The organism is Bradyrhizobium lablabi, assembly GCF_900141755.1.
GTDB lineage: Bacteria > Pseudomonadota > Alphaproteobacteria > Rhizobiales > Xanthobacteraceae > Bradyrhizobium > Bradyrhizobium lablabi_A.
On the sequence record NZ_LT670844.1, the window covers coordinates 4,749,982 to 4,863,510 of the forward strand.

108 protein-coding genes, 1 tRNA gene, 1 pseudogene and 1 riboswitch (1 of these 111 only partly in view) are annotated in these 113,529 nt (G+C 62.2%); of the genes and pseudogenes, 59 read left to right on the forward strand and 51 right to left on the reverse strand.

The features are described from left to right. On the reverse strand, positions 1-582 hold the 5' end (the start) of the coding sequence (locus B5526_RS22065; RefSeq protein ID WP_079545183.1) for a prolyl oligopeptidase family serine peptidase. Its footprint begins 1,488 nt before the window's first position; the window shows 582 of its 2,070 coding nt (coding positions 1-582); it begins with the start codon at positions 580-582; its stop codon lies beyond the left edge, outside the window. Positions 583-795: 213 nt separating this feature from the next. On the opposite strand from B5526_RS22065, the gene B5526_RS22070 reads away from it, so the two are divergent. The 3 genes from B5526_RS22070 (at position 796) to B5526_RS22080 (ending at position 3,848) form a co-directional block, all read left to right on the forward strand. Next, entirely contained in the window at positions 796-2,043 is a 1,248-nt protein-coding gene (locus B5526_RS22070) for an MFS transporter (protein ID WP_079541575.1), read from the forward strand. 38 nt (positions 2,044-2,081) lie between these two features. Beyond that, positions 2,082-2,444, forward strand: coding sequence for a nuclear transport factor 2 family protein (locus tag B5526_RS22075; protein WP_079541577.1), 363 nt, complete (start codon positions 2,082-2,084; stop codon positions 2,442-2,444). A 168-nt stretch (positions 2,445-2,612) separates the two neighbouring features. After that, positions 2,613-3,848 carry an MFS transporter gene (locus B5526_RS22080; RefSeq protein WP_079541579.1) on the forward strand — a complete coding sequence of 412 codons (1,236 nt, stop codon included), beginning with the start codon at positions 2,613-2,615 and terminating at the stop codon, positions 3,846-3,848. Positions 3,849-3,941: 93 nt separating this feature from the next. Here B5526_RS22080 and B5526_RS22085 read toward each other — a convergent pair whose 3' ends face one another. Together B5526_RS22085 and B5526_RS22090 are read right to left on the reverse strand one after the other, a co-directional pair. Continuing rightward, positions 3,942-4,436: a VOC family protein gene (locus B5526_RS22085; RefSeq protein WP_079541581.1), complete on the reverse strand. Its 495-nt coding sequence runs from the start codon at positions 4,434-4,436 to the stop codon at positions 3,942-3,944. Positions 4,437-4,622: 186 nt separating this feature from the next. Continuing rightward, positions 4,623-5,168 carry a carboxymuconolactone decarboxylase family protein gene (locus B5526_RS22090; RefSeq protein ID WP_079545184.1) on the reverse strand — a complete coding sequence of 182 codons (546 nt, stop codon included), beginning with the start codon at positions 5,166-5,168 and terminating at the stop codon, positions 4,623-4,625. 154 nt (positions 5,169-5,322) lie between these two features. Between B5526_RS22090 and B5526_RS22095 the strand changes: the two genes are divergently transcribed. Both B5526_RS22095 and B5526_RS22100 read left to right on the forward strand, forming a co-directional pair. Beyond that, a complete protein-coding gene (locus tag B5526_RS22095) occupies positions 5,323-6,507 on the forward strand; it encodes an acyl-CoA dehydrogenase family protein (protein WP_079545185.1) in 1,185 nt (394 codons plus the stop codon). 164 nt (positions 6,508-6,671) lie between these two features. Continuing rightward, on the forward strand, positions 6,672-7,811 hold the full coding sequence (locus tag B5526_RS22100) for an acyl-CoA dehydrogenase family protein (RefSeq protein ID WP_079541583.1): 1,140 nt from the start codon (positions 6,672-6,674) through the stop codon (positions 7,809-7,811). Positions 7,812-8,165: 354 nt separating this feature from the next. On the opposite strand, the gene B5526_RS22105 is transcribed toward B5526_RS22100, so the two are convergent. From B5526_RS22105 to dctP, 12 genes are all read right to left on the reverse strand, one after another. Further along, positions 8,166-9,203, reverse strand: a complete 1,038-nt coding sequence (locus tag B5526_RS22105) for an amino acid ABC transporter substrate-binding protein (protein WP_079541585.1) — start codon at positions 9,201-9,203, stop codon at positions 8,166-8,168. A gap of 56 nt (positions 9,204-9,259) precedes the next feature. Next, positions 9,260-9,850: a L,D-transpeptidase gene (locus B5526_RS22110; protein ID WP_079545186.1), complete on the reverse strand. Its 591-nt coding sequence runs from the start codon at positions 9,848-9,850 to the stop codon at positions 9,260-9,262. A 180-nt stretch (positions 9,851-10,030) separates the two neighbouring features. Next, positions 10,031-10,159: a DUF2474 domain-containing protein gene (locus tag B5526_RS37815; RefSeq protein WP_154071386.1), complete on the reverse strand. Its 129-nt coding sequence runs from the start codon at positions 10,157-10,159 to the stop codon at positions 10,031-10,033. Beyond that, positions 10,159-11,172 carry a cytochrome d ubiquinol oxidase subunit II gene (gene cydB, locus B5526_RS22115; RefSeq protein ID WP_079541587.1) on the reverse strand — a complete coding sequence of 338 codons (1,014 nt, stop codon included), beginning with the start codon at positions 11,170-11,172 and terminating at the stop codon, positions 10,159-10,161. Before cydB ends, B5526_RS37815 begins: the two co-directional genes overlap by 1 nt. After that, positions 11,172-12,578, reverse strand: coding sequence for a cytochrome ubiquinol oxidase subunit I (locus B5526_RS22120; RefSeq protein WP_079541589.1), 1,407 nt, complete (start codon positions 12,576-12,578; stop codon positions 11,172-11,174). The genes cydB and B5526_RS22120 overlap by 1 nt, the downstream gene beginning before the upstream one ends. Before the next feature lie 210 nt (positions 12,579-12,788). Continuing rightward, positions 12,789-13,340, reverse strand: coding sequence for a thioredoxin family protein (locus B5526_RS22125; protein WP_079541591.1), 552 nt, complete (start codon positions 13,338-13,340; stop codon positions 12,789-12,791). A 28-nt stretch (positions 13,341-13,368) separates the two neighbouring features. Continuing rightward, positions 13,369-14,067, reverse strand: a complete 699-nt coding sequence (locus B5526_RS22130) for a cytochrome c biogenesis CcdA family protein (protein ID WP_079541593.1) — start codon at positions 14,065-14,067, stop codon at positions 13,369-13,371. A gap of 466 nt (positions 14,068-14,533) precedes the next feature. Further along, positions 14,534-15,145, reverse strand: a complete 612-nt coding sequence (locus B5526_RS22135) for a sigma-70 family RNA polymerase sigma factor (RefSeq protein WP_079541595.1) — start codon at positions 15,143-15,145, stop codon at positions 14,534-14,536. Between the two features lie 350 nt (positions 15,146-15,495). Continuing rightward, entirely contained in the window at positions 15,496-16,239 is a 744-nt protein-coding gene (locus B5526_RS22140) for a response regulator (protein WP_079541597.1), read from the reverse strand. Then, positions 16,236-17,981, reverse strand: coding sequence for an ATP-binding response regulator (locus B5526_RS22145; RefSeq protein ID WP_079541599.1), 1,746 nt, complete (start codon positions 17,979-17,981; stop codon positions 16,236-16,238). Before B5526_RS22145 ends, B5526_RS22140 begins: the two co-directional genes overlap by 4 nt. Then, positions 17,951-19,990 (reverse strand): sensor histidine kinase, encoded by a 2,040-nt coding sequence (locus B5526_RS22150; RefSeq protein ID WP_079545187.1) that lies wholly within the window; start codon positions 19,988-19,990, stop codon positions 17,951-17,953. Before B5526_RS22150 ends, B5526_RS22145 begins: the two co-directional genes overlap by 31 nt. 52 nt (positions 19,991-20,042) lie before the next feature. Continuing rightward, positions 20,043-20,534, reverse strand: coding sequence for a TRAP transporter substrate-binding protein DctP (dctP, locus tag B5526_RS22155; protein ID WP_079541602.1), 492 nt, complete (start codon positions 20,532-20,534; stop codon positions 20,043-20,045). A gap of 216 nt (positions 20,535-20,750) precedes the next feature. Between dctP and ugpB the strand changes: the two genes are divergently transcribed. Together ugpB and B5526_RS22165 are read left to right on the forward strand one after the other, a co-directional pair. Further along, the gene (gene ugpB / locus B5526_RS22160; protein ID WP_079541604.1) at positions 20,751-22,079 is read left to right on the forward strand and encodes a sn-glycerol-3-phosphate ABC transporter substrate-binding protein UgpB; all 1,329 of its coding nucleotides are present in this window, start codon (positions 20,751-20,753) and stop codon (positions 22,077-22,079) included. Between the two features lie 168 nt (positions 22,080-22,247). Further along, positions 22,248-23,198: an aminoglycoside phosphotransferase family protein gene (locus tag B5526_RS22165; RefSeq protein WP_079545188.1), complete on the forward strand. Its 951-nt coding sequence runs from the start codon at positions 22,248-22,250 to the stop codon at positions 23,196-23,198. Between the two features lie 14 nt (positions 23,199-23,212). Here B5526_RS22165 and B5526_RS39070 read toward each other — a convergent pair whose 3' ends face one another. Next, positions 23,213-23,632, reverse strand: a complete 420-nt coding sequence (locus B5526_RS39070; protein ID WP_244562433.1) for a hypothetical protein — start codon at positions 23,630-23,632, stop codon at positions 23,213-23,215. On the opposite strand from B5526_RS39070, the gene B5526_RS22175 reads away from it, so the two are divergent. The 10 genes from B5526_RS22175 to B5526_RS22215 all read left to right on the forward strand — a co-directional run bounded on the left by B5526_RS22175 (position 23,549) and on the right by B5526_RS22215 (position 33,373). After that, positions 23,549-24,373 carry a caspase family protein gene (locus tag B5526_RS22175; protein ID WP_244562030.1) on the forward strand — a complete coding sequence of 275 codons (825 nt, stop codon included), beginning with the start codon at positions 23,549-23,551 and terminating at the stop codon, positions 24,371-24,373. The genes B5526_RS39070 and B5526_RS22175 overlap by 84 nt on opposite strands. Beyond that, positions 24,330-24,716 carry a hypothetical protein gene (locus B5526_RS39075; RefSeq protein ID WP_244562031.1) on the forward strand — a complete coding sequence of 129 codons (387 nt, stop codon included), beginning with the start codon at positions 24,330-24,332 and terminating at the stop codon, positions 24,714-24,716. The genes B5526_RS22175 and B5526_RS39075 overlap by 44 nt, the downstream gene beginning before the upstream one ends. A 234-nt stretch (positions 24,717-24,950) precedes the next feature. Further along, the gene (locus B5526_RS22180; RefSeq protein WP_079541608.1) at positions 24,951-26,564 is read left to right on the forward strand and encodes an ABC transporter substrate-binding protein; all 1,614 of its coding nucleotides are present in this window, start codon (positions 24,951-24,953) and stop codon (positions 26,562-26,564) included. Between the two features lie 55 nt (positions 26,565-26,619). After that, positions 26,620-27,630, forward strand: a complete 1,011-nt coding sequence (locus B5526_RS22185; protein ID WP_079541609.1) for an ABC transporter permease — start codon at positions 26,620-26,622, stop codon at positions 27,628-27,630. Beyond that, entirely contained in the window at positions 27,627-28,529 is a 903-nt protein-coding gene (locus B5526_RS22190) for an ABC transporter permease (RefSeq protein WP_079541610.1), read from the forward strand. Before B5526_RS22185 ends, B5526_RS22190 begins: the two co-directional genes overlap by 4 nt. Before the next feature lie 253 nt (positions 28,530-28,782). After that, a complete protein-coding gene (locus B5526_RS22195) occupies positions 28,783-30,606 on the forward strand; it encodes a dipeptide ABC transporter ATP-binding protein (protein WP_079541611.1) in 1,824 nt (607 codons plus the stop codon). A gap of 23 nt (positions 30,607-30,629) precedes the next feature. Then, the gene (locus B5526_RS22200; RefSeq protein WP_079545189.1) at positions 30,630-30,812 is read left to right on the forward strand and encodes a DUF4089 domain-containing protein; all 183 of its coding nucleotides are present in this window, start codon (positions 30,630-30,632) and stop codon (positions 30,810-30,812) included. Positions 30,813-30,819: 7 nt separating this feature from the next. Continuing rightward, positions 30,820-32,217 carry an AtzE family amidohydrolase gene (locus tag B5526_RS22205; RefSeq protein ID WP_172842084.1) on the forward strand — a complete coding sequence of 466 codons (1,398 nt, stop codon included), beginning with the start codon at positions 30,820-30,822 and terminating at the stop codon, positions 32,215-32,217. Positions 32,218-32,219: 2 nt separating this feature from the next. Continuing rightward, positions 32,220-32,630, forward strand: coding sequence for an oxalurate catabolism protein HpxZ (gene hpxZ, locus B5526_RS22210; protein ID WP_079541637.1), 411 nt, complete (start codon positions 32,220-32,222; stop codon positions 32,628-32,630). Beyond that, a complete protein-coding gene (locus B5526_RS22215; protein WP_079541638.1) occupies positions 32,627-33,373 on the forward strand; it encodes a GntR family transcriptional regulator in 747 nt (248 codons plus the stop codon). The genes hpxZ and B5526_RS22215 overlap by 4 nt, the downstream gene beginning before the upstream one ends. A 228-nt stretch (positions 33,374-33,601) precedes the next feature. Here B5526_RS22215 and atzF read toward each other — a convergent pair whose 3' ends face one another. The 3 genes from atzF to B5526_RS22230 form a co-directional block, all read right to left on the reverse strand. Then, the gene (gene atzF, locus B5526_RS22220; protein WP_079541641.1) at positions 33,602-35,401 is read right to left on the reverse strand and encodes an allophanate hydrolase; all 1,800 of its coding nucleotides are present in this window, start codon (positions 35,399-35,401) and stop codon (positions 33,602-33,604) included. 308 nt (positions 35,402-35,709) lie between these two features. Further along, positions 35,710-36,993 (reverse strand): NAD(P)/FAD-dependent oxidoreductase, encoded by a 1,284-nt coding sequence (locus B5526_RS22225; RefSeq protein ID WP_079541642.1) that lies wholly within the window; start codon positions 36,991-36,993, stop codon positions 35,710-35,712. Between the two features lie 206 nt (positions 36,994-37,199). Beyond that, complete coding sequence (locus B5526_RS22230) at positions 37,200-38,606, reverse strand: DHA2 family efflux MFS transporter permease subunit (RefSeq protein ID WP_079541644.1); 1,407 nt, start codon at positions 38,604-38,606, stop codon at positions 37,200-37,202. Between the two features lie 181 nt (positions 38,607-38,787). Here B5526_RS22230 and B5526_RS22235 point away from each other — a divergent pair, with 181 nt between their 5' ends. The 8 genes from B5526_RS22235 (at position 38,788) to B5526_RS22270 (ending at position 46,240) form a co-directional block, all read left to right on the forward strand. Then, on the forward strand, positions 38,788-39,096 hold the full coding sequence (locus B5526_RS22235) for a hypothetical protein (RefSeq protein ID WP_079545190.1): 309 nt from the start codon (positions 38,788-38,790) through the stop codon (positions 39,094-39,096). Positions 39,097-39,126: 30 nt separating this feature from the next. Continuing rightward, positions 39,127-40,014 carry a sigma-70 family RNA polymerase sigma factor gene (locus B5526_RS22240; RefSeq protein WP_079541646.1) on the forward strand — a complete coding sequence of 296 codons (888 nt, stop codon included), beginning with the start codon at positions 39,127-39,129 and terminating at the stop codon, positions 40,012-40,014. A 241-nt stretch (positions 40,015-40,255) separates the two neighbouring features. Next, on the forward strand, positions 40,256-41,428 hold the full coding sequence (locus B5526_RS22245) for an ABC transporter substrate-binding protein (RefSeq protein WP_079541649.1): 1,173 nt from the start codon (positions 40,256-40,258) through the stop codon (positions 41,426-41,428). Between the two features lie 316 nt (positions 41,429-41,744). Beyond that, positions 41,745-42,662: a branched-chain amino acid ABC transporter permease gene (locus B5526_RS22250; RefSeq protein ID WP_079541651.1), complete on the forward strand. Its 918-nt coding sequence runs from the start codon at positions 41,745-41,747 to the stop codon at positions 42,660-42,662. After that, positions 42,659-43,606, forward strand: coding sequence for a branched-chain amino acid ABC transporter permease (locus B5526_RS22255; RefSeq protein ID WP_079541653.1), 948 nt, complete (start codon positions 42,659-42,661; stop codon positions 43,604-43,606). Before B5526_RS22250 ends, B5526_RS22255 begins: the two co-directional genes overlap by 4 nt. Beyond that, a complete protein-coding gene (locus tag B5526_RS22260) occupies positions 43,599-44,366 on the forward strand; it encodes an ABC transporter ATP-binding protein (protein ID WP_079541655.1) in 768 nt (255 codons plus the stop codon). The genes B5526_RS22255 and B5526_RS22260 overlap by 8 nt, the downstream gene beginning before the upstream one ends. Then, on the forward strand, positions 44,359-45,078 hold the full coding sequence (locus B5526_RS22265) for an ABC transporter ATP-binding protein (RefSeq protein WP_079541657.1): 720 nt from the start codon (positions 44,359-44,361) through the stop codon (positions 45,076-45,078). Before B5526_RS22260 ends, B5526_RS22265 begins: the two co-directional genes overlap by 8 nt. Positions 45,079-45,274: 196 nt before the next feature. Beyond that, positions 45,275-46,240 (forward strand): ABC transporter substrate-binding protein, encoded by a 966-nt coding sequence (locus B5526_RS22270; protein WP_079541659.1) that lies wholly within the window; start codon positions 45,275-45,277, stop codon positions 46,238-46,240. 136 nt (positions 46,241-46,376) lie between these two features. Here the strand turns inward: B5526_RS22270 and B5526_RS22275 are convergent, their stop codons facing one another. The 3 genes from B5526_RS22275 to B5526_RS22285 all read right to left on the reverse strand — a co-directional run bounded on the left by B5526_RS22275 (position 46,377) and on the right by B5526_RS22285 (position 49,733). Further along, entirely contained in the window at positions 46,377-46,730 is a 354-nt protein-coding gene (locus B5526_RS22275) for a hypothetical protein (RefSeq protein WP_079541661.1), read from the reverse strand. Positions 46,731-46,906: 176 nt separating this feature from the next. After that, positions 46,907-48,343 carry a glutamine synthetase family protein gene (locus B5526_RS22280; RefSeq protein WP_079541663.1) on the reverse strand — a complete coding sequence of 479 codons (1,437 nt, stop codon included), beginning with the start codon at positions 48,341-48,343 and terminating at the stop codon, positions 46,907-46,909. A gap of 34 nt (positions 48,344-48,377) precedes the next feature. Further along, positions 48,378-49,733 (reverse strand): aromatic ring-hydroxylating dioxygenase subunit alpha, encoded by a 1,356-nt coding sequence (locus B5526_RS22285; RefSeq protein ID WP_079541665.1) that lies wholly within the window; start codon positions 49,731-49,733, stop codon positions 48,378-48,380. 193 nt (positions 49,734-49,926) lie between these two features. On the opposite strand from B5526_RS22285, the gene B5526_RS22290 reads away from it, so the two are divergent. Then, complete coding sequence (locus B5526_RS22290; RefSeq protein ID WP_079541667.1) at positions 49,927-50,250, forward strand: hypothetical protein; 324 nt, start codon at positions 49,927-49,929, stop codon at positions 50,248-50,250. A gap of 28 nt (positions 50,251-50,278) precedes the next feature. Here B5526_RS22290 and B5526_RS22295 read toward each other — a convergent pair whose 3' ends face one another. Together B5526_RS22295 and B5526_RS22300 are read right to left on the reverse strand one after the other, a co-directional pair. Further along, positions 50,279-50,836: a GNAT family N-acetyltransferase gene (locus tag B5526_RS22295; RefSeq protein ID WP_079541669.1), complete on the reverse strand. Its 558-nt coding sequence runs from the start codon at positions 50,834-50,836 to the stop codon at positions 50,279-50,281. Between the two features lie 81 nt (positions 50,837-50,917). Continuing rightward, positions 50,918-51,463, reverse strand: a complete 546-nt coding sequence (locus B5526_RS22300; RefSeq protein WP_079541671.1) for a hypothetical protein — start codon at positions 51,461-51,463, stop codon at positions 50,918-50,920. A 101-nt stretch (positions 51,464-51,564) separates the two neighbouring features. Here B5526_RS22300 and B5526_RS22305 point away from each other — a divergent pair, with 101 nt between their 5' ends. Then, complete coding sequence (locus B5526_RS22305) at positions 51,565-51,909, forward strand: type II toxin-antitoxin system RelE/ParE family toxin (RefSeq protein ID WP_079541673.1); 345 nt, start codon at positions 51,565-51,567, stop codon at positions 51,907-51,909. 20 nt (positions 51,910-51,929) lie between these two features. Further along, positions 51,930-52,289: a helix-turn-helix domain-containing protein gene (locus B5526_RS22310; RefSeq protein WP_244562384.1), complete on the forward strand. Its 360-nt coding sequence runs from the start codon at positions 51,930-51,932 to the stop codon at positions 52,287-52,289. Between the two features lie 35 nt (positions 52,290-52,324). Here B5526_RS22310 and B5526_RS22315 read toward each other — a convergent pair whose 3' ends face one another. Further along, the gene (locus B5526_RS22315) at positions 52,325-53,224 is read right to left on the reverse strand and encodes a helix-turn-helix transcriptional regulator (RefSeq protein ID WP_079541677.1); all 900 of its coding nucleotides are present in this window, start codon (positions 53,222-53,224) and stop codon (positions 52,325-52,327) included. Between the two features lie 154 nt (positions 53,225-53,378). On the opposite strand from B5526_RS22315, the gene B5526_RS22320 reads away from it, so the two are divergent. The 5 genes from B5526_RS22320 to boxB all read left to right on the forward strand — a co-directional run bounded on the left by B5526_RS22320 (position 53,379) and on the right by boxB (position 59,743). Beyond that, positions 53,379-54,917 carry a benzoate-CoA ligase family protein gene (locus B5526_RS22320; protein WP_079541679.1) on the forward strand — a complete coding sequence of 513 codons (1,539 nt, stop codon included), beginning with the start codon at positions 53,379-53,381 and terminating at the stop codon, positions 54,915-54,917. Between the two features lie 113 nt (positions 54,918-55,030). Next, a complete protein-coding gene (locus B5526_RS22325) occupies positions 55,031-55,849 on the forward strand; it encodes an alpha/beta fold hydrolase (protein ID WP_079541681.1) in 819 nt (272 codons plus the stop codon). A gap of 39 nt (positions 55,850-55,888) precedes the next feature. Then, entirely contained in the window at positions 55,889-56,398 is a 510-nt protein-coding gene (locus tag B5526_RS22330) for a DUF309 domain-containing protein (protein ID WP_079541683.1), read from the forward strand. A 106-nt stretch (positions 56,399-56,504) separates the two neighbouring features. After that, positions 56,505-58,193, forward strand: a complete 1,689-nt coding sequence (gene boxC, locus B5526_RS22335) for a 2,3-epoxybenzoyl-CoA dihydrolase (protein ID WP_079541685.1) — start codon at positions 56,505-56,507, stop codon at positions 58,191-58,193. A gap of 113 nt (positions 58,194-58,306) precedes the next feature. After that, entirely contained in the window at positions 58,307-59,743 is a 1,437-nt protein-coding gene (boxB, locus tag B5526_RS22340) for a benzoyl-CoA 2,3-epoxidase subunit BoxB (RefSeq protein WP_079545191.1), read from the forward strand. Between the two features lie 187 nt (positions 59,744-59,930). Here the strand turns inward: boxB and B5526_RS22345 are convergent, their stop codons facing one another. Then, positions 59,931-60,731 carry an SDR family oxidoreductase gene (locus B5526_RS22345; protein ID WP_079541687.1) on the reverse strand — a complete coding sequence of 267 codons (801 nt, stop codon included), beginning with the start codon at positions 60,729-60,731 and terminating at the stop codon, positions 59,931-59,933. 192 nt (positions 60,732-60,923) lie between these two features. Further along, on the reverse strand, positions 60,924-61,982 hold the full coding sequence (locus B5526_RS22350) for a polysaccharide deacetylase family protein (RefSeq protein WP_079541689.1): 1,059 nt from the start codon (positions 61,980-61,982) through the stop codon (positions 60,924-60,926). 168 nt (positions 61,983-62,150) lie between these two features. Here B5526_RS22350 and B5526_RS22355 point away from each other — a divergent pair, with 168 nt between their 5' ends. The 10 genes from B5526_RS22355 (at position 62,151) to phoB (ending at position 72,241) form a co-directional block, all read left to right on the forward strand. After that, positions 62,151-63,545: an OmpA family protein gene (locus tag B5526_RS22355; protein WP_079541691.1), complete on the forward strand. Its 1,395-nt coding sequence runs from the start codon at positions 62,151-62,153 to the stop codon at positions 63,543-63,545. Between the two features lie 3 nt (positions 63,546-63,548). Next, positions 63,549-63,845: a hypothetical protein gene (locus tag B5526_RS22360; protein ID WP_079541693.1), complete on the forward strand. Its 297-nt coding sequence runs from the start codon at positions 63,549-63,551 to the stop codon at positions 63,843-63,845. 407 nt (positions 63,846-64,252) lie between these two features. Then, positions 64,253-65,308 carry a lysylphosphatidylglycerol synthase domain-containing protein gene (locus tag B5526_RS22370; protein ID WP_079541697.1) on the forward strand — a complete coding sequence of 352 codons (1,056 nt, stop codon included), beginning with the start codon at positions 64,253-64,255 and terminating at the stop codon, positions 65,306-65,308. Positions 65,309-65,344: 36 nt separating this feature from the next. Further along, on the forward strand, positions 65,345-66,646 hold the full coding sequence (locus tag B5526_RS22375; protein ID WP_079541699.1) for an ATP-binding protein: 1,302 nt from the start codon (positions 65,345-65,347) through the stop codon (positions 66,644-66,646). Positions 66,647-66,788: 142 nt separating this feature from the next. After that, a complete protein-coding gene (gene pstS, locus B5526_RS22380) occupies positions 66,789-67,799 on the forward strand; it encodes a phosphate ABC transporter substrate-binding protein PstS (protein WP_079541701.1) in 1,011 nt (336 codons plus the stop codon). A 175-nt stretch (positions 67,800-67,974) separates the two neighbouring features. Further along, on the forward strand, positions 67,975-68,964 hold the full coding sequence (gene pstC, locus B5526_RS22385; protein ID WP_079541703.1) for a phosphate ABC transporter permease subunit PstC: 990 nt from the start codon (positions 67,975-67,977) through the stop codon (positions 68,962-68,964). Positions 68,965-68,968: 4 nt separating this feature from the next. Next, positions 68,969-69,814: a phosphate ABC transporter permease PstA gene (gene pstA, locus B5526_RS22390; protein ID WP_079541705.1), complete on the forward strand. Its 846-nt coding sequence runs from the start codon at positions 68,969-68,971 to the stop codon at positions 69,812-69,814. After that, the gene (gene pstB / locus B5526_RS22395) at positions 69,811-70,632 is read left to right on the forward strand and encodes a phosphate ABC transporter ATP-binding protein PstB (protein ID WP_079541707.1); all 822 of its coding nucleotides are present in this window, start codon (positions 69,811-69,813) and stop codon (positions 70,630-70,632) included. The genes pstA and pstB overlap by 4 nt, the downstream gene beginning before the upstream one ends. A 10-nt stretch (positions 70,633-70,642) precedes the next feature. Next, positions 70,643-71,359: a phosphate signaling complex protein PhoU gene (gene phoU / locus B5526_RS22400; protein WP_079541709.1), complete on the forward strand. Its 717-nt coding sequence runs from the start codon at positions 70,643-70,645 to the stop codon at positions 71,357-71,359. Between the two features lie 177 nt (positions 71,360-71,536). Then, positions 71,537-72,241 (forward strand): phosphate regulon transcriptional regulator PhoB, encoded by a 705-nt coding sequence (phoB, locus tag B5526_RS22405; RefSeq protein WP_079541711.1) that lies wholly within the window; start codon positions 71,537-71,539, stop codon positions 72,239-72,241. A 223-nt stretch (positions 72,242-72,464) separates the two neighbouring features. On the opposite strand, the gene B5526_RS22410 is transcribed toward phoB, so the two are convergent. Beyond that, entirely contained in the window at positions 72,465-72,974 is a 510-nt protein-coding gene (locus tag B5526_RS22410; protein ID WP_079541714.1) for a GcrA family cell cycle regulator, read from the reverse strand. 446 nt (positions 72,975-73,420) lie between these two features. Here B5526_RS22410 and B5526_RS22415 point away from each other — a divergent pair, with 446 nt between their 5' ends. The 3 genes from B5526_RS22415 (at position 73,421) to B5526_RS22425 (ending at position 76,784) form a co-directional block, all read left to right on the forward strand. Continuing rightward, a complete protein-coding gene (locus B5526_RS22415; protein ID WP_079541716.1) occupies positions 73,421-74,632 on the forward strand; it encodes an aspartate aminotransferase family protein in 1,212 nt (403 codons plus the stop codon). Beyond that, positions 74,629-75,567 carry an ornithine carbamoyltransferase gene (gene argF, locus B5526_RS22420; protein ID WP_079541718.1) on the forward strand — a complete coding sequence of 313 codons (939 nt, stop codon included), beginning with the start codon at positions 74,629-74,631 and terminating at the stop codon, positions 75,565-75,567. The genes B5526_RS22415 and argF overlap by 4 nt, the downstream gene beginning before the upstream one ends. 209 nt (positions 75,568-75,776) lie before the next feature. After that, positions 75,777-76,784, forward strand: a complete 1,008-nt coding sequence (locus tag B5526_RS22425) for an Hsp33 family molecular chaperone (protein ID WP_079541720.1) — start codon at positions 75,777-75,779, stop codon at positions 76,782-76,784. Positions 76,785-77,032: 248 nt separating this feature from the next. On the opposite strand, the gene B5526_RS22430 is transcribed toward B5526_RS22425, so the two are convergent. Next, entirely contained in the window at positions 77,033-77,845 is an 813-nt protein-coding gene (locus B5526_RS22430; protein ID WP_079541722.1) for an N-acyl homoserine lactonase family protein, read from the reverse strand. 92 nt (positions 77,846-77,937) lie between these two features. Further along, positions 77,938-78,870 carry a crotonase/enoyl-CoA hydratase family protein gene (locus tag B5526_RS22435; RefSeq protein ID WP_154071388.1) on the reverse strand — a complete coding sequence of 311 codons (933 nt, stop codon included), beginning with the start codon at positions 78,868-78,870 and terminating at the stop codon, positions 77,938-77,940. Between the two features lie 170 nt (positions 78,871-79,040). On the opposite strand from B5526_RS22435, the gene B5526_RS22440 reads away from it, so the two are divergent. Together B5526_RS22440 and B5526_RS39080 are read left to right on the forward strand one after the other, a co-directional pair. Continuing rightward, the gene (locus tag B5526_RS22440; RefSeq protein WP_079541726.1) at positions 79,041-79,688 is read left to right on the forward strand and encodes a TetR/AcrR family transcriptional regulator; all 648 of its coding nucleotides are present in this window, start codon (positions 79,041-79,043) and stop codon (positions 79,686-79,688) included. Between the two features lie 50 nt (positions 79,689-79,738). After that, positions 79,739-79,855: pseudogene (locus B5526_RS39080) on the forward strand (Hsp33 family molecular chaperone HslO); the annotation flags it as partial. Here B5526_RS39080 and B5526_RS22445 read toward each other — a convergent pair. The 7 genes from B5526_RS22445 to apaG all read right to left on the reverse strand — a co-directional run bounded on the left by B5526_RS22445 (position 79,827) and on the right by apaG (position 87,299). Next, positions 79,827-80,753, reverse strand: coding sequence for a LysR family transcriptional regulator (locus B5526_RS22445; protein ID WP_079541728.1), 927 nt, complete (start codon positions 80,751-80,753; stop codon positions 79,827-79,829). The pseudogene B5526_RS39080 and the gene B5526_RS22445 overlap by 29 nt on opposite strands. A gap of 811 nt (positions 80,754-81,564) precedes the next feature. Next, positions 81,565-82,623, reverse strand: a complete 1,059-nt coding sequence (locus B5526_RS22450) for an SDR family oxidoreductase (protein WP_079541730.1) — start codon at positions 82,621-82,623, stop codon at positions 81,565-81,567. A gap of 91 nt (positions 82,624-82,714) precedes the next feature. Then, positions 82,715-83,443 carry an SDR family NAD(P)-dependent oxidoreductase gene (locus B5526_RS22455; RefSeq protein WP_079541732.1) on the reverse strand — a complete coding sequence of 243 codons (729 nt, stop codon included), beginning with the start codon at positions 83,441-83,443 and terminating at the stop codon, positions 82,715-82,717. 5 nt (positions 83,444-83,448) lie between these two features. Then, entirely contained in the window at positions 83,449-83,829 is a 381-nt protein-coding gene (locus B5526_RS22460; protein ID WP_079541735.1) for a DUF427 domain-containing protein, read from the reverse strand. 41 nt (positions 83,830-83,870) lie between these two features. After that, complete coding sequence (locus tag B5526_RS22465; RefSeq protein WP_079541737.1) at positions 83,871-84,575, reverse strand: flavodoxin family protein; 705 nt, start codon at positions 84,573-84,575, stop codon at positions 83,871-83,873. A gap of 76 nt (positions 84,576-84,651) precedes the next feature. Then, complete coding sequence (locus B5526_RS22470; protein ID WP_079541739.1) at positions 84,652-86,286, reverse strand: flavin-containing monooxygenase; 1,635 nt, start codon at positions 86,284-86,286, stop codon at positions 84,652-84,654. Between the two features lie 620 nt (positions 86,287-86,906). Next, positions 86,907-87,299 carry a Co2+/Mg2+ efflux protein ApaG gene (gene apaG / locus B5526_RS22475; protein ID WP_079541741.1) on the reverse strand — a complete coding sequence of 131 codons (393 nt, stop codon included), beginning with the start codon at positions 87,297-87,299 and terminating at the stop codon, positions 86,907-86,909. A gap of 255 nt (positions 87,300-87,554) precedes the next feature. Between apaG and B5526_RS22480 the strand changes: the two genes are divergently transcribed. From B5526_RS22480 to B5526_RS22490, 3 genes are read left to right on the forward strand one after another with little or no spacing between them, the layout of a single operon-like run. Beyond that, positions 87,555-88,814: an OpgC domain-containing protein gene (locus B5526_RS22480; protein ID WP_079541743.1), complete on the forward strand. Its 1,260-nt coding sequence runs from the start codon at positions 87,555-87,557 to the stop codon at positions 88,812-88,814. Further along, a complete protein-coding gene (locus B5526_RS22485) occupies positions 88,814-89,629 on the forward strand; it encodes an SGNH/GDSL hydrolase family protein (protein WP_079541745.1) in 816 nt (271 codons plus the stop codon). The genes B5526_RS22480 and B5526_RS22485 overlap by 1 nt, the downstream gene beginning before the upstream one ends. 30 nt (positions 89,630-89,659) lie before the next feature. Beyond that, positions 89,660-90,700, forward strand: a complete 1,041-nt coding sequence (locus tag B5526_RS22490; RefSeq protein ID WP_079541748.1) for an SGNH/GDSL hydrolase family protein — start codon at positions 89,660-89,662, stop codon at positions 90,698-90,700. A 165-nt stretch (positions 90,701-90,865) separates the two neighbouring features. On the opposite strand, the gene B5526_RS22495 is transcribed toward B5526_RS22490, so the two are convergent. Beyond that, a complete protein-coding gene (locus B5526_RS22495) occupies positions 90,866-92,071 on the reverse strand; it encodes an O-succinylhomoserine sulfhydrylase (RefSeq protein ID WP_079541750.1) in 1,206 nt (401 codons plus the stop codon). A 72-nt stretch (positions 92,072-92,143) separates the two neighbouring features. After that, positions 92,144-92,223, reverse strand: a riboswitch (SAM riboswitch). After that, positions 92,202-92,342 carry a hypothetical protein gene (locus B5526_RS38470; RefSeq protein ID WP_172842085.1) on the reverse strand — a complete coding sequence of 47 codons (141 nt, stop codon included), beginning with the start codon at positions 92,340-92,342 and terminating at the stop codon, positions 92,202-92,204. It overlaps the preceding riboswitch by 22 nt. Here B5526_RS38470 and B5526_RS22500 point away from each other — a divergent pair. From B5526_RS22500 to B5526_RS22515, 4 genes are all read left to right on the forward strand, one after another. Further along, positions 92,302-93,438: a 2'-deoxycytidine 5'-triphosphate deaminase gene (locus B5526_RS22500; protein ID WP_154071389.1), complete on the forward strand. Its 1,137-nt coding sequence runs from the start codon at positions 92,302-92,304 to the stop codon at positions 93,436-93,438. The genes B5526_RS38470 and B5526_RS22500 overlap by 41 nt on opposite strands. Positions 93,439-93,595: 157 nt before the next feature. After that, the gene (locus B5526_RS22505; RefSeq protein WP_079541753.1) at positions 93,596-94,921 is read left to right on the forward strand and encodes an MFS transporter; all 1,326 of its coding nucleotides are present in this window, start codon (positions 93,596-93,598) and stop codon (positions 94,919-94,921) included. Between the two features lie 19 nt (positions 94,922-94,940). Continuing rightward, on the forward strand, positions 94,941-95,993 hold the full coding sequence (locus tag B5526_RS22510; protein ID WP_079545193.1) for a hypothetical protein: 1,053 nt from the start codon (positions 94,941-94,943) through the stop codon (positions 95,991-95,993). Between the two features lie 140 nt (positions 95,994-96,133). Further along, a complete protein-coding gene (locus B5526_RS22515; protein WP_079541756.1) occupies positions 96,134-97,576 on the forward strand; it encodes an MATE family efflux transporter in 1,443 nt (480 codons plus the stop codon). 6 nt (positions 97,577-97,582) lie between these two features. Here B5526_RS22515 and B5526_RS22520 read toward each other — a convergent pair whose 3' ends face one another. The 6 genes from B5526_RS22520 to B5526_RS22545 all read right to left on the reverse strand — a co-directional run bounded on the left by B5526_RS22520 (position 97,583) and on the right by B5526_RS22545 (position 102,184). Continuing rightward, complete coding sequence (locus B5526_RS22520; RefSeq protein ID WP_079541759.1) at positions 97,583-98,035, reverse strand: hypothetical protein; 453 nt, start codon at positions 98,033-98,035, stop codon at positions 97,583-97,585. 181 nt (positions 98,036-98,216) lie between these two features. Next, on the reverse strand, positions 98,217-98,657 hold the full coding sequence (locus B5526_RS22525) for an SRPBCC family protein (RefSeq protein WP_079541761.1): 441 nt from the start codon (positions 98,655-98,657) through the stop codon (positions 98,217-98,219). A gap of 188 nt (positions 98,658-98,845) precedes the next feature. Further along, positions 98,846-99,205: a VOC family protein gene (locus B5526_RS22530; protein ID WP_079541764.1), complete on the reverse strand. Its 360-nt coding sequence runs from the start codon at positions 99,203-99,205 to the stop codon at positions 98,846-98,848. A gap of 54 nt (positions 99,206-99,259) precedes the next feature. Then, positions 99,260-100,099, reverse strand: a complete 840-nt coding sequence (locus tag B5526_RS22535) for a helix-turn-helix transcriptional regulator (RefSeq protein ID WP_079541766.1) — start codon at positions 100,097-100,099, stop codon at positions 99,260-99,262. Between the two features lie 9 nt (positions 100,100-100,108). Next, on the reverse strand, positions 100,109-100,693 hold the full coding sequence (locus tag B5526_RS22540) for a methylated-DNA--[protein]-cysteine S-methyltransferase (protein WP_079541768.1): 585 nt from the start codon (positions 100,691-100,693) through the stop codon (positions 100,109-100,111). A gap of 168 nt (positions 100,694-100,861) precedes the next feature. Further along, positions 100,862-102,184 (reverse strand): ammonium transporter, encoded by a 1,323-nt coding sequence (locus B5526_RS22545; RefSeq protein ID WP_079541770.1) that lies wholly within the window; start codon positions 102,182-102,184, stop codon positions 100,862-100,864. Positions 102,185-102,469: 285 nt separating this feature from the next. On the opposite strand from B5526_RS22545, the gene B5526_RS22550 reads away from it, so the two are divergent. The 3 genes from B5526_RS22550 to B5526_RS22560 all read left to right on the forward strand — a co-directional run bounded on the left by B5526_RS22550 (position 102,470) and on the right by B5526_RS22560 (position 104,707). Continuing rightward, a complete protein-coding gene (locus tag B5526_RS22550) occupies positions 102,470-102,748 on the forward strand; it encodes a hypothetical protein (protein ID WP_079541772.1) in 279 nt (92 codons plus the stop codon). Positions 102,749-102,830: 82 nt separating this feature from the next. Next, complete coding sequence (locus B5526_RS22555; RefSeq protein WP_079541774.1) at positions 102,831-104,537, forward strand: bifunctional protein-serine/threonine kinase/phosphatase; 1,707 nt, start codon at positions 102,831-102,833, stop codon at positions 104,535-104,537. A 96-nt stretch (positions 104,538-104,633) separates the two neighbouring features. Further along, positions 104,634-104,707: transfer RNA gene (locus tag B5526_RS22560), tRNA-Gly, on the forward strand. Positions 104,708-104,756: 49 nt separating this feature from the next. On the opposite strand, the gene B5526_RS22565 is transcribed toward B5526_RS22560, so the two are convergent. Further along, positions 104,757-105,776 carry a tyrosine-type recombinase/integrase gene (locus tag B5526_RS22565; protein WP_079541776.1) on the reverse strand — a complete coding sequence of 340 codons (1,020 nt, stop codon included), beginning with the start codon at positions 105,774-105,776 and terminating at the stop codon, positions 104,757-104,759. Continuing rightward, positions 105,763-105,972 (reverse strand): hypothetical protein, encoded by a 210-nt coding sequence (locus tag B5526_RS22570; protein WP_079541778.1) that lies wholly within the window; start codon positions 105,970-105,972, stop codon positions 105,763-105,765. The genes B5526_RS22565 and B5526_RS22570 overlap by 14 nt, the downstream gene beginning before the upstream one ends. A 700-nt stretch (positions 105,973-106,672) precedes the next feature. Here B5526_RS22570 and B5526_RS22575 point away from each other — a divergent pair. Then, a complete protein-coding gene (locus B5526_RS22575; protein ID WP_079541780.1) occupies positions 106,673-108,367 on the forward strand; it encodes an AIPR family protein in 1,695 nt (564 codons plus the stop codon). A gap of 605 nt (positions 108,368-108,972) precedes the next feature. On the opposite strand, the gene B5526_RS22580 is transcribed toward B5526_RS22575, so the two are convergent. The 4 genes from B5526_RS22580 to B5526_RS22595 all read right to left on the reverse strand — a co-directional run bounded on the left by B5526_RS22580 (position 108,973) and on the right by B5526_RS22595 (position 113,290). Further along, on the reverse strand, positions 108,973-110,133 hold the full coding sequence (locus B5526_RS22580; protein ID WP_079544645.1) for an IS30 family transposase: 1,161 nt from the start codon (positions 110,131-110,133) through the stop codon (positions 108,973-108,975). Between the two features lie 130 nt (positions 110,134-110,263). Then, a complete protein-coding gene (locus B5526_RS22585) occupies positions 110,264-111,247 on the reverse strand; it encodes an ABC transporter substrate-binding protein (protein ID WP_079541782.1) in 984 nt (327 codons plus the stop codon). Between the two features lie 196 nt (positions 111,248-111,443). Beyond that, positions 111,444-112,439: an ABC transporter substrate-binding protein gene (locus tag B5526_RS22590; RefSeq protein WP_079541785.1), complete on the reverse strand. Its 996-nt coding sequence runs from the start codon at positions 112,437-112,439 to the stop codon at positions 111,444-111,446. A 158-nt stretch (positions 112,440-112,597) separates the two neighbouring features. Continuing rightward, complete coding sequence (locus tag B5526_RS22595) at positions 112,598-113,290, reverse strand: recombinase family protein (protein ID WP_079541787.1); 693 nt, start codon at positions 113,288-113,290, stop codon at positions 112,598-112,600. Positions 113,291-113,529 lie beyond the last annotated feature (239 nt).

Here is a 113,529-nt window from a genome sequence, read left to right on the forward strand (position 1 = left end):
GGTCGTCATCGCCTCGCCATACGCACTCGAAAGCAACAGCGTATCACTATCGAACCATTGGGCGCCGCCCTTGGCTTCCGGCAGAGCAAAGCCATCAGCGACGAAGCTCCTAGCATCGATATCGAATTCGCGAAGCGTCACCGCATCGCTGCCGCCGCGCGAAAGGCTCAACATCGCGCGCGGATGCGTGCCTAGCTGGGTCTCGATCCCGTTCAAGATCCAGTCTTGGTCTTCCTCGGTGGCGAGCTTGTCCACATCCAGCAGGGTGTCCCAATTCGGGTTGGCTTTACGAAATTCTTCCAGCGTCGTCCGTCGCCAGATGCCGCGGGGATTATTCGCGTCCTTCCAGAAGTTATAGAGCAGGCCGCCACGCCGCGTCACATACGGGATGTTGTCTGGCCGGTCGTAAATCGCCGCCAGGGTGTCGCGATCCCGCGCAAATCCGGCGTTACCGAATTTTTCCAGCGTCAAGGCGTTTTGCCGCTCGATGAAATCAAGCGCCCGGTCACCCTCGATCTCTTCCAGCCACAGATGCGGATCGTCATCGGGCGCGGCGATAGTTGGCCTGTCATCGACGGACATGGTTTTAACTCCATAGGCGCTTGCCCGCGCCGACAACCAGCATAGCGGCAAAACTTCCGATTTGCGTGACCGGGCGCGGCCTGTCTTGCGTGCATGGTTCGCATGGCGCGCGCCCGTTTGCATCGGTTGATCGGGCGGCCGCCTCGCGACATAGTAATAACAAGGAATCAATGAGGCCTCCATTATTTGGCCGGATCTGGGCGGAAAGTGCCGATGATCGACGTGACTGCCGTTGAAGAGATCGCCAGTGACGGCCGCACGCGCGCCAATGTGCTGCGGCTTGCGGCGGCGCAGGCGCTGACCGGCGCCAACTCGGCGGTGATCTTTGCCACCGGCTCGATCATCGGCGCGACGCTGGCGCCGGATATCTCGCTCGCGACCGTGCCGATCTCGATGTATGTGGTCGGGCTTGCCGCAGGCACCTTGCCGACGGGCGCGATCTCGCGCGCCTATGGGCGCCGCACGGCCTTCATCATCGGGACCGGCTGCGGCACGTTGACCGGTCTACTCGGGGCTTTTGCGATCCTGCACGGCTCGTTCGTATTGTTTTGCTGCGCGACGTTTCTCGGTGGCCTCTATGGCGCGGTGTCGCAATCCTATCGGTTTGCCGCCGCCGACGGCGCGAGTGCTCAGTTTCGTCCCAAGGCCGTATCCTGGGTGATGGCTGGCGGTGTGTTCGCCGGCGTGCTCGGTCCGCAGCTCGTGCAGTGGACGATGGATATCTGGCCGCCTTATCTGTTCGCCTTCAGTTTTGTCATGCAGGCCGTGGTCGCGTTGATCGCGATGGCTGTGCTGGCGGGCGTCGACGCGCCGAAGCCCGCGGCGGCCGATCTGCATTTGGGCCGTCCGCTGTTCGAGATCGTGCGGCAGCCGCGGTTCATCGCCGCCGCGATCTGCGGCATCGTCTCCTATCCGATGATGAACCTGGTGATGACATCGGCGCCGCTGGCGATGAAGATTTGCGGGCTCAGCGTCAGCGATTCGAATTTCGGCATCCAGTGGCATATCGTGGCGATGTACGGGCCGAGCTTCTTTACCGGCTCGCTGATCGCGCGCTTCGGCGCGCCGAAAATCGTCGCAGCGGGCCTGTTGCTGGAAGCCACGGCTGCGACCATCGGATTGTCCGGCATCACTGCGCTGCATTTCTGGGCGACGCTGATCGTGCTGGGTGTGGGGTGGAATTTCAGTTTCGTCGGCGCCTCCGCGCTGGTGCTGGAAACCCACCGGCCGCAGGAGCGCAACAAGGTGCAGGCGTTCAACGATTTTCTGGTGTTCGGAATGATGGCGATCGGATCGTTCTCGTCCGGCCAGCTATTGGCGAATTACGGCTGGTCGGCCGTCAACATGGTGGTGTATCCGCCGGTGCTGCTGGGGCTCATGGTATTGACGCTCGTGTCGTTCGCGAAACGGCGGCGGGCGAGCTTGCAGGCGGTGTCCGAATTTCCCGACCCGAGCATCTAATCGTTCGCTCAGTGTCCCACTAAAGCGCTGGAGGTTCCATGCCGTCGCGAGAACGCCTGAATGAGTTTATCGCCGTGGTCGAATCCGGCGATCATGCCGGCGCCATCGAGCGCTATTACACCGAGGATGCCAGCATGCAGGAGAACGCGGCCCCGCCGCGCGTCGGCCGCGATGTATTGGTCGCGCGCGAGCGCGGTATTCTGGCGCAGATGTCGCATGTCTATTCCAAGGCGATGTCCTCGGTGGTCGAAGGCGACCGCGTCGCCATTCACTGGATTTTCGAATTGACGGACAAATCAGGCGGGAAGCGCCGGGTTGACGAAGTCGCTGTGCAGGAATGGCGCGGCGACAGGATCTTTCGCGAGCGGTTTTTCTACGATCCGTCGCGGCCGAAGACGTGATGTGATACTTCGGCGACGATCGAAACATTAATCTTTGCTGGCCTGGTATTTTGGTCGTCATGGCCGGGCTTGTCCCGGCCATCCACGTCTTAAGCAGCCAAGAAAGACGTGGATGCCCGGGACAAGCCCCGGGCATGACGGTACCAACAACATAAAAAGAGACAACGGTTGGACGCGTCCAGTCACACATTCATCAACGAAACATCTGCCCGCTACGATGGCTGGCGCATCGTCGCGGTCTGTTTCCTGGTGGCAACGTTCGGCTGGGGATTCGGCTTTTACGGCCAAAGCGTCTATGTCGCCGAGCTGCATCGGCTGCACGGCTGGCCGGCCTCGCTGATTTCATCCGGCACGACCTTCTACTATCTGTTCGGCGCCCTGATCGTCGCCTTTGTCAATGAAGGGGTGCGGGCATTCGGTCCGCGCAATTGCCTGATCGGCGGCGTGGTCGCGATGGCTGTCGCGGCCGCCATGATGGGGCAGGTTACCGCGCCCTGGCAGCTTTATCTCGCCGACGCGCTGTTGGCGTTCGGCTGGGCCGGCACCAGCCTTGCGATCATCACCAATACGCTCGGCCTGTGGTTCGACCACAAGCGCGGCATGGCGATCAGCCTGGCGCTGAACGGCGCGAGTTTTGGCGGCATCGTCGGCGTGCCGTTATTGGTGATCGGGATCGGGTATTTCGGATTTTCCACGGCCATGTCGGTCGCAGCCGTGACGATGCTCGTGCTGACGATCCCCGCCATCCTGATCTTCGTCGGCCGCCCGCCCGGGCGCGGCGGCAGCGCCCCGGGGTTAGCCGCCGCGGAAGCACTGTCCCCATCGCGGATCCGCGCGCAGGCGTTACGCGACGTCGCATTCCTCAGCGTATCGATCGCCTTCGCGCTGGTGCTGTTTGCGCAAGTCGGCTTCATCGTCCATCTGATCGCCTTCCTCGATCCGGTGATCGGCCGTAGCAGTGCCGCGACCGCGGTCGCGCTGTTGACGGCCATGGCGATGGCCGGGCGCATCGTATTCTCCACCGTGATCGACCGGCTCAACCAGCGGCTAGCTTCCGCAATCTCGTTTGTCAGTCAGGCAATGGCGCTCGTGATCATCATCAATTCGCGCAACGAAACCTTGCTGATTGCGGCTTGCGCATTGTTCGGATTCTCGGTCGGAAATCTGATTACGTTGCCGTCTTTGATCGTGCAGCGCGAATTCGACCCGCGCTCGTTCGGGGTATTGATCAGCCTGATCACGGCGATCAATCAGGTCACCTACGCGTTCGGCCCGGGCGTTGTCGGCCTGCTGCGCGATATGTCCGGAAGTTACGCGTTGCCGTTCTACGGCTGCATCGGATTGGAATTGACCGCGGCGGTGCTGATTATGGTGCGCGGACGCAGAGGGAAGACCTCATCCTGAGGAGCGGCCGTCAGGCCGCGTCTCGAAGGATGGGCCACGGGCCTCTTGGTTCGAGACGCGCGAAGACGCGCTCCTCACCATGAGGGTTAAGGGCTACGCCGCCCGCTGCCGCAACAGATCATCAAGATCCAGCCGCTTCGTGTACATCGCAAGCGTCCCGTCCGCGGTGCGGGGCCATTGCTCCTTCGGTTTATCCCAGTACAGCTCGACGCCGTTTTCGTCGGGATCGCGCAGGTAAAGCGCTTCGCTGACGCCATGGTCGCTGGCGCCGTCGAGTGGAATCTTTGCACTCATCACGCGATGCAGGGCATCGGCTAGCGCCGGTCGCGTCGGATAAAGGATCGCGGTGTGAAACAATCCCGTCGTTCCCGGCGGCGGCGGATGGCCGCCTTTGCTTTCCCAGGTATTCAAGCCGATGTGGTGATGGTAGCCACCGGCCGAAATGAACGCCGCGCCCGAGTTCATGCGCTGCATCAGCTCAAACCCCAGCACGCCGCAATAAAACCCAAGCGCGCGATCGAGATCGGCGACCTTGAGATGGACATGCCCGATGCGGGTACCGGCGATGATGGGCGTGTTCTCGGGCATGTTCATTCTCCGCTTGCGCTATCTTACCTCGCCCCGCTTGCGGGGAGAGGTCGGATTTTAGCGTAGCTAAAATCCGGGTGAGGGGGTACCGGTCTAACCTGAAACGTTACGTTTCCGGGAGAGAGCCCCTCACCCCGACCCTCTCCCCGCAAGAGCGGGGCGAGGGAGAACTGCCACCGTGATCCGCTACGCCAGCTCGGAAATTTCCCCCGCCGGCAGCTCGAATTCGAACGTGTTCAGCGTCATCGACACCATGGTGTAATAGCCGCACAGGCCGATGATCTCGACCAGCCCGCGGACGGTCAGCATCTTTACCGCCTCGTCGTACAGCGCCTTGGAGAGCCCATGGCCCTCATGCAGCGATTTGGCGACGTCGTAGATCACCTGGCCCTTGGGGTCATCGAAATGCGGCGTGCGGCGATCGCGAATATCGTCGATGATCTTTGGGTCCATGCCGCCCTTGAGCGCCAGCCGCTTATGGGCGAACCATTCGTAATGCGAGGTAAAGTGCCGTGCGGTGACGAGGATCGCGATCTCCGACAATTTTGCCGGAAATAGCGTATCGAAGCGCAGGAAGCCGCCCAGCCGGGTGGCATGCCGCGCCATTTCCGGGCTGTTAAGCCAGGCCATCATCGGCGGCGGCGGCGCGCCGCGCTTGCCGGCAATCGATTCGTCGTAGGTTTGTTTCTGGTCGTCGGTCATTTCGCCAGGCGAAAGCAACTTCAGCCGCATGTCCATTTCCTCTTGTTTTTCAATCGTTGTGCTTAGGCGAATACACCCGATCGGGGGGCGTGGCCACATCCCTTCCGCATAGGGCAGCGCCAGAGACATATTGAATTCCGCCATGCGATGGCTAAGGTCGATCCAACACCTGAAGGAAACGCACATGTCGGATATGGAAAAGTTTCGCGGCGAAACCCGCGCCTGGCTGGAAGCCAATTGTCCGCCGGAAATGCGCCGGCCGATGACGTCGGACGAGGATACGTTCTGGGGCGGCCGCAACACCAAATTCTCCTCCGAGCCGCAGCGCGTCTGGTTCGAGCGGATGCGCGACAAGGGCTGGACCGTGCCGCATTGGCCGAAGGAATATGGTGGCGGCGGCCTCGATCCCGAACAGACAAAAATCGTCCGCCAGGAGATGGCGGCACTCGGCGCGCGTCAGCCGCTGGTCTCGTTCGGCATTTCCATGCTTGGCCCGGCACTCCTTAAATACGGCACGGACGCGCAGAAGAAGGAACATCTGCCCAAAATCGCCGCCGGCCTGATCCGCTGGTGCCAGGGTTATTCCGAACCGAACGCCGGTTCCGACCTCGCCTCGCTGCAGACCCGCGCAGAGAGCGACGGCGACGAATTTGTCATCAACGGGCAGAAGATCTGGACGTCCTATGCGAATTACGCGGACTGGATTTTCTGCCTGGTGCGCACCGATCCCACGGCGAAGAAGCATGACGGCATCAGCTTCATCCTGTTCGACATGGCGTCAAAAGGCGTCTCGACCAAGCCGATCCTGTTGATCTCCGGCCGCTCGCCGTTCTGCGAAACCTTTTTCGACAATGTGCGGGTGCCGAAGGCCAATGTGGTCGGCACCATCAACCGCGGCTGGGATGTGGCAAAATATCTGCTGCAGCACGAGCGCGCGATGATCTCGGGCATGGGCGAGCGCGGCGTCGGCCGGCCGCTCGGTCAGGTCGCAGCCGACTCGGTCGGCACCGACGAAGCCGGCCGGTTGGAAGATCCGATGCTGCGCGGCCAGATCGCGAGCTTTGAGATCGACGAGGCGGCGCTGGCGTGTGCCGCCGAACGCGCGGTCGATCTGGCGAAGGTGGGCCAATCGCATCCGGCATTCTCCTCGGCGATGAAATATTACGGCACCGAACTGAACAAGCGCCGCTACGAGATCCTGATGTCGGCGGGCGGCATCGACGCGCTGGAATGGGAAAGCCCGCGCTCGAAACAGGGCGCCCGCCCGCGCGCCTGGCTGCGCACCAAGGCCAACTCGATCGAGGGCGGTACGTCCGAGGTGATGCTCGGCATCGTGGCGAAGCGGATTCTCGATTTGCCGGGGGCTTAAAAAGATCCTCATCCTGAGGAGCGGCCTCTTGGCCGCGTCTCGAAGGATGGGCCGCGGGCCTCATGGTTCGAGACGGCGCAAGAGCGCCTCCTCACCACGAGGGAAAGCACCGATACCCACTAACGCTGAACGCTTTTACATTAACCGAACACCGGAACCCACCCATGGCCCTCGTCCTCACCGAAGAACAATCAATGCTGCGCGACAGCGCACGCGGGCTGATCAGCGACAAGGCGCCGGTGTCGCATCTGCGCCAGTTGCGCGACAGCAAGGACGCCACTGGCTTCTCGCGCGAGCTCTGGAAAACCTTCGCGGAGATGGGATTTTCCGGCCTGCTGGTGCCGGAAGATTTCGGCGGCAGCGGGCTCGGTTGTGTCGAAGCCGGCGTGGTGATGGAGGAGATCGGCCGCACCCTGATGCCGTCGCCGTTTCTCTCAACCGCCGTGCTCGCGGCGTCGGTCTTGTCGCGCGGCGGCAGCGCCGCGCAGAAATCGCAGCATCTGCCGAAGATCGTGGATGGCTCTCTGCTCGCCGCGCTCGCCATCGACGAGGGCGCAAAGCATCGCCCGCTCATGACAAAGATGCTGGCGGTACGTTCCGGCAACGGTTTTAGGCTTTCCGGCGACAAGGCCTTTGTGGTCGATGGGCATGTCGCCGATCTCTTGATCGTCGCGGCGCGCAGCGCGGGAAAAGCCGGCGAGCGCAACGGGTTGACGCTGTTCCTGGTCGATCCCAAGACAAAGGGCATTGAGACCGAACGTACCGCGATGGTCGATTCCCACAACGCGGCGCGCATCAAATTCAGTAATGTCGAGGTCAACGCCGACGGCGTGCTCGGCGAGGTCGATCAGGGCGGGGCGCTCCTGGAGGGCGTGCTCAATATCGGCCGCGGCGCGGTCGCCTCCGAAATGGTGGGCTTGAGCGAAGAAGTGTTCGGCCGCACCGTCAATTACCTCAAGGAGCGCAGGCAGTTCGGCAAGGCGATCGGTGAATTCCAGGCGCTGCAGCACCGCGCCGCGCAGCTCTACATCGATATCGAGATCACCCGCGCCGCGGTGCTGAAGGCGCTGCAGACGCTGGACGCGGATTTCGAAAATGCCACGGCAGCGGTGGCCGTCGCAAAAGCCCGCGCCGGCACGACCGCGACACTGGCGGTCCAGGAAGGCGTGCAGATGCATGGCGGCATGGGCATGACCGACCAGTTCGATATCGGCTTCTTCATGAAACGCGCGCGGGTCTGCCAGGAATTTTTCGGCGACAGCAATTTCCATGCGGATCAACTGGCGCGGATGAAGAGTTATTGAGGTTACGTGCAGCGGCGGCGCATCATAAACAGTCGTCATCGCCCGGCTTGACCGGGCGAACCAGTAACCCGCGGCGTTCGTGATTAAGCGGAAAGGCCGCAGCGTACTGGATCACCCGCCTTCGCGGGTGATGACGAGTTGTTGTGTGGCGCGTTGGTCGCGCTCCGCCGTGGGCCCATCACCGTATCGGCGGCGCATCATAAACAGTCGTCATCGCCCGACTTGACCGGGCGACCCAGTATTCCAGAGACGCCAATAATAGATCGATAAGCCGCGGCGTACTGGATCACCCGCCTTCGCGGGTGATGACGGCCTTCTATGCGGTGCGTTGGTCGTGCTGCGGCGTGGAGGCCGTCACCTGATCGGCGGGGCGTACTGAATTCCGCCGGCGCTCCAGAGCTGGTTGAGCCCGCGCGGAATCTTGAGTTTTGATTCGCTTCCGACATTGCGCTCGTAGACTTCGCCGTAATTGCCGACATGGCGGATGATGCGCACGGCCCAGTCTTTGGTCAGCCCAAGCTCCTCGCCGTAATTGCCCTCGGTGCCGACCAGCCGCATCACGTCGGGCTTCTTCGACTTCAGCGCCTCGTCAATGTTTTTCGAGTTAACGCCGAGTTCTTCGGCGTTGATCATGGCGTACAACGTCCACTTCACGATCAGCATCCAGTCGTCGTCACGCTCCCGCACCACGGGTGCGAGCGGTTCCTTCGAGATGACGTCCGGCAGGATCGTATGATCGCCGGGCTTGGTCAGATCGAGCCGCAGCGCGTAGAGCTGGGAAACGTCCGCCGTCAACACGTCGCACTGGCCGGAATCATAGGCCTTGATGACATCCTCCAGTTTGCCGAACTTGATCTCCTGGTATTTCATGTTGTTGGCGCGGAAATAATCGGCGAGGTTGAGTTGCGTCGTGGTCTCCGACTGCACGCAGACCTTGCTGCCGTTGAGCTCCAGCGCCGACTCGATGTTGCGCGCCCGCGGCACCATGAATCCCCCGCCGTCGTAAAAGGCGACCGCCGGGAAATACAGATCATAGGAGGTCTCGCGCGACATGCTCCAGGTCGAGTTGCGCGACAGAATGTCGACTTTCCGGTTCTGCAATTCCTTGAAGCGTTCGCTGGCGTCGAGCGGTACGAATTTTGCCTTCTTCGGATCGTCGAAGATGGCGGCGGCGACCGCGCGGCAGAAGTCGACGTCGAAGCCGGTCCAGTCGCCCTTGTCGTCGGGGATCGAGAAACCCGGCAGGCCCTTGTTGACGCCGCACAGCACTTCGCCGCGCCGGATCGTCCGTTTCAGGGTGCGCGTGTCGTATCGTTCATAGGTGATGGCGAGAGCCGCAACCAGAACTGCGACCGCCAGCCCGATCAGGAGGCCGCCTCGAAATGTGCGCATGATTTATCTCTCGCCAAAAATGGGAAAAGGAACGGATTTCGAGGGAACGGCCGCGGTTACAATTCGGGCTTCTGCCGCACGATGACCTTGGTGCCGACGGGAACACGATCGTAGAGGTCGGCGACGTCGGCATTGACAAGCCGGAAGCAGCCGGAGGAGACCTTGGTGCCGATCGTATCCGGCCGGTTGGTGCCGTGGATGCGGTAGACGGTGGTCCCGAGATACATCGCCCGCGCCCCGAGCGGATTACCCGGCCCGCCGGCCATGAAGCGCGGCAGATAGGGCTGGCGCTCGATCATCTCCGGCGGCGGCGTCCAATCCGGCCACTCCGCCTTGCGGGTGATGTTCAACAATCCCTGCCACTGGAAGCCGTCGCGGCCGACGCCGATGCCGTAGCGGATCGCGCGGCCGCCGGGCTGGACCAGATAAAGGTGGCGCTCGGCGGTCGAGATGATGATGGTGCCCGGCGCCTCGGTGCTGCGGTAGTACACGACCTGCTTGCGGAATTCCGGATCGAGCTCGACCGAATCATCGGGCAGAAGTCCGGGCTGGTCGACGTCGGGCTGCTGCGCAAAGCCGTGCGAGGCCGAGAGCATCAAGCCGACAGCGGCAATCGCCGTGCAGATCAGGTGCCGAAATCTTGTCATTCCAGGGCTCTCCTCGTTGGCGCGGTCGAATAACGCTGCCGGGGGGTGTATCACCGTTTGCCAAATCAGGAACAGCATCAAATCTCAGCGCTGGCGCGAAGGCAAGCAAGGCGGATAACTAGCTGGAATGTTTTCGGTTTTCGGCAGTCGGCGATGGCCGGGGAATGTGGCCCGAAAGCCTCACTTGGGTGCGAGCCAGAGCCGCAAGCCGTAGGAGACGATAGCGACCGTGCCGACCCCGCCGAGCCAGAGCGCCACGAACCACAGCAGGCGCTGGGCAAGCGGTGGCGGTTTTTGCTCGTTACGCATCAATGATACCCGCTCTCGGGCCTCACCTTGCCGCGGAACACCCAATAGGCCCACGCGGTGTAACCGAGGATCAGCGGAATCAAGATCGCCACGCCGACCAGCATGAAGCGCTGGCTGTTTTCGGGAGACGCCGCCTGCCAGATCGTGATGCTCTGCGGCACGATATAGGGATACATGCTGATGCCGAGCCCGGCATAGGATAGCGCGAACAGCGCGAGCGTCAGAAAGAACGGCTGATGGTCCCATTTGTTGGCGAGCGCGCGCAGCAACAGCACGGTTGCGGCCGCGACCGCGATCGGTACCGGCGCTGTCAGGATCATGTTGGGCCAGGAGAACCAGCGCTGGGTATATTGAATGTGCAGGAACGGCGTAGCGATGCTGACCGCGCCGATCGCGCCCAGCATCGCGAACAACAGAAACCAGCTCAGATGATAAGCCCGGTCGCGAAGCGCGCCTTCGGTCTTCAGCACCAGCCAGGTCGCCCCCAGTAGCGAATAGCCGACGGCCAATGAGAGGCCGGTCAAGATGCTGAACGGCGTCAGCCAGTCCCACCAGCCGCCGGCATAATGCCGTGCCTCGACGTTCACGCCCTGCAGGATGGCGCCGAGCGCAATGCCCTGCGCCAGGGTTGCGAGCAGCGATCCGCCGGCGAATGCGATGTCCCAGCGGTTGCGCTCGCGCTGCGTGGTGCGCCAGCGGAATTCGAAGGCGACGCCGCGGAAGATCAGGCCGATCAGCATGGCGATGACAGGCGTGTAGAGCGCCGGCATCAGCACCGCATAGGCCAGCGGAAACGCCGCCATCAGGCCGCCGCCGCCGAGCACCAGCCAGGTCTCGTTGCCGTCCCAGACCGGCGCCACGCTGTTCATGATCACGTCGCGATCGGCTCTGGCGGGAAACAGCGGAAACAGGAGGCCGAGGCCGAGATCGAATCCATCCATCACCACATAGACGAAGACCGCGAACGCGATGATAAACGCCCAGACGATGGTGAGGTCGATGATCCCGATCATCACGCGGATCCTTCCGCAACGACGCCGGCGGCGGGCGTGATGCCGGCGGCGCGGGCCGGCGCATCATGGCTTGGTCCCTGTTCGCCCGGGTGCGGCGGCGACGCCATCAGGCGGAGAAGGTAGATGACGCCGGTGGCGAACACCGCGAAATAGACGATGACGAAGGCGATCAATGACGAGCCGACCGCGGGAGCCGCCAGCGGTGAGGCGGATTCAGCCGTTCGCAACAGCCCATACACCGTGAACGGCTGCCGTCCGGTCTCGGTCGTGATCCAGCCCGCCAGCACTGCGACAAAACCCGCCGGGCCCATTGCCATCGCGAACATGTGCAACAGCCGGAATTGGTAGAGCGCGCCGCGCCAGCGCGCCCACAGGCTGAACAGGCCGAGCCCCATTATCAAAAATCCCAATCCGACCATAACGCGGAATGACCAGAAGGTGATCGGCACCGGCGGCCAGTTTTCGCGCGGCACGGTGTCGAGGCCGGCCATCGGCGCATCCAGGGAATGCTTTAGAATGAGCGAACCCAGTTTTGGAATCTCGATGGCGTATTTGACCTGGCCTTCGGCCTGATCGGGCAGGCCGAACAGATACAGCGGCGCGCCGTCCTTGTGGCTCTGGAAATGGCCCTCCATCGCCATGATTTTCACCGGCTGGTGCTCGAGCGTGTTGAGGCCGTGCTGATCGCCGGCCAGAATCTGAATCGGCGCCACTAACGTCGCCATCCACATCGCCATCGAAAACATCACCCGCGGGCCGGCGAGATGCTGGTCGCGCAGCAGATGAAACGCGCCGACGGCCCCGACCACGAGCGCGGTGGTGAGATACGCCGCCAGCACCATGTGCACCAGCCGGTACGGGAACGACGGATTGAAGATCACCTTGAGCCAATCGGCGGCGACGAACTGCCCGTCGGCATTGACGGCGTAGCCGGCCGGCGTCTGCATCCAGGAATTGGCGGAGAGGATCCAGAACGCCGAGATCAGCGTGCCGATCGCGACCATCAGGGTTGCAAGGAAATGCAATCTGGGGCCGACCCGCTTGAGGCCGAACAGCATGACGCCGAGGAAGCCCGCCTCGAGGAAGAATGCGGTCAGCACCTCATAGGCCATCAAGGGTCCGATCACCGGACCCGCCTTGTCGGAAAACGCCGCCCAGTTGGTGCCGAACTGGTAGGACATCACGATGCCCGATACCACGCCCATGCCGAACACGACCGCGAAGATTTTCAGCCAATAATTGAACAGGTTGATGAAAACTTCGCGCCCGCTCCACAGCCAGAGCGCCTCGAGCACCGCGAGGTAGCTGGCAAGCCCGATCGTGAACGCCGGAAACACGATGTGGAACGACATCGTGAATGCGAACTGCGCCCGGGCCAATACCACCGCATCCACGCCCTGAAACATAGGCACCATCCGTCATTGTAGGCCTGCGGTTTATCACGCTCATTGCAGCGATGGAATTGGTGCGGCATAAAACAATGCGGCATAAAAAAATCCGCCGACCGCGTCATCCCATCCCCCCGGAAGGGAGCGGCGCGCGATCGGCTGGAACAAAGTTCTAGTCAACGCGGGCCCGCGTTGACGAACGTCATGATTTTGTCAGAAGGAAACCGCTCAGCTCGCGGGGTTGAGCAGGCGCGCGATGGTTTTGTCCATCTCTTCGTAGCGGCCTTCGCCGTCGTGCTGATAGACGATCTTTCCGCTCTGATCGACGATATATTGCGCCGGCCAATATTGGTTGTGATAGGCGTCCCAGGTCTGCGAATCATTGTCCTGCGCCACCGGATAGGTGATGCCGTGCCGCTTCAGCGCCGCCTGCACATTGGATGCGGATCGTTCGAACGGAAACTCCGGCGTATGAATGCCGACCACGACCAGGCCGCGATCTTTATATTTCGCATAGAGCTCGGTGACATGCGGCAGCGTGTTGACGCAATTGACGCAGCCATAGGTCCAGAAATCCACCAGCACCACCTTGCCGCGCAAATCCGCGATGTTGAGGGCTGCCGAATTGAACCAATTGCTGATGCCGGCGAAGTTGGGCGCGCTGCCCTGAACCGCCGCGACCTTGAACGGCGCGGCCTCGCCGCTGATGCCGGGACTGGCTGTGCCGATCAGGCAAAGGGCGGCGAGCGAAGCGGAAGCGGCGAGCGATCGTAGCGTCATGAGCGTCTCCTTGGGTTTTGTCAGTTGATCAGAGGCCGATCTGCCCCTGCGGGTAAAACGATGTCAGCCACGCCACGATCAGGGTGTCGTATTGAAAGTATGACGCGACCGCGAAGGCGATCACGACGGCGCCGAAACCCTGCTGCAGCCTTGGCGAGATTTTCGCGATGCTGCTGATACGGGTGGTGACCGCCTGGCCGCCATAGGCGATCGCGAGCATCGGGATCGCGGCGCCGATGGCGTAGACCACGAGCTGCGTGCTCGCCCATGCGGTATCTTTCGACGTCGCAACGATGGTGAGGATCGAGCCGAGCACCGGACCGGCGCAGGGCGTCCACACCAGGCCGAGCGTGGTGCCGAGCACGAAGCCGCCGATATTGCCTTGGCGCGAGGCGGCCCCGCCGGCCGCGTGGCTCGTCAACCCGTTGAGACGGATCGACAGCCATTCGAACGGCGCCGGCCAGATCATCAACAGTCCAAACAACAGCAGCAGGATGGTCGCGCCGGTGCGCAGGCTGTTGGGATCGAAATCGAACACGCGGGTGATCGCGCTCAGCAGTAGCGCCGTGGCGGAAAACGAAATGACAAACCCGAGCGCGATCATCGCCGGCCGGATCTTGCCGGTCTGGCCGACGGACGCGCCCAGCAGGATCGGCAGCACCGGCAGCGTGCAGGGCGCCGCGATGGTGACGACGCCGGCAAGCAGGGCAAGAAGGAGATTGAGCATGTCAAGAACCCACCGAACGATCGCCGCGCCCGGCCTGGCGGCGGCGTGGTCTCATCGTCCTTCGGGAGATCAGGGCTGGACGTTACTCCGCCAGCGTCACGTGTTCGTGAGGTTCCGACCTCATCCTGAGGAGCCGCGCGTCGCGCGGTGTCTCGAAGGATGGCCGCGAGTCCCGGCGTTGCCCATCCTTCGAGACGCGCGCAAGGGCGCGCTCCTCAGGATGAGGTCGGAGATAAAAACAGAGCGACCCGGAGGGGGGCATCCCGTCCGGGTCGTTGGAGGTTCTTTGGAGGTTGGAAGACTGGTCGGCTAGAAACTTGATGCTGATGTTATAGCGAAGGAGTTTTTCCGCCTGATGTCGCGAATTGTTTCAATTGTTTCGTCCCCGGTAACTTTTCCTGCAAAAGATGAAACCGGCTTTTGCCCGTGATGCCAACGTAACATGTTGAATTTACGTGGCTTCATCCTACGCCGCCAGGCTGTCGATGCCGGCGCCCTTGAGCAGCTCGGCAAGCTGCTTACGGGCATAAAACATCCGCGTCTTCACGGTGCTCTGGGGAATGCCGATGATCGCGCCGGCCTCTTCGACCGACTTCTCATGGTAGTAGACGAGGTTGATGATCTCGCGGTGCGCCGGGGACAATTTCGCGACGCAGGCGCGCAGGATCGCGCTGGTGGTGCTGCGGTCGAGCGAGGCTTCGGGAGTGTCGGCCTCATCAGCAATCTCGAGCACGTCCTCCTGGTCGATGTCCTCGTGGCGGCGCTGGCGCAGCGCGGTCAGCGCCTTGAAGCGCGCGATCGACAGCAGCCAGGTGGATACCTGCGAACGGCCTTCGAACTGCGCGGCGGTGCGCCACACGTCGAGAAACACCTGGCTGACGAGGTCTTCCGCCATCGTGGTATCGCGCACGATGCGAAGGACAAAACGGTAAACCCGCGTATTGTGACGGGAGTAAAGGATATGCATCGCTGTCCGGCCGCCATCGGCAATGCTTTCCAGCAGCATTTCGTCAGAGGTCGCTTGCGCTGCGAGAATGCCTTGGCGGGCTGCGGCGTTGATCGCGATCACGTTCTGCATGACAGGCTCCCGGTGAGCCGCTTGGGCGGCGCTTCGTTAGGCAAATTGTTAATCAGCCAACGTTTCGGGACGTCTGCACCAAAGGGGTAAAATGGTTTCATGCGCCGGAGAATTGTTTCGTCGCGGCGCCTGCGACGAAACATTCGGGATGGAAATGTCAGTAATTTCAATGAGCGTAAAATTGGAAGGGATTCCAAAAGTCGTCGTCCCGGCCAAGCGAAGCGCGAGCCGGGCCCCATAACCACAAATGCCTGTATTGCAAAAAAGCTAGGGCCACGGCGCGTCTTAACAACCTGCACTTGTGGTTATGGGTCCCCGCTTTCCGCGGGGACGACGCTGGAGGAAAGAGGCTAGGCCTTGTCCCCCGTCGGCGAAAACAGGTATCCGCCGCCGCGGATGGTGCGGATCACCGCGGGCTTGGTCGGGTCGGGCTCGATCTTGCGCCGGATCCGCATGATGCGCAGATCGACGGCGCGGTCGAACGCTTCGGCGTCGCGCGCGTTGGCCAATTCCAACAGCCGCTCGCGCGACAGCACCCGCTTCGGATTGGCCGCGAACACTTTTAGCAGCCCGAATTCTGAAGCGGTCAGCGGATGTTCGTTGCCCTCATCGTCGCGCAGTGCCTGCGCCTCGAGATCGAGCCATTTGGTGCCGAACCGCACCAATTGATCTTTTGCCGCTTTTGCCTCGGCACTCTCCGGCGCTGGGCCTAGCGCCTTGACCGGGGCGCTTCGCCGCAGCACCGAGCGGATCCGCGCCATCAACTCCCGCAGCTCGCAGGGCTTTGCTATGTAGTCGTCGGCGCCGAGTTCGAGGCCGACGACGCGGTCGATCGGGCTTGCGGTCGCCGTCAGCATGATGACGGGAACATTGATGCGGCTTTTGAGATCACGGATGATCGAAAGCCCGTCCTCCTCCGGCATGTTCAGATCGAGCACCACGAGATCGGGCGCGCCGGACTCGATGGCGCCGCGCAGGCTCTTGCCGCCGTCGCACAGCGTCACGGTAAAGCCGTGCATCTTGAGGTAATCGCCGACCATTTCGCGGGCCGGCGCCTCGTCATCGACAATGATGATGTGCTGACTTTGGGTCATGACTCTGTCGCGGGCAATGTGACGGTGAAGGTCGAGCCCTGTCCAGGGCCGGGGCTCGCGGCCGTCACCTCGCCGCCATGCATGTCGATAATGCGCTTGACGATGGATAGGCCGAGCCCGGTCGAACTTTCACCGGCGGTGGGTTTTGCGGAAAGCCTTTGGAAGCGGCCGAACAATCGCCCGAGATCCTCGGGCGACAGGCCGGCGCCCTGGTCAGCGATGCGGATCACGGTGTTGGTCCCCTCGTGGCTGACTGCCACCGCGATCATGCCGCCGATCGCGCTGTATTTGATGGCGTTGCTGACGAGATTGTCGATCGCCTCCCGCATCCGGTCGGTATCGCACATGGTGACGAAATTCGGCGGCGCCGACACCGTGATGGTCTGCTGCTTGTTTTTGGCCAGCGGCTGATTGGCGTCGACGACTTCGCCGACCAGGCCTGCAATATCCACCGGCTCGCGCCGGATAGTGATGTCGAAGGCGTCCGCCATCGCGTCCGAAATCAGATGATCGACCATCGAGGTCAGCCGCTTGGTGGCGTCGCGGATATGTTCGACCTGGGAGGTGACGTTCTCCTTGGAGGAGCCGGCGCTGATCAACTCCGTCAGCATTTCGGTGCGGCCGAGGATCACCCCTAATGGATTCTTCAGGTCATGGGCGACGGTGCCGAGAATTTCATTTTTAAAACCGTTGGCGCGCTGCAGCCGCAGCCATTGCGACGACAGTCTGCGGTTGGCCTGCATCAGCGCGCGGGTGCGCTGGGCGACGCGGTCCTCGAGCTGGGTATTGGCTTCATGCAGCTGCTGATAGAGAATGACGTTGTCAAAGGCGATCGAGAGCCGGCTGCCGAAAATCTCGACCAGCGCCCGGTCCGTCTCCGACAGCTGGCGCTCGGCCTGCAGCAGCACCACGACTTCGCGGCCGCTGCCGGTGCGCAGATAGAGCACGCTGCGGTGATCGAAGAATTCATTCTTGCGGCGCTGGAATGCCGCTTCGACCATCTGGCGCAGGTCCGGATCGAGCGATTTGGAGCTGGTGGTGCCGATGAAGCGGCTGTAGCAGCCGGAGCCGGCCAGCACCGAGAAATCCGAGTCCGACTTGCCGCCGTCATCGCGCAGCACCAGGATGCCGGCGCAATCGACATTGAGCAGCGACGCCAGTTGCGTCAGCACGCCTTCGGCGAGCCGCTGCATCGATTTGAAATCGTACAGCGTCGAGGCGGCATCGATGATGATCTCCAGGCCGCGCCGCGTCTGCACCATGCGCTCGAGCTGCTGATAGCTGCGCAGCGCCGCGGTCAGCGAGGTGAACAGCTTGTCGGCGGTAAGCTCGGTTTTCGCCTTGTAGTCGTTGATGTCGTATTGGACGATCACCCGCCGCTCCGGCGCCTGGCCGGGCTGCCCGGTGCGCAGGATGATGCGGACGGTCTCATTCCGGATTTCGTTACGGATGTATTCGACGAGGTCGAGGCCGGCGGCGTCGGTTTCCATGATGACGTCGAGCAGCACCGCGGCGATGTCGGGATGGGCGCGCATCAACGTGCGGCCCTCGGCCGCCGAATAGGCCGACAGGATCTCCAGCGTGGCGCCATGCAGGCTGTAATCGCTGAGCGCAAACCGCGTGCCTTCGTGCACGGCCTGATCGTCGTCGATCACCGCGATCTTCCATTTGCGCGCGGTGGAAGTCTCCGGAGCGGTTCCGGAATCGTCGATCAGGTGGAGGACATCGTCCTGTTCGGCCATTGAGGGGTTCCGTCGCTTGCCTGGTCTGTCGTTGCCGGGCCGCCCTTGGCGGTCCTCGGCATGATAATGCGAAATGTGGTGCCTTGTCCCAGCCTTGAATCCAGCATCATCCGGCCGCCGAGCTGCTGAGTGACGAGATTATAGACAATATGCAGCCCCAAACCGGTGCCGCCCTCGTTGCGGCGCGTGGTAAAGAACGGGTCGAATGCCTGCCGCTGCACGTCGGGCGTCATTCCGGCCCCGTTGTCGGCAAAAATGATCTCGACATCGTCATGGCCGCGGGGCCGCGCCGAGATCGAGATGGCGCCGGCGCGGCCGTCGGCAAAGCCGTGATTGGCGGCGTTGAGGAATAGGTTGGTCAGGATCTGGCCATAGGAGCCCGGGTAGCCGTCGATCACGAGGCCCTCCGGCACGTCGACCGACAGCGTGATCGGCGCCCTCTTGAGCACCGGCCGCAGGCTGGCGATGATCTGGTCGGTCGCCTCGCTTAGACTGAACTGCCGGCGCTCGGCATGCGAGCGGTCGACCGCGACCTGCTTGAACGACTGGATCAGTTCGCCGGCGCGATGCAGGTTTCCCACCAATTGGCCCGCGGCGTCGCGCGAGGTGCGGACGAATTCTTCCAGTTGCGAGCGGCGCAGCGGCGTGTCGGACCGAAGCTCGGCCTCGAACATTTCCGCACGGCGCGAGAAGCTGGTCGCGACCGTCAGGCTGATGCCGATCGGGTTGTTGACTTCATGGGCGACGCCGGCGACCAGGCCGCCCAGCGCCGCCAGGCGTTCGGCGTCGATCAGGTTTTGCTGGGCTGTGTTGAGCTCGAGCAGCGCGCCCTCGGCTTTCTCCTTGGACGAGCGCAGCTCGTCCTCGGTCTTGCGCTTGGCGACGGCGTTTTCGCGGAACACCTCGACCGCGCGCGCCATCGCGCCGACCTCGTCGCTGGCGTCGGTGCCCTGCACGCGGCGGTCATAATCGCCCGACGTGATGGCGTGCATCGCCGCCATGATCTGCTGCAGAGGCAAACGGATAGAGAGCGCGATCAGGACGCCCGCGGTGATGATGATGCCGAGAAAGATCACCGCGATCGACAATACCTGGCGCGAAATATCGGCGAGCGTCTGGTCGAAGGTCTCCTGCGCCTTCTGTTCGCGCCGGCGCATCTTGACCGACAAATCGTCGATTGCGCCGATCGCCTCGGCCTGGCTGGCGTCGATGGTGTTGCGCAACAATTCGGTGCGGTTCGCGAGCTGCTCGAACAATTTGGCTAACCCCTCGCGCAGCGCCACGGTACGCGCCTGCAACCGCTGCAGCGCCATCCGCTGCAAATCGTTGTCGGAGAGGTCGGACATCACGGGGATGGTTTTCTCGATGGTTTCGGTGTTGCGGCGGGCTTCCTCGGCGGATGCGGTCGCGAGCGAAAGATAATAGGCGTTGGCCGCGACCAGCATCGCGGTGAACGCCTCGCGGGATTTTCCAAGCGACGGCCAGATCAGCGCATCGCGATGGCCGGTCGCACCCTCGATGATCGAATAAAGCCCGGCCATATCCTTGGCGGGACCCAGCACTTCATCCTCGTAGGTTTTCGAAATCGTCGCCTGGACGCCGCGCAATTCGCCAAAACCGTTGAGGAAGCGCTCGGTGACGTGCTCGAGTTCGGCCACCGATCCCGACAGCATCGGATCGGTCGAGGCACGGTTGGTGAGGGTGCCGAGCACGGCTTCGCGGAGCAGCAGGATCTCGGCGAACAAATCGGGGCTCGGCTGATTGATGTAGCGATGGATCAGGTTCTGCAGCCGGCCGGTCTCGCTCTCCAGCAGCGCCAGGATCTTGTCGGACTCCCGCACCTGGCGGACGTCGTCCCAGGCCGAGCCGAGCACCTTGGCGCCGTTCCAGATCATGGCGACCAGCACGACAACGACCGCCGAGTTCAGCGCCGCAATCGAGAGGATGCGCCAGCGAATCGGTACCGCGCGGACCAGCCCGACAATGGCTGCGCGACCGCGCGCAGCCAGGCCCGGGCGCCGTTCCGCAGCTTCGTCCTGCCGGGCTGTTGCCAAGACCAGTTTACTCCACCTTGCGAATTTGTTCGATCAATGCGGAGGCCGCGGGATCTGCTTGGGCCTTGGCGTAGATTCCGGCCATCGCGTCCTCGAACGGCTTGCGGTCGAAGTCGCTCACGACGGTGACGCCGGCGGTGTTCGCCCGCTCCCTGAACAGGAACGGCATCGCCAGCACATTCATGGCCAGCACGAAGCTCCCGATCAGCGCCACATTGGTGCGATTGAGATCGATGGCGCCGGCGCGGGTCTGCTCGATAGTTTCTTTTTCCTCACCGAGCTGGTGCGAATGAAACACCCGGATCTGGAGGCGGCCGCCGCTCTGCTCCGCGATCAGGCTGCCCATGTAATACGGCGCCTGGACGGTCGGATAATCCTCGCTCTGGGTGTCGGCGGCACGAAATTCGCGCGCGACCGCGCCCGTCGGGACCGCTGTCGAAAACAGCGCCACAACGAGGGCTACGGTCCGCGAAAGGTCGGCGCGGCTGTACACAGGCAACTATCCCCTTATGATGATGTCGGTGGAGGGCGAAAAAGGTTCAATGTTCTTTTGGCGAGAGCCGGCGTGGGCGGGCCATCCTGACAGCACCGCAATTATCGTCAATGGTGCGCCGCGGCCGCATCTCGGTGGATTGCAACCGCGTCCGCAGGGTCTTATCAGAGCGCACGCGCCCCCAAATCGTGTTTCAGCGCATTCAAAGAGCAGAATGATTTTATGGTGAAATCGGTTTTGCGATTTTTGCAACTCGCAGCAGTCATCGCAATGGTTGGCGTGGCGTCTCCGGCAAAGGCGGCCACCGACATCATGTGGTGGCATGCGATGTCGGGCGAGCTCGGCCGGCAACTGGAAAAACTCGCCGCCGATTTCAACGCATCGCAATCCGATTACAAGATCGTGCCGAGCTACAAGGGCAATTATACCGAAACCGTCACCGCGGCGATCTTTGCGTTTCGCTCGCGCAGCCAACCCGCCATCGTTCAGGTCAACGAAATCGCGACCGCGACCATGATGGCGGCGCGGGGCGCGATCTACCCGGTATTCGAACTGATGCGGGACGAACACGAGCTGTTTTCGCCTTCCGCCTATCTTCCGGCCGTCACCGGCTACTATTCCGACGCCGCCGGCAACATGCTGTCATTCCCGTTCAACGCCTCGACGCCGATCCTTTATTACAACAAGGATCTGTTCCGCGCCGCCGGCCTCGATCCGGAAATCGCGCCGAAGACCTGGGCCGAGGTAGGCGCCGTGGCCAAGCGGCTGCGCGCATCGGGCGCGGCTTGCGGCTTCACCACGTCCTGGCCGTCCTGGATCAATGTCGAGAATTTTTCCGCCTTCCACAATCTGCCGATCGCGAGCAGGGCCAATGGTTTTGAGGGCCTCGATGCGGCGCTTAATTTCAACAACCCGCTGTTGGTGCGCCACATTGCGCAACTGGCGGAGTGGCAAACCACGAAAATGTTCGACTATGGCGGCCGCGCCACCACCGCGGAGCCGCGGTTTCAAAACGGCGAATGCGGCATCTTTATCGGCTCGTCGGCGACGCGCGCCGACATCAAGGCCAATTCGAAATTCGAGGTCGGCTACGGCATGTTGCCGTACTGGGGCGATGTCGTGGGCGCGCCGCAAAACACCATCATCGGTGGCGCAACATTATGGGTGCTGCGCGGCCGGCCGGCCGCCGAATACCAGGGGGTGGCAAAATTCTTCGGCTATTTGTCGAAGCCGGAGGTTCAGGCGGCCTGGCACCAGAACACAGGTTATCTGCCGGTGACCCGCGCGGCCTTCGATCTGACCCGTGCGCAAGGGTTTTACGATCGCAATCCCGGCGCCGCGATCTCGATCGAGCAGATCACCTTGAAACCGCCGACCGAGAATTCGAAGGGGATCCGGCTCGGGTCGTTCGTTTTGGTTCGCGATGTGATCGACGACGAGTTGGAGCAGGCCTTTGCCGGCAAGAAAACCGCGCAGGCAGCGCTGGACTCCGCGGTCGAACGGGGCAACCGGCTGTTGCGTCAGTTCGAGCGCGCCAATCCGGATCGGTGAACCAGTAACCGTCATCGTCCGCCAACGGGTCGGCGCGCAGCGCCGCCCGATGACAAGCTCCGGCGGACGATCCAGTATTCCGCGGAGTCTCGGTGTAACGTCAAAGGCCGCAGCGTACTGGATACCCCGCCTTCGCGGGGTATGACAGAACCCCAAAAGTTGTCGATCATGCATTCACTCCCCGATCTGAAGACCATTGAGGCGTTTCGCGCGTGGCGCAGCGACGCCGCGCAATGTTTGCCGGCGGCACTCGACATCGCACGCAGCCATGGCCTGCCGCGTGCGGATGCTAAATTGTTCCCGACCGGCACCAATCTCGTCGTCGCCCTCGATGACGACCTGGTGCTGAAGATTTTCCCGCCGCTGCTGCGCCATCAATTCGTATCCGAGCAGATCTCGCTGTCGCAGCTTCGCGGCCGCCTCGGCGTCGCTATTCCGGAAATCGTGTGTGAGGGCGAGCGCGACCAATGGCCGTATCTCGTCATCACGCGGATGCACGGCATTGTCGCCAGCGAGGCGTGGCCGATGCTCACCGAGGATCAGAAAGAACGCGTGCTCGGCCAGATCGGCGAGACCATCGCCGACGTACAGCGCGTGCCGGTAGGCATGCTGTCCGGCATCGAGCCGCGCTGGGACCAATTCCTGTTCAAGCAGATCGAGGGATGCCGCGCCCGGCATGAACGTCTCGGCTTGCCGAAAAAATTTCTCGACGGGCTCGACCAGCTTTTGTCAGACGCGAAGACGCTGATTCCGTTTGACCCGCCGCCGGTGATCCTGACCGGCGAATACATTCCTGAGAATTTCCTGCTGGCCCGCGAAGGCGCAGGCTGGCGGTTGTCGGGACTGATCGATTTCGGCGACGTGATGACAGGATGGGGCGAATACGATCTGCTTGGCCCGAGCGCCTTCATGACGGCAGGAATGCCGCGCCGCGTTTTGAGCCTGCTGCAGGGATTCGGATATTCCCGGGCCGATATCGATCAGGCGATGAAGCGACGGTTGATGGCGCTTATGCTGTTGCATCGCGCCAGCGATCCGATCCGGCACATCTGCATCGAAGGTTGGCAGCAGAAGGCCAGCGATTTGTTCGAACTGCAGGAATTGCTCTGGCCGCTTTGAGCGGGCCGCCCGGCTCATCCCTTCGACTGGATCAGGCTGGCCGCGTGACTGAGTACCCCGGCGATGGCATCGAGGCCCGAGCTGCCGCCGCGGCCGATCGTCCTCGCCAGGCTTATCGCGCTTGATATCGCCGCCCGGCATTGCGCGATCGCCGAGAGCGCCTGAGCCGTGTTGGCCGCGGCGCGCAATTTCGAGGCGGCGGTGCGCAGCGCGCTCTGCGCCGCCGGCACCTTGACGTCTGATATTTCGTTGCTCAACCGGTCCAGCACATTGGCGATGCAGCCGTAGAGCGCCTTGCCGCTGTTGCTGGATTTGACGTCACAGAAGCGGCCGACCGCGATCTCAAGGGCATGACCGATGATGTCGATGATTTCGCGCGAAAAATAAGGGAGCGCGGGCCGGACACGGTGGCGGTTTTGTATTATGCCGGGCATGGGCTCGAAAGCGATTCCGTCAACTATCTGGTGCCCGTCAACGCCGACCTGAAACGGCGATCCGACGTCGCGGGCAAGGCGCTGAGCGTCAAGCGCATCGGCGATCGGTTGTCGGCGGCCGGCAACCAGCTCAACATCCTGATCCTCGACGCGTGCCGCGATAATCCGTTTCCCGAAAGCCCCGCGCAGGGCGTTCTTGGCCTGGTCCCGATGGGGGCGGTCTATGGCGAGTTCATCGCCTCCTCGACCGGATCGGGCAAGTCGGCATTCGACGGCGAGGATGGCCACAGTCCCTATACCAGGGCGCTGGCGGATGCGATGGTGATGCCCGGCGAGAAACTGGAAGACGTCTTCAAGAGCGTCCGCCGGCAGGTTCGGCTCGGGACAGGCGAAGCGCAGATTCCCTGGGAATCGACCTCGCTCGAACGCGACTTTTATTTTGTCCCGCCGGAGCCTGTGCCAACTCCCGCCGCGCAGCTCTTCGCGGCGGCGAAAGAAACCGGCAACGCCGCGTTGTTCGGATTGCTGATCGAGCGCTTTCCGGACAGCCCGGAAGCGATGGCGGCGAAACCGATGGTCGCCAAGCTCGGAGACGCCAAGGCGAACGAAAAGCTCAACGAGAAGCCGAACGAGAAGGACACCTCCTCTTCGGCCGCGGCGCTGGTTCTGGCGCGCGCGAAGCAGGCGCAAACCCCCGATGCCTATGATCTCGTGGCATCGCTTTGTCCCCAATACTACTGAAGCGGAGGAAGCCCGCGCCGCCGCGATCCGGTTGCGCGAGGCGGTGGTGCTGGACAGTGTCGGACCGACCTATGAGGGCCGCGAACTCGTGCTCAGGATTCAGGAGCAGCTGGTTCGCCTCGACTGCATGGCGGGAAACAACAGCGGCACCTTCGAGGCCGCGACCATTCAGGGATTGCGGCGCGCCTCGCTGCTGTCAGACGAGCATTACCTGTGGTACCGCCCGACCATGGCCGCGCTGCGGGCGCTGAAGAAGATCGATGGCAATGAAGGCTGCGGCCGGCAGAAGGTCGTCGCCGCGCCGCGTTGCCTGCGCGTCAACAACGAGGATTTTTGCCAATAGCGGTCGCAACGCATGGTCGGCGCCGCCCACCGGAAAGGCGGCCACAATGCCTGCATCCAAAATAGGCAAAGTCATTTCTTTTGTATGCAAGCTAACCGCGCGGCGGTTCCCAGCGAGACCCGACATTCGCAAGCCTAATCATGCGCTTAAAGCGCCATTAGGATTGCGTTAAGATTTGGCACAAACCTTGCGACGTCGCTCCCAAAGCCGTTTCCCCGTGCGTTGGAGCCTCACATGAAGCGTCGCGATTTCCTGAAATCCGTCACGGGGGTCGCGGCCGGCGCGATGGTGCCGGCGCCGGCGATCTGGTCTGCCGCCAAGGCCGACGCCCGCTCCGAGACGCTGTTGGTGGTGACCGAAAGCGGCCCCAACAATCTCGACATCCACGGCGTCGGCACCAACCGTCCCGGCTACGAGGCGTCGTGGAATTGCTACGACCGTCTGATCAGTCATGAAACCAAGACGCTGCCGGACGGCACGCTGTCCTACGATCGCGACAAGTTCAAACCCGAACTCGCCGAGGACATGAAGATCGGCGACATGTCGGTCACCTTCAAACTGAAGAAGGCCAAATTCCACGACGGCACGCCAGTCACCGCCAACGATGTCAAATGGTCGCTCGATCGTTCGGTATCGGTAGGCGGTTTCCCCACGGTGCAGATGAAAGCCGGCTCGCTGGAAAACAAGGAGCAGTTCGTCGTCGTTGACGACAGCACCGTCCGTATCGACTTCGCCAAGAAAGACCGCCTGACCATTCCCGATCTCGCGGTGATCGTGCCGGGCATCTACAATTCCACGCTGCTGAAGAGCAAGGCTACCGACAAGGATCCCTGGGCGCTCGACTACACCAAGAGCAACACCGCCGGCAGCGGCGCCTACAAGGTGACGAGCTGGAAGCCCGGTGTCGAAACGGTCTACGAACGCCATGACGACTGGGTGGGCGGCAAGCTGCCCCAGCTCAGGAAGGTGATCTGGCGCACGATCCCCTCGCAGGGCAATCGCCGCGCCTTGATGGAGCGTGGCGATGCCGACATCTCCTTCGACCTTTCGAGCAAAGACACTTCGGAGATGAAGAAGGAGGGCAAGCTCGTCATCATCTCCAACCCGATCGGCAACGGCATGTATTCCGTCGAGTTGAACGTGAAGAACCCGCCGTTCAACAACGAAAAAGTTCGTCAGGCGGTGGCCTATGCGCTGCCCTACCAGAAGATCATGGACGCGGCGATGTTCGGTCTCGCCAATCCCTTGTTCGGCGGCCCCTCGAACAATGTTACCGATATCGCCTGGCCCGCCAAGAGCGGCTACATCAACGACATGGCCAAGGCCAAGGCGCTGATGGCCGAGAGCGGCGTATCCGACATCGACACCACCGTCTCGTTCGATCTCGGCGCCGGCGATATCTGCGAACCGATTGCCGTGCTGGTTCAGGAAAGCCTCGGCCAGATCGGCATCAAGACTGCGATCAACAAGGTGCCGGGAGCCAATTGGCGCAGCGAGATGGCCAAGAAGTCGATGCCGTTGATGGTCAACTTCTTCTCCGGCTGGCTCGACTATCCCGAATATTTCTTCTTCTGGTGCTATTCCGGCCAGAACGCGATCTTCAACACGCCAAGCTACGTCAACCCGGACATGGACACGCTGATCGACGCCGCGCGCGGCGCCGCCGCGGTCGGCGACATGGAAAAATACTCGAAAAACGTCGAGGGTTTCATCTCGAAGGCCTACAACGAGGTGCCGCGTATTCCGCTGTTCCAGCCTTTTCTCAACGTCGCCACGCAGAAGAATATCTCCGGCTACGTTTATTGGTTCCACCGCCAGCTCGACTACCGCACGATCGTCAAGGCCTGAGGGGGGCCCGCAACGGCTTCTCAACGCGGCTCGGAAATTTTGGGGCTAGAAGACCATGTTGGCGATCTTGAAGCGTCTGGTGACCGTGATCCCGACTTTGATCGGTGTCGTGATCGTCACCTTCTTGCTCACCCGGGTATTGCCGGGCGACCCGGCGGTCTATTTCGCAGGGCCAGCCGCCACCCCGCAATCGATTGCCGAAATCCGCAAGACGCTCGGGCTCGACCGGCCGCTGCCCGATCAGTTCGCCCGCTACGTCAACGATCTCGCCCACGGCAATTTCGGCAATTCGCTGTCGACCGGCCGCCCGGTCGCGACCGAAATCACCAGCCGGCTGCCCGCATCCGCCGAGCTGACGCTGCTGGGCCTGTTCCTGGCGATCGCCATCGCGGTGCCGCTCGGTATTTTCGCGGCGGTGAAGCAGGGCTCCTGGATCGATCATCTCTGTCGAATTATCGCCACTGCTGGCGTGTCGCTGCCGGTGTTCTTCACGGGCTTGCTGCTGGTTTATGTCTTCTATTTCAGGCTCGGCTGGTCGCCGGCGCCGATCGGCCGGCTCGACGCCTTCGCCACCGCGCCGCCCGATATCACCGGCTTCTATCTGATCGACAGCCTGGTTACCGGAAATTTCGAGACCTTCCGCGCCTCGCTCAGCCAGTTAATCCTTCCAGCCGCGACCTTGGCGGTGTTCTCGCTGGCGCCGATCACGCGCATGACCCGCGCCTCGATGCTGGCGGTATTGTCGTCCGAGTTCATCCGCACCGCGCGTGCCAGCGGTCTCAATGACCGCGCCGTCATCCTCACTTACGCCTTCCGCAACGCGATGCTGCCGGTGGTGACGACGCTCGGCATGGTGTTCTCGTTCCTGCTCGGCGCCAATGTGCTGGTCGAGAAAGTGTTCGCCTGGCCCGGCATCGGCTCGTATGCGGTCGAGGCCTTGCTGCAGTCGGACTTCGCACCGGTGCAGGGCTTCGTGCTGACCATGGCGGTGCTCTATGTGGCGCTCAACCTTTTGATCGACATGCTCTATGGCGTGATCGATCCGCGCGTGAGGCTCGAAGCATGACCGAAGCAAGCCTTACCGCGACCCCGATCGCCGAGGTTCAACCCAAGCCTCCGGCCAACTCCATTTTCCGCCACGCCGTCTATGTGGTGGCGGACAATCCGGTGACCGGATTGTCCTTTGGGCTGTTCGTCGTCATCGCGCTTTGCGCTTTGGTCGGCCCCTACATCGTGCCCTACGATCCGCTCGCCAGCGACACCTCCGCAACCCTGCAGTCGCCGTCGCTGCACCACTGGTTCGGCACTGATCTTTTAGGCCGCGATATTTTCAGCCGCGTGGTGGTCGCGACCCGCCTTGATTTCGTTATCGCGGTCGCCTCGGTGGCGTTGGTTCTGTTCATGGGCGGCCTCGCCGGAATCGCCGCCGGCTTCTTCGGCGGCTGGACCGACCGCATCGTCGGGCGCATCTCCGACACCATCATGGCGTTTCCGCTGTTCGTGCTGGCGATGGGCATCGTCGCCGCGCTGGGCAATACGGTGACCAACATCGTGATCGCCACCGCGATCATCAATTTTCCGCTCTATGTCCGGGTCGCGCGCGCCGAAGCCAATGTCCGGCGCAACGCCGGCTTCGTGCAGGCCGCGCGGCTGTCCGGCAACGGCGATTTCCGCATTCTGCTGGTGCATATCCTGCCGAACATCATGCCGATCATGATGGTGCAGATCTCGCTCACCATGGGCTACGCCATCCTGAACGCGGCCGGCCTGTCGTTCATCGGCCTCGGCGTCAAGCCGCCGACCCCTGAGTGGGGCATCATGGTCGCCGAAGGCGCGACCAACATTATTTCCGGCGAATGGTGGGTGGCCTTCTTCCCCGGCGGCGCGCTGATGATCGCGGTGTTCTGCTTCAACCTCCTGGGTGACGGCCTGCGCGACCTGGTCGACCCGCAGCGAAGGACCTGAGGCATGAAGAGGTCTGACCGCGAGCTCTTTCGCCTCTCCCCGCTCGCGGGGAGAGGCATAGGCCGCCCTTGGCGGCCGTCCTTAGAAAGAACGCCGAAGCGAAGCTTCGGCTATGTCGCTCTTGCGATCCGGGTGAGGGGGACCCTCCGCGTACTCCACCGCCTCCTGCATTCGCTGATAGAGGCCCCTCACCCCAACCCTCTCCCCGTAAGAACGGGGCGAGGGAGCCGACCTCCTGTGCGGAGATTCTGAAATGACCGCGCAGCCGCTGCTCGACGTCAGCGATCTCACCGTCGAATTCGCCACCCGGCGCGGCATCGTCAAAGCCGTGCAGCACGTCAACATATCGGTCGCCAAGGGCGAGACGCTCGGTATTGTCGGCGAATCCGGCTCCGGCAAATCCGTCACCTCCTACGCGGTGATGCGGATTCTCGACCGCGCCGGCAAGATCGCCGAAGGTTCGGTCACCTTCTCCGGCGTCGATGTCAAGGCGGCGACCGAGGACCAGATGCGCGACCTGCGCGGCCGCGAAATGTCGATGATCTTCCAGAGCCCGCGGCTGGCGCTCAATCCGATCCGCAAGATCGGCCGCCAGATCGAGGATGTGCTGTTGCAGCACGTCCAGGTCGACAAGGCCCAGGTCGGCGAGAAGGCGATCGAGGCGCTGGAACAGGTCAAGATCGCGCGCCCCCGCGAGCGCTATCACGCCTATCCGTTCGAATTGTCGGGCGGCATGTGCCAGCGCGTGGTGATCGCGCTGGCGCTGGCCTGCAATCCGCAGCTTCTGATTGCCGACGAGCCGACCACCGGCCTCGATGTCACCACGCAAAAAGCCGTGATGGATCTGATCGTCGAGCTGACAAAACGCCGGGGCATGTCGACCATCCTGATCACGCATGATCTGGGCCTAGCCGCCGCCTATTGCAATCGCGTGGTGGTGATGGAGAAGGGCCGCGTGGTCGAAACCGCGCTGTCGGCGGACATCTTTGCAAAACCCGAGCACGCCTACACCAAGAAGCTGATGCGCGCGACGCCGCGGCTCGGCGTCTCCTTGCGCGACCTGTTGCCGGAGGAGGAGGCGGCGCTTCCTCCGATCTCACCTTCTTCAACCTCGCCCCGCTTGCGGGGAGAGGTCGGATTGCGCAGCAATCCGGGTGAGGGGGACTCTCCGCGGACTGCGCTCGTGGAGCGAGCCCCTCACCCCGACCCTCTCCCCGCGAAGAGCGGGGAGAGGGAGAAGCAACCGCTCCTCCTCGTCGAAACTCTGGTCAAGGAATATCCGCGCCAGGGCGCGACGGCCACGCTCGGCAAATTGTTCGGGCGCAAGCCGCCGGTGGAGCTTGAAAATTTCCGCGCGGTCGACGGCATCAGTTTCAGCGTCGGCCGTGGCGAAAGCGTCGGTCTGGTCGGCGAGTCCGGCTGCGGCAAATCCACCACCTCGATGATGGTGATGCGGCTGCTCGACCAGACCTCGGGCCGCATCGCCTTCGACGGTGACGAGATCGGCAACATCCTGCCCAACGCCTTTGCGCGGCTGCCGCTGCGCAAGAGCATCCAGATGGTGTTCCAGGACCCGACCGACAGCCTCAATCCGCGTTTTACGGCAGCGCGCGCCATCGCCGATCCGATCATGCAACTCGGCGGCATCCGGGGCCGCGACGCCTTGCGCGACCGCTGCGAGGAATTGGCTGAAATGGTCGGCCTGCCGGTCAATCTGCTGGATCGTTTCCCGCATCAATTGTCGGGCGGCCAGAAGGCCCGTGTCGGCATCGCACGCGCCATCGCGCTGCATCCCAAACTGGTCATTCTCGACGAGCCGACCGCGGCGCTCGACGTCTCGGTGCAGGCGGTGGTGTTGAATCTGCTGCAGGATTTGAAGGCGTCGATGGGCATGAGCTATCTGTTCGTGTCGCACGATCTGAATGTGGTGCGGTTGCTGTGTGATCGCGTCATTGTGATGCGGGCGGGTCGGATCGTGGAGCAGGGGCCGTCCGAACGGGTCTTGGGTGATCCGCAGGATGCCTATACAAGGGAACTGCTGACGGCTATTCCTCACCCGCCGTTGCCGGTTCACTGAACGCTGCTACCGATGAGAGAATGATGGCCGCTGACCCGCTTGACGAGTATATCGAGGCCGCCTCGAAGGTCCTGGGCCTTTCCATCGAGGAGGCCTGGAAGCCGGCGGTCAAAGCCAATCTCGAAATGTCGTTGCGGGTGGCGCGGCTGGTCGATGAATTCGCGTTGCCTGACGAAATCGAGCCGGCCAGTGTCTTTGCAGCCTGATTTTGCCATGACCGCTCACTCGGACGGGCTGTCGGCCTCGGAAATCGCGGAGGCTGTGAGGGGCCGGAAACTGTCGGCCCTTGACGTGACCGAGGCGGCGCTGGCGCGGATCGCCAAGCATGATCCGCTTCTGAATTCCTTCACCGACGTCACCGCGGAGCGCGCACGCGCCAAGGCCCGCGCGATCGATGCCGCCGTTACGGCCGGACAAAATGCCGGCCCGCTCGCCGGCGTGCCGTTCGCGGTTAAGAACCTGTTCGACGTCAAGGGGCTCTCGACCCGCGCCGGATCGAAGATCAACCGCGACCTGAAACCGTCGCCACGCGACGCCACGTTGATCGAGCGCATGGAGGCCGCCGGCGCCGTGCTGGTCGGCGCGCTCAATATGGGCGAATACGCCTACGACTTCACCGGCGAGAACGCGCATGACGGCCCCTCGCGCAATCCGCATGATCTGATGCGGATGACCGGCGGTTCGTCGGGCGGCTCCGGCGGCGCGGTCGGCGGCGGCCTGGTGCCCTTGGCGCTGGGCTCGGACACCAACGGTTCGATCCGGGTGCCGTCGTCTTTTTGCGGAATCTTTGGACTGAAGCCGACCTATGGCCGGCTGTCGCGCGCGAGATCGTTTCCGTTCGTCTATAGCTTCGATCATCTCGGCCCGTTCGCGCGCAGCGTAACCGATCTGGCGCTGTCCTATGACGCCATGCAGGGACCCGACCCGGAGGATGCGGCGTGCACGACCCGGCCGGCCGAGCCGGTGATGTCGCTGCTCGCAGAGGACATCGGCGGTTTGCGGATCGCGGTCGCCGGCGGTTATTTCCAGAACAACGTTTTCCCGGAAGCCACCGAGGCCGTGGCGCGCGTTGCGAAAGCGCTCGGGACCACGCGCACCGTCGAAATTCCCGAAGCCGCGCGCGCCCGCGCCGCCGCCTACGTCATCACGGCTAGCGAAGGCGCGTCGCTGCATCTCGATCGCCTGCGCCGGCGGCCGAGCGATTTCGATTTTGCAGTGCGCGACCGCTTGCTGGCGGGTGCGATGATCCCGGCGCCGCTGGTCGACCGCGCGCAAAAATTCCGCCGCTGGTATCGCGCGAAGGTGCTGGAGCTGTTCAAGTCGGTCGATGTGATCCTCGCTCCGGCGACGCCTTGCGTCGCACCGAAACTCGGGCAGACGACTTTCATGCTCGACGGCGTCGAAATGCTGGTGCGCCCCAATATGGGCGTCCACACCCAGCCGATTTCCTTCATCGGTCTTCCGGTGGTTGCCGTTCCCGTTCCGCTGCAGCCGATGCCGATCGGCGTCCAGATCATTGCCGCGCCCTGGCGCGAAGATATCGCGCTGCGGGTCGCCTTCGCGCTGGAGCGCGCGGGCGTTGCTTCCGCGCCGCCGCCGAGGGGAATTTGAACATGCAGGTCGATCTCCCCGAGGTCCTCGCTGAGGTGACGGCGCAGTTCGCGCGCTACGAACAGGCGCTGGTCGGCAACGACGTCGCCGTGCTCGACGAATTGTTTCGCGCCGATGCGCGCACGCTTCGTTATGGCACCGGCGAAAATCTCTACGGTTACGACGCGATTATGGCGTTTCGCGCCGCGCGCTCGCCGATCGGGTTGAACCGCAGGACCGCCAAGACCGTGATCACGACCTATGGCCGCGACACCGCGGTCGCCTCGACGCTGTTTTATCGCGATACGCTGCCCGGTAGAGTGGGACGGCAGATGCAGACATGGGTAAGATTTCCCGAGGGCTGGAGAATTGTTGCCGCCCATGTCAGCATCATCGACGAACCCGGGGACAACAAGACGGACCAAAAGACATGAGTCTTGACGATCTTCCGACCGGCGCTCCACAACGTCCAGCCGGCGAGCTGGAGCCGGTCGTGCGCCGCGTCGACCGCGCCTCGCCCTATCCGGACAAGATCACCCGCGCCGAGGAGTTGCGGCTGCAGCTCGCCGACGAAATCGTGCGCGGTGCATTGCCGCCGGGCGCGGCGCTGGATGAGACCGACATCGCGCGGCGCTTCAATGTGTCGCGCACGCCGGTCCGCGAGGCGCTGCGCCAGCTCGCGGCCTCGGGCCTGGTCGATGCGCGGGCGCATCGCGGCGCGGTGGTGGCGCGGCCCTCGATCGACCGGCTGACCGGGATGTTCGAGGCGATGGGCGAACTGGAGGCGCTGTGCGCGGGCCTTGCCGCCGAGCGAATGCAGGCGGTGGAGCGGCACCGGCTGGAAGCGATCCACGAGGAATTGCGGGTATTGAGCTATGCCGGCAATCCGGATCGTTTTCACGAAGTCAACGAGCGGTTTCACAATGCGATCTATGCCGGATCGCAGAATGCCTATATCGCCGAGATCACGCTGGCGACGCGGGTGCGGGTGCAGCCGTTCCGTCGCGCCCAATTCCGCAATCTCGGGCGGCTCGCCAAATCGCACGCCGAGCACGACCGCGTCGTGGTGGCGATCATGCGCGGCGACAAGGTCGGCGCGGCAATCGCGATGCGCGCCCATATCGAACTGGTGCGCGACGAATACGAGATCTACGCGGTGGGGCACGAAGCGCCGTAAGCCGGCGGCGCTTTCTTACCTCGCCCCGCTTGCGGGGAGAGGTCGAAATTCTCGCATTGCGAGAATTTCGGGTGAGGGGGACTCACCGCATACGTTATCTTCAGAATTCGCGGCGACAGCCCCTCACCATAGCCGATGCTCCGCATCGGCGTTCTTCTATCAAGAACGGCGGCCATAGGCCGCCTACGCCCTCTCCCCGCAAGGGCGGGGCGAGGGAGCGGAGAAAGCTTATCCCGCCGCCGCTTCCGCCACGAACGCGCGCCAGCCTGAGAAGGCGGAGATGTCGCGGGCGCCGTTGATGTCGGCGGCTTCGACCAGAAAGCCTTTGACGCCGCGGCCGTCGGCCAGACGGATGGTGCCGATCGACAGCGGCGGCGGGATCGCGGCGACGAATTTTCCGAACGCCGCCGCCGGCAACGCCCAGATTTCCAGTTCGATCGACGATCCGCTTCCCGCTTGCACGCGCAGCATGCCCGGCTTCGGCGGCGTGGTTTCCAGCGCATAGAGCCTATAGTCCGGCGCGGTCGAGGTCGCCTCCAGCAAGCGTCCGCCGAATCCTTTCAGTTCGCCGTTCAGCGCCATCCCCGAAAGATGCGCGCCGACCACCGCAATCGCGATCTCCTCCGCCGCGACGTTTGCCGACAAGGGCGCAAGCGGTGCTTGCGGCAGGCCGCGCGCGCCCATCGGCAGTTTGGTATCGGCATGAAAGACCCGGCCGATGCTGGCGAGTTGCGCGTCGTGCCCGGCCGGCGCCAATAGCGTGATGCCGAACGGCGCGCCATCGGGGCGCATCGCCGCCGGCAGCGCCAGGCCGCAGAGGTCGAGCAGATTGACGAAATTGGTGTAGGTGCCGAGCCTGGAATTGAGCTCGAGCGGATTGGCGAGCACCTGCGCGGTGGAATACACGGTCGGCGCCGTCGGCAGCACCACGGCGTCGATATGAGCAAAAGCGCGCTCGGCGATCTTGCGCAGCGCCTGCAGCCGGTACAGCGCGGCGAAGGTGTCGGCGGCGGAAAGCCGCGCGCCAGCGATGATGATCTCGCGCGTCACCGGATGGATCGCCTCCGGCGAGGACGCCAAAAGGTTGCGGATCACGAGATAGCGCTCGGCGACCCAGGGGCCCTCATAGAGCAGCCGCGCGGTCTCATAGAACGGTTCGAGATCGAACTCGACCAAGGTGGCGCCGAGCGCGGTCCAGCGCTTCAGCGTGTCGCCATAGGCCTTCTCCGACGCCTTGTCGCCGAAGAAGATCAACTGCCCGCTGCGGGGCACACCGAGCCTGAGGTTAGCGGGAAACGGCGTCATCTCGGAAAGCGGCCGGTTGCGCGAATAGGGATCGGCGCCGTCGGGACCGGCGATCGCGGTCAGCGCCGTCATCGCGTCGTCGACGGTGAGCGAGAACACCGACACGCAATCGAGCGTCCGGCACGCCGGCACCAGCCCTGCGGTCGAGATCAGCCCGAGGCTCGGCTTTAGCCCGACGATGTTGTTGAGCATCGCCGGCACGCGGCCCGAGCCCGCGGTATCGGTGCCCAGGGCCAGCGGCACCAGTCCGGCCGATACCGCGATGCCCGATCCGGTACTCGATCCGCCCGGAATCAAATCGCCGCGCAAAGGGTTTTTGGGGATGCCATAGGGCGAGCGCACGCCGACGAGGCCGGTGGCGAATTGGTCGAGATTGGTCTTGCCGACGACAATGGCGCCGGCCGCGCGCAGCCGCGCCACCGCGGTCGCATCGTGCGAGGGCATGTAGGAAAACGCCGGGCAGGCGGCGGTGGTGGCAAGACCCAAGGCGTCGATATTGTCCTTCACGCCGACGGGAACGCCAAGGAGCGGAAGGTGGCGTGCGTCTTTCCTCGCGCCCAGCGCTTCGGCTTCCGCGACGGCCTCCTTTTCATCGCGCAGGCTGATGAAGATCGCGGGATCGTCATGCGCGCGAATGCGCGCAAAACTGCGCGCGACGGTTTCGGCAGGCGAAACGGTGCCGGCGCGATGGGCGGCGACGATCGCGGCGACGGTTTCAGTCACGCAAAACCCCGATCAAAAATCGCCCGATCAGACATGAGCTGCATCGATAGGTGCGGCAAACAAGCGTCTCCGGTGCGAAACGGAAGGGGTGGCCGAGGGTCGCCATTATCGACTGCGCTCCGGGAGGCGGAAATTCTCCCTGATCGAAGCAAGCGGTGTGCCATATGTACACCGGAATTGCAGCATGGGCTTGCGAAAATCAACTCGTATTATCAAACGCTTGATCGCTATTTTGCGGGCGTGCTTGGGCCGCGTCAATCGCGTTTGCTCATTTTATGAGCAGGGCCATCGTGAAGATGCAGGCCCGGTCAGCTGACCACCTTGCTGCTGCCCTGCGTGATCAGCCGCGCCGCGCGCTGATCGCGCATATAGACCCACAGCCAGCTCAGTGAGACGCTGAGCCGGTTGCGCAGGCCGATCAGGAAATAGATGTGGGCGATGCCCCAGATCCACCATGCAATCGCGCCGCGCAGTTTTAGCGTTCCGAAATCGATCACCGCCTTGCGCTTGCCGATCTGCGCCAGGCTGCCGGCATGCTTGTAGCGGAACGGCGGGCAAGTACCACCGCGCAGCCGCGCTTTTATCAAGTCGGCGACATAGCGGCCCTGCTGCTTGGCCGCCGGCGCAATGCCTGGCACCGGCTTGCCATCCGGGCCCGCGATCACGACGGTATCGCCAACGGCGAAAATATCGGGATGGCCGGGTACGCTGAGATCGGGCTCGACTTGCAGGCGGCCGGCGCGGTCGGCCGCGACTGACAACCATTCGGCGGCGGGCGAAGCGCGCACGCCGGCGGCCCAGATCAGGGTTTTTGCTTGCAGCCTCTCGCTGCCATAGACGACGCCGTCGGCGCTGCATTCGGTGACTGCCTTTCCCAGCACGACCTCGACGCCGAGACTTTGCAGCGAGCGCTGCGCATAGGCCGAGAGATCGTCGGCAAAACCCGCCAGTACGCGCGGCCCCGCCTCGATCAGCACGACGCGCGCCTTGTGGGTATCGATGTTGCGGAAGTCGGGCGCCAGCGTGTCGTGCGCCAGTTCGGCGATGGTGCCGGCGAGTTCGACGCCGGTCGGTCCCGCGCCGACGATGACAAACGTCAGAAGCGCGGCGCGCCGCTCTGGATCGGTCTCGCGCTCGGCGCGCTCGAACGCGACCAGGATGCGCCGCCGCAGCGTGGTGGCGTCTTCCAGCGTTTTCAAGCCCGGCGCGAACGGCTCCCATTCGTCATGGCCGAAATAAGCGTGGCGCGCGCCGGTGGCGAGAACGAGCGTATCATATGGTATCGCGTCGCCGTCATCGAGCAGCACGCGCTTTGCTTGCGCATCGACGCCAGAGACGGTGGCGAACAAGGTCGTCACCTCGGGGCGGTCGCGCAACAGATAGCGGATCGGCCAGGCGATCTCTGATGTGGCTAGCGATGCGGTCGCGACCTGATAGAGCAGCGGCTGGAACAGATGGTGATTGCGCCGGTCGACCAGTGTGATTGCGACCGGCGCGCCCGCGAGCCCAAAGGTTGCTTCCAATCCACCAAAACCGGCGCCAACGATCACCACACGATGGGGTTTTGCTGGTCGCGTGGGCTCGGTCGTCATGTCAAAGCCGCCTTAGGTTGCAAGGTTCCACCGCAGCTTCGAACTATGTAGGCATCTTGCGATCCCGCTCCAAGGCCGATCTTCCCTCACCTCTCCCCGCTTGCGGGGAGAGGTGAGGGGGACTATCCGCGAGTTCTGAATATGCCGCGCGAGCCCCTCACCCCAACGCTCTCCCCGCAAGGGCGGGGCGAGGGAGAAGAGAGCCGTCATGCGCTCCGGGGCAGTTCCGCAAGGGCGACGCGATTGCGCGCCGGCAGCCACAAGCCGGCAATAGCTCCGAGCAGCGAAAGTGCCGACGCCAGCGTCATCGCCGCCCCAAAACCTGCGCTGAACGCGGCAGGCGAATGGACCGATCCGTTTGCGGAGAATACCGTGACCAGGGCGGCGATGCCGAACGCGCCGCCGAGAAAGCGTCCCATGTTGAAGACGCCGGACGCCTTGCCCATCTCGGTCACCGCGACCGAACCAAGAATCGCATTTTGCGCCGCCGGCATCGCCATCGAGACGCCGACGCCTGCGAGCGCCAGCGGCGCGATCAGGTGTGCATAGGCGATGCCGGGCGACGCAATCATCGCGATCCAGCCGAGGCCGATCGCCTGCATCAACAATCCCGTCACGACCAGCGGCCGTTCGCCGACCTTGTTGACGACGGCGCCCGCGACCGGCGCGGTCACGAACAGGGTTGCGGTCCAGGGCAATAACCGCAAGCCGGCGCCAAGTGGTCCAAAGCCGAGCGTGGTTTGCAGAAACTGCGGCAAGAGAAACAGGACCCCGTACATCGCCGCATAGAATGCGAAACTCGAACTCATGCCGGCGGAAAACGCCCGCGCCCGAAACAGTCGCATCGGCACCATCGGCTCCCGCGCGCGCTGCTCCCAAAAGACAAAAGCCGCGGTCAGCAGCATTCCGACGATGAGGGCCGTCAGCACTTCGGGGCTCTCCCATCCCGCGACGTTGCCGCGCAACAGGCCCCATACCAGCGCCAATGCGGCGGCGGCGACAATGATCAGTCCAACAATATCCAGCGCGGCTTTGGGCCCAAAGCTCTCGCGCAACCGTGCCTGCACCAGCGCGATGGCGATGACGCCGATCGGTAGGTTGATCCAAAAAATCCATCGCCAGCCAAAATTTGCCGTGATGAAGCCGCCGATCGCGGGGCCGATGATGAGGGCAAATCCGGTGATGCCGCTGAAAATCCCGAGCGCCCGCGCGCGCTCTTCTTTTGCGAATGCGCCGCTTAGGATCGCCATCGCGAGCGGCATCACCAAGGCGGCGCCGGCGCCTTGCGCGGATCGCGCCGCGATCAACTCGCCCACGCTGCCCGACAGCGCGCAGGCCACTGAGGCGAGGGTAAACACCGCAATGCCGGCGGCAAACATGCGCCGGCGCCCGAAACGGTCGCCCAGCGCCGCACCGGTGAGCAGCAGCACGGCAAAAGTCAGATTATAGGCGTTGACCGTCCATTGCAGCGTCTCGACCGAGGCGCCGAGATCGGCGCGGATGGTGGCAAAGGCCGTGGTGATGACCTGCGCATCCAGCGCCATCATGAAGGAGGCCAGCGCGGTCACGCCAAGCACCCAATTCTGTCCGCTTCCTACATCCGATTCCTGCATGGTCTTTCTCCGCTCGCCTCAAAGCCGCCTCAGGGGGCGCCTCGTGAACAGACGAACGGGGATCCCTGAAAAGACGCGGTCGAAAAATATTTTTTGCGGCCGAATCCTATTGATGGTTCCAAACGTCAGGGGGGTGAGAGGCGATGATTTCGCTATCGTGGACCCTGCCATGGAGAGAATGATGAAACGGACCTTGATCAGGTATAAGACAAAGCCCGAGATGACCGGCAAGAACGCGGAATTGATCGCGGGCGTGTTCGAGGAATTGAAGGCCGCGAAGCCGGAGGGCTTGCGCTATCTATCGCTGCGGCTAGATGACGGCACGTTCGTGCATTTCGTCGAGACCGAAGCCGATGACGGCACCAATGCGCTACCGCAACTGGCGTCGTTTCAGGCGTTCCAGAGCGGGGTTCGCGAACGTTGTGCCGAGCCTCCGGTATTCGGCGGCGTTACCATCGTCGGCAATTATCGGATGCTGAATGAAGGTTGAGTCAGGGAATATGAAAATGCGGACGGCAGAATGAGCAAGGCGCCTGATGCATCGGCCGCAGCCGGCATCGACGGCCTGCTCGCCGCGATGCGGCCAAAGCTGCATCGCTATTGCGCGCGCATGGTCGGCTCGGTGATCGATGGCGAGGACGTGCTGCAGGACGCGCTGATCAAGGCGGTGGAGGCGTTTGCGTCCGCCGTCCCGCTTCAAAATCCGCAAGCCTGGCTGTTCCGGATCGTGCACAACACCGCACTGGACTTTTTGCGGCGCCGCAACCGCCAGCAGGCTCTTCAATCGGGCGAGGAGGTGGACATGATTGCCGATCCCGCCGACACCGTCGCGGCCCATGAATTTGCCAGCACAAGCCTGCGCACCTTCATGCGGCTGCCGCCCGCCCAGCGCTCCAGCGTGATCCTGATGGACGTGCTCGGCTGCTCGCTCCGGGAAGTCTGCGACGTCCTGGATTTCACGCTGCCGGCGGTGAAGGCGGCGCTGCATCGTGGCCGCGCGCAGCTTCGCGAATTCGCGGGCGAGCCGGACGAACTGCCGCAGCCGAAACTGTCGGAGGCCGATCGCGATCGCCTCGGCAAATATGTCGCGCATTTCAACGCGCGGGATTTCGATGCGATTCGCGCCATGGTCGCCGACGATGTGCGGCTCGAACTCGTCAACAAGACGCGCTTGAACGGCAAGGCCGAAGTTTCCCGGTATTTTGGAAACTATTCCAAGATCAGCGACTGGCACCTGGTGCCGGGGCTGGTGGAGCAGCGCCCCGCCATCCTGGTGTTCGATCCGAACGCGCCCGGCGCGGGGCCGAAATATTTTGTGCTGTTGCAGTGGTCCGCCGACAAGGTCGCAACCATCCGCGATTTTCGTCATGCGCCCTATGTCATCGACGGGGCCGAGTATCAGGTCTGACCCCACGGCCGTAGGCTGGGTTGAGCCCTTGCGAAACCCATCTACACGCCCCTCCCCAACTAGCACTATAATTCTTGCCATCCGCGCCCGCTGCGAACTATGGTGCAGGTCGCCGGGCATGAGCCGAAGGTTCTAGGAGGGAGCCGGCGGATCGGGCTTGCTGCCACCGAGCGATCTCGCGCACAAAACAGCGTCACCTTGGCTGGCCGAACGTATGAAATAACGAGGAGGGGGATTGAACATGAGAACGGCATTTTGGCTCGCGGGCGCAACCGCGCTGGCGCTGACGGCACCGGCTTTTGCCGGGGATTCCATCAAGATCGGGTTTGTCTCAACGTTCAGCGGCCCGACCGCGGTGATCGGCAACGACATGCGCAACTCGTTCGAGCTCGCGCTCGATCATCTCGGCCGCAAGATGGGCGGCAAGCCGGTCGAGGTGATTTATGAGGACGATCAGCAGAAGCCCGATATCGGCAAGCAGAAGACCGAGAAGCTTGTGCAGTCCGACAAGGTCGATTTCATCGCCGGTTATATCTGGTCGAACGTGCTGCTGGCTTCGCTGAAGACCGCCGTGGATTCGCAGACCTTCCTGGTCTCGGCCAATGCCGGCCCTTCGCAACTCGCCGGCGAATTGTGCTCGCCTTATGTGTTTTCGACCTCCTGGCAGAACGACCAGACCCCGCAGGCCATGGGCCTCTATATGAACCAGAAGGGCGTCAAATCGGTATTCCTGATCGGCCCGAACTATGCCGCCGGCAAGGACATGCTGGCCGGCGTCAAGAGCACCTTCAAGGGCGAGGTCAAGGGCGAGGAATATACGGTGTGGCCGACCCAGCTCGATTTCTCGGCCGAGCTGTCGAAGGCGCGAGCCTCGGGCGCGGAATCGATCTTCGTGTTCTATCCGGGTGCCGCCGGCGTGCAGTTCCTCAATCAATATGCGCAGGCCGGGCTGAAGGCGCAGATGCCGCTGTACACGGCCTTCACCATCGACGAATTGTCGCTGCCCCTGCAGAAGGACAACGCCATCGGCGTTCCCGGCGCCCAGGAATGGGTCAACGACTTGCCGAACGAGCAGAACAAGAAATTCGTCGCCGACTACCGCAAGAAATATCCGAACCTGCGCCCGACTTATTACGGCGCGCAAGCCTATGACGCGGCGCAACTGATCAACAGCGCCGTGGTCGCGGCTGGCGGCGACACCTCCAAGAAGGACGCCATGAAGGCCGCGATGGAAAAGGCGAATTTCCCCTCGCTGCGCGGCGCGTTCAAATACGGCAACAACCACATCCCGATCCAGAATTTCTATCTGCAGGACGTGGTGAAGGATGCCGACGGCGCCTTGTCGCTGAAAACGGTAGCCACCATCGTCAAGGACGATCAGGATCGCTTCCACGACAAATGTCCGATGAAGTGATCGGGGCTCCATGCCCCGCGGCGGCGGCGCTCGCGCCGCCGTTTTCCTGTCGGCACGTGTTTTGCAATCAAATGATCTGCGTAGGATGGGTAGAGCGAAGCGAAACCCATCATCTTTGTTCAGGTCGAGATCGCTGATGGGTTTCGCTTCGCTCAACCCATCCTACAAGCTGGTGGCTTCATCCTTCGAGACGCATCGCTTCGCGATGCTCCTCAGGATGAGGTCCCTCTCTACCCTCGTGGTGAGGAGTGCGGCAACGCCGCGCGTCTCGAACCATGAGGCCCGCGCCTTAACCGCAACATGACCTAGAGCCTCCATGCTGCTTGTCGTCGAACAATTTTTGAACGGATTGCAGTTCGGGCTGCTGCTGTTCCTGCTGGCGGCGGGCCTGACGCTGGTCTTCGGCATCATGGACTTTGTCAATCTGGCGCATGGCTCGCTCTACATGATGGGCGCCTATTTCGCCGCGACCTTTGTGATGTGGACGGGGAGTTTTGTGCTCGGCGCGGTGCTCGCGCTCGGCGCGACGCTGTTGCTCGGCATCGTACTGGAATTCACGGCGTTGCGGCACTTTTACGGCCGCGATCATCTCGATCATGTGCTCGCGACTTTTGGGCTGATCCTGTTTTTCAACGACGCGGTGCGGCTGATCTGGGGCCCGGCGGGATTGGCGCTGCCGCTGCCGGCCTGGCTGACGGTGCCGATCCAGATCATGCCCGGCGTGTTCTATCCGAGCTATCGGCTGGCGATCATCGTGGTCTCGCTATTGGTCGCGGCCTTTCTCTATGTGGTGGTGATGCGAACGCGCCTCGGCATGCTGATCCGCGCCGGTGCGTCCAACCGGGAAATGATTGGCGCGCTCGGCATAAATATAAAACTGCTCTACACCCTGGTGTTCGGACTTGGTGCTGCGCTTGCCGGCCTCGCCGGGCTGATGCAGGCGCCGATCCTCACCGTGCAGATCGGGATGGGCGAGAACATCCTGATCCTCGCCTTCGTCATCATCGTGATCGGCGGCATCGGCTCGATCCGTGGCGCGTTTTTGGCCGCGATCTTCGTCGGATTGATCGATACGCTCGGCCGCGCCTTCCTGCCGGATTTGCTGCGGAAGATTCTGAGCTCGGCCGCCGCTTCGACCGCAGCCCCTGCGCTGTCCTCGATGCTGATCTACATGCTGATGGCGATTGTGCTGGTGGTGCGGCCGGAGGGGCTGTTCCCGGCCAACCGGCGATGAAGGATAAGCTCAATGCCCGCAACGCGGTCGTCGTGCTGGTGCTTGCCGGCCTGCTGCTGCTTCCGCTCTACACCTCGATCAGCGGTAACGTGTTCGCGCTGACGCTGTTCACCCGGATCGTGATCTTCGCGCTCGCAGCCGTCAGCCTCAATCTCATCATGGGCTATGGCGGCATGATGAGTTTTGGCCATGCCGCCTATCTCGGGATCGGCGGCTATGCGGTCGGAATTCTGGCGGCCGAGGGCATCGGCTCGGGATTTATCCAGTGGCCGGTGGCGCTACTCGCCTCGGCGTTGTTCGCGCTCGTGATCGGCGCGTTGTCGCTGCGCACCCGCGGCGTCTACTTCATCATGATCACGCTGGCGTTTGCGCAGATGGCCTATTACGTCGCCTCCTCGCTTTCCCGTTATGGCGGCGACGACGGCCTCACCATCTACAAGCGCAGCGACCTCAGTGGCTTGATCAATCTGTCGAACCGCGTGCAGTTCTATTATCTCTGCCTGACTTGCCTGTTTGTTGGGATCTATCTGGTCTGGCGCATCGTCAATTCGCGCTTCGGCCTGGTGGTCCAGGGCCTGCGCTCCAACGAGGCGCGCATGCAGGCGATCGGGTTTCCCGCAACCCGCTATCGCCTCGTGTGTTTTGTCATCGCGGGCACGATGTGCGGCCTGGCGGGTGCGCTGCTCGCCAACAACACCGATTTCGTCAGCCCGGCCGTGATGTACTGGACCCGCTCCGGCGATCTGATGGTGATGGTCATCCTCGGCGGCATGGGCACGCTGTTCGGCCCGGTGGTCGGCGCCATCGTTTATCTGATGCTCGAAGAATTTCTGTCGCAATGGACGGAATACTGGGCGCTGATCATGGGCCCATTGCTGCTGTTGATCGTGCTGTTCGGGCGCGGCGGCATTGTCGGCGTTCTGGGGAGGTTTTCCCGTGGCTGACCCCTTGCTCCGTGTCGAAAATCTGGTGCGGCGTTTCGGCGGCATCGTCGCGACCGACCATGTCTCGCTCGAGGTCGCGCGCGGCGAACTGCACGCCATCATCGGCCCCAACGGCGCCGGTAAGACCACGCTGATCAGCCAGTTGACCGGACAATTGCTGCCGCACGCCGGCACAATTTATCTGGCCGGGCAAGACATCACCCGCGTGCCGGCCTGGCGCCGCAGCGCGCTGGGGCTGGCGCGCTCATTTCAGATAACCTCGCTGCTTCCCGATTTCACGGCCATCGACAATGTCGCACTCGCAGCCCAGGCGCATGACGGTCACTCGTTCCGCTTCTGGGGCAATGCCCGCAAGGAGAGTGGCTTGCGCGCAACCGCGTTCGCCGCATTGCAACGGGTCGGACTCGTCGAACGCGCCAACACGCTCGTGTCGAAATTGAGCCATGGCGAGCAGCGCGAGCTCGAGCTTGCGGTCGCGCTCGCGACCTCGCCGCAAGTGCTGCTGCTCGACGAGCCGATGGCTGGCCTCGGCATCACCGAATCCTCGCGCATGGTCAAGCTGTTGCAGGAGCTGCGCCGCGAAGTCACCATCGTGCTGGTCGAGCACGACATGGACGCGGTGTTCGCGCTCGCCGACCGTATCAGCGTCTTGGTCTATGGCCGTGTCATCGCCTCCGGCGCGCCTTCTGAAATTCGTCAGAACGAGGAAGTAAAACGCGCCTATCTCGGCGAGCAGCATGCGGTGACCCGCCATGGCTGACTTGGCGCCCCTGCTCGAAGTCGACGGCATCGAGACCTGTTACGGCCTGAGTCAGGTGCTGTTCGGCCTGTCGCTCATCGTGCGCTCAGGCGAGATGGTCGCCATGATGGGCCGCAACGGCATGGGAAAAACCACCACCATCCGCTCCATCATGGGATTGACGCCGGCGCGCGCCGGCGCGGTCCGCTTTGCCGGGCAGGACGTGCGCAAATTGCCCTCGTTCCGGATCGCGCAACTGGGAATTGGCCTGGTGCCCGAGGGGCGTCAGATCTTTCCGAACCTGACGGTGCGCGAAAACCTCGTCGCCGCATCCGGCAACCGCCTCCGCAGCCCCGACCCCTGGACCCTCGAAAAAATCCACGCGCTGTTTCCGCGTCTTGCCGAGCGCGGCAACAACATGGGCAACACGCTGTCGGGCGGCGAGCAGCAGATGCTGGCGGTCGGGCGCGCGCTGATGACCAACCCGCGCCTCCTGATCCTCGACGAAGCCACCGAGGGCCTGGCGCCCCTGATCCGCGACGAAATCTGGAACTGCCTGTCGATGCTGAAAGCGCGCGGCCAGTCGGTCCTGGTCATCGACAAGAACATCGAGAACCTGACCCGCATCGCCGACCGCCATTACATCATCGAGCGGGGACGGGCGGTCTGGAGCGGCACGTCGGAGCAACTGATTGCCGAGCCGGATTTGCAACATCGCTATTTGGGGGTTTGATTTCTTTTGGTCGTCCCTGCGAAAGCAGGGACCCATAACCACGAATGTTCGTGGTGATGCTGAGCTGGGGCTTCAGCCCATTTCAAAAACAATATCGGTGGCTATGGGTCCCCGCTTTCGCGGGGACGACGGCTGAAATTTCGGTTGTAGGATAAGTTGAGCCGGGCAATATGTTCCCCTCAGGCCGGGAGTAGACATGAAGCGACGGCATTTCATGGCGCTTCTCGGCGCCGCGACGGCGTGGCCGCTCGCGGCGCGCGCGCAGCCGTCCGCCATGAAACGGATCGGCGCGCTGGTGATCGACAATTCCGACGTGCCGTCATTCCTGAAGGAGCTGCGCGAAGGCCTACGCGAACTCGGTCACATCGACGGCCAAGATTACACCATCGAGCTCCGCTCGGCGGACGGACAGCTCAGCCGGTTGCCCGAACTCGCAGCCGAGCTGGTTCGGCTCAAGGTCGACGTCATCGTGGCGCTTTACACGCCCTGCGCCCTGGCTGCGAAACAGGCCACGCGCGAAATTCCGATCGTCATCATGGCGGGCGATCCGGTCGTGACGGGTTTGGTCGATAGTCTTGCCCGGCCCGGCGCAAATGTCACCGGCCTGTCCCAGATGGGCGCGGAAGCTCACGGCAAATGCGTGGAGCTGTTCCGCGACATGCTGCCGTCTGCAACGAAGATAGCTGCGATTGCCAATGCCGACGATCCCTCATTTGCGAAATTCCTGCTCGAACAAATCCATCGCGCCGGCGCCGGCACCGCAACCGAGATCGGTCCCATAGTGATGGTCCGCGGCCCGGACGAACTCGAAGCGGCCGTTGCCACGGTGGTGAAGGAAAAAGCCGATGCCCTGGTCTATCAAGCCAGTCTGCCGACCAAACGCATGGTCGAACTCACCCTTGCGCATCGCCTGCCGGCAGCAACCGGCGTTCGCGCCTTTGCCGAGAACGGCGGCCTGATGTCCTATGGCGCGGATGGGCCGGCGTTGTTCAGGTATGCCGCGACCTTCGTGCACAAGATTTTGCGAGGCGAAAAGCCGGCGGACCTTCCGGTCGAGCAGCCGGTCAAATTCGAACTGGTCATCAATCTGAAAACCGCGAAACTGCTCGGAATCACGATCCCGCCTTCGCTGCTCGCCCGCGCCGACGACGCGATCGAGTGAAGGGGGCGTTCACATCTCTTTCCGTCATGGCCGGGCTTCGTCCCGGCCATCCACGTCTTTCTTCCCGAAGGAGTAGCAAAGACGTGGATGCCCGGGACGAGCCCGGGCATGACGGCGCGTTACGAGGACACCCCTCCTATTTCGAGAACGGAATATATTGCTGGTATTCCTTCGGTACCGAGCTGCGATAGCGCGAGGGGACTGTGCCGCTGTCGATCGATCTATCGATCTCCTGCCGCCGGCTGATCTTTTTTGACGGCTTCTTTTTCTTCGTTGCCGTGTCGGGCTCGGTCGGGGTCGCAGCCGTAGGCGGCGTAGCTGTCGGTTGTGCGGCGGGCGCCGTTGTCGGTTGCGTGGCGGGCGCCGCTGCCGGCGCAGGCGTTGTGGCGGCCGGCGTGTCGTTGCTCGGCGTGCTCTGGGCCAGCACGACGCCGGCCGGCGGGCACATCAATAGGGTGGTGGCTATCGCAATACGGGAAAGTTTTTTCATCTGAAAACTCCTGCCTTGTCCTGACCGCAGGTGAGATGGTCACGCAATCCCGCAAGGATACACTATTTTGGCGGTGTGCGCTCTTCCGTCATTCCGGGGCATGCAAAGCATGAACCCGGAATCTCGAGATTCCGGGCTCGATGTTTCACATCGCCCCGGAATGACGGCCCAAAACCTCAAAACATCTCGAAATATTCGCGCTGCTCCCAGTCCGATACTTCGGCCTGGAAGCGCTCGATCTCGGCGTTCTTGATGTGAACGTAGTAGTCGACAAAGCCTGCGCCGAGCGCCCCGCGGAAGAACGCATCGTCCTTGAGCGCGATCACCGCTTCGCGCAGCGTTTTCGGCAGCGGCTCGGCTTGCGTTTCATAGGGCGTGTCGGCGGACGGGCCAGGATCGAGCTTGCGATCGACGCCGTCGAGGCCGGACAAAATCTGCGAGGCCATATAGAGATAGGGATTGGCGGCGGGCTCGCCGATCCGGTTTTCCAGGCGCGTTGCGGGATCATCGGCGCGGCCGAGCACGCGCACCATCACGCCGCGATTGTCGCGGCCCCAGATCGCGCGATCCGGCGCCAGCGAATAGGTGCGGTAGCGTTTGTAGCCGTTGATCGTCGGCGTCGCGAACACGGCGGACGCGCGCGCATGTTTTAGCAGCCCGCCGAGATAGTTTTTGCCGAAGGCGCTCAAAACCTCGTCGCCGCCCTTGCTCATAAAGGCATTCTCGCCGCCGGCACGCGACACGATCGACTGATGCAGATGCCAGCCCGACGCGAACAAATTCGGCAGTTTCGGGCGGCACATGAAGGTCGCGTGATAGCCATGGCGATGGGCGATCTGCTTCACGGCGCTGCGGAACAGGATCATGATGTCGGCGGGCTCGAGCCCTTTCCTCGGTGCGAAGGTGAATTCGCACTGGCTCGGGCCGAACTCGACCTCGATCGAGCGCAGCGGCAGACCGAGCGCGACAATGTCGCGCCTGAGAATTTCGAGCACCGGCTCCATCTGGTCGTAGCGCTGCTCGGTCAGATATTGATAGCCGTGCGACAGCAGGCTCACTTCAGGCGGCTGCCCGGGCTGGCCAGCATCCTCCGGTGCCATTCGGGCGTCTTCGAGCTTGAAGATGTGGAATTCGACCTCGAGGCCGGCGACAAAATCGTAGCCGCGGTTGCTGAGTTTTGTCAGAACCGATCTATAGAGATTGCGCGTTGCGAACGGCACCGGCCGCCCATCGGCAAAATAGACATCGCACAACAGCCAGCCGGTGGCGGGCGCCCAGGGCAGCACGCGAAAGCTTGTGGGATCCGCCACCATCAGGACGTCGGCGGCGCCTTCCATCTCCCGCATTCCAAATCCGCCGCCGGAGGTGAACACCGGAAACACCGTCTTGTGCGAGGTGTCCTTGGCGAACATCGTCGTGGTGATGGTGCATCCGCTTTCGAGCGAGGCCAGCGCCTCGCTTGCGACCAGCGTCTTGCCGCGCAGGATGCCGTGCTGATCGGGGAAAGACAGTCTGATGACTTCGAGCTTTTGCTCTTCGACGATGCGCTTGAGGCGCGCCGCCGCTTCCTTCTGCTCGCTCGACCAGAGGCCGTGACGCTCGACAAAACTCAACGCGCAGCCTCCGGACGCCGGACCGGTTTCGTCATCACACGGCCCTAAGATGAGGAATCTTGTCGGCAATCTCCTGGGGAACCGGCGCCGCCCACGGCGCGCCGCGCCGCCGCTTGACGTCGACTTCCATCCAATAAGTCTCCCAGCCGCGCGTCGGGCCGATGCCGTCCATGGTGGCAGGGCCCTGGATGGAGCGGGCGTGCGCGGCATCGAGGAACATGAACGGCTTTGTGCCGGACGCGGCCTTCTCGATCTCCTGCCGCAGCAGGCGGCGATATTGCACGATGGCCTTGTCGGCGCTGCCGAGATGCTCGCGGGTGCGATCCTGGATCGCGCCCATCGATTCCACTGCCCACTGGTCATGCACGTTGATGTCGCTGCCCATGCCGGTGAACGTCTGCGTCGCCTGCTCGTGCGGATCGAAACCGTAATCGTTCGACTTGTTCTTGCGCGAGCGATAATCCGGCAATTCATAGAGTTCAAGACGCTGGTCGCGCATCTTCTTCTTGTCGACCGGCGTCGAGTAGGAGGTGAAGATCGCGTACCAATAGCAATTCTCGTCATCGACCGGCACGTGCCACTGCGTGATCGTCATCTCCGTGCTCATCGGAATGACAAAACCATGCGGGAAGAGCTGGTTGGTGACGCGGACATGGGTGCGTTCGTGATCGATCTCGCGGAGCGCAATGAGCCTCAAACCATATTCGGTCTGCTCGACATTGATGATGGGCCGGTCATATTCGCGCAGGATCTTTGTCATCGGCATGTCGCTGCCGGCCGACGCCCCGCGGAACTGCTTGCCGTAAGCGGCAGACGTATCCTCGTCCTCGAAGAATCGATGCAGGAACGAGGCGTGCGACGGGTCGATGCCGACCTCCAGCGCCTGCAGCCAGTTGCAGTTGATGTGGCCCTTGAACGCGAAGGTGTGGCTATCGGGCGCCACAAAACAGTCGATCTCCGGAAATGCCGGCGGCTCGCCTTCGCCGAGATAAGCCCAGAGGATGCCGCTCTTCTCGACCACCGGATAGGCGCGCTGTTTTATTCCTTTGCACAGCTGCGAGTCCTTTGGCTCGGCCGGCGTTTCCAGGCATTGGCCTGACGCGTCGAACAGCCAGCCGTGGAAGGCGCAACGAAGCCCGCCGTTTTCCAGCCGGCCAAACGCAAGGTCGGCGCCGCGATGCGCGCAATGCCGCTCGATCAGGCCGTAGCCGCCTTGCTCGTCGCGAAACAGCACCAGGTTCTCGCCAAGCAACTTTACCGGCCGCACCGGCCGCGGTCCCTGCAATTCATCCACCAGAGCCGCCGGCTGCCAGTACATCCGCATCAGTTTCCCGCAGGGGTCCTTGGGCCCGGTGCGGGTCATCAGGTCATTCTGTTCCTGGCTCATCATGGCAGCGGGTCTCCGTGACAACGGAATTGGTCTTAAAATCGAATATTCGTTCGAAATCAAGTTACTAGGCTTGCGGTTCCAGGCAAGCGGATTTGTTGGGCGGGGTTAAGCATTCGAGGAACGTAGCGTAGCCTTGTCCATGCAGTATTCGAGACGCCTTGCAACCTGGATCGCCTGCAAGGCAACATGCGCTATGACCGTTCCTCTCCTGACCCTCACCCATATGGAAAAAGGCGTACGGTTTTTTCACCGGAACGACGAATTGTTGTTTCTCGAATGGTGGTCACGCATCCCCTGCGTGGAGAGCTGCGACGGCGACGGTAGTGGCAGGGGTTTGGTGGTTCAACTCAAGCGCAGGCCGGGTAACGACGACCTTCGGCAAATTCTCGCGCTGTGCCGTCGCTACGGCGTCGACATGCGGCAATTGGCGAAATTTGAAACCGCAAAAAACCGGGATTGGTTTCGCGACCCCAAAAGGTATTGGTATCAGGCTGTCTTCGGGAAGGTGAAGGGTTAGACGGCAGACCCGCGTCCGGGACACGCGGCTAACTCGGGTGGGGCTCAGGCACAGGTTTTCGGGGCTGGAGCGACCGAGCCATCAGCACTTCGTCATAATAATCGTTGCCGACCTTCAGCGCCCGGCGCTCGAGCCCGTATTGTTCGAACCCAGCCGCGCGGTAAAGACGATGGGCAGCGGCGTTCGTCGACACGACCGTCAGGCAAATCTCTTCGACCAGCGCCTGTGCATGCTCGATCACCCGCTGCACAAGGGCCGCCGCCAATCCTGTCCCGCGCGCGTCGGGGCGAACATACATGCCCCACAATATGCCCTTGTGCCGATGTTTGGCGGCGCCATTCACATGGAAACCGGCCATGCCGAGGAGGGGCGAGTGATCGATCCAGCCTCCAAAGACGGTGTTCGCTTCCAGCCGCTCCGTCCACCATGAGGTAGGTTTGACCGACTCGTCCTCCCATGACGCGCCGAATGCCTCCGGGTGACTCGTCAATGCCTCGAGGCGCAGCTCGCGATAGGCCGCGACATCATCCGCTTCGAGACGGCGTATCTTGAGCTTCTGCGGGACGGACGCATCGGGCTGGGCCATGGATTTGTATAGCGTTTCCGCTCCTGCGCGAGCAACGGTTTAAAGGCCGCGCAGATCTCTTCAGCGCTCGACCGGCGAATCTCAAGAACTGTGCGCCGCGCCAAGGCCGAAATGGCTAATGATTTCCCGCGCGGTCGCCTCCGCCGATCTCACCTCGGTGTCGAGCATGAGACAGTTGGGCCGCGGCACCGGCGAGAATTTGTAGTTATCGAGATATTTGATCAGGCTTTCCGCTGACGCCATCTTCCGCCGCTCGACGCGATCGGGATTGCCGACCCTGCGCGCGGCTTCTTCCCTGGAGCAGTGCAGGAACACCGGAAGCAATTCGCCGCCGCGCCGGTGTATGATCTCCTCGAATTTCTCGTACTGCGGAAGGTCCTCCGGATCGGCGTAGCAGAAGGTCGTGACCACAAGCGAAACGCCGTGTTCCGCGGCGGCGTCAAAGGCAGCTGACCTTACGCTGTGGACCAGCTCCCAGAATCCGGGTGCGCCGAAGTCGAAGATCGTCCGCGCCAGATCGATCGCCGCGTGATTGTCGAACAGCCGACCGGAGACCATTCCGAGCAGCGCTTTTGCGACCGTCAGTTTGCCGGCCGCGGGCGAGCCGTGGAGGAAAAGCAGTTTCATGATGGATAAGTATCGCGAATTCTCAAGAGGCGATGCGCAGAAATTTGGGATTCTTGTGGGGGCACCTTGCAGAGTGTTGACAAATATGTCAACATGCATGAATGCGGAACACCAGAAATGTTTCCTGGATCAAGGCCGCGCGCAGGGATTTTGAGGATTTCCCGAAGGACGTTCAGAGCGACATGCTCGACGCGCTCACCGTCGCCGCGGAGGGCGGAAAGTCGGAGAAGGCGAAGCCGTTCAAGGGCGTTGATGGCGGTGTGTTCGAGATTGCCTTGCGGTATCGCAATGACGCCTTTCGTGCGCTCTATGCAGTCAAGATCGATGCGGACATCTGGGTGATCCATGCATTCCAGAAGAAATCGAAATCAGGAATCAAGACTCCGCGGATGGAGCTTGACCTTATTCATGACAGGCTCAAACGCTTGAAGGAGGCTCTGAAATGAAAAGACACGATCTGGAATTGGTGCGTGGCAGCGGCAACGTGTATCGCGATTTTGGGCGGCCCAACGCAGGCCTTGAGCAGGCGCGCGCCATCACCGCCGCGAAGATCATCCACATTATGGACGGGCGCAAGCTATCGACGCGAGACGCGGAAAAGCTGACGGGCGTCTCCCATTCGGAATTCTCCCGCATTCGCAATACGCAGCTCGGCCGTTTCACGCTTGACCGGATGATTGCGATTCTGGGCAAGCTCGACGAGGACGTTGAAGTGTCCGTGACCTTTAGGGCGCGCAAAAAGGATGCGCGCATCGTGCCACGCGCGGCCTCATCTGCGGTTGCGCACGGGCGTCGACGGACGGTTAGAGCTTCAACGCGCACGTAAGCGCAATCGCCGTACCGCCGTCCAGGACACGTAGCTCACCCCCGCGCGAACATTCGCGGTTCGCTCTCCAGCACCGGCGCTACCGCATCGATCAGTCGCGCCGCCGCCGCGTCCACCGAGAGCCCCGCGGTATCGACTACCGCGGAGGCCCGCGCATAGAGCGGCTCGCGGCTCAACAGAATCGTGCGCAATTCGCTCATCGCCGAGCGATCATCCGCCATCGGGCGCAAATCGCCCTGGCTGCGCACCCGCGCCATATGCTCTTCCGGCTCGGCCTTCAGCCAAATGGTGTAGAACGACGACAGGATCAGGTCGAAGGTCAGCGGCTCGGAGACGATGCCGCCGCCGGTCGCGAGCACCATCAGCTCTTTCCGCGCCAATAATTGCCCGAGCGCGGCCTGCTCCATGCGCCTAAAACCTTCCTGGCCGTAGAGCGCGATGATCTCGGCGACGGACAGACCGTTCTGCGTCTCGATCTCCTTGTTGAGTTCGACAAAGCTCCAGCCGATCTGCTTCGCCAGCATCTTGCCGAGCGTGGATTTGCCGGCGCCGCGCAGCCCGATCAGCGCGATGCCGGCGAATGACGTTTGCCGCAACGCCGCGCCGCCGCTTTGGCCGGCCAAAATATCCTTGGCCCGCGCGACCTGGCTCGGCGTGGCTTTTCGCAGGAGATCGCGGATGACAGGCCAGTCGGGCGAAGGCTCAGCTGCCGGAATGAGATCTTCCAGATGCGCGCCCATCGCGTTCGATACGCGCCGCAACAGCACGATCGAGACGTTGCCCTTGCCGCTTTCAAGCTGCGCGATGTAGCGTTCGGAAATCCCCGAAACTTTTGCGAGCACCTTGCGCGACATGCCGCGCAGCGCGCGCATGGTGCGCACGCGCTGGCCGAGATAGGCGAGAAAGCCGGATTCAGGATCGGGATGTTCGGTCATTTCCCCGGGGTTCGGTTCGGCCGCGAATACACGTTCGGAAACATAGTGCCGATAAGGATTGACAGCAAGCGCACATAGTGGCTTCCTATGAATTATAATTCTTAAAATCCTGGGGAGGAAGCCTCGTGACACGCTTGGCATACGGAAACGCGCCATGAGCGCCGATTCCTACAATGCGGTGACGTGGCTCCTCGATCGCAATGTCGAGGAGGGCCGCGCCGAAAAACTCGCCTTCACAGACACCGTTTCTGAGCTGACCTATGGCGGATTGCAAAAGCAAAGCCGCCGGCTTGCCAATCTGCTGCGCCAGCTCGGCGTCCGCCGCGAAGAGCGCGTTGCCATGATCATGCTCGACACGGTGGATTTTCCGGTCGTGTTTCTCGGCGCGATCCGCGCCGGCGTGGTGCCGGTGCCGCTCAACACGCTTTTGACATCGGATCAATACGCCTATGTGCTGGCGGATTGCCGCGCGCGCGTGCTGTTTGTTTCCGAAGCGCTGTTGCCCGTGGTCAAGGACATGCTGGGGCGGATGCCAGATCTCGAGCACGTCGTTGTCTCGGGCAAGGAGGCGCATGGCTACAAGAAATTTTCAGACGAGATCGCGCCCGAGAGCGAGGTGTTTGCAACGGCAGCGACCCATCCGGACGAACCGGCATTCTGGCTCTATTCGTCGGGCTCGACCGGCATGCCCAAGGGCGTGCGGCATCTGCATTCCAGCCTCGCCGCGACCGCGGACACCTACGCCAAACAAGTGCTCGGCATTCGCGAGGACGATGTCGGGCTATCGGCGGCAAAACTGTTTTTCGCCTACGGCCTCGGCAACGCGCTGACGTTTCCGATGTCGGTCGGCGCTTCTACGATTCTCAATTCCGAACGTCCGACGCCGGCTGTGATGTTTGCGCTGATGAACAAATATCATCCCAGCATCTTCTTCGGCGTGCCGACGCTGTTCTCCGCGATGCTCAACGACGAGACGCTGAAGCACGAGCGCTGCGGTTCGCGCCTGCGCATCTGTACCTCCGCCGGCGAGGCGCTGCCGGAATCGGTCGGCAATGCCTGGAAGTCGCGGTTCGGCGTCGACATTCTCGACGGCGTCGGCTCCACGGAGTTGCTGCACATCTTTCTCTCCAATGCTCCCGGCGATATCAAATACGGCACCTCGGGGCGTCCGGTGCCGGGTTACAACGTGCGGCTCGTCAATGATGCCGGCGCTGAGGTGCCCGATGGCGAAGTCGGCGAACTCTTGGTCGACGCGCCGTCGGCGGGCGAGGGCTACTGGAATCAGCGCAGCAAGAGCCGCCGCACCTTTGAGGGCCACTGGACCCGCACCGGCGACAAATACATTCGCGACGCCGATGGCCGCTACACGTTCTGCGGCCGCAGCGACGACATGTTCAAGGTGTCCGGCATCTGGGTCTCGCCGTTCGAGGTCGAGAGCGCGCTGATCACCCACCCAGCGGTGCTGGAAGCCGCCGTCGTGCCCGAAGCCGACCCGGAAGGACTCTTGAAGCCGAAAGCTTTTGTCGTCCTGCGGGCAGGCGCCAACACCGCGGGCCTGCATGAGCTGCTAAAAGAGCACGTCAAGCAGAAGATCGGCCCGTGGAAATATCCGCGCTGGATCGACGTGGTGGATAGCCTGCCGAAGACGGCGACGGGGAAGATCCAACGGTTTAAATTGCGGGAACACAACTAGCCGTCATGGCCGGGCTTGACCCGGCCATCCACGCCTTTCTGGCCGCCAAGAAAGACGTGGATGCCCGCGACAAGCGCGGGCATGACGAAGAATTTGAGCCACGGATATAAGACATGAGCGCTTTGCAGCCCACCGGCTTCCTCACCATCGGCGCCTGCGATCTCGAATACCGCATGATCGGGCCTGCGCCCGCTGACGCGCCGACTATTGTCATGCTGCACGAAGGCCTGGGCTCGGCCGGGATGTGGGGCGATTTTCCCGAAAAGCTCCAAGCCGCGACCGGCGCCGGCGTATTCGTCTATTCCCGCGCGGGCTATGGCGCTTCGACGCCCGCACAATTGCCGCGGCCGCTCGACTACATGCATATCGAGGCGCTGGACGTATTGCCAGAACTGCTGGACCAAATCGGCTTTCGCCGCGGCCTTCTCGTCGGCCACTCCGACGGCGCGTCGATCGCGGCGATCTATGCCGGCTCGCGCCAGGATCACCGCGTGCAGGGTGTCGCGATGATCGCGCCGCATTTTGTCGTCGAGGACATCTCGGTGACCTCGATCGCCGAGATCAAGACGGCCTATGTAACTACCGATCTGAAGGCAAAACTGGCGCGCTGGCACAAGGATGTCGACAACGCCTTCTACGGGTGGAACGGCGCCTGGCTCGACCCAGGATTTCGCAACTGGGATATTTCGGAATACCTCGCCTACATCCGCGTACCGGTTGCGATCCTGCAAGGCTCGGACGACCAGTATGGGACAATCCGCCAGGTCGAAATCGCAGAGCAAGAGTGCTATTGTCCGGTTGATGTGACCATCATTCCAGCGGCCGGACATTCGCCGCATCGTGAAGCGCCGGGGGCGACGCTCAATGCGATCTCGGAATTTGCAAGTCGCATTCTCGACGTGCACGAAGGCTCGCGGGGACGGGCGGCGTAAGCCATTGGACGTGACGATGATCGTGGTGGCGATGCCGCCATGAGCATCCCGCCGCCAAACCTTCCGCTGCCGCAATGGGCCTATGTGCCCGGCGAGACCGCGGAGGCCGCCGCCGATTACGAAACGCTGGCGCAAGCCAAATTATTAGTGCCGTCGCGCTTTGGCGGCTATGTGCCGGCGCGCCATCCGGCGCTGCGTTACGGCATCGCCCTCAACGACCATGGCTATTTCTGGGAAGCACAGGAGATCCTGGAGACGGTGTGGGCGGCTGCACCGCAGGGCGGGCGCGAGCGCATCCTGCTGCGCGCCTGCATCCACATCGCCTATGCCAATCTGAGGCTTCGCATGCAGAAGCCGCACGCGGCGGCGCGGTTTTTCGGCGAAGCGCTGGGCGAGCTCGATACGCTGCGCAAGGCGGTCGCCGGCGGCGACGGCTTTGCTGATGGCTTTCCAGCAGCGGCGCTAGCAGCGCTGCTGCGCGCCCGATTGGCGTTACCGTCGCTCTCCAAGACGGATTGGGTGGCGATCGGGGCGGTCGCTCGCACATGAAACAAAATGCAGATTTTATGCTTTAGGCCCTAGACCCCATCCAAAACATGCACTATTATGCATGTTAAGAGAAGCCAAAAGACAGTCAAAACAGGTGAGGTGGCCCATGGCCGGCGAAGACCGCGTCCTTGCTGGCGGCGCCAGATACATCGATTTCCAGACCGAGCCGTCGCGCTACAGGCACTGGAAGCTCGATGTCGCAGGTGACGTCGCGACATTGACCATGGATGTCGACGAGAATGGCGGGCTGTTCGAGGGCTATCAGTTAAAGCTGAATTCCTACGATCTCGGCGTCGATATCGAGCTCGCCGACGCCGTGCAGCGGTTGCGCTTCGAGCATCCCGGGGTGAAGGTCGTGGTGGTGCGCTCGGGCAAAAACCGCGTGTTCTGCGCCGGCGCCAATATCCGCATGCTGGCCGGCGCGACCCACGCCCACAAGGTCAATTTTTGCAAATTCACCAACGAGACCCGCAACGGTCTGGAGGATTCATCCGAAAATTCCGGGCAGCGCTTTATCACCGTCGTCAACGGCACCGCGGCCGGCGGCGGCTATGAACTGGCGCTGGCGACCGATCACATCATCCTTGCCGATGACGGCGCCGCTGCCGTGGCGCTGCCGGAAGTGCCGCTGCTCGCGGTGCTGCCCGGTACCGGCGGGCTGACGCGGGTGGTCGACAAGCGCAAGGTGCGCCGCGATCACGCCGACTATTTCTGCACCATCGAGGAAGGCATCAAGGGCAAGCGCGCGGTTGCGTGGCGCCTCGTCGACGAGATTGTGCCGAACAGCAAGCTCGAGGCCAAGGTCGCCGAGCGCGCACGCGAATTTTCGGCCGCCTCGAAACGCGACGGCAACGGCAAGGGCATTTCGCTTAGCCCCCTGACGCGCACCATCGACGAGAACAGCGTCCGCTATGGCCTCGTCAGCGTCGACATCAATCGCGCCGCGCGCATTGCGACCATTTCGATCAATGCGCCCGAGGAAGCGCCGCCATCAGATATCGACGGAATGATCGCGAAAGGCGCGTCATTCTGGCCGCTGCAGGTGGCGCGCGAACTCGACGACGCCATCCTTCACTTACGCATCAACGAGCTCGAGACCGCGATGCTGGTGTTCAAGTCGCACGGCGATCGCGCCAATGTGCTGGCCTGCGACGCCTTTCTCGAAGCCAACAAGGCGCACTGGCTGGTCAATGAAATCCGGCAGTACTGGAAGCGGGTGCTCAAACGCATCGACGTCACCTCGCGCACCCTCGTGACGCTGGTTGAACCCGGCTCGTGCTTCGCCGGCACGCTCGCCGAACTCGTGTTCGCGGCCGACCGCTCCTATATGCTGATCGGCCAAAAGCAGGGCGACAACCGCGCCCCGCCGACCATCGAACTGTCGGCGATGAACTTTGGGCCCTATCCGATGAGCCATGGGCTAACGCGATTGCAATCGCGCTTCCAGGCCGATCCGTCGGATATCGAACGCGCGCAGCAAAAGATCGGCGAGGCGATCGATGCGGAAGAGGCCGAGGCGCTCGGCCTCGTCACCTTCGCGCTCGACGATATCGACTGGGACGACGAAATCCGGGTGTTTTTCGAGGAGCGCACCTCTTTCTCGCCCGACGGTCTCACCGGTATGGAAGCCAATCTGCGTTTCGTCGGACCCGAGACCATGGAATCGAAAATATTCTCGCGCCTGACCGCCTGGCAGAACTGGATCTTCCAGCGCCCCAACGCCGTCGGCGAGGAAGGCGCGCTGCGCCGCTACGGCAGCGGCCAGAAGGCGCAGTTCGATATGACGAGAGTGTAGGGGCGAATAGGGAGTAGCGAATAGCGAATGGCTTTTCCTTCCCCATTCGCTACTCGCCATTCGCCATTCGCCAATCAAGTCCGCCCAACACCGGAGGCCCCGCCATGAACATCATGAACGTCGATTACTCCACCAAGATTCCCAACAACGTGAATCTCAGCGAGGATAGGCAGGTGCTCAAAGCCCTCGAAGGCTGGCATCCCGGTTATATGGACTGGTGGAGCGATATGGGGCCGGAGGGTTTCCAGCAGTCGCTGGTCTATTTGCGCACCGCCTATTCGGTCGATCCGCGCGGCTGGGCCAAGTTCGATTACGTGAGAATGCCGGAATATCGCTGGGGCATCCTTCTCGCGCCGCAGGAAGAAAATCGCGTCATTCCGTTCGGCCAGCATTTCGGCGAACCCGCATGGCAGGAAGTGCCCGGCGAATATCGCGCCGCCCTGCGCCGCCTGATCGTGATCCAGGGCGACACTGAGCCCGCGTCCGTCGAGCAGCAGCGCCATCTCGGCAAGACCGCGCCCTCGCTCTATGACTTGCGCAATTTGTTCCAGGTCAATGTCGAGGAAGGCCGCCATCTCTGGGCGATGGTCTATCTGCTGCAGAAATATTTCGGCCGTGACGGGCGCGAGGAGGCGGATGAATTGTTGCGCCGCCGCTCCGGCGATGCGGACTCTCCGCGCATGCTCGGCGCCTTCAACGAGGCGACGCCCGACTGGCTGTCGTTCTTCATGTTCACTTACTTCACCGATCGCGACGGCAAGATGCAGCTGCATAGCCTCGCGCAATCCGGCTTCGATCCGCTGTCGCGCACCTGCCGCTTCATGCTGACCGAAGAGGCACACCACATGTTCGTCGGCGAGACCGGCATCACCCGCGTGGTGCAGCGGACGTGTGAGGCGATGAAGGCGGCTGGCATCTCTGATCCCGCCGACATTGCAAAAGTCCGCGCGCTCGGGGTGATCGACCTTCCGACTATCCAGAAGAAGCTCAATCTGCACTACTCGCTGTCGCTCGACCTGTTCGGCTCCGAGGTTTCCACCAATGCCGCGAACGCCTTCAACTCGGGCATCAAGGGCCGCTACCACGAGACCCAGATCAAGGACGATCACCGCCTCGAGAAGGACACCTATCCCGTGCTCAAGCTCGTGGGTGGCGAGATCAAGCGCGTCGACGAGCCGGCGCTCACCGCGCTCAACATGCGGCTGCGCGACGATTATACGCAGGATTGCGTCAAGGGAATGCTGCGCTGGAACAAGGTGATCTCGACATCAGGCTATGACTTCAAGCTGACGCTGCCTAACGTCGCGTTCCATCGCCAGATCGGCGAATTCAGGGATATCCACGCTACTCCCGACGGCGTCCTGATCGACGATGCGACCTGGAAAGCACGAAGCAGCGACTGGCTGCCGTCGACCGAAGACGGCGATTTCATTGCTTCCCTGATGAGCCCGGTGACCGAGGTCGGCCAGTTCGCCGGCTGGATCTCCCCGCCCAAGGTCGGCATCGACAACAAGCCCGGCGATTTTGAATACGTGAAGATCGAGACGTGATTTTCTTCACCTCTCCCCGCCCTTTTGCGGGGAGAGGTCGAAATTCGAGTGCAACTCGAATTTCGGGTGAGGGGCATGGCACGATGCGTGCCTCAGCCTCTGCACTCGCGGATAGAAGGCCCCTCACCCCAACCCTCTCCCCGCGAAGAGCGGGGCGAGGGAGCGCACCTCCGATGCTTTCCCGCCTCTATCCCGCGATCTCAAGTCCGGGATTGGCGTAGACGACGCCGCCATCGACGGCGATGGTGGCGCCGACGACATAGTCGCCAGCCCGCGACGCGAGATAAATCGCGACGCCGGCCATGTCTTCATCGGTTCCGACGCGCCGGGCAGGCACGCGCTGGGCCACCTCGTCTTCGTGATCGCGTGCCGCGCGGTTCATGTCGGATTTGAACGCGCCCGGGGCGATCGCCGTGACATTGATATTCTCTTTGATTAGTCTTGCCGCCATCCGCCGCGTCAGGTGAATCAACCCCGATTTGCTGGCCGCATAGGAATAGGTCTCCATCGGATTGACGAAGATGCCGTCGATCGAAGCGATATTGATCACCTTGGCGGGTTTTTGCGCGCTTGCGGCTGCGCGCAGCGGTGCCGCCAGCGCCTTGGTGAGAAAGAACGGCGTCTTGACGTTGAGGTTCATCACCTTGTCCCAGCCGCTTTCCGGAAACTCGTCGAACTCCGCGCCCCACGCCGCACCCGCATTGTTGACGAGGATGTCGAGTTTTGGTTCGCGCTTCTTGATTTCACTCGCCAGCATCTCGATGCCGGCAAGGTCGGAAATATCGATCGGCAGCGCGATGCATTCGCCGCCATATTGGGCCGTGAGCTCTTTCGCCGTCGCCTCGCAGGCGGGCGCTTTCCGCGCGGTGATGTAAACCTTTGCTGCGCCCTGATTGAGAAACCCGGCCGCGATCATCTTGCCGATGCCGCGCGATCCCCCGGTCACCACCGCAACGCGCCCTTGCAGCGAGAACAGATCCTTGAACATGCGTTTTCTCCATTGGTTTTGCCCATGGTTTTGAGCGCGGCAATGGAGCAAGTCAAGGAAGAGAACTTGGACCCGCCCTCATCCTGAGGAGCCATGCGCAGCATGGCGTCTCGAAGGACGAGGGGGGCCGCGCGCCACGGCGCGCTCCTCAGGATGAGGTCCGAGCATGCTGAGAGATGCGAATGAAGGCGTCTACGCCGCGTCGATGCGCCGAAAGCCGTTCCACATCGCGGTGGCGGCACCCGACGTCAGCACCGGGAAAATCCGGGTGTCCTGATAGTTGCCGTTGAGCGAGACCCGCGGCAGCGCGGTCAGATGGCCGGCGCTTTCGGGGAAGATCATGCCCGGCCGCGTCGTCACCGCGGTCTTGTATCCGGCCGCCAGCGCCAGCGCGAATTCGCGGGCGCCGGCCGCGATCTTGTCGCCATAGGGATAGGCGAGATGCACCACGGGGCGCTGCACGACGTCTTCTATTCGCGCGCGGCTGATCACCATCTCCTGGCTCGCGATGTCAGCCGATTGCCGGGCGAGATTGCGATGGGTGATGGAATGGGCGCCGATCGTGATCAGCGGGTCTTGCGCCAACGGCTTTAGCTCGTCGAAGGACAGACAGAGCTCGCGGCAGACCGCGGCTTCGTCGACGCCGTGGCGGGCGCACAGCGCGCCGATTTCGCGGTCGGTATCCTGTTCGCCCGGTAACGCCCGCAGCCAGTCGTGCAGGCGGTCGAACGCGGCCTGCTTGGCGGGGGGCGTCGAGGTATCGAGCCGGGTCGCGACGCCGCCGATCGGCGCTTCGATCGAGGAGGCCCTTGCGATCGCCATCTCGAGCGCGATCCACCACAATCTGCCGGTGCCTTGCGCAAAATCGCTCGCGACATAGACCGTCAACGGCGCCTCGAACTCCCGCATCAGCGGCAGCGCGAAATCGCGGTTGTCGCGATAGCCGTCGTCGAGGGTGAAGCAGGCGAAGCGCCGCGAAAAGTTGCGTTCGATCAGCCGCTGGTGCACCTCGTCCATGGTGATGATGTCGATGCCGCGCGAGCGCAAATGCGACAACATCGCGCGCAGGAACTCAGGTGTCACCTCGAGGTGACGATTGGGCTGGAATTCGGCGTCGCGGCGCGGGCGGACATGGTGCAGCATGAAAATGGCGCCGACGCCGGCAAAGATCGGCCGCAGCAGATAATGCGCGCCGGTCACGTATAGCGCTCCCAGTCCGGCACGGATGACGTTGTTGCGAAACTGCTTCATCACGACATGGCTGACCGGTTGGGATGCACTTGCGAAACTAGCGGGGAACCGCTGAAGAAACAGTTAGTCGGGCAGGCTGTCCGGGTTCGGACCCTGCGTTGTTATTTCGGGTTTGACAGCCTCGCAAGGGTTTGTTTTCTCTCTGTTTACAGAGCCGCAGGACGTCGAATGCACGAACTTTTCAGGTGGAGCAGCAAATGGTGGCCGGGTCTCGTTCCACTGGTCGTCTTTTGGGCCATCGCGGCCTGGTCGAATACCCAACCCCTGGAGACCGATCTGGCCGCCCGCTCCGGCGCGGCGCTTAAAGATACGGTCCTTGACAAAACACGGATCACGGTCGCCGGCCGGGACGTCACCTTTGCCGCGGACGCGTTTTCCGAAGATGGCCGCCGCAGCGCCCTCACTTCGGTGGAAGCCGTGCCCGGCGTGCGGCTGGTCGATGACGAGACCAGGCTCGTGCCCGAAGCCAAGCCGTTCGTCTGGTCGGCGGAGCGGGACGTCGTCAGGGTCACGCTCGGCGGCAACGCGCCGCTGCCTTCCAGCAAGGGCAGGCTGCTGGAGACGGCGCGCGCCGATCTCGGCGGCGTCGAAGTCGTCGACCAGATGAGTCTGTCGCGCGGCGCGCCGCCGCGTTTCGACAATGCCGCGCTGCTGCTGCTCGATCAGATCGGAAAACTGAAGGACGGCAAGGTCACGATCGCGGACAACAAGGTCAGCCTTTCCGGCATGGCGCGCGATCTCGGCGGCCGCGAAGCGATCGCGGCGGCGCTTAAAAATCTCCCCGAAGGCTTTTCGGTTGCCTTAAACGAGATCAAGGCGCCGCCCTATATCTTTCAGGCTTACAAGGATCCGGTCGCGGTGACGCTGACGTTGACCGGCTATGTGCCCGACAACAACGTCCATGCCGCAATCGCAGCGGCCGCGGGGCGCAAATTCTTCTCCGAAAAAGTGGTCGACAATCTCAAGGCCAGCGTCGGCGCGCCATCCGGATTCGCCGCCGCCGTGGTGCCGGCGCTGGGCGCCTTGTCGCGGCTCTCGACCGGCACGCTGGTGGTATCCGATCGGGAGGTCAAGCTGTCGGGCGATGCGTTTTATGACGCGGCGGCGGCCCAGATCCGCGGCGGTTTGCCGAAGGAATTTCCGCAGGGCTTTCAGCTCAAGGCCGACATTTCGGTCAAGCCGGCTTCCGCGCCGGTCGATCCCACCGTCTGCCAGCAGTTGTTTTCGGAAGTCCTGGCGAAGGGGAAAATCCGCTTCGAGTCCGGCCGCGGCACCATCGATCCGGATTCGGCGGGCCTGCTCGACCGCCTGACCGAGATCGCGCTGCGCTGCCCGACCGCCGATATCGAGATTGCCGGCCACACCGACGCCGATGGCGAGGACGCCTTCAACCAGGCGCTGTCGGAGAAGCGCGCGCAGGCGGTGATGGATTATCTCATCAAGGCCGGCCTGCCCGCGAGCCGGTTCACCGCGACCGGCTACGGCTCGACCCAGCCGGTCGCCACCAACGATACCGACGAAGGCAAGGCGCAAAACCGCCGCATCGATTTTCTGGTGAGGTAAAGCATGGCCTATCTCGTGACATTTCATTGGGGCTGGCTGTTGGCCTCGCTGTTGCTGGGGCTGGCCATGGGCTGGATCGCGGTGGTGCAACGCGGAGAGGGCCTGTCGAAGCGGACCTCGCGCTGGCTCGCGCTGTTGGTCGCAGCCCTGGTCGCGGCGGCGCTGGCGCGCATCGTCCCCGGCCGCCCCGGCTATTGGCTCGATCTTGGGCTATTGATGTTTGCGCCGTATCTGTTCGGCTGCGCGGTGGGGTCGTGGCTGCGCGACTGGGCGATTTCGCGCCCCAAGGCGGCGGCATGAAGGCCTGCCTGCAGCAAAAGGCCGCAGGAAAGGGCGACGATCTGGCAAAAATTCGATGGCGTGAACAGTTGTTCGGCGAGGCGCGAGGGGCGCGACCCCTGATTTTCGGATTGTGCCCGCCAGCCTCGAGCGTCCGATATCACGAAAACTTCACCACCGCGTGCGCAGGGTTGCAGCGGCGGGATTCCGCACTTCCGGGGCAGTGCAGCAAAACTGTGCATTCCGGTACCGCGAACTCCGCCTAATATTCCGCCTAATATATTGAAGGAGCGTGTTTTATTCACACCAAGCGAATTCCACTCCGGCGCAAAACACGCTACCACATCGCTCCGGGGAGCAGATGTGGCGCCGGCGGCGGTAACGTTCGCCGGGACGCCGAAATCGTGGGATCGTAATTCGAGGTCTAGATGCTGGAAGCAATACGCAGGGCGATCTCGTTGCTGCGCCAGAAGCAAATCCTGCACAAGCTGGGTGTTGTGATCAGCGTCACGGTGATCGGTATCGCGTGCTACGTGCTTTACCACATGCTCCGCCACATCAATGCCAATGAGGTGATCGAGGCCATCAAGAGCACCGAGCCCCATCAGATCGTGCTCGCCGCGCTGTTCGTGGCCGCCGGTTATTTTACCCTCACATTTTACGACCTGTTCGCGGTCCGCGCCATCGGCCGCGCCGATATTCCCTACCGCGTCAACGCGCTCGCCGCCTTCACCAGCTATTCGATCGGCCACAATGTCGGCGCCAGCGTCTTTACCGGCGGCGCGGTGCGCTATCGCATCTATTCCGCGTGGGGGCTGAACGCGATCGATGTCGCCAAGATCTGCTTCCTCGCCGGCCTGACGTTCTGGCTCGGCAACGCCGCGGTGCTCGGACTGGGGATCGCCTTTCATCCGGAAGCCGCCGCCGCGATCGACCAGCTGCCGCCCTGGTTCAACCGCATGGCGGCCTTTGCGATCATCGTTGGCCTCGTGGCCTATGTGGTCTGGGTCTGGATGCAGCCGCGGGCGGTCGGCCGCGGGCCGTGGACCGTGGTGCTGCCGGGCGGTCCGCTGACGCTGTTGCAGATCGTCATCGGCATCGTCGATTTGGGCTTTTGCGCGCTCGCCATGTATGTGCTGGTGCCGGATGAGCCCAATCTCGGCTTCGTCGTGGTCGCCGTCATCTTCGTCTCGGCGACGCTATTGGGCTTCGCCAGCCACTCCCCCGGGGGGCTCGGGGTGTTCGACGCCGCCATGCTGGTCGGGTTGTGGCAGATGGACCGGGAAGACCTGCTGGCGGGGATGCTGCTGTTTCGGGTCCTCTATTATCTTGCGCCATTTGTCATATCTGTAATCTTGCTGACGTTTCGGGAGGTTATACTCGGTGCGCGAATAAAGCGCCTGCGTCAGGCGACGCCAGGCCTCGATGCCCAGCCGGCACACGAAGCCGCCTATGTGAGAGAGCGTCGGGATACCGGCGCCTGACGATTGAGGCCTTGAAACGGGAAGCGAGTCGCCCCGATGGCAATTGACGATTCTTCCTCGCCTTACTTTTTTGCGCCGTGGCCGGACCGGTTGCGGCACTCGGCGATCATTCTGCTCGCGGCCGGTCTCGCGCTCGCCGTGCTGGTCACGTTCGGCGAATTGTCGCCGGTCGTCGCCGGCACGGTTTTCGTCTGCATCGCCGCCGCGGCGCTGGTGCCGTGGCGGCTGCACAACGCGGTCACCTCCCGCGAAGACGTGCGCGGCGTCAACCCGGTGGAAACCGCAGCGGTCAGCGCGGTCGTCGCCGGCATGCCGGACCCGGCCGTGCTGCTCGACCGCGCCGGCCGCGTCATCCACCTCAATGCGGCCGCAGCCCAGCTTGCGCCGGCGCTGCGCAAGAACGAACTCGCCCAGTTCGCGCTGCGCTCGCCCGAAATCATCACGGCGCTGCGCGAAGCCATCGCGACCACGGAAAGCCGCCGTGCCACCTATCTCGATCACGTGCCGGTCGACCGCTGGATGGAATTGATCATCACGCCGGTGCCGGTGCCGACCGTGTTCGGCGGCACCGACAAATGCATGCTGATGACGTTCCACGATCAGACGCCGCTGCGCCGGGTCGAGGAAATGCGCGCCGACTTCGTCGCCAATGCCAGCCATGAATTGCGCACGCCCCTGGCGGCGCTGTCGGGTTTCATCGATACGCTGCAGGGCCCGGCCAAGGACGATGCGCGGGCGCGCGAGCGCTTTCTCGGCATCATGCACACCCAGGCGACGCGGATGGCGCGGCTGATCGACGATCTGTTGTCGCTGTCGCGGGTCGAATTGTCGGCCCATGTCCGCCCCGATACGCTGGTCGATATCGTCCCGATCATCCGCCAGGTCGCCGACGGGCTGGAGCCCTTAGCGCGGGAACGCCAGGTCACGGTCGATATCGATCTGCCGGATACGCCGGCGCCGATCGCCGGCGACCGCGAGGAATTGCTGCGGCTGTTCGAAAACCTGATCGAGAACGCGCTGAAATACGGCGCCTCCGGCGGCAAGGTGATCGTCTCGCTGGTCGCGGCGGCCTCCGGCGAAGGCGCCCCCGAAATCCGCGTCCTGGTACGCGATTTCGGTCCCGGGATTGCGCCGGAACATCTGCCGCGGCTGACCGAGCGGTTCTATCGGGTCGATGTCGGCGACAGCCGCGCGCAGGGTGGAACCGGGCTCGGATTATCGCTGGTTAAACATATTCTTAACCGCCATCGCGGCCGTCTTTTGATCGAAAGCGTGCCCAAAAACGGCGCTACTTTTACCGCCTGTTTTCCCCAGCCAAAAACCGCGGTTGTAGCCTAAAGTCTAGTTATTCCAATTGCTTAGGCCTGTCATCCAGTCGTCATCAAACCTTCGTAAAAGCGGCATTGACCGCTCTTAAACGGACCGGCGTGAGCGCATTCGGGCGCGCCATAGCGCTTCGCTCATCAGATGGAGACCAGCAATGAATCTCATGAAAGCTATCGTCGCTGCCGGCCTGGTCGCCGCATCGACGTCGGCCTTCGCCGCCGACATCACCGGAGCGGGCGCGACGTTCCCGTTCCCGATCTATTCGAAATGGGCCGATGCCTACAAGAAGGAAACCGGTAACGGTCTGAACTATCAGTCGATCGGTTCCGGCGGCGGCATCAAGCAGATCGAAGCCAAGACCGTGACGTTCGGCGCGACCGACATGCCGCTCAAGGTCGAGCAGCTCGACAAGGATGGCCTGGTACAGTGGCCGATGGTGATGGGCGCGATCGTTCCTGTGGTCAATCTCGAGGGCGTGAAGCCCGGCGAAATGGTGTTCGACGGCGATACGCTCGCCAACATCTATCTCGGCAAGATCACCAAATGGGACGATCCGGCGATCAAGAAGCTCAATCCGAATGTGAAGCTGCCGAGCGAGGCGATCACGGTGGTGCGCCGCTCCGACGGGTCGGGCACGACCTTCAACTTCACCGACTATCTCTCCAAGGTGAGCGCCGACTGGAAGTCCAAGGTCGGTTCCGGCACCGCGGTTGAATGGCCGGCCGGCGTCGGCGCCAAGGGCAACGAAGGCGTCTCCGGCAACATCGGTCAGACCAAGAACTCGATCGGTTACGTCGAGTACGCCTACGCCAAGCAGAACAAGCTGACCTATACGGCGATGGTGAACAAGGCCGGCAAGACGGTGCAGCCCACGGTCGAGGCGTTCCAGGCGGCGGCTTCGAACGCCGACTGGACCAAGGCTCCCGGCTATTACGTGATCCTCACCGATCAGCCGGGCGAAAAGTCGTGGCCGATCACGGCATCGACCTTCATCCTGATGCACAAGGACCCGGCTGATAAGGCCGCATCCGCCGAAGCCGTGAAGTTCTTCAAATGGGCTTTCATGAACGGCGGCAAAATGGCCGAGGAACTCGATTACATTCCGATGCCGGAGCCGGTGGTCAAGCTGATCGAAAAGACCTGGTCGTCCGATATCAAGAGCTGACCGGTAAGCCTCGCGGTGCGGTGCACCGCTGCTCCGCGAGAAGCCGGGACCCGCGCGTAGCTTTTAAAAAATTCCCCCGGATCGGCAAGCGCGTTGCTGGCGCGCACCGCCGATCCGGGACATAAGGCGGGTCAAGTGAACAAGTAGAAAGTCACAGGGGATTGGCGTGGCAGACATGGCCGTTCAGAGCGATGTAATCGAAGCCACCGGGCCTTACGATCGCGCCAAGGCGCTCGGCGCCTTCAAAGCCGGCGACGTCACCTTTTACTGGATTACCCGTCTCTGTGCGATTTCGGTGCTGCTCATCCTCGGCGGCATCATTCTCTCCTTGATCGTCGGCGCCTGGCCGGCGATGAAGGAATATGGCTTCGCGTTCCTGTGGACGCAGCGCTGGGCGCCGTCGGCCGATCCTCCGGTGCTCGGCGCGCTCGGCCCGATGTACGGCACGCTGGTGACCTCGTTCATCGCGATGCTGATCGCCATTCCGGTCGGGCTCGGCATCGCGATCTTCCTGACCGAGCTCTGCCCGCAATGGCTGCGCCGCCCGATCGGCATCGCGATCGAACTGCTCGCCGGAATCCCATCGATCATCTACGGCATGTGGGGCTTCTTCGTGCTCGGCCCGTTCCTGGCCTACACGTTCCAGCCGTTCATGATTAAGGTGTTCGACGGCATCCCCATCCTGGGATCGATTTTCGCAGGCCCCCCGTCCTACCTCAGCCTGTTCAACGCAGCGCTGATTCTCGCGATCATGGTGCTGCCGTTCATCACCGCGATCTCGGTCGACGTGTTCAAGACCGTGCCGCCGGTTCTCAAAGAGGCCGCCTACGGCGTCGGCTGCACCACCTGGGAAGTCGTCCGCAACGTGGTCATTCCCTACACCCGCGTCGGCGTCATCGGCGGCGTCATGCTGGCGCTCGGCCGCGCGCTCGGCGAGACCATGGCGGTGACCTTCATCATCGGCAATTCCTTCCGCATCTCCTCGTCGATCTTCGCGCCGGGCACCACGATCTCGGCGGCGATCGCATCCGAGTTTGCCGAAAGCGACGGCCTGCATCAATCCGGCCTGATCCTGCTCGGCCTGTTGTTGTTCGTGTTGACGTTCTTCGTGCTGGCCGCGGCGCGGATGATGCTGCAGCATCTGGAAACGAAAGCCGGGAACTAAGCTCATGAACCCGATTTACGTCCGCCGGCGCCGCACCGACATCGTCATCCGAGCCCTTTGCTTCGGCGCCGCTCTGTTCGGCGTTACCTGGCTGGCATTGATCCTGTTCACGCTGTTGTTCAACGGTTTCGCCGGGCTGAGCGTTCAGTTGTTCACCGAGAATACCCCGCCGCCGGGCTCCACCGAAGGCGGGCTCCTGAACGCCATCACAGGCTCCATCATCATGACGGTGATCGGGGTCGGCATCGGCGCGCCGCTCGGCCTGTTCGCCGGCACTTATCTCGCCGAATACGGCCGCAACGACCGCCTGACTTCGGTGATCCGCTTCATCAACGACATTCTCCTGAGCGCGCCGTCGATCATCATCGGCCTGTTCATCTATGGCGCGGTGGTGGTGCCGATGGGCGGGTTCTCGGCCTTGGCCGGCTCGCTGGCGCTCGCCGTGATCGTCATTCCCGTGGTGCTGCGGACCACCGAGGACATGCTGCTGCTGGTGCCCAATCCGCTGCGCGAAGCGGCCTCCGCGCTTGGGCTGCCGCGCTCGCTCGTGATCAAGCGGATCGCTTATCGTGCCGCCCGATCGGGTCTGATCACCGGCGTGCTGCTGGCGACCGCCCGCGTCGCCGGCGAAACCGCGCCGCTGTTGTTTACCGCGCTCTCCAATCAGTTCTTCAGCCTAAGCCTGACCAAGACGATGGCCAACCTGCCGGTGACCATCAACAACTTCGTGCAGAGCCCCTATGCGTACTGGAAGCAGTTGGCCTGGAGTGGGGCCCTGCTCATCACCCTGACCGTACTCGCCTTGAATATTGGCGCGCGTATTCTTGGCGCCGAGAGGACACCAAAATGAATGACCTGTCTGTATCAGTGAGTGCCGCGAGTGGGTCGGTTCCGGCCGTGGCGTTGCCCGAGGCCCCGGCCAAGGTGACGGCGCGCGGCCTGAACTTTTATTACGGCGAGCACCACGCGCTGAAGAACATCAACCTGACGCTCGGCGCCAATCGCGTCACCGCGTTCATCGGACCGTCCGGCTGCGGCAAATCGACCTTGCTGCGGATCTTCAACCGGATGTACGACCTCTATCCGGGCCAGCGCGCCACCGGCCAGTTGATGCTGGACCAGACCAATATCCTGGATTCCAAGCTCGACCTCAATCTGTTGCGCGCCCGCGTCGGCATGGTGTTCCAGAAGCCGACGCCGTTTCCGATGACGATCTATGAGAACATCGCCTTCGGCATCCGCCTCTACGAGAAAATATCAAAATCCGAGATGGATGGCCGGGTCGAAAAGGCGCTGCGCGGCGGCGCTTTGTGGAACGAGGTCAAGGACAAGCTGAACGCCTCGGGCTTAAGCCTGTCCGGCGGCCAGCAGCAGCGGCTTTGCATCGCCCGCACCGTTGCGGTGCGGCCCGAGGTGATCCTGTTCGACGAGCCCTGCTCGGCGCTCGATCCGATCTCGACCGCCAAGGTCGAGGAACTGATCCAGGAACTGGCGGAAGATTACACGATCGCTATCGTCACCCACAACATGCAGCAGGCCGCGCGCGTCTCCGACAAGACCGCGTTCATGTATCTCGGCGAGCTGATCGAGTTCGACGAGACCAACAAGATCTTCACCTCGCCCAGCGATCGACGCACCCAGGACTACATCACCGGCCGGTTCGGCTGAGGAGAGCAATATGGCTTCTGAACATACCGCCAAGGCGTTCGACAGCGACCTGCAGGAATTGACCCGGCTGGTCGCGGAGATGGGCGGACTTGCCGAGCGCATGATCGTCGAATCCGTCGATGCGCTGATCCGCCGCGACGTCGCGCTCGGCCAACGCGTCGTCGCCGCCGACGCCGAAATCGACAACCTGCAGCGGGTGATCGAGGAACGCGCGGTACTGACGATCGCGCGGCGCCAGCCGATGGCGGTCGATTTGCGCGAGATCGTCGGCGCGATGCGGGTCGCGACCGATCTCGAGCGGATCGGCGACCTCGCCAAGAACATGGGCAAGCGGGTCGCCGCGCTGGAGAGCGATTTCCAGCCGCTCAAACTGATCCGCGGGCTCGAGCACATGACCGACCTGGTGCAGTCGCAGGTCAAATCCGTGCTCGACGCCTATGCGGCGCACGATCTGCCCGCGGCGATGTCGGTGTGGAAGGGCGACGAGGAAGTCGACGCCATCTGCACCTCGCTGTTCCGCGAGCTCCTGACCTACATGATGGAAGATCCGCGCAACATCTCGTTCTGCATCCATCTGATGTTCTGCGCCAAGAACATCGAGCGGATCGGCGATCACGCCACCAATATCGCGGAAACCGTGTTCTACATGATCGAGGGTCAGCAGATCCTCGACAAGCGCCCGAAGGGCGACATGACGACCTTTGCCACGACAGTACCTGGAAATTAGAACGCAGCGTTTTCGAGCGAACTAGATCCGGTTCGCGTGAAGAAAACGCGTCAAACCAAGAGTAGCGTTTTCGAGCGAAGTGCATCTGGTTAGCGTGAAGAAAACGCGTCAAACCAAACGAAGCGTTTTTTGAGCACGTGAACAAAACGCGTCAAACAAAAGAGAAGGCTGGGCATAATGAGCGCGCGCATTCTGGTGGTGGAAGACGAGGAAGCTCTGACCACGCTGTTGCGTTACAACCTCGACGCCGAAGGCTATGATGTAGAGACAGTCGGCCGTGGCGACGATGCCGACACCAGGCTGAAGGAACGCGTTCCCGACCTGATCGTGCTCGATTGGATGCTGCCGGGCCTGTCCGGCATCGAATTGTGCCGCCGCTTGCGGGCGCGGCCGGAGACGCGGTCGCTGCCGATCATCATGCTGACCGCGCGCGGGGAGGAAAGCGAACGGGTCCGGGGGCTTGCCACCGGCGCCGACGATTACATCGTCAAGCCGTTTTCGGTGCCGGAATTATTGGCGCGGGTGAAGGGCCTGTTGCGCCGCGCCAGCCCCGAACGGCTCGCCACCGTGTTAAGTTACGGCGACATCGAGCTCGACCGCGAGAAACGCCGCGTCGCCCGCTCGGGCCGGCCGATCGATCTCGGCCCGACCGAGTATCGCCTCCTGGAATTCTTCCTCGAGCATCCGGGGAGGGTGTTCAGCCGCGAGCAATTGCTCGATTCAGTCTGGGGCCGCGACATCTATATCGACGAGCGCACCGTCGACGTGCATATCGGGCGCTTGCGCAAACTGCTCAACCCCGGCCGCGAGCAGGACCCGATCCGCACCGTCCGCGGCGCCGGCTACGCGCTGGATGACCGGTTCGCGAAAGCGGCGGAGTAAGCGGCCTCGCATGCTGTCGCCAGCGGCGACTTCCTTACCTCTCCCCGTTCTTTACGGGGAGAGGTCGAAATTCGCGCGGAGCGGGAATTTCGGGTGAGGGGCGAGGCACGGCGCTTCATTCATCACGAACGTTCGAAGACGACGATAGAGCCCCTCACCCCAACCCTCTCCCCGCAAGGGCGGGGCGAGGGAGCAGACTTAGCGCGTTGTCTGCACGCGCCCTTTACCGCGCCGGCTTCGGCGGCTGGCGGCGGCGGTCGCCTGCCGGCTGATAGGCGATCCGCGAGTGGTGCGCGCAATAGGGCAGGCTCGAGAGCGCCTTGCCGCCGCAGAAGAAGAATTCCGCGCTGGCCGGGTCGCCGATCGGCCAGTGGCAGGTGGCCTCGTTCAATTCCAGCAGCGACAGCCGCTGGCTGATCGGCACCACGTTGTCGAAGGCGATCGGATCGGCCTCGAGCTCGACCTCGAACGCATGCGCCAGCGCCGTGTTGCCGCGCGAGACCGGACGCGCTACCCGCATCATGTGCTGGGCGGGGCGGGCTTTGCGCGGACGCGGCGCCGCCGAGGCGGGGCTCTTGGCGCGGCCGGAAAGCCCCAGCCGGTGCACTTTGCCGATCACGGCATTGCGCGTCACATTTCCAAGCTCGGCGGCAATCTGGCTGGCCGAAAGCCCGGACTCCCAGAGTTTCTTCAGTTGCTCGACGCGATCGTCAGACCAGGTCAATACCGTCATCGCACTCTTTCCTTCGCGTCGCGCCGGCCGATCTTGGGGCAGCGCTGCGGTGCCAATCTGTCAAAAATCCCAGCCGGCAGAATCCCTTAGCCCTCGCCGGGCGCGGAAAGCGCGCCCGAACGTGTACGCCGAACACTTAGGACTTAGGATCAGAACTGCCGCACGAGATGTCGTACCCGACGTCCCAGAAGCTACAATATGGCGTGACTCCGGCGCAAGAGTCCGCGTGGGTGCGTCCACATGTTCCGTCAGCTAAGCATTGCAATGCGCCCTTTCCGCGACACCGGAAGAATACGGGGGCGACCGGTTGACACAGTTCGCCGCGGGCATAGAATGCTTGCCACGTGCCGCCCCGAAAAGGCGGCACGTTTTGTTTTCCGTCTGGCGGTCGATGCGATCGCGCCAATGCGCGCACCGCGGCCGGGCCTAACTTTCAAGTGATTGCCATGACCCAGAGCGCCACGTCGCATCTGCTTCCCGTTTTCGCCAGGGCCGATCTCGGTTTCGAGCGCGGCGAAGGGTGTTGGCTGACCGCCACCAATGGCGAGCGCTATCTCGATTTCACGAGCGGCGTCGCGGTCAACGCGCTCGGCCATTGCCACCCGCATCTGGTCGCAGCACTCCAGGAGCAGGCGACAAAACTCTGGCACATGTCGAACCTGTTCAAGAGCCCGGACGGCGAGCGGCTCGCCGCGCGGCTGTGCGAACAGAGCTTTGCGGATTTCGTGTTCTTCGCCAATTCCGGCGCGGAGGCGATGGAGTGCGCGATCAAGGTCACGCGCAAATTTCACGCCGCCAAAGGCCATCCCGAGCGCTATCGCATCATCACCTTCGACTCAGCGTTTCACGGACGGACGCTGGCGACATTGGCCGCGACCGGCTCGCCGAAATATCTCGAGGGCTTTGGGCCGCCGATGGACGGCTTCGATCAGGTGACGCTCGGCGATCTCGACGCGGTGAAGAAGGCGACCGGTCCGCACACCGCGGGCATCTTGATCGAGCCGCTGCAGGGCGAAGGCGGCGTGCGCGCCGCGCCGCACGCCTTCTTCAAGGCGTTGCGCCAGCTCTGCGACGACAATGGCCTGCTGCTGGTGTTTGACGAGGTACAGACCGGCGTAGGCCGCACCGGCGATCTGTTTGCCTATAAGCGCATCGGCGTAACGCCGGACGTGATGTCATTGGCAAAGGCGCTCGGCGGCGGCTTTCCGATCGGCGCGTGTCTTGCGACCGCGGAAGCCGCCTCCGGCATGACGCCGGGCTCGCACGGCTCGACCTTCGGCGGCAATCCGCTCGCGGTCGCCGCCGCCAATGCGGTGCTCGACGTGATGCTGAAGCCCGGCTTCTTCGATCACGTGCAGAAGATGTCGCTCCTGCTCAAGCAGAAGCTGGCCTCCGTGGTCGACCGCTATCCGGGCGTGCTCAGTGAAGTGCGCGGCGAGGGCCTGTTGATCGGGCTGAAGGCGGTGGTGCCGTCCACCGATCTGGTGGCCGCGCTGCGCGAGCAAAAGCTGCTCACGGTCGGCGCCGGCGAGAACGTGGTGCGGTTCCTGCCGCCCTTGATCGTCACCGAGGCGGAGATCGAGGAATCGGTGGCATGTCTCGAGCACGCCTGCGCCAAATTTGCCGACAGTCGGTTGAAGCAGGCGGCGGGGCAATGAGCAAGGCGCTGCGGCACTTTCTCGATCTCAACGAGATTCCGACCAAGGAATTGCGCAACATGCTCGAGTTAAGCCTCGCCATGAAGGCGAAGCTGAAGGCGCAAAAAAACGGTGGCGCGAAGACCAAGAAGCCGCTCGAAGGCAAGACGCTGGCGATGATCTTCGAAAAGCCCTCGACCCGGACGCGGGTGTCGTTCGACGTCGGCATGCGCCAGCTCGGCGGTGAATCGATCATGCTGACGGGCGCGGAGATGCAGCTCGGCCGCGGCGAGACCATCGCCGACACCGCGCGGGTCTTGTCGCGTTACGTGGATGCCATCATGATCCGCATCCTCAACCATGATGCGCTGTTGGAGCTTGCCGCGCACGCCACCGTGCCCGTCATCAACGGGCTGACGCGGCGTTCGCATCCCTGCCAGGTGATGGCCGACCTGATGACGTTCGAGGAGCATCGCGGGCCGATTACGGGCCGCACCGTGGCGTGGAGCGGCGACGACAACAATGTGCTGGCGTCATGGGCGCACGCCGCGGAGCGCTTCAAGTTCACCCTGAACGTCGCGACCCCGCCGCAGCTTGCGCCGAACAAGGCGATGAAGGACTGGATCAAGGCCACTCAAGCCCCGATCGTGCTCGGCAACGATCCGGAATCCGCCGTCCGCGGCGCCGATTGCGTCGTCACCGACACCTGGTTTTCGATGGGCGACAAGGACGGCGAGCATCGCCATAATTTGCTGAAACCCTATCAGGTCAACGCCAAGCTGATGTCGCTGGCAAGACCCGATGCGCTGTTCATGCATTGCCTGCCTGCCCATCGCGGCGACGAAGTCACCGACGAGGTGATCGACGGCCCGCAATCGGTGGTGTTCGACGAGGCCGAAAATCGCCTGCACGCGCAAAAGGGCATTTTGGCCTGGTGCTTTGACGCGGTGGCGTAGCGGTTAGTCAAAATTCTATCGTCGTCCCCGCGAAAGCGGGGACCCATAACCACCGCCGTGCGTATTTGCAAAAGCTGGAGCCGCAGCTCGATGCAACAACAGCCATTTGTGGTTATGGGTCCCTGCTTTCACAGGGACGGCTCGTGGAGATATTCTCGCACCTCGTAACCCCCTTTCGATTCACCTCCGCCGACCCCAGATAAAGCGCCATGACTGCACAATCCCCCGACATGAAAATCTCGCTCCAAACCCCGATCCGCGCGCCGTCGGCGGTTCCGGTCGACGATGCGGTGCTGCCGTTCGAGGTCGCGGCGCTCGATCTGCGCGGCCGCCTGACCCGGCTCGGCCCCGCACTCGACGATGTCTTGACCAAGCACGATTATCCGCCTGCGGTCGGTAAATTGCTTGGCGAAGCCATCGTGCTTACGACACTGCTCGGCTCGTCCCTGAAATTCGACGGCCGTTTTATTCTGCAGACCCAGACCGACGGCCCGGTATCGTTCCTGATCGTGGATTTTCAGGCGCCGGACCGCTTGCGCGCCTATGCGCGCTTCGATGCGACCCGGCTCAGGGAGGGCCTCGATTCCGGTGCGCTATTGGGCAAGGGCCATCTCGCCATGACCATCGATCAGGGGCCGGACATGAGCCGCTATCAGGGACTGGTGGCGCTCGAGGGCGGCTCGCTCGAAGACGCCGCGCATGAATATTTTCTGCGCTCGGAGCAGATTCCCACAAGGGTGCGGCTTGCGGTCGGCGAGGAATGGCGCGGCGGTGAAGGCAGCGGTCCAAGGCATCGCTGGCGCGCCGGCGGCATGCTGCTGCAATTTTTGCCGAAAGCGCCGGAGCGCGCGCGGCAGGCCGATCTGCATCCCGGCGACGCGCCGGAAGGCAGCGTCACCCACACAATCGAGGAAGACGACGCCTGGGTCGAAGGCCAGTCGCTGATCTCTACCGTCCAGGATATCGAACTGATCGATCCGGATTTGTCGGGCGAGCGGCTGCTCTATCGGCTGTTCCACGAACGCGGCGTCCGCGTCTTCGCGCCGCTGCCGTTGCGCGCGCAATGCTCGTGCTCGCGCGAGGCCGTCGCCGCAATGCTCGCAAGTTTTGCGCCGGGTGATCGCGCCGACATGGTGAAAGACGGCAAGGTGGTCGTGACCTGCGAGTTCTGCTCGTCGGTGTATGAGTTCACCCCGGATGAGGCGGGCGTGGAGTAGGGCGCCGCACGCGGTCATTGCCGGGCTTGACCCGGCAATCCATCAATCTTCATGGCAAGCTTTTTTCGAAGCAGAGATATCGCCGGTCAAGCCCGGCGATGACGAGTCGAATATGCGCCGCTAGAGCATGATCCGGAAAAGTGGACACCGGTTTTCCCTCGCGACAAACGCCAAGGGCGTTTGCGCGGAGATCATGCTCAATCAAAAAGATAGAGCGGGATGACGATTCGAAGAAAAGTCATCGCGCTCTAGTCGTAAAATTCCGGCGCATGGCGGCGCGCGTCGCTGGAAGGCTTGTCGTGATTGATCCAGAGCTGTGCGTGCTTGTTGGCGAGGACATGCGCGAGCTTTTCCATTGAGGCTGTCGACTGCGCCTTGTCAGCGTTGAAGCCGGGAACGCGGCGGTCATCCCAGTTGGACTGGAAATGCACAGCGTCGCCCGACAGCACGACATCGCCGGTCTTTTTGAGGCGGACCAGCAGGGATTGGTGTCCCGGCGTGTGGCCGGGCGTCGATAGCATCGTCAGGCTGCCGTCGCCGAACAGATCCTTGTCGCCCTCGATCAGCTCCAGCTTGTTCTTGGGGCTGAAGGGCTTCAGCGGCAGCTTTTGTCCATATTCCCATTCCGCCTTCTGCATGATCAGGATAGCGTCGGGAAATTCCTCGACATTGCCGACATGATCGGGATGGACATGCGAGATCGCGAGATAGCGCACATCGGCGGGCTTAACGCCGAGCGTTGCGAGCGCCGCCGCCAGGGTTTGGCTGCGGTGCCAGGTCTGGCTGAGCGCCGGGACGTTTATGCCATCCGGAACCGCCACGAGGCGGTCGGTGATCCCGGTATCCCAAAGCAAATAACCCTCGGTATTGTGGTGAATGAGATAGCAGTTATCGGAGAAATCAATCGGCACGCCGACATTGACGCCGGGCGACCAAAGCGACTGGTCGGCTGCGTGCGCCCAGCCGCAATCGATGACATAAAGCCGGTCGACTTCGCCCGCCCTGGCGCTCGTGGCGAGCACGACCAAGATCAGATTCAAGGCCCAAAACACCGTTCGCATGGTTACCTCCGCAGTCGGAGAAATGCCCGAAGAATTCCTCGAACCATGCCAGCGAAAGCAGGCCGCGGCGAGCCGAGCGTCCGCAGACATCGCTATCGCCCGACGTAGACGGGGGCACGGTTTTCGCGAAGCGAGCGGAGATATTCCTGACGATCCTCGCTTCGCAGCAGGCGCGCGAATTCCGGTTGCAATGTCGCCAGCGCCAGCCTTTCGCCCTCGCTGAGCGCGCGGCGAGCCGACACAAGCAGGGCGTGCACCCCGAGCGGAGCGGCGGCGGCAACCTGCCTTGCAAATTCGACGGCCCGATCGAGCTGCTTATCCGGCGCGGTCACCTCCTGCACGAGCCCCATGCGATAGGCGTCGTCGGCGTGCCAGTCCTGGCCGGTCAGCATGTAGCGCATCGCATTTCCCCATCCGGCTTCGCGAACGAAGCGAATGGTTGCGCCGCCACCCGGAAACGATGCGGCGACCGCTTCTCCCTGGTTGAAAACGGAATCTTGTGCCGCGATCCTTATGTCGGCTGCCAGGAAGATTTCGTGAGCGACCCGCGTGACACGCCCTTGCACGGCGACGATGAGCGGCTTGGAGCGCTCCGGCCCGGCGGTACCGACCGGGTCGATGAAATTCGGCGGAGCCTGAAACGGTCCCGCACGCAAGCCGGCGCCCCAGGATTGAAGGTCGAGGCCTTGCGAAAAATCCGGTCCCTTGCCGTGGAGCACGGCGACACGAAGATCATTGTCGTGCTCGAACTCGTAATACGCCTGGCCCAAGGCGTTGAATGTCGGAATATCGATACGGTTCTGCGCCTCCACCCGATCGATACCGATCAGCAGCACGCCGGTGGGCAGACGATCGAGGCTGATGGTGCTCTTGCCTTGCGGTAGTACCGGCGCCGGGCCGTTTGCCGGCGCCCCCGATTGGGCAACCGCAGGGCCCGGCGCGGCCAATCCGGCGGCGGCCGTTCCGAAAAGGGTGAGAACGTCGCGGCGGGCGATATCTGTTTCAGGCTTGCCGGAAGTTGCCATCGCGATTGCTCCTCGAAATTGCACCGCCCGCGGCGGTTTTTCCACCGCCAGGCCGCAAAATGGGTCTGGACATTGGCGCGGACGCCGATGCAAACTTTCGGTACGATGTGGTACCAGTCTGCCTGGATATAAGGTACGGCTTCGTACCATGCAAGGGTCCTTTTGTGCCGATGAAAAAAAATGCGCCCGCTGAGCCCGGCCCTCCCACCGAGACGCCGATTTGCGATCGCATCATCGGTGCCGCGTTCGCGGCATTCATGGAGCACGGTTACGGCAACACCACCATGCTAGAGATCGCGACACGAGCCAAAGTGTCGAAGCGCGATCTCTATGCGAGCTTTTCCAACAAGCAGACGGTGCTGCTGGCATGCATCGCGAACCGGGCCGCACGGATGCGATTGCCGCCGGACCTGCCCGTGCCGCGCGACCGCAAAATGCTTGGCGCCACGCTGACGATGCTGGGACAGACCGTGCTTCGGGAAGTCAACGATCCGGCCGTCACCGCCATCTATCGGCTAGCGGTCGCCGAGGCCGAACATTCACCCGAGGCGGCCGAAACCCTCAATGCCAGCCGGTCGGGCAATCGTGGCGCGGTGGCCGACCTGATTGCCAAGGCGCAGGCGAACGGAATTCTGGGACCCGGCGATCCGCCGCAAATGATGGAGCAATTCTTCGCGATGCTATGGGGCGATCTGATGTTAAGCCGGCTCTTGGGCGCCGTCGGTGTGCCCAAACCCGCCGAGATCGACCGCAGAGCGCGAGGCGCGACGGAAGCATTTCTCAAGCTATATGGGATTCCGGCGTCCGACCGTCGATGATGCCGTGCAAATCGCGAAGCGGTACATTTTTTGCGAGCAGGACTGGACGGGCCGGCTTCGCACCCGCCGACCGCGCCGACATGGTGAAAGACGGCAAGGTGGTCGTGACCTGCGAGTTCTGCTGGTCGGTATATGAGTTTACGCCGCAGGAAGCGGGAGTGGAATAGGGGCTTTCAGGCTGCAATCTGCCATGAACCGCTCGACGAACGAGACGAATGCACGCGCCTTGGTGCTGGCGAGGCGGCCCGTCGGATAGACTGCGGCCAGATTGGTCGGCGGCAAGGCCCAGTCTTCCAGAATCGCCACAAGCTTTCCGGATCGCAGCTCGGGCGAGAACGCCCACTCCGAACATACCCCTATTCCCATGTCACAATTCACCGCCTGCCGCAGGCCTTCTGCCGCGGTCACTTTCAACCGCCCTTGGAGAGCCACCGACACCTCCTCAGTGCCCTTCCGAAACGTCCAGGCTTCATCTCCACCGCCGCCTGTGTAAATGACCGTCTGATGGCTGATCAGTTCGCCGGGGGACATGGGGGTTCCATGGCGCTGAAGATACGCAGGCGTGGCCACCACGACACGGCGGCCCTCGGCTATCCGGCGCGCGGTCATGTTCGAATCCGGCATCGGCCCGATTCGGAGCGCAACATCGATACCCTCATTGACGAGATCCACGACCCGGTCGTCGAGAACAAGCTCAACATCGAGATCAGGGTGTTCGGCTAGAAACGCCGACAATTGAGGAATCACATGGAGCCGTCCAAAGAAAACCGATGTCGACACCCGAAGCTTGCCTGAGAGGCCGGACGCGCTCGCTCGCGCCGCCACCACCGCCTCGTCGGCCTCCTCGATCATCCGCTTCGCACGCTCATAAAAAATCCGGCCGGCCTCGGTCGGGAGCACACTGCGCGTCGAACGCATCAGCAAGCTAACTCCCAGCCATTCCTCAAGCTGGACAACAGCCTTCGACACGGCCGGCTGTCCGATACGTTGATGCCGAGCCACCGCCGAGAACGAGCCGGTATCGACGACGCGCACGAAGATTTCCAATGCCGCTAGTCTGTCCATTTAGCGCTCCATCAGGAAAAACGCCACTGCTCCTTCCTGCGCCTTCTACCACGAAATGGAATAGGAAGGGCGCTCAAGCTTGATGGAGGTGAACCGATCGATCGCTGCTTTTGCCTAGAGCATGATCCGGAAAAGTGGCTACCGGTTTTCCGAAAAGATCATGCTCAAACAAAAAGATCGAGCGGGATGACGATTCGAAGAAAAGTCATCACGCTCTAGAACGCGATCTGGGTGCGCATCACAACCGCATCGACTTCGCACCCTTCCCCGTCAGCTCCTATTGCGACATCGATCGACAATCGAAGCGATGAGCGCAGTTACTGCCACGGACTCTCACTGCGCCCATTTGCGGGCTCTGTCATAGCTTGTGAGCGCCGGCCTAATGCTTCGCTGACGCGCGCGCATGATGTCTCGACGGCGCGCGCGCATATGAGCCGCCTACAGACGTCATAGCGCCGGCCCACGTGCTTCTGCCGGAACCAACGCCCAAGCTCTGGTAAAACGCCTGCATGCCGGGTTCTTGGACGGCCTGTTGTGCAATTGCTGGGGTCGCGATCACCGCCGACAGAATCGCGGCCACGCTGAGAAGTTTGAATTTAGTCATCGTCGAATCCCTTCGGGTAAACCCATGCCGAGAATGTGAACTTCGCCAACCCTCGCGAGGTTGTCGTGCAAGCTCGCCTTTATCTCGGACAGATACGACCTGAACCGCGACTGTCAATGGAATGACAGCCATCATATAACGGCATGGCTTAGATCTGCGCCGCCGACGACCGTCAGCGCGGAACGCGTGCCGAGACCGCTTGATAGGTTACGGAATGATCCGGTCGCGTCGAAAATCCGAAAACATCCGAAGAAACATCTCCTCGGTGTCAACTAGCTCGTGGAATCCGAAACGGCGGGCCTTGCTGGTATCGGAGACGATATCGTAGTCGGAAGCGAATACGCCGTCCGGATAGCCCCAGGCCGCAATCTCTTCGAAGCGGTATTTCTGCAATCCGTTTTTTTCGACGATCCGATCCCAGATCGGGCCCTTGTCGGCCATCGATCGCGAAAGGTTGATGTGTCGTGGCGGAGCCAGCTCCATGTCGAAGAAATTGGCGAATCTAGGCCAGAGATTCTGCCATCTGATAAGATCACTATTGGTGATGTTAAAGGCCTGGTTCGCGCATTTCGGATCGGTCGCCATCCACTCGACGGCCTTTGCCAGCAGAGCCGCATCCGTGCATTGGTAGAGTGCGGTATAGGCGCCTGGCTTGCCTGGAAAGCTGAGCGGCAGCCCCAAGGCCTTGCAGATGTTCGCATAGACAGCGATCGCCAAGGTCAGGTTCATCGGGCCTCCCGTGGAGAAACCGCAGACCGCGTGCGGACGCCCCACCGACCACGTCCAGCGCTTGCCTTTCTGGAGTTGTTCGAGAAAGTCCTGCTGGTCGTAATAGAAATTCGGCGGCATGTGCCGCGGATCGTCCTCCTTGGTCGGAGTTTTGTAGGGACCGAGGTGGTTTCCGTACCACCTGGTGCCCTGAGAGAGATGGACATGCTCGAGCGCTCCCGAGGCAGCCTCGACGGTCTTTACGAGGTTGAAGAACATGTTGGCGTTCGCCGACACCGTCTCACCGGGATCGGCGCGCTCCGTGATCGCCAGATAGAACAGGTGGGAGATATCAGTGAGGGGGGCGAGTTTTGCCCGACAGTCGGCCGGATCGAGAAGATCCACGGCGACGTGCCTATAGTTGCCGGGGATCTTCGGTTTGCGGCGCGACACCGCAACGACATCCCAGCCGCCCTGCTCCAGCAGGTGAGTTAGCATATAACCGCCGGCCAGGCCGGAGGCCCCTGTGACAAGTGCGGTACGCTTCGCCTTCGACATCTGTCGTCTCTCCTTTACCTCACCCCGAGATCAGGGCCGCAACTTCACTTCCGCCGCGCCGCCTGGGCTTCGGCCGATCAAACCTGACCTCTCAAACTTGACCTCGCCCGCCATCGACGAACAGTTCGATGCCCGTGACGAAGCTGGAATCGTCCGAGGCCAGGAATACCGCTGCCTTGGCGACTTCGTCCGGCTCTCCTATGCGTCCCATCGGAATGGTGGCGACGATCCTTGCAATGATGTCCGGCGGTTGGAGATCCATCAGGGGCGTCTTGATCGGACCGGGGCTCAGGACGTTCGAGCGAATGCGACGGTCCTTCAACTCCACGGTCCAGGTTCGCACCAGATTGCGAACCGCCGCCTTGGTCGCGCCGTAGGTACCGAAGGAAGCTGTGCCTTTGACGCTTGCGACGGAGCCGATGAGAATGATCGACCCTCCATCGTTCATCAGGGGCAAGGCCTTTTGCACCGTGAATAGCGTGCCCTTCACGTTGAGATCGAAGAGCTTGTCGAAATGCTCCTCAGTGAGGCTCGCCAAGGGAGCGAATTCGCCGATGCCGGCATTGGCGACCAGGACATCGATCTTTCCCTTCGCCTTCACGGTCTCGTACAGTCGATCGAGGTCCGGAAGTTTGGAGACGTCCCCCCGGACGCCTACGACGTTGCTGCCGATCGCCTTCACCGCCTCGTCGAGTTCCTTTTGGCGGCGCCCCGTTATGAAGACGTAGGCGCCTTCATCGACGAACCGCTTCGCCGTCGCGAAACCTATGCCCGCGGTGCCTCCGCTAACCACGGCCACCTTGCCCTGCAACTTGCTCATTATCGTCAGTCCTTTTGCTGGCGAATCTCGTCGACACGGTCGGTGTAGAAGGCGACGTAATCCTTGATGAGCGCCATCGCTTCAAATGGGGTCTCGTACGTCCACACCGCATTGAGGGAGCGATCCCCGCCGGAGGGAATGCTGTAGTAGGAAGCCTCGCCCTTGTAGGGGCAATACGTCGTGTGTTCGCTACGCGCGAGCGCGGCCATATCGACATCGCGACGGGGGATGTACTGAACGGGCGGATAGGACGCCTCGCGAAGCGTCAACGCATCGCGTGTGTCGGCGATAATTTTTCCGCCGACTTTGACCACGACGCGAGATGGGTTCGCTTCGATCGAAATAGGGTGGTCGGGCCCCGGAATCTTCACCGGCTTGTCAGCCATGGTCTGTCTCCTTCTGAATTGGAGGCGGGTCGCGTCAATCCTCAGGCGCTGATCAGTCGAGTGCCGGCTTGATAGCGTTGCAATGCCATCACGCCCCGGCCCTCCGGATCCTGATTGTCGGCACCACCCGAAACGCCGCGGTTAGCCGGCCGGCCGAGCGTCGCCCGGCCAGCCGACAGCTCCTGCGCGACCTCGGCCACTCGGCGGCCAAGGAACTCCGCCGTCCGAAGATCGGAGGACGGCGGGGCAACATCGCCGCTCTGGTCCATGTCGGCCTGGCCGGCCATCCCCAGCGTGTAGCTGTCGCGGTTGAGGATGTCCTCGTTGGTGTAGGAGCGATTATTCCCATAGTTCATCCCGAGATTGACCCAATGCATCTGGTGCTGGGCCGCAAATGTCATCAGCTGGACCAGCGAGTTCTGCTTGTCGCCGCCGCGGGAGGCGCCATTGGTGAAGCCTGCGGCGACTTTGCCTTCCCAGCGCTTCTCGACATATTGGAGACGCGAGGTTGCATCCATGAACGCTTTGAACGGTGCTGACAGGCTACCCATGTAGGTGGGAGCGCCCATGATGATGGCGTCTGCGCCATCGAGAAGCTCCCATCGGCCGGGCGCCTGTTCGGCGGTGACAAGTTCTACGCTGGCGCCATTGATGGCCGCTGCACCACGCGCGACTGCCTCGGCGATCTTCACGGTGTGACCATATCCGCTGTGATAGACGACGACGATTTTGACTGGAACTGACATGGGTCCTCTTGGTTCGGGGTCAGGTCCGACGACGGCGGCAAGAGCGGCGCGTCGGGCATTGGGGTTGGGTCGAAACTTAACTGATCGCGAATCCCTCGTAGCCTCGTTCGGCGCTTTCCCTGCATTTTGCCAGGTAGGCCGGCAGACCACCGGTGAAGGCCAGCATCTCGCGCGGCTTGCCGGGAATGTTCGCGCCGAGATACCAGGAGTCGGCGCGTGGGAAGAGGGTAGCGTCCGCCAGTTCGAGCACTTGCGCTCGCCACGCTTCCTCCGCGGCGACCGTTGCCTCGATCCGCGTGTGATTGCGTTGGCGAAGGTGATCCAGCAGTCGAGCGACCCAGTCTCCCTGTACCTCGGCGCAAGTCGGCCCGTTGCAGAACGCGTTCGGGCTTTGCGGGCCGTAAACGAACAGGAGATTCGGAAAGCCCGCCACGGCCATTCCGAGATGGGCGCGAACGCCCTTCGCCCACTTCTCCCGCAGCGTCTCGCCCTGCGTGCCGCGGATATCGATGCTGGTCAGCCCGCCGGTCACCGCGTCAAAGCCGGTGGCCAGCACAAGAATGTCCAGGTCATGCTCGCCGGCCGTCGTCCTGATCCCGCTGCGCGTCACTCTTTCGATGGGGGCGGTGCGGAGATCAACGAGACTCACATTGTCTCGATTGAAGACCTCATAAAAGTGCTGTTCAAGGGACGGCCGCTTGACGCCGAAGGGGTGAATCGGCTCCGTGGGCGCGAGCATCTCGGCAACGGCAGGATCGTTGATCCGCGCCCGCGTTTTGTCGCGCCAGAATTTATAGGCGGCACGGTTGGCTTCTTCATTCACAAAAATGTCGTTGAACGTGCCAAGCCATGGCGCAAAGCCACCCATCTCCCACAGCCGCTCGAAGATCGCTTGCCGCTCGTCATCGGACACCTCGAACGCAGACTTCGCAAGGAAATCGTAGTCGAACCCGGCGAAGGTCTTCGTGCGCCTGTCATATATCTCCGGATACTTTTCCTTCATGCGGCGAATTGTGTCGTCGTCGAGCTTCGTCTGTCGCATCGGTAACGCCAAATTCGGCGTGCGCTGGAAGACCGTGAGGTGAGCCGCCACGCCGGCGGCTTCCTGAGCCACCTGCACGCCGCTCGCCCCCGTACCGACGACCCCGACCCGCTTGCCGGCCATATCAAGACCCTGCTGCGGCCAAAGCGCGGTGTGATGGCGCTCGCCTGCGAAATCGCTCAGGCCTGGCAGGTCCGGTACGTAGGGCTTCGAACCGAAACCGGTGCAGAGCACGAAATAGCGAGCACTTGCGACGGAGCCATCGTTTGACCGGACAATCCAACGATTGCGCGCCGGGTCGAACTCCGCCTCATTCACGCGTCTGTTGAAGCGAATGTCCCGACTGAGGCCGAGTTTTTCGTCTACGTAGCGGAAATACTCGCGGAGTTCCTGCCACGACGGATAGAGTTCGCTGAACTGCCATTTCCGCCACAGGTCGTCGCGCGAATATTGATAGATCGGGCCGGAAGAATCGACGCGGGCCCCGGGATAACAATTCCAATACCAGACGCCGCCAAGACCGCCCCCGGCCTCAAACACTTGAACGGCCATGCCCATGCTGCGCAGACGGTCAAGCAGATAGAGGCCGGCGAATCCCGCGCCGACGATGATGACGTCGAGATCCTGGCTCCCGCCATTGTCCGTCCGTTTCGCGTTAGTCGTGCTCATATGGTTTGATTCCTTCCCGGACAGGATCAGTTAGCGGTGGGGCGCCCGGAAACCCGAGGGCATTTCGTTTGAGCCGAGCTATCTATTCACCGCGTCGCCGGAAGGCGCGGAAAGGGATATGGCTTATTCCAATGGAGCCCTAAATGCGGAGGCTTGCTGCCAGGACGCCGGGGAGGGCCGGGGCAAAACGACACGTCGAATAATTTCGGAATTTCCGAATTTTACTTGACGGCGGGGTAGCGCGGGGAATGCCGGGTTGTTCCGATGTGACCGTGGTGACTAACTCGCGTGTTTTTTTCTACACGCGAGGCTGCGGGCGCATCGAGCGCCCGGCATTCCCTGCGCCCTCTTCATTCAGAGGGCGGAATGTTCTTGCAAAACCTCGCGCAAAACACGCGGCGAGATCGCGAAGCTGCGGCTGTTTGAAATTGAATCCGTAGCCACCCCTCCACTGTCATCACCCGCCACCGGGTCGGCGCAACGCGCCGCCCGATGACAGGCTCCGGCGGGTGATCCAGTATTCCAGAGACATCAGCAATAGAACCGAAAAGCCGCGGCGTACTGGATACCCCGCATGCGCGGGGTATGACAGCTGTTGTGAAGCGGCGAAGTGCCCGAAGCTAGTTCAACACCCGCTTGATGTCCGGGCTGTCGAGCGAGAACGTCGGCACGTCGATCTCGAACCGCTCGCCGCTCTCGCTCACCATTTGATAGCGCCCGGTCATGAAGCCGGACGTGGTCGGAAGCGGCACGCCGCTGGTATATTCGAAGCGCTCGCCCGGGGCGAGCACCGGCTGCTCGCCGACCACGCCCTTGCCGGGAACTTCTTTTTTGTGGCCTGAGGCGTCGGTGATGATCCAGAACCGGCTCAGCAGTTGTACCGTCTCCTCGCCGTTATTGGTGATGACGATGGTGTAGGACCAGAAATATTCATGCTTTTCGACCGACGAGCGGTCCGGCATGAAATGCGGCTCGACGGTGACTTCGATCTGGCGGGTAACGGCGCGGTACATGCGTACGATGTTCCAGAATCCTCAAGGCGGCATCTTAGCGAAAAGTTCGCGCGGAACCAATCGCCCGCCCGGCATGGCGGCATCCCCGCGGGCAGAAATCTTAAGATCGCCGTTTCAACACAGTTCCAACCTAAAGCGCTCCCGCGCGGCCGCGGCCCGCGTCGCTTGCTTGCAACTGCAGGGCCGATACTATCGGCCGAAGCAAGCTTTCGTGCCGGGCAAGTGCGCAACGCGACTGCCCAAAACCGGTGCCAGATGACGTCAATTGCCGATCGAATCGCCGGACCACCGCTCGCGACGCAGGCGGCTGCGCTTGCCTCCGACGCTGCAGCTGCGCCGGCGCTGCCGACGTTCTCGCTTCCTGTGGGCGGCGAGCGCGAATTGCGGCTCGATCTGTTTCGAGGGCTCGCGCTGTGGCTGATCTTCATCGACCACCTGCCGCCCAATATCCTGACCTGGTTCACGCTCCGCAATTACGGCTTCAGCGACGCCACCGAAATCTTCATCTTCATCTCCGGCTACACCGCGGCCTTTGTCTACGGCCGCGCCATGCTGGAGGTCGGCTTCGTGGTCGCGACCGCGCGCATCCTGCGCCGGGTCTGGCAGATCTATGTCGCGCATGTGTTCCTGTTCACGATCTTTCTGGCGGAGATTTCCTATGTCGCCACCAGTTTCGAGAACCCGCTTTATTCCGAAGAAATGGGGATCATGGATTTCTTGAAACAGCCCGACGCCACCATCGTCCAGGCGCTGCTGTTGCGATTCCGGCCCGTCAACATGGACGTGCTGCCGCTCTATATCGTGCTGATGCTGTTTCTCCCCGTGATCCTGTGGCTGATGAGATGGAAGGCCGACATCGCGCTGGCGCTCTCGGTTCTGCTGTATGCCCTGACCTGGCATTATGACTGGTATCTGTCGGCCTATCCGAACGGCTACTGGGCCTTCAACCCGCTCGCCTGGCAATTATTGTTCGTATTCGGCGCCTGGTGCGCGCTCAGCGGCGCCAAGCGGATGACGCGGCTTCTCTCCTCGCCGGTCACGCTGTGGATTTCTTTTGCCTATCTGTTCGCGGCGTTCTTGGTGACGCTGACCTGGTACATCCCGCAATTGAACCATCTGATGCCGCGGCTACTCGAACAATGGATGTATCCGATCGACAAGACCGATCTCGACGTGCTGCGGTTCGCGCATTTTCTGGCGCTGGCGGCGATCACTGTGCGTTTCCTGCCGAGGGACTGGCCCGGATTGAAATCGCCCTGGCTCAAGCCGCTGATCCTGTGCGGGCAGCATTCCCTTGAGATTTTCTGCCTCGGTGTCTTCCTGGCGTTTGCCGGGCATTTTGTCCTTGCCGAGGTTTCCGGCGGTGCAGCACTGCATTTCGTTATCAGTATTTCCGGAATCCTGATCATGTGCGCCGTGGCCTGGGTTATTTCGTGGTACAAGCACTCCGCCGACAAGGGTGCCTCACGCACAAAAAGCACCGGCGGCAATGCTGATTTGGCAGGAGGGGGTTGATGAACTCAGGAGCCATCCTGGGCCTGATGCTGTTGGCCGGTCTTTTGACCGCGGCGCCCGCGCGCGCCGAAGATGCCCCCGCGCCCGCCCAGGATGCGCCTGCGCGCGCCCAAGATACGCCTGCGCGCCCCGGAGATGCGCCGCAAAGCTGCGAGGTCCCGGAATACCTGCTCGCGACCGATAGCGCGCTTCCCAAGGTCACGGAGGCCGTAAAGAGCCGCCATTTGCTGGATATTCTGGTGATCGGGAGCCGCTCGTCGACCCTCAACACCGCCGAGGGATTGGCCTATCCGGACCGGCTGCAGGCGATGCTGCGCGAGAAGCTGCCCTCGGTTACGGTCAACCTGTCCGTAGAACTGCAGGTAAAGAAGACCGCCGAAGAATTAGCCCCCGGCCTCGCCAAGCTTTTGGAAGGCAAAAAGCCTACCCTGGTTATCTGGCAGACCGGCACCGTCGATGCGGTGCGATCGGTCGATCCCGAGGATTTTCGCAGCGCCGTCGACGAAGGGGTTGCTGCGATGCAAAATGCGGGTGCCGACGTGATCCTGATGAATTTGCAATATAGCCCGCGTACCGAGACCATGATTTCCGCGCCGCCATACCTAGATAATATGCGCGTGGTGGCGCAGCAGCACGACGTTCCGCTGTTCGACCGCTTCGCGATCATGCGCCAGTGGAACGAGCAGGGCGATTTCGATCTGTTCAGCACGTTTCATGGCATCGAACTCGCCAAGCGCGTGCACGATTGCCTTGGCCGGGCGCTGTCGAAATTCATCATCGACGCCGCCCATCTCGGCCCAGCCCAGCAGAATTGAGGATTTAGCGTTAATGAGGACTGAGTGTTGATGAGTCTTGCCCGCCCTTTCTTCCGAACGACATCGCTGGCCGTATGCGCCGCCGCGGCGCTTACCCTGCTGTCGCCGGCCTCGACGCCGCCTGCGCGCGCGCAAGCGGCCCAGGCCGCCCGGCAGCCGACGCAATCCGACGTTGCCAAATCCGATAGCGCCAAACCTGACAGCACCCAGCCGCCTGCCGCGCAGACGAACGGCACCGGCAATGGCGCAGCCGTCGACCAGCCAGATCCGTCGCAGCAAAAGAGCCTCACCACCAAGGCGGTAGAAAAGGCAAAACAGGCCGCGAAATCGGCCGGCGATATTTTCGGCCGCGTGCCGTGCCTGCCGCCGAAGGGCGGCGCCAAGTCGATGGGCTCGCTGCCGCATGTGGCGGGCAAGCTCGCTGCGGGGCAGCCGGTGGTGATCGTCGCCTTCGGATCGTCTTCGACGCAGGGCTACGGCACGTCGTCACCCGAATACGCCTATCCCAACCGGCTGGCCGCGCAGCTGCGCCGGCAATATCCGGGCGCCGACATCACCGTTCTCAATCGCGGCAGGGGTGGCGATGATGCGCCCGAGATGATGAAGCGGCTGCAGGCGGAGGTGATCGATGCGAAGCCGGATCTCGTGATCTGGCAGGTCGGCACCAACGCCGTACTGCGCAATCTCGATCCCGCCGAGACCGCCAAGATGGTGGAGGAGGGCGTCGCGCGCATTCAGGCCACGGGTGCCGATGTGGTGCTGGTCGATCCGCAATATTCTCCGCGGGTGACCGAGCGCGCCGAAAGCGCGAGCAAGATGGTCGGGCTGCTCGGCAAGGTCGCCGCGTTGCGCCATGTCGGCATTTTCCCGCGCTTCGAGGTGATGCGCGAATGGCACGAGAAGCAGGCGCTCCCGGTCGAGAGCTTTGTCATTGCCGACGGGCTGCACATGAATGACTGGGGCTACGCCTGCTTCGCGCAACTGCTCGGCGACGACATCATCAAGTCGGTCGGCCAGATCAAGCTCGGCGTCAACGTCCCCGCCGCCGTGCAGAGGTATCGGCCGATGTGAGGTTATGGCGGCACCATTTACAATCGTCGTCCCTGCGAACGCAGGGACCCATACGCCGCGGCGGAGCCGTGGGAAGAAAGTGGGCGACGGCTTCGCTCGCAACGAGCATCGGTGGTTATGGGTCCCTGCTTTCGCAGGGACGACGACGGATTTTTCGTATTCGCCTCACGCCTGCTCCAGCGCCGCCTGCAAATCCTCGATCAGATCATCGGGATGTTCGAGCCCGGCCGAGAACCTGACAAAACCTTCGCTGATGCCGAGTTCGGCGCGCGCTTCCGGTGTCAGCCGCTGATGCGTGGTGGTGGCCGGATGGGTGACGAGGCTCTTGGCGTCGCCGAGATTGTTGGAGATGCGCGAAACCTTCAGCGCGTTGAGGCAGCGGAACGCCGCCGCCTTGCCGCCCTTGACCTCGAAGCCGACCAGCGTCGAGCCGGCGCGCATCTGCTTCTTGACCAAATCGGCCTGCGGATGATCGGCGCGGCCGGGATAGATCAGCCGCGAGATTTTTGGGTGTCGCGCCAGCGCATCCGCGACCTTCGCGGCTGTGTCGGTCTGGGCGCGCACGCGCACCGCAAGCGTCTCCAATCCCTTCAACAGCACCCAGGCGTTGAACGGCGACAGCGACGGCCCGGTCTGACGCATGAAGTTATGCAGGTGCTCGGCAATGAACGCTTCGGAGCTCAAGATCATGCCGCCGAGGCAGCGGCCCTGGCCGTCGATGTGCTTGGTCGCGGAATACACCACGACGTCGGCGCCGAGTGCAAGCGGGCTCTGCCAGATCGGCGTCGCAAACACATTGTCGACGATCAGCCGCGCGCCGGCTTGATGGGCGATTTCCGCGATAGAGGAGATATCGAGCACGTCGAGTGTCGGATTGGTCGGGCTTTCGAGAAAACAGCTCCTGGTGTTCGGCCGCATCGCCTTCTTCCACTGGTCGAGATCGAGGCCGTCGACCAGCGTGGACGCAATGCCGTAGCGCGGCAACAGGTCTTCCACCACATAGCGGCACGATCCGAACATCGCCTTGGAGGCCACCACATGATCGCCGGCTTTCAGGGGGGCCAGCACCGCCGTCGTCACCGCGGCCATGCCGGTCGCGGTCGAGCGGCCGGCTTCGGCGCCCTCGAGCTCGATCATGCGGCGTTCGAACATCGCAATCGTCGGATTGGAATAGCGCGAATAGATGTAGCCGGGGTCCTCGCCCTTGAAGCGCGCCTCGCATTGCTCGGCGCTGTCGTAGACATACCCTTGCGTGAGAAACATCGCCTCGGAGGTCTCGCCGAATTGCGAGCGAAGGGTGCCGGAATGGACCAGCCTTGTTTCGGGGCGGTAGCGGGCGGTGGACGATTTGGATGCGGCAGACTCAGACATGTGACCTCCATCGTGACCACCTTCAAAAATGGTCACAAAAAAACCGGCCTGGAAAATTCCATTGGGCCGGGATCACACGTGTCCCCGGCCTGTTTAGCGACTTATTTAACGTGGCTGCAAGCCGGCCGGCTCAAATCACCACGGGATAAGTCATGCTCTTATTCGCTCGCGCCCTTTCCGTCAAGGCGGCCATCGGATAACCGGTAAAAGGCCCTATTTTCAGCGTCTGGATGGCGAAAGCCGCTTCAAGGACCTTAATCGTGTCGTTCACGCTTCAACCCGACGCCAACGGCATTCTGCCCGACCGCATGATCGCGGCGATGGCCGACGCCGGCCTGATCCTGCCGGCCTATCCCTTTGTCGAAAGCCAGATCCAGCCCGCGAGCCTCGACCTCCGCCTTGGCGACATCGCCTATCGGGTGCGGGCGAGTTTCTTGCCGGGGCCGGGCGCGACGGTGGCCGAGCGCATCGACGAATTGAAGCTGCACGAAATCGATCTCACCGACGGCGCGGTGCTGGAAACCAACTGCGTCTACATCGTGCCGCTACTGGAGTCGCTCGCGCTGCCGCCGGAAATCGTCGCCGCCGCCAACCCGAAAAGCTCGACCGGGCGATTGGACGTGTTCACCCGCGTGATCGCTGACGGCACGCGGCGGTTCGACATGATCGGTGCCGGCTATCACGGCCCGCTCTATGCCGAGATCAGCCCAAAGACTTTCCCGGTGTTGCTGCGCGAGGGATCGCGGCTGTCGCAAGTGCGTTTCCGCACTGGCGATGCCATCCTCAACGCCGACGAGCTCGATGCGCTGCACGATCTGGAGCGGCTGGTCGATATCGATGACGCCGATCTCGCCAATGGCGTGGCGCTCAGCGTCGACCTTTCCGGCGAAAACGCCAACGGCTTTGTCGGCTATCGCGCCAAGCGCCATACCGGCGTGGTCGATATCGACCGCCGCGGCGGCTACGCGGTCGATGAATTCTGGGAAGCGATTTCGGCCCGGCCTGACGGCAGCCTCATTCTCGATCCCGGCGAATTCTATATTCTCGCATCGAAAGAAGCCGTCCAGGTGCCGCCGGATTACGCCGCGGAGATGGTGCCGTTCGATCCGCTGGTTGGCGAGTTTCGCGTGCATTATGCGGGCTTCTTCGATCCCGGTTTCGGTTATGCAGGGGCCGGCGGACAAGGTTCCCGTGCGGTGCTGGAAGTGCGCTCGCGCGAGGTGCCGTTCATCCTCGAGCACGGCCAGATCGTCGGCCGCCTGGTCTACGAAAAAATGCTGGCGCGGCCTGACGCCTTGTACGGCCAGCGCATCGGCTCCAACTATCAGGCCCAGGGCCTGAAGCTGAGCAAGCATTTTCGGGTATAGCCAGCCGCGCAATTCTCCTGCGATGCAGCATTGCTAGGGCCTTCGACGAAATGCGCCTTTCGGTCACCCCGGCCTGATTGTAGCATCGACGCAAAAGGAACCTCGGAGAACTGGTTCCTACGGGGCAAGGAAAAACAACCAGCGAGGGGATAATTCAATGGCCATGGCAATCACACATGGGACGTTGTCCGCATCCGAGCATAGTGCGCAGTTGCGCAAGGCGGTCGTCGCATCAACGATCGGCACTGCCATCGAATGGTACGACTTCTTCCTTTACGGCACGGCTGCAGGGCTCATCTTTGGCAAGCTCTACTTTCCCAACGAAGATGCTCTAACGGCGACGCTCGCGGCCTTTGGTACCTATTTCATCGGCTTCGTCGGGCGTCCGATCGGCGCGGCGATATTTGGTCATTACGGTGATCGCATCGGCCGCAAGGCGACACTCATCGCCACGCTTCTGTTCATGGGTATCGCAACCTTCCTCATCGCCTTCGTGCCTACCTACGCATCAATCGGCATCTGGGGCGCGGTCATCCTCACGGTGTTGCGGATGCTTCAGGGCATCGGCGTCGGCGGCGAATGGGGCGGATCCGTGCTGCTGGCGATGGAATGGTCGCGTACCCATGGTCAACGCGGCTTGGTGGCATCCTGGCCGCAATTCGGCGTGCCGTGCGGCCTGTTCCTGTCAAACCTTGCCGTCCTCGCATTCAGCCGGTTGACGGGCGACCAGTTCAACACCTGGGGCTGGCGGCTTCCATTCGCGCTCTCGATTGTTCTCGTCGGGGTCGGACTATGGATTCGCCTTGGCATCCTTGAGACGCCGGTGTTCCAGCAGCTGCTGGACAACAGGAAGATCGAGAAGACCCCTATCATCGAGGTGTTCAAGAAGCATCCGAAAGAGATCATCCTCTCGGCATTGCTGCGGATCTCCGAGCAAGCGCCGTTCTATATCTTTACCGCATTCATCTTCGCTTACGCGGTCGGTACCTTGCACATGTCGCGCGATCTGATCCTGAGCGCAGTGCTGGCGGCCTCGTGTGTCTCGTTCGTCACCATCCCGCTGTCGGGCCACATCTCCGACCGCATCGGGCGCAGGAAGATGTATCTGATCGGCGCGGCGACGGTGGGCCTGTTCGGCTTCCTGTATTTCGGAATGGTGGACACCGCGATTCCGTCATTAGTGTTCATCGCAATCGTGCTGTCACTGATCCCGCACGACATGCAATACGGGCCGCAGGCAGCTTTGATCGCGGAGGCCTTTACGCCGCGATTGCGCTACAGCGGTGCTTCGCTAGGCTATCAACTTGCGTCGGTGATTGCTGGCGGTCCGGCGCCCCTGATCGCGACAGCCCTATTCGCCACCTATCACTCCGGCTACGCGATTTCCGTCTATATTGCCGTTTGCGCGGTCATAAGCATTGTGGCGGCGTCGTTCATGCCTGACTACACGGGCCAGGACATTTCGAGGGAGTATGACGACTGAAACAAAGGTGCAACGTCGGATGACGGAAGTGGCCGACGCCACGGACGAGGTAACATGGCTGCGGTGGCGCAGCGTCGCCGATCTCTATCACGCCTATTTCACCGGCCTCATCCTGACCGTTGTCACGCGGCGCGGCACGGCGGACGCCGCTGAATTCGTGTTCCGGGTGTTTCGCCGTCAGCAGCAGGAACGTTTCCTGCCGGGCTTAAAAAAACTCGGGCTCAGCCATCTGCCGCCGGCGGTGGCGGCGGCGCAGTATCACTATCTCTCCAATTGGATCGGCGGCGTCCATGTCGAGTACATGCTTGAGACCGATCGCAAGGCCTGGATCCGCTATCCGCCGCCGCGCTGGATCTGGCGCGGGACCGCGATCTGCGGCGTGCCCGGCGAAGTGTCGCGCGCGATGCTGCGCGGCTGGCACGCCAATAACGGCGTTGCGCTTGGCAATCCCAATCTCGGCTTCGTCTGCACCAAGCAAAGCGTCGACGGCCAGGACGGCCTCGAAGGTTTTTACTGCGAATACGATCACGCGCTCGAGCCCGAGCAGCGCCTGGTGTTCGCCCACCATCTCGAAGCGCCGATGTTCGATCCCGCGACGGCGCCGGCCCTGCCGGTTGCGAGCTGGCCGAAACCGCGGCTCGAAAAAGCCTATCGCAATTACGCCATTGAATATGTGCGGACCGCCGCACCCGTGATGGTGCAATTGTTCGGCCCCGAAGATGCCGGCTATCTGTTGCACCTCACCGGCAAACTGATCGGCATGCAATATTTCGACGAGATCGCGCGCGGCTTTTTGTTGCCGCGGGGGACCGCGAAAGAATTCGATAGATTTCTGCGCGCGTTGTTTGAAGCGCAGGACGATGTTGCGGAGGTCGGCGAGGACGATAGCGTCTATGAGTTCCGGCAACTGACCTGGAAGCTGATGGCGGATGTCAGCGATTATCATCCCGCCTGCGCTGGGGTGATCGAGGGCTTGTTCGAGGGGCTCGCCGCCGGCTGCGGTCGCCATATCGCCGTTTCCATGAGATCGGAGGACGCCGGAAAGCCGCCATTTGTGTGGTCGATCAGCTAACCCCGACTTTCCGCTCTGCGGCACATCGACGACGACTTAATTGCGCAGGCGGCCCATGCGCCTGACGCACGTGGAATCGGATTTGATCGTGCTAGGAAGTACCGCGGCGCGGCAGGCAGATCGGGCCGAGGGAGCGAAATTTGCCCGATATTGCCGTCCCCGAGATTCCCGTCGACGAAGAGGAGCGTCCGCTTCCGCCGCCCGAGCCGCGGGCGCGCAACGCGCTGCTCGACGGCCCGATCCTGCGCACGCTGTTGTGGCTCGCGTGGCCGAACGTGATCGCGCTCTCGGCCGGCACCTGCGTGGTGATCGCCGAGACCTCCTATATCGGCCGGTTAGGTGTGGAGTCGCTGGCAGCGATGGCGCTGGTGTTTCCGTTCGTGATCCTGACCATGACCATGTCGGGCGGCGCGATGGGCGGCGGCGTCGCGTCGGCGATTGCGCGCGCGCTGGGCGCCGGCGATGTCGAGCGCGCCTCGACGCTGGCCGCGCACGCGTTGCTGATCGGCATCTCGTTCGGGCTGACCTTCATGCTGGGCATGCTGATCTTCGGGCCGGCGCTGCTAAAATTGCTCGGCGGCCGCGGCACCGTGCTGGCTAACGCCGTCGGCTACGCGCAGATTTTCTTCGGCGGCGCGGTCTTGCCCTGGCTGATGAACACGATGGCAGGCGTTTTGCGCGGCACCGGCAACATGAAGCTGCCGTCGCTGATGATCCTCTCTTCCGCCATCTGCCAGATCATTCTCGGCGGCACGCTCGGCCTCGGCCTTGGCCCGATCCCGCAATTCGGCATGCGCGGTGTCGCCGCGGGTTCGCTGATCGCCTATTCGATCAGCATCTCGGTGATGGCGTGGTATCTGTTTTCCGGACGGGCGCGCGTCGTTCCCAAGATCAGGGGCCTGCGCATCAAGCGCGCGATGTTCTTCGATATTTTAAAGGTCGGCGCGGTTTCCTGTTTCTCGCCGCTGCAGGGGGTGCTCACCATCAGCATCTTCACTCACTTGTTGGCGGGTTTCGGCACCGCGATCCTGGCCGGCTACGGCATCGGCGCGCGGCTTGAATTCATGCTGACCTCGGTGGCATTCGCGACCGGGATTGCATCGGTGCCGATGATCGGCATGGCGATCGGCGCGGGCCGGATCGCGCGTGCGCGGCGGATCGCCTTGACCGCGGGCCTGGTCTCGTTCGTCTCGGTCGGCGTGATCGGCAGCTTTATCGCGATCTTCCCGGATCTCTGGGTCAACATCTTTACCCATGATCCGGGCGTGCGCGCGGCGAGCCGGCAATATCTGGCGACGGCGGCCCCGATGTACGCGTTCATCGGGCTTGCGATGTCGATGTATTTTTCCTCGCAGGGCGCGGCCAAGGTGGTCGGTCCTGTGCTGGCGCAAAGCGCGCGGCTGGTGTTCATCGCGCTCGGCGGCTGGTGGCTGTCGACCCACAACGCGACCGCCGCGAACTTCTTCGCGCTCGCCGCGGCCTCGATGGGCGTGCTCGGCGTGCTGTCGGCCTCCAGCGTCGTTCTGACGCGCTGGGGCCCGAAGGCCGGCCCCGTTCCGCAAGCCAGGCCGGCGATGTCGTAAACTTGTTCAGCGCCGCCGGTGATGGCGATGATGGCCGCCGCCGAAATTGGCCATCTGCATCAATTGCGGAATCATGCTCATCATGCCGCTGCCGCCACCGCCGCCGAGCATGCCCATGTAGTCGCCGCCGCCCATGCCTATGCCGTAGCCTCCCGGCACGTAGCCGCCGCCGAAGCCGCCGGGGATTCCGCCGCCGCCAAGCATTCCGCCAAAGCCGCCGCCACCGCCTTCCATCATCTGGCTCATCATCGGGCCCATGGTCTGCATCAGCTGGCCGAAGCGGCGCTTGCCCATCTTGGCTTTCATCATTTCGAGCATCGGCGCCATCTGGGTCATCATGTCGCCGCCACCGCCGCCGCCGCCGAAGCCTGCGAATTGGGCCTTCGCCGGCGCTGCCGTCAGCGTCAACAGCACGAGCAGCGTGGCTAGTTTGCACACCAGCCTGTCAGCTCCCGTCATGGTCTTTCTCCTCGCGTGCGCAAGCTCCGCGGACGCGGCGCAAACCGGACGCACCAAGCGAGGCTAGCGACCGCGTGCGGCACCCTCTGTGAGAAAGATCACAATCCCGGTCTACGCGGCGTCGCGCCGGCGCATGATCCGCCAAAGTGTAAGCGGTTTGGCGATAAGATCATGCGCCATTTTAATATTTTTTAGCGCTATCGGACGCAAAACCGGATTCCACTTTTGCTGATCGCGCTAATGCCTTCTGCATCGCCAGCGCTGCCTGATCCATCTGGCTGTCGATGTAGGGCGCGATTTCGTTCGGCAATACATCGACAATCCAGACCAGGCGCGTACGCGTGTCGCCATCGGCAAAAACCTGCACCGACGCGCTGTGTTGTTTCATTCGCTCGCTGATCACGGCATAGACCAACCGCCGTCTGGTCTCGTCGCAATCGACCAATAGTTCGCGCGCCACCGTGCCGTTGGCGAAATTCACGATGCGGGCATCGCCGTCGAGCCGCGCGTCGAGTACGAATCCCGGCACCAGCCGCCGGTGCAGATTGCCGAAGTCGTGAACCGCGCCCCAGACGTCAGCGGGTGAAGCGTCGATAGGGATGTCCTTGTGGATGGAAGCCATGGTGTTCTCCTTGCGCGAGGGATAGCCGTCGTCGCTTCTCCATTCCCGTCATCGCGAGCCAACGGGTCGCGCGAATGCGCGCCCGATGACAGGCTCCGCGAAGCAATCCACGGCCACAAAGAAAGAGTGGATTGCTTCGTCGCTACGCTCCTCGCAATGACGATGGTGAGGGCGGAATGCCAAATTGACTACGTGCAAACCGCCTCGACATTGTTGCCGTCGGGATCGATCAGGAACGCCGCAAAATAGCTCGGGCTGTAATCGGCGCGCGGGCCGGCACCGCCATTGTCGCGGCCGCCGGCCTTGACGCCCTCGGCGTGGAATTTCCTGATTGCCGCGTGATCGGGCGCACGGAACGCGATATGGGCGCCGGCGCCCGAAAGACCTTTGTGCAAATAGAGCCAGAGCGCCGGCTCGCCCTTGGGTCCGAAACCCGCGCCACTATCGTCGCGCGAGCACAAGACATAGCCGAGCGGCGCCAGCGCCGCCGAATAGAAGCGCACGCTGGCGTCGAGATTACCTACTTTCAGTCCGATGTGGTCGTACATGATGATCTCCGGTGAAACTTACGCGTTCGACAACGCGTCTGGAGATCACCCTAGTCAGTGCAGGGCGAGGCGTTCTTGGAGAATCTTGCGCATCCCGCGTGAGGCCTCGCGGAACCTTCGTGGCGAAACCCCTGCGGCACGATGGAAGGTACGGACGAAGTTCGAAAGATCGCCGAAGCCGACGTCATAGGCGACGTCAGTGACGGACCTTGCATCGTCGGCCAACAGCCGCGCCGCATGGCGCAGCCGCGAGCGCACCAGATATTGGTGCGGCGTCACCCCTAACACGCTCGAAAACAGCCTCAGGAAGTGGAACGGGCTGATATCGGCGTGAGCGGCGACGTCCTCCAGATTGATCTGTTGGTGCGAATGCGCATCGATCCACAGCGCCGTCTCCACCGCGCGGCGGCGATCCCGCGAGCTAGCCGGGGCGGGCTTGTGCGATCGCCCCGAGACCACCTCGACAAAGCGGCTCGCAAACATTTGCCCGATCTCGTCGAGGCCGACATCGCTGCGGCCGCAGGCGGAGGCTTGCGCCAATTCGCCGAGCACCATCAATTCGGGCAGCGGCGGCACGGCGCCGACCTGCCAGACGTCCTTGCGGTCGCCGATCGTCTCGACCAGTTCGGGATCCAGGAAAAACGACAGGCACTCGTCGCCGCAGACGTGTTCGTGGGTGCACATGAATTCGTCGCCGGGATGCCCGACCAGGATCGATCCCGCCACCAGCTCGAAGAACCGGCCGTGGCTATGGCAGCCAAAGCTGCCCTTGCGGACATAGGAGATCGAATGGCAGGCGTATTGTTCCGCAAACGGCTTGTCGCCCGGCGCGGCGCAGCACCGGAAGTCGGATACGGAAATGGAGCCGCGCTGGTGGAGGGCCGTTCTCGTCATGGGGTAAATTTAGTTCTGCGGCCGTGGCGGCGCAACGGGGAGCAGCACGTCGAACAGGGTTTTGCTCTTGGCCGGGCCTGCGCCCGCGCCCTCGATCGAGAGCAGCCGGCGCTTGGAAATGACGCCGCCATAGGGGGAAATCCGGTCGGCGTAGCCGCCCGCTTCAAGAACGCGGTGGCAGGGCACGATGATCATGAAGGGGTTTTTCGAAATCGCCTGCGCCACCGAGTGAACCGCGCCCGGAGCCCCGAGACGTGCCGCGACGTCACCATAGGTCCGGGTCTCGCCGCGCGGGATCGCGCGCGTGAGCTCGTAAACGCGCTGATTGAAGGGGTGGATGCCGGAGATATCGAGCGTGACGTCGGAGAAATCGGCCGTCTCGCCGCGCAGCAACGCGGTAATCGCCTCGATCGCAATTTCGACGTTCATCGGCGCGCGCAGTTCGCGGGCGTCGGGATAGAGCTGAAACAGCCGCTTGCGGGTTTCGATCTCGCGCGCCTCGGGAAGCTGCACGCCCAGAATCCCGGAATAGCCCCATGCGATGCCGCATCGGCCGATACCGGTATCGAATATGGAGTAGCCTCGCCCCGCCATGACACCACGCCCCGGCAGCGATCATAACACTGTCGTGTTCCGGCGCATCTGGAATCTTGAGGATCGGATAAAATGGGGGCGAGGGGGCAAATCGACAAAGCGGGGCAAGAAAAACGGCTCCGTGCGGGCGCGCCGGAGCCGTTCGTGGTGCCGCCAAGGGCTGGCGGGCTATTCGCCCTCGGTGCCGATCGCGTAGGCGGTCTCGCCGTGAACCGCGTCGTCGCCCACTTTCAACGTCGCCTCATCCATCCGTAACGGGACGATGAACGAGATCACCTTGAGGATGATGAAGGTCGCGATCACGTTGTAGACGATGATGAAGGCCGCGCCCTCCGCCTGCAGCAGCAGTTGGTTGGCGTTGCCGTAGAGCAGGCCGGTGACGTTGACGCCCGGCGCCTCCTTGTCGGTGCCGATATACATCAGCATGTCGGGATTGGCGAAGATCCCGGTCAGCAATCCGCCGGTGAGACCGGCGATGCCGTGGGTCGATAACACGCTCAGCGTATCGTCCACCTTCATCATGAAGCTGGCTTTCTGCAGCTTGTTCATCGCGAGCCAGGGAATGATGCCGGCGACGACGCCGATCGCGATCGCGCCCAGGCCATCGACATAGCCCGCGGCAGGCGTAATGGCGACGAGGCCTGCGATCATGCCGTTGACGGCACCTAACACCGACGGCTTGCCGTAGGCCATCTTGTCCATCAGCGTCCAGACCAAGAGCGCCACCGCCGTGCAAGTGTTGGTGTTGAGCACGGCAGCGCCGGCATCGGCGTTGGCGAAATAGGGGTCGCCGCCGTTAAAGCCGTTCCAGCCCAGCCATAGAATTCCGGCGCCGACCAGCGTCATCAATAGGCTGTTGGGCGGGAAATGCTCGCGATCGGCCTGCAGCCGCGGACCGACCAACCATGCGGCAACGAAGCCCGAGGTGCCGGCGGCGAGATGGATGACGTAGCCGCCGGAAAAGTCCGCAACCCCCATGCCGGCGAGCCAGCCGCCGCCCCACAGGCTGAACGCCCCGACCGTATAGACCAGCGTCATCCACACCGGGCAGAAGATCATCCAGGCCGTAAAATTCATCCGGCCGAGCACGGCGCCGGCGAGGATGATGACGGTGATGGCGGCGAACACGAACTGGAAGAAAATCAGTGTCGCCATCGGAAAGGTCAGCGGCGGCATGCCCGATGCCGCGGCCGGAACGATTGCCTGGCCGGTGATAAATGATGCCGATGTCGCTAACCCCGGCTTGCCGAGGAATGGAAACCATTGCTCCCCGAATGCCATGTTGTAATCGAACAGGACCCAGACGACGAGGACCGACGCGAAGGCGTACATCGCCATGAAGGCGGAGTTGATCGCCCATTTCTTCTTGACGATGCCGCCATAGAGAACCGTCAGCCCGGGAATACTTTGCAGGCCGACGAAGGTTGCCGCCGCGAGCTGCCAGGCGTTATTGCCAGTATCCAGCCATTGTGGTGATGGAACGAGTGCCATGAGCCTTCCCCCAATCGAGTTTGTTATGAACCAAACCGAATCTGCGCCGGCGGCACAGACCAGCGTTGGAGTAAAACGCAAGGAATATACCACTCATCTCGGCCCTATCCGGCATTGACGGGACAGCGGTTTTCCATAAAGTTCGTACGCCGGGCTTAGATTGATGTGATCAAATAATATGCAAATGATCATGAAATAGGCACGAAGAAGGTAAAAACGACTCGGGCGAGGGGACCGGTGATTCTGACCCGGCTAGCGGCGGGAATTAGCGCATTGGCGGTCGGCATGGCGTCGCCCGCGATCGGCGCAGAAGCGCCGCGCGGCGAGATTCCCGTCACCTGCACCAATATCGCGAGCGGCGCGAACTGGCAGATCAGGATCGACTACGACAAGGGCACGGTGGATTCCAATCCGGCCCGCATCAGCGACGCGCAGATTTCCTGGCACGATGCCAGCGACGGCGGCAACTACACGCTTGACCGCAAATCCGAGAAATTGACGGCGATCGTCGCGTCGAGCACAGGCGGCTATTTTGTCTACCATCGTTGCAAGCTGGAGAATTGAGGCCGTGATGCCGCAATCCTGCGGCGCGGTCACCGCGTTACTCTTCCGGGTCATGCTCTTCTAAAAAATTGGAGCGGCGTCGATGGCTCAGCGCCTTTCCGGCGTCAAGGTAAGCGTCGGGTTCTGTTCCGAGACCGGACCGCGCAAGCGCAACGAGGATTTCGCCGGCGCCGTTTTCGGCCCGGAATTGCCGCAGCCGCGCCGCGACGTGGTGGCGGCGATCTCGGATGGCATCGGCGGCGCCAAGGGCGGCCGCGAGGCGGCGGAGATCGCGGTGCGCGGTTTCCTCGATGGATTTTGCGATCTGCCGGAGACCATGGAAGTGCGGCGCGCGGCCGCCACCGTCATCGATGCGCTCAATGGCTGGATCCACTCGGAGGGTCAACGCGATCAGCTGTTGATGGGGATGGGATGCACCTTCACCGCGCTGGTGCTGCGCGGCCGCATCGCCCATGTGCTGCATGTCGGCGACACTCGCGCCTACCGGCTGAGCCGCGACCGCCTGACCCTATTGACATCAGACCATGTGCGGCCGGGCGGCGACGGCCGGTCGAACATCCTGACCCGCGCGCTCGGCGTCGAGACCGAGGTGCGGCTGGACTACACCAGCCAGCCGCTGGCGCAGCACGACCGCTTCCTGCTCTGCAGCGACGGCGTGCACGGCACTCTCGCGACGGAGGCGATCGCCGACATCATGCGCCAGCGCGTCTCGTCGGAGGATACCGCGCGCGAGCTGGTCAGGGCTGCGCTTGATGCAGGCAGTACCGACAACTGCACCGCATTGGTGCTCGACGTGGTCGGTCTTGAAACGGCTGAAACCACCGACATCGGCGCCGACATTGCGAAATTGCCGCTCATTCCAGTGCCGCAGGGCGGCGAGACCGTCGATGGCTTCGTGCTCAAGGTGCTGTTGTCCGACGGACGCTACACCCGCCTGTTCGGTGCCGAGGACGAGGTCGAGGGCGGCGAGGTGGCGTTGAAATTTCCCAAACCCCGGATGGTCGACGAGGCCAAATTCCGCGAGACTTTTGCCCGCGAGGCATGGGTGGGCTCGCGCGTCAACAGCCCGTGGCTCGGCCATGTCATCGAACTGCCGCCGGGGCGGCAGAGCTGTCTCTACACCGTCATGCCGCTTTATGAGGGCGAGTTGCTGGAGACCCGGCTGACGCGCCGCCCCGGGCTCGGTCTGGAAGAAGGACGTAACATCGCGATAAAACTTGCGCGCGCGGCGGCGGCGCTGCACCGCGCCGGCATCATCCATCGCGACATCAAGCCGGACAATGTCATTCTCGAGCGCGAAGGATCGCTGAAACTGATCGATTTCGGGGTGGTGCGCATCCCCGGACTGGAGGATGCCCCGCCGCAGGACATACCCGGTACGCTAGCCTACATGGCGCCGGAAATGCTCGACGGCGAAGCGGGCACCGAGGCGACCGACATTTACGCGCTCGGCGTCACCATGTTCCGCGCCTTCGCGAGCGAATATCCGTATGGCAATGTCGACGCCATCAGCCCGCCGCGCCGCGAGCGGCCGACACCGCTTTCGGCCTTGCGCCCGGACCTGCCGGCCTGGCTGCAGGCAGCGCTCGCACGTGCGCTCGCCAAAGATCCCGCCGAGCGCTTTCCCGACATGACCGAATTTGCCATCGAGATGGAAGCGGGACCCGCGAGCGCGCCGCACGCGCCGAGCCGGCCGCTAACGCTCTATGAACGCTACCCCTTGCGATTTTGGCAAGGCATCTCCGCGCTGCTGGCGCTCGCGCTGCTGGTGTTGTTGCTTCGGCATTAGGGGTAAGCCTTCGCGAAAATTGATCCGGGCAAGTCCGCGCAGGCGCAAACTGCCGCTTGGCGTAACGCGCAGTCTCGGCTAAATCAGGGGACGACCGCGGGCGTAGTTCAATGGCAGAACGGCAGCTTCCCAAGCTGCATACGAGGGTTCGATTCCCTTCGCCCGCTCCAAGCACTTAGCCCATTTTCAGGGTTCGGGTTTTGTCGTTGGTTTTGCACGTTACGTTCGCCTTTCGTTGATTTGCCGGATCAAGGCTTTCGTCGCCGCCGTGCGATCTACGTAGCGCCGGATGATCTTGGCGACGTGTTCTTCCTCCCACGCCAGTATTTCGGCAATCACGCGCTCGGGTATGTTCGCGGTGTAGAACTTGGTGACCGCCGTTCCCCTCAGGTCGTGGAAATGCAGGTTGCGCTCATTCATCTTGGCTGCGATCTTGGCCCGGTTAAACGCGGTGCCGAAACCGTTGGCCGTCCAGGGCCGGCGCCGGACGTTCGTTAGGATCGTTGTCGATCGCTTCGGAATCCCCTCCAGAACCCGCCGCAAATCATCGTAAAGAGGAATCATTGCCGTGCGACGATGCTTGCTCTTACCGGTGGTGATCGTGATTGCGTCGTCGCCGACGTGCGACCATGATAGCCGCAATAAATCGCTGAGCCGCAGTCCGGTATGGGCGGCGAGATCGACAGCATGACTGATATCCGCAGAGCATGTTTTCTTAAGCTGTGCGATGTCGGCTTCGGTCCAGATGATCTCCGATCGGTTGGCGCTGTAGAGCTGCTTAATACCTTCGCAGGGATTTCCGGCGATCTTGCCGAGAGGGTCTACGGCATATGACAACACACGCGAGAGAACTTGCATGGCGTAATCCGCAGTCCGTGGCTTGTCGGACCACTGACTCCGCCAGAGACGGATGACGGGCCTGATTTTGTCCGGGCGATCGAATTGCGCGATACGGAGATCGCCGAAGTACTGGCCTATACGATCCAGCCACCGCGACCAGTTGCGTTTAGTAGAATCGGCGAGGGCCTTGTAGTCCCCACTGGCCTTATAAAGGGTAACGAGCGATCGGAACCGGGCCGTATCTGGCGTTCGGTGGTTTTCGACCGCCTCATTATAGGCGGCCATGAATTCAGGAGAACCGGGCTCACCGCGAAGACGCGGGCCGCCGCGCCATGCATAATAGTAAGTCTTTCCTTTGGAATTGACCTTTGCGATGCCCTTCAAATCAACTCTGACCATGCCGCGCCGCCTTGAAAGTTACCAGTTCTAGGTCCAGTTCGTGCTCGGACGTTTGCGGGCTGTCGCCGATCGTTACAATGATGATCTTTCCAGCCTTGTCGATTTCAACCCGCTGTATTTCAATGCCAGCAGCGATTGCCCCACGCAACGCGCGTGTGACATCTTGTTGTTTGAATGTGCAAGGGCGACGGGCCATTCATAAGACCCGCAAGCGGAAGAACAGCCGAAAGTAGTTTATCGATGGTGGAGGAAGTTTCGGCATCGTATTCCAGAGGTGAATGCGACCTCTGAAATTGCCGCGCGTGCAATTCCAGTACGCGGCATCTAGGTTTACGAGCTTCAACCATTTCGAACAAGCGCTTGCCGCAAATAAATTTCGTGAATTTATCCCGTGTTTTCAATAGTTTCGCCTTTTCAACTCGGGCTGCGTTTGCAGGCGACCTGCAAGTGGATCGAGTTTTTGCTGTATTACCTGCAAGCTTGCCTGCAACTCTTGGCTCGCTGCGATCCGAGCTTCCAAGGCTTCCAACAGTACGGTCATGTATCGTGGAATCTGGCGGCCGCGAAGAGGGCCGAACCGAGCCGGACGAGCCTTCGTATCTCAAATGGCCGGTGTTACTTGTCCTGCCTCCGACTTCGATCCTACCGAGCTGAAGATTCGGCATCACGATACGAGTTTGATAATTTTTTGTGAATTTTCGCACTGTTAAAAGATGAGGAGGGGGCATTGCAAACCTTCGGTTTTGCTACATCCTAGCCGACTCACGTAGTGTTGTTGCATTGGCCAAAGCATAGACCAAACAAAAGCCTTCCACCGACCTTTCTACGCGAGCCCACGAAATGGCGGCTCAACTAAAAGCGGACCTTGATACTCTTAAGTCTGAGATGGGCATCACATGAGCATTCTCCACGTCAACCAAATCGATGGCGCATTGCATCGTTTATTCGATAGCAAGATCGATCTCAGTGATGTGCAGCCCGCTACTCCCGCCGGGACAAAGGCTTTCCTCACCAGAGCACTTGCAGCGTTTGCCATCATGCAGCTCGTTGGTATCTCCGCCGATGACGCTGCGCTTGCCGTTACGGACGGCACCGGCGACAACGGAATCGATGCGCTTCACTACGATCGCCTGACGAAGACGATGTTTGTGGTTCAGGCGAAGTGGCACTCGGACGGCAATGGCGCGTTCGACCGTGCAGATATGCTTAAATTCACGAAGGGATTTGAGGACCTCGCGGAACAGGAGCTTGCCAGGTTCAACGCCAAGGTCAACGCTAAGGCTGACATGATCAAGGAAGCGCTGCACGACGACAAAGCTAAGTATGTGCTGGTCCCCATCCACACGGGGACGAACGATCTTGCCCCTGAAGTCCAGCAGGATCTCGACGACTGCCTTGCGAAATATAATGACACAATGGACACCCAAGCATCCGACCTTCTGGAAGTTAGGCTGCTTAAGCAGGGCGACGTGCACGCCCTGGTCGCCCGAGGAACGCAAGGTGACCCTATCGATCTAGAAGTGGCGCTTTTTCAATGGGGCGAGGCAGTCGATCCGTACTCAGTGTACGGGCAAGTTGCCGCAAGCGACGTTGCAAGCTGGTGGAAGGACCACTATCCGCAAATCGTGTCACAGAACATTCGCATGTTCCTTGGGGCGGATACGGAAGTAAACGTCGGTCTCCAGACCACTCTACTCAACGACCCCAAGCATTTCTGGCACTTTAATAACGGTGTCACAGTCATCTGCCGCGAGATCAGTCCCAAGATGGTTGGCGGCAAGAGCAAGGAAGCAGGCTACTTCAACTGCTATGATGTCCGAATCGTTAATGGAGCCCAGACCGCCGGATCGATTGCTACTGCATACGACAAGAAGAAGGACGCAGTAGAGCAGGCGCGGGTCCAAGTTCGGTTCATTGCTGTCGGGAACGGTCAGGAAGCATTGCTCGGCGATGAGATCACCAAGGCTACCAACACCCAGAACCGGATCAATCCCAAAGACTTTGTCTCACTCGATCCCGAGCAGAACCGTCTACGCACAGAGCTCATGATCGAAGGCGTCTTCTACAACTACAAATCAGGAGACGGCTCCATACGTGACCAAAAGACCACGGACATCGAGGAAGCAACCGTTGCCCTCGCGTGCGGCAGTTCCGAGCTTTCGCATTCCACCCTTGCCAAACGCGAAATCGGCCGCCTTTGGGAGGACACCACAAAGCCCCCCTACAAGGCGCTATTCAACCCGAGCGTATCGGGCCTGAAGCTTTGGCAATCTGTTAGGATACTCCGCCTCGTCGAGAATGCGTTGAGCACTAGGCTTGCTGCGGTAAACGGCCGAGAGGAAGGGTTCTTTATTCACGGAAACCGGTTCATCGCCCACAATGTGTTTCAGCGTCTGCCCGCCGCGATTGTGAACGGTTCAACGCCACTGCAGGCTAAAATCGCCGTGGACGTGGCTAAGCTTGTCGACGACATCTACAACGGTCTTTCGGCTGAGGCGAACAAGCTTTACCCGCAGGCCTATTTGGCTCAGCTGTTCAAGAACCAGCAAAAATTGACTGCCATATCGAAGGCCATGGCATCAAAACTCTGACGTATGTGAGGAATTGGCACTATTTCGATGGCGAGTTGGGCCGGTGAAAGTCCTCGGGCCAGTACTATATCACAGGCCGTGGTGAAAAATATCGAGCTTCATGCTTCGACACCGCAGCCGCAAGGATATGGATGGTAAGCCGATTGGCTTGAGGACATTCGATGCTTCCGAGCTGGCTTGATGCGGGGGCTCGGGCGAGCCTGTCCAGCTTGCAGGGATGGCGACGAGGCTTCAGATTTGCAGGTTTCCTGCAAGCCCGGGTGTCTTACAGGGCGGCGTAATGCTTTGGTCTTACAGTAGATGGGGCACATCTTGTATTTTGATAGGAAAAGCGGTGTGCGTTACCCGCGATTAGCAGAATCGAGTTTTTTCCCGGTTTTCGTGCGGTGCAAATCCCTGAAGAGAATCGGTCTTACGTGTAAGACGGTGTTGCACTATTCGGCGTTTCTAACGGCGGGTGTGCTTCATACTCAGTGCTCTTAATCTCGGACCAATTGAAATTGGAAATTTTTTATAGGGATTTTCGCACTAATACATATAGGGAGGGGCGATCTGCATCTCCTCGGTTTTGCTCCCGATTGAATGTCCGCTATTGGGTTGCCGGCTCAACCGGTCGACGCAACACAGGCGCTAAATCTCTCTGCTGGGGTTTCAAATTGCAAGGTCTCACGTGGTCGTTCGTTTAGCTGACGAGCCACTTTGTTCAGGTAGGCTTGTGAGTGCACCGACAAGTCGGTGCCCTTCGGAAAGTACTGTCTCAGCAGGCCATTGGTGTTCTCGTTCGACCCGCGCTGCCACGGGCTTTGCGGATCGCAAAAATATACGTCGATTTTGGTCGCCAACGTAAAGCGACGATGATCCGTAAGTTCCTTTCCCCGATCCCAGGTCAGGGACTTATACAGCTCCTTTGGTAGCTTCTTCGCCTGCTTGATGAGCGCGGTGACGACCGTTCGGGTGTCCTTACCGGCCACCTTGGCCAACATCACGTAGCGCGTATGACGCTCGACCAAGGTCGCGATGTAGCTGTTGTTCGGCCCGGACAGCAGATCGCCTTCCCAATGGCCAGGCACCGCTCGATCTTCAACCGCCGCCGGTCGCTGGCGGATTGAGACGATATCCTTGATATGCCCCCGTCTATCGCCATCCGGATCGACCGGCTTGGAGCGACGCATCGAGCGCTTCGATCGAAGATGACTAAGCAGCTCTTTCTTGAGCACGCCACGGGTTTGTACAAATAAGCTGCGGTAGATCGTCTCGTGTGACACCTGATTACACTCGTCTTCAGGATGCGTTCTCTTCAGCCAGCCGGCTATCTGCTCGGGTGACCAATCCAATCTGAGCTTCCCCGCGACAGCTCGCCGTAGCCGCGGACTGCTCGCCAATTTACAGCATTTTGGACGACGAGCTCGCGCCCAGGCATTCTCGTCCGCAAGCGTCGCTCGGTAGCGATCATAGCCGCCATTGCGGCTCATTTCCCGGCTCACCGTCGAGGGTGAGCGGCCAAGCAACTTGGCGATCGATCGGGCCGATCGATGTGCCGTAACACCTCTGGAAATCACCTCGCGTTCCGCGAGCGTCAATGCCAGCCTGGAGCGACGCCGCTCGGCAGGACGAATCCCACCATGCGGAGCCACCAAAAAATAGATCGACGATGACTGCTTACCAAAAGCGCGTCCGATCGCCTTTAGCGACTCCCCGCGCTTCCAGCGATCCCATAACTCCGTTTTCTCTGCCGCAGTAAACCCTCTATGAAATTTGTGAGCCATCAAACCACACTCCATCTCTCCTTTAAGATAAAGTGTTGCGTCAACCGGTTGAGACCACCGGTGGAGATCGGAAGTCGCTCGATCATGGCGCCATGTCCGAAAAGTGCCAACAACGGAAGTCGCCTCTTTCCTATTCGATCACCTCGTCGGCACGGGCGAGAAGAATGGGCGGCACCTCTAGACCTAGCGCCTTGGCGGTTTTGAGGTTGATCACGAACTCGAACTTGGTTGGCTGCTGCACAGGTAGATCAATGGCCTTCTCGCCCCGGAGTATCCGATCTACATACGCCGCTGCCTGTCGGAATTCATCCACGATGTCGGGGCCGTAGGAAACAAGGCCTCCCGCGTCGGCGTAAAACCGAAACGCATAAATCGCGGGCAGGCGATATCGAGCCGCCTGTTCGACGATTAGTTTGTAGTGAAAAGGCAGGAAGCTGTCCGGCGGGATGATCAAGCCCGAACCCGGCTCTCCTCCGAGCCGCGCCATCACCGCTTCGATCTCCCCGGACGCATGAACCGGCGTCGTCACGGTTTCCATGCCAAACCTTGGAGCAGCCTCCTGCGCCGAAGGAACGAATAGTGGCGCAACGGGGGTCGCGCCCGGGTTGAACATAATTGCGACGCGCGTGACGTGCGGGGCAATCTCCTTAAGCAGTTCCAACCATTTCGCTCCCATACTCGGCTCAAAAGTCGTGAAACCGGTGGTATTGCCGCCCGGATGTGCGAGGTTCGCAACGCCGGCCGGCTCGCTGACCCCCACGAACACGATCGGCGTCGTGCGGGTCGCCTGCTGCACGGCCCGCAAGGCCGCTCCGGAACTGACGACCATTACGTCTGGTGTCAGTCGCAGTAAGTCCGTTGCGGCGGCGCGCGCCCGCTCGTCTTCTCGGACGCCGAAACGATAGTCGATCTGAACGTTGCGACCGACCTTCCATCCCAGCTTCTCGAGGCCCTGCTGAAATGCGGTGGTGCGAACCAGGGTTTGCGGATCAGTCTCGGAGAGAATAACCAAGACGCCGACGCGCCGCTTCTGGTCGGGCTGTTGTGCACGCACGTCCGGCGGCCACATCACTGCCGCGCCACCGAGAAGCGTGATGAACTCGCGTCGCTTCATTGTTGTTCCGTCCCCGATGCTCCAACCGGAGCGTAAGCACTTTTCAGCATAAGTCCAAGCGGCCGGATGTCCGAGTCGGGTCAATCGCTCCACTTTGACCGTGCGCCGATCACTTCCGGTCTTTCCCACTTAGCGGACATTTTCCATGTCCGTCGGCATGTCTCAAAGGTGCCACAAGCCGACGTGTCCCGGCCGCTTATCCGATGACCTCGTCGGCGAGTGCGAGCAGCTTGTCTGGAATGGTGAGGCCGAGCGCCTTCGCAGTCTTGAGGTTGATGACCAACTCGAACTTGGTCGCCTGCTGCACCGGCATATCGGCCGGCTTTTCTCCCTTGAGTATCCGACCGACATATATTCCTGTCAGACGAATAAGGTCGACGGGGTTGGTCCCGTAACTTATCAAGCCGCCGGCTTCGGGGTACTCGCGCCATGCCGCAATGGAAGGGATGGCATACCGGGCGGCCAGAGCTGCGATTTGCCAGCGCTGGCTGAAATAGTACGCATCGGCCCCAATCACAATCGCGCGGGCACCTAGGGCGATCAGATTCGGAAATAAAGCATCAATTTCATCTTGATGTTTCGCCTCAGCAACATGCAGCTCCAGCCGCAGAGATCGCGCCGCGGCTTCAACCTCCCGGCGTTCAGCCTGTTCAAATGGATTTGCTGGATTTGTCAGTAGCGCGATAGTCGCCGCGGTGGGTATCAATTGATGCAATAAATCGACCCGCTTTGTGACCACAGGGACCTCAAGCATAGCAAGCCCTGTGATGTTGCCTCCCGGGTGCGCGAGGCTCGCGACGAGCCCGAACTCGACGGGGTCACCCCCTATCATGAACACTATTGGAATGGTTTGTGTAGCTGCCTTCGCAGCGAGCGCCGCCGCTGTGGATCCCGGCACTGCGATGGCAGCAACCCGACGACCGGCCAGTTCGGCCAATATGCCCGGCAAGCGTTCGTGACGGCCTTCCGCCCACCGCCATTCTATGACGACGTTCTTATTTTCGACGTAGCCGGCTTGCGTCAGGCCTTGACGAAATGCGTCCTCAAAACGCGTGTTTTCCCCACGCTTGGCGAGACGCACAACACCGATGACGGGCATGGGCTGCTGCTGCGCGGGCGCAGTCAATGGCCAAGCGACGGCGGCGGCGCCAACCGCGGCTATCAACTCTCGCCGTCCGATTGTGGCTGGCATTTGCCTCTCCTCCGAGGGCTGCCTACCAATGGCAATGATACCACGCCGCGAGCATACTGTATTCGAGGTCAGGCCAGGCTGGATGCAGTGCTTCAGGGCCGGAGCAATGTCTCCTCCGGGTCAAAAGGCGAAGTGGTGAGCCTTCCGGCCCATGTCCGCTATGAGGGTAAGACCAGACCCGTTGTCGCGAACTGCGACAGTACGCGCTTTACCTGGGCAGCATGCCAAGCACCGCCACGAGGCGCGGTTATCCCTCTTTGATTAAGGCCGGATGCCACGGCGCAGAGCGATTGAGCACCGCTATTCTGGATTTCAAGGATGGTGGTACGTAAATCGGACGCCCGCCGAACGGCTTTATTGGTTCTTGCGGCCCGCGCCCGCGCAAGGTCGTTGCAGGTTCCTGCACGGTTTCGGAATCCCCCAAGGCGGACGCCCCGGGCTTTGGCCGCCGCTAGGGCCGCCCGGGTACGATCCGAGATCATTCGGGCTTCGTGCTCTGCGACGGCCGCTAGGATATGGATGGTAAGCCGATTGGCTTGAGGAAAATCGACGGCTTCAAATTCGACACCCGACTCCATGAGATTGGATACGAAGGCGACGCTTCGGGCGAGGCGGTCCAGCTTGGCAATGATCAGGGTGGCCCGATGGAGGCGGCACGCGGCAAGTGCCTCCGCAAGCCTCGGACGATCATTTTTACGCCCGCTTTCGACTTCGGTGTATTCGGAGATCAGATCGCCGCCATCGCTTAGCCGATCATTTACGGCCTTCCGCTGGGCATCAAGGCCGAGGCCGGACCTACCTTGGCGTTGGGTGCTTACCCGGTAGTATGCGATATAGCGGGTGTTTCGCATTGGATGCTCTCCGTAACATTTCGTGCAACGTCGGATGCACGAAGCGTTACAGAGGGCGATTCGAGCCGCCACTCAAGTTTTGTAACAGGCAGAGGAGCAACTGTTCGTCTCGGCGACGTCGCTGGTGTATCCATGTCGAAAAAAGCATCGCTGTTGATAACGCCGTTTGCGAAAATTCTCCTGCGTCTAGCCGTATTAGAATTCGAAAGCGACGCGCGTACTTCTTGGCACACACGCCG

Coding starts and splice junctions, on each gene's coding strand:
- B5526_RS22555 (WP_079541774.1), top strand. CDS start 102,831: ATGGCTCAGCGCCTTTCCGGCGTCAAGGTAAGCGTCGGGTTCTGTTCC.
- B5526_RS22105 (WP_079541585.1), bottom strand. CDS start 9,203: ATGCGCACATTTCGAGGCGGCCTCCTGATCGGGCTGGCGGTCGCAGTT.
- B5526_RS22120 (WP_079541589.1), bottom strand. CDS start 12,578: ATGTTTCAGGGCGTGGATGCGGTGGTATTGGCCCGGGCGCAGTTCGCA.
- B5526_RS22215 (WP_079541638.1), top strand. CDS start 32,627: ATGAGTCTTGACGATCTTCCGACCGGCGCTCCACAACGTCCAGCCGGC.
- B5526_RS22505 (WP_079541753.1), top strand. CDS start 93,596: ATGGCCATGGCAATCACACATGGGACGTTGTCCGCATCCGAGCATAGT.
- phoU (WP_079541709.1), top strand. CDS start 70,643: ATGGCTTCTGAACATACCGCCAAGGCGTTCGACAGCGACCTGCAGGAA.
- B5526_RS22075 (WP_079541577.1), top strand. CDS start 2,082: ATGCCGTCGCGAGAACGCCTGAATGAGTTTATCGCCGTGGTCGAATCC.
- B5526_RS22375 (WP_079541699.1), top strand. CDS start 65,345: ATGGCAATTGACGATTCTTCCTCGCCTTACTTTTTTGCGCCGTGGCCG.
- B5526_RS22490 (WP_079541748.1), top strand. CDS start 89,660: ATGAGTCTTGCCCGCCCTTTCTTCCGAACGACATCGCTGGCCGTATGC.
- B5526_RS39075 (WP_244562031.1), top strand. CDS start 24,330: ATGCCTATGATCTCGTGGCATCGCTTTGTCCCCAATACTACTGAAGCG.
- B5526_RS22110 (WP_079545186.1), bottom strand. CDS start 9,850: ATGACAAGATTTCGGCACCTGATCTGCACGGCGATTGCCGCTGTCGGC.
- B5526_RS22070 (WP_079541575.1), top strand. CDS start 796: ATGATCGACGTGACTGCCGTTGAAGAGATCGCCAGTGACGGCCGCACG.
- B5526_RS39070 (WP_244562433.1), bottom strand. CDS start 23,632: ATGCCCGGCATAATACAAAACCGCCACCGTGTCCGGCCCGCGCTCCCT.
- B5526_RS22485 (WP_079541745.1), top strand. CDS start 88,814: ATGAACTCAGGAGCCATCCTGGGCCTGATGCTGTTGGCCGGTCTTTTG.
- B5526_RS22145 (WP_079541599.1), bottom strand. CDS start 17,981: ATGGCCGAACAGGACGATGTCCTCCACCTGATCGACGATTCCGGAACC.
- B5526_RS22175 (WP_244562030.1), top strand. CDS start 23,549: ATGACCGATGATGTCGATGATTTCGCGCGAAAAATAAGGGAGCGCGGG.
- B5526_RS37815 (WP_154071386.1), bottom strand. CDS start 10,159: ATGCGTAACGAGCAAAAACCGCCACCGCTTGCCCAGCGCCTGCTGTGG.
- B5526_RS22430 (WP_079541722.1), bottom strand. CDS start 77,845: ATGCGAACGGTGTTTTGGGCCTTGAATCTGATCTTGGTCGTGCTCGCC.
- pstC (WP_079541703.1), top strand. CDS start 67,975: ATGGCCGTTCAGAGCGATGTAATCGAAGCCACCGGGCCTTACGATCGC.
- B5526_RS22440 (WP_079541726.1), top strand. CDS start 79,041: ATGAAAAAAAATGCGCCCGCTGAGCCCGGCCCTCCCACCGAGACGCCG.
- B5526_RS22330 (WP_079541683.1), top strand. CDS start 55,889: ATGAGCATCCCGCCGCCAAACCTTCCGCTGCCGCAATGGGCCTATGTG.
- B5526_RS22095 (WP_079545185.1), top strand. CDS start 5,323: ATGTCGGATATGGAAAAGTTTCGCGGCGAAACCCGCGCCTGGCTGGAA.
- B5526_RS22090 (WP_079545184.1), bottom strand. CDS start 5,168: ATGCGGCTGAAGTTGCTTTCGCCTGGCGAAATGACCGACGACCAGAAA.
- B5526_RS22265 (WP_079541657.1), top strand. CDS start 44,359: ATGGCTGACTTGGCGCCCCTGCTCGAAGTCGACGGCATCGAGACCTGT.
- B5526_RS22495 (WP_079541750.1), bottom strand. CDS start 92,071: ATGTCTGAGTCTGCCGCATCCAAATCGTCCACCGCCCGCTACCGCCCC.
- B5526_RS22520 (WP_079541759.1), bottom strand. CDS start 98,035: ATGACGGGAGCTGACAGGCTGGTGTGCAAACTAGCCACGCTGCTCGTG.
- B5526_RS22450 (WP_079541730.1), bottom strand. CDS start 82,623: ATGTCGAAGGCGAAGCGTACCGCACTTGTCACAGGGGCCTCCGGCCTG.
- B5526_RS22320 (WP_079541679.1), top strand. CDS start 53,379: ATGAGCGCCGATTCCTACAATGCGGTGACGTGGCTCCTCGATCGCAAT.
- B5526_RS22565 (WP_079541776.1), bottom strand. CDS start 105,776: ATGGTCAGAGTTGATTTGAAGGGCATCGCAAAGGTCAATTCCAAAGGA.
- boxB (WP_079545191.1), top strand. CDS start 58,307: ATGAACGTCGATTACTCCACCAAGATTCCCAACAACGTGAATCTCAGC.
- B5526_RS22315 (WP_079541677.1), bottom strand. CDS start 53,224: ATGACCGAACATCCCGATCCTGAATCCGGCTTTCTCGCCTATCTCGGC.
- B5526_RS22085 (WP_079541581.1), bottom strand. CDS start 4,436: ATGCCCGAGAACACGCCCATCATCGCCGGTACCCGCATCGGGCATGTC.
- hpxZ (WP_079541637.1), top strand. CDS start 32,220: ATGCAGGTCGATCTCCCCGAGGTCCTCGCTGAGGTGACGGCGCAGTTC.
- B5526_RS22235 (WP_079545190.1), top strand. CDS start 38,788: ATGAAACGGACCTTGATCAGGTATAAGACAAAGCCCGAGATGACCGGC.
- B5526_RS22140 (WP_079541597.1), bottom strand. CDS start 16,239: ATGACCCAAAGTCAGCACATCATCATTGTCGATGACGAGGCGCCGGCC.
- pstA (WP_079541705.1), top strand. CDS start 68,969: ATGAACCCGATTTACGTCCGCCGGCGCCGCACCGACATCGTCATCCGA.
- B5526_RS22445 (WP_079541728.1), bottom strand. CDS start 80,753: ATGGACAGACTAGCGGCATTGGAAATCTTCGTGCGCGTCGTCGATACC.
- apaG (WP_079541741.1), bottom strand. CDS start 87,299: ATGTACCGCGCCGTTACCCGCCAGATCGAAGTCACCGTCGAGCCGCAT.
- B5526_RS22300 (WP_079541671.1), bottom strand. CDS start 51,463: ATGAAACTGCTTTTCCTCCACGGCTCGCCCGCGGCCGGCAAACTGACG.
- B5526_RS22415 (WP_079541716.1), top strand. CDS start 73,421: ATGACCCAGAGCGCCACGTCGCATCTGCTTCCCGTTTTCGCCAGGGCC.
- B5526_RS22570 (WP_079541778.1), bottom strand. CDS start 105,972: ATGGCCCGTCGCCCTTGCACATTCAAACAACAAGATGTCACACGCGCG.
- B5526_RS22325 (WP_079541681.1), top strand. CDS start 55,031: ATGAGCGCTTTGCAGCCCACCGGCTTCCTCACCATCGGCGCCTGCGAT.
- B5526_RS22190 (WP_079541610.1), top strand. CDS start 27,627: ATGACCGAAGCAAGCCTTACCGCGACCCCGATCGCCGAGGTTCAACCC.
- B5526_RS22510 (WP_079545193.1), top strand. CDS start 94,941: ATGACGGAAGTGGCCGACGCCACGGACGAGGTAACATGGCTGCGGTGG.
- B5526_RS22255 (WP_079541653.1), top strand. CDS start 42,659: ATGAAGGATAAGCTCAATGCCCGCAACGCGGTCGTCGTGCTGGTGCTT.
- B5526_RS22530 (WP_079541764.1), bottom strand. CDS start 99,205: ATGTACGACCACATCGGACTGAAAGTAGGTAATCTCGACGCCAGCGTG.
- B5526_RS22345 (WP_079541687.1), bottom strand. CDS start 60,731: ATGTTCAAGGATCTGTTCTCGCTGCAAGGGCGCGTTGCGGTGGTGACC.
- B5526_RS22590 (WP_079541785.1), bottom strand. CDS start 112,439: ATGCCAGCCACAATCGGACGGCGAGAGTTGATAGCCGCGGTTGGCGCC.
- B5526_RS22100 (WP_079541583.1), top strand. CDS start 6,672: ATGGCCCTCGTCCTCACCGAAGAACAATCAATGCTGCGCGACAGCGCA.
- B5526_RS22425 (WP_079541720.1), top strand. CDS start 75,777: ATGACTGCACAATCCCCCGACATGAAAATCTCGCTCCAAACCCCGATC.
- B5526_RS22230 (WP_079541644.1), bottom strand. CDS start 38,606: ATGCAGGAATCGGATGTAGGAAGCGGACAGAATTGGGTGCTTGGCGTG.
- B5526_RS22480 (WP_079541743.1), top strand. CDS start 87,555: ATGACGTCAATTGCCGATCGAATCGCCGGACCACCGCTCGCGACGCAG.
- B5526_RS22240 (WP_079541646.1), top strand. CDS start 39,127: ATGAGCAAGGCGCCTGATGCATCGGCCGCAGCCGGCATCGACGGCCTG.
- boxC (WP_079541685.1), top strand. CDS start 56,505: ATGGCCGGCGAAGACCGCGTCCTTGCTGGCGGCGCCAGATACATCGAT.
- B5526_RS22360 (WP_079541693.1), top strand. CDS start 63,549: ATGGCCTATCTCGTGACATTTCATTGGGGCTGGCTGTTGGCCTCGCTG.
- B5526_RS22355 (WP_079541691.1), top strand. CDS start 62,151: ATGCACGAACTTTTCAGGTGGAGCAGCAAATGGTGGCCGGGTCTCGTT.
- B5526_RS22500 (WP_154071389.1), top strand. CDS start 92,302: ATGGCGAAAGCCGCTTCAAGGACCTTAATCGTGTCGTTCACGCTTCAA.
- B5526_RS22245 (WP_079541649.1), top strand. CDS start 40,256: ATGAGAACGGCATTTTGGCTCGCGGGCGCAACCGCGCTGGCGCTGACG.
- B5526_RS22595 (WP_079541787.1), bottom strand. CDS start 113,290: ATGCGAAACACCCGCTATATCGCATACTACCGGGTAAGCACCCAACGC.
- B5526_RS22180 (WP_079541608.1), top strand. CDS start 24,951: ATGAAGCGTCGCGATTTCCTGAAATCCGTCACGGGGGTCGCGGCCGGC.
- B5526_RS22270 (WP_079541659.1), top strand. CDS start 45,275: ATGAAGCGACGGCATTTCATGGCGCTTCTCGGCGCCGCGACGGCGTGG.
- B5526_RS22580 (WP_079544645.1), bottom strand. CDS start 110,133: ATGGCTCACAAATTTCATAGAGGGTTTACTGCGGCAGAGAAAACGGAG.
- B5526_RS22550 (WP_079541772.1), top strand. CDS start 102,470: ATGGCGTCGCCCGCGATCGGCGCAGAAGCGCCGCGCGGCGAGATTCCC.
- B5526_RS22275 (WP_079541661.1), bottom strand. CDS start 46,730: ATGAAAAAACTTTCCCGTATTGCGATAGCCACCACCCTATTGATGTGC.
- B5526_RS22290 (WP_079541667.1), top strand. CDS start 49,927: ATGACCGTTCCTCTCCTGACCCTCACCCATATGGAAAAAGGCGTACGG.
- B5526_RS22295 (WP_079541669.1), bottom strand. CDS start 50,836: ATGGCCCAGCCCGATGCGTCCGTCCCGCAGAAGCTCAAGATACGCCGT.
- B5526_RS22465 (WP_079541737.1), bottom strand. CDS start 84,575: ATGTCAGTTCCAGTCAAAATCGTCGTCGTCTATCACAGCGGATATGGT.
- B5526_RS22410 (WP_079541714.1), bottom strand. CDS start 72,974: ATGACGGTATTGACCTGGTCTGACGATCGCGTCGAGCAACTGAAGAAA.
- B5526_RS22185 (WP_079541609.1), top strand. CDS start 26,620: ATGTTGGCGATCTTGAAGCGTCTGGTGACCGTGATCCCGACTTTGATC.
- B5526_RS22585 (WP_079541782.1), bottom strand. CDS start 111,247: ATGAAGCGACGCGAGTTCATCACGCTTCTCGGTGGCGCGGCAGTGATG.
- B5526_RS22135 (WP_079541595.1), bottom strand. CDS start 15,145: ATGCAGAACGTGATCGCGATCAACGCCGCAGCCCGCCAAGGCATTCTC.
- B5526_RS22575 (WP_079541780.1), top strand. CDS start 106,673: ATGAGCATTCTCCACGTCAACCAAATCGATGGCGCATTGCATCGTTTA.
- B5526_RS22250 (WP_079541651.1), top strand. CDS start 41,745: ATGCTGCTTGTCGTCGAACAATTTTTGAACGGATTGCAGTTCGGGCTG.
- B5526_RS22470 (WP_079541739.1), bottom strand. CDS start 86,286: ATGAGCACGACTAACGCGAAACGGACGGACAATGGCGGGAGCCAGGAT.
- B5526_RS22460 (WP_079541735.1), bottom strand. CDS start 83,829: ATGGCTGACAAGCCGGTGAAGATTCCGGGGCCCGACCACCCTATTTCG.
- pstS (WP_079541701.1), top strand. CDS start 66,789: ATGAATCTCATGAAAGCTATCGTCGCTGCCGGCCTGGTCGCCGCATCG.
- B5526_RS22370 (WP_079541697.1), top strand. CDS start 64,253: ATGCTGGAAGCAATACGCAGGGCGATCTCGTTGCTGCGCCAGAAGCAA.
- B5526_RS22205 (WP_172842084.1), top strand. CDS start 30,820: ATGACCGCTCACTCGGACGGGCTGTCGGCCTCGGAAATCGCGGAGGCT.
- B5526_RS22130 (WP_079541593.1), bottom strand. CDS start 14,067: ATGCTCAATCTCCTTCTTGCCCTGCTTGCCGGCGTCGTCACCATCGCG.
- B5526_RS22165 (WP_079545188.1), top strand. CDS start 22,248: ATGCATTCACTCCCCGATCTGAAGACCATTGAGGCGTTTCGCGCGTGG.
- B5526_RS22545 (WP_079541770.1), bottom strand. CDS start 102,184: ATGGCACTCGTTCCATCACCACAATGGCTGGATACTGGCAATAACGCC.
- argF (WP_079541718.1), top strand. CDS start 74,629: ATGAGCAAGGCGCTGCGGCACTTTCTCGATCTCAACGAGATTCCGACC.
- B5526_RS22125 (WP_079541591.1), bottom strand. CDS start 13,340: ATGACGCTACGATCGCTCGCCGCTTCCGCTTCGCTCGCCGCCCTTTGC.
- cydB (WP_079541587.1), bottom strand. CDS start 11,172: ATGATCGGGATCATCGACCTCACCATCGTCTGGGCGTTTATCATCGCG.
- B5526_RS22435 (WP_154071388.1), bottom strand. CDS start 78,870: ATGGCAACTTCCGGCAAGCCTGAAACAGATATCGCCCGCCGCGACGTT.
- phoB (WP_079541711.1), top strand. CDS start 71,537: ATGAGCGCGCGCATTCTGGTGGTGGAAGACGAGGAAGCTCTGACCACG.
- B5526_RS22535 (WP_079541766.1), bottom strand. CDS start 100,099: ATGACGAGAACGGCCCTCCACCAGCGCGGCTCCATTTCCGTATCCGAC.
- B5526_RS22350 (WP_079541689.1), bottom strand. CDS start 61,982: ATGAAGCAGTTTCGCAACAACGTCATCCGTGCCGGACTGGGAGCGCTA.
- B5526_RS22200 (WP_079545189.1), top strand. CDS start 30,630: ATGGCCGCTGACCCGCTTGACGAGTATATCGAGGCCGCCTCGAAGGTC.
- B5526_RS22540 (WP_079541768.1), bottom strand. CDS start 100,693: ATGGCGGGGCGAGGCTACTCCATATTCGATACCGGTATCGGCCGATGC.
- B5526_RS22225 (WP_079541642.1), bottom strand. CDS start 36,993: ATGACGACCGAGCCCACGCGACCAGCAAAACCCCATCGTGTGGTGATC.
- pstB (WP_079541707.1), top strand. CDS start 69,811: ATGAATGACCTGTCTGTATCAGTGAGTGCCGCGAGTGGGTCGGTTCCG.
- B5526_RS22285 (WP_079541665.1), bottom strand. CDS start 49,733: ATGATGAGCCAGGAACAGAATGACCTGATGACCCGCACCGGGCCCAAG.
- B5526_RS22305 (WP_079541673.1), top strand. CDS start 51,565: ATGCGGAACACCAGAAATGTTTCCTGGATCAAGGCCGCGCGCAGGGAT.
- B5526_RS22525 (WP_079541761.1), bottom strand. CDS start 98,657: ATGGCTTCCATCCACAAGGACATCCCTATCGACGCTTCACCCGCTGAC.
- ugpB (WP_079541604.1), top strand. CDS start 20,751: ATGGTGAAATCGGTTTTGCGATTTTTGCAACTCGCAGCAGTCATCGCA.
- B5526_RS22195 (WP_079541611.1), top strand. CDS start 28,783: ATGACCGCGCAGCCGCTGCTCGACGTCAGCGATCTCACCGTCGAATTC.
- B5526_RS22455 (WP_079541732.1), bottom strand. CDS start 83,443: ATGAGCAAGTTGCAGGGCAAGGTGGCCGTGGTTAGCGGAGGCACCGCG.